Source organism: Pseudomonas sp. FP818, from assembly GCF_030687335.1.
Classification (GTDB): domain Bacteria; phylum Pseudomonadota; class Gammaproteobacteria; order Pseudomonadales; family Pseudomonadaceae; genus Aquipseudomonas; species Aquipseudomonas shahriarae.
In genome coordinates this window covers 1252275-1367617 of record NZ_CP117427.1, presented here as the reverse complement: position 1 = coordinate 1367617, position 115343 = coordinate 1252275, and the positions used below count along the sequence as shown (strand labels likewise).

The 115343-nt window shown below is 60.6% G+C and carries 106 protein-coding genes and 3 pseudogenes (2 of these 109 cut by a window edge); 48 read left to right on the top strand and 61 right to left on the bottom strand.

The window, feature by feature from the left end; translation table 11 throughout:
• The 8 genes and pseudogenes from PSH80_RS06095 to pcaR all read right to left on the bottom strand — a co-directional run.
• Positions 1-504 carry the beginning of an MFS family transporter gene (locus PSH80_RS06095; protein ID WP_057444387.1) on the bottom strand. The gene continues 792 nt to the left of window position 1, outside the view, so 504 of the gene's 1296 nt are visible here — the first part of the coding sequence; its start codon is at positions 502-504; the stop codon falls past the left edge of the window.
• Positions 505-663: 159 nt separating this feature from the next.
• Positions 664-1233, bottom strand: a pseudogene (pcaG, locus tag PSH80_RS06090) (protocatechuate 3,4-dioxygenase subunit alpha).
• A gap of 1 nt (position 1234) precedes the next feature.
• Complete coding sequence (gene pcaH / locus PSH80_RS06085) at positions 1235-1939, bottom strand: protocatechuate 3,4-dioxygenase subunit beta (RefSeq protein WP_120731992.1); 705 nt, start codon at positions 1937-1939, stop codon at positions 1235-1237.
• Positions 1940-1966: 27 nt separating this feature from the next.
• Complete coding sequence (pcaF, locus tag PSH80_RS06080) at positions 1967-3172, bottom strand: 3-oxoadipyl-CoA thiolase (protein ID WP_200660300.1); 1206 nt, start codon at positions 3170-3172, stop codon at positions 1967-1969.
• Positions 3169-3948 (bottom strand): CoA-transferase subunit beta, encoded by a 780-nt coding sequence (locus tag PSH80_RS06075; protein WP_057439814.1) that lies wholly within the window; start codon positions 3946-3948, stop codon positions 3169-3171. Before PSH80_RS06075 ends, pcaF begins: the two co-directional genes overlap by 4 nt.
• Positions 3948-4805, bottom strand: a complete 858-nt coding sequence (locus PSH80_RS06070; RefSeq protein WP_057439815.1) for a CoA transferase subunit A — start codon at positions 4803-4805, stop codon at positions 3948-3950. Before PSH80_RS06070 ends, PSH80_RS06075 begins: the two co-directional genes overlap by 1 nt.
• Before the next feature lie 297 nt (positions 4806-5102).
• Positions 5103-6449, bottom strand: coding sequence for an MFS transporter (locus PSH80_RS06065; RefSeq protein WP_120731986.1), 1347 nt, complete (start codon positions 6447-6449; stop codon positions 5103-5105).
• Between the two features lie 177 nt (positions 6450-6626).
• The gene (gene pcaR / locus PSH80_RS06060; RefSeq protein WP_057439816.1) at positions 6627-7469 is read right to left on the bottom strand and encodes a pca regulon transcriptional regulator PcaR; all 843 of its coding nucleotides are present in this window, start codon (positions 7467-7469) and stop codon (positions 6627-6629) included.
• Positions 7470-8087: 618 nt separating this feature from the next.
• On the opposite strand from pcaR, the gene PSH80_RS06055 reads away from it, so the two are divergent.
• The gene (locus PSH80_RS06055; protein WP_029297082.1) at positions 8088-8288 is read left to right on the top strand and encodes a hypothetical protein; all 201 of its coding nucleotides are present in this window, start codon (positions 8088-8090) and stop codon (positions 8286-8288) included.
• Positions 8289-8617: 329 nt separating this feature from the next.
• A complete protein-coding gene (locus PSH80_RS06050) occupies positions 8618-10093 on the top strand; it encodes an inorganic phosphate transporter (RefSeq protein WP_057439817.1) in 1476 nt (491 codons plus the stop codon).
• Positions 10094-10237: 144 nt separating this feature from the next.
• Here PSH80_RS06050 and ccoM read toward each other — a convergent pair whose 3' ends face one another.
• From ccoM to PSH80_RS06035, 3 genes are all read right to left on the bottom strand, one after another.
• Entirely contained in the window at positions 10238-10354 is a 117-nt protein-coding gene (gene ccoM / locus PSH80_RS06045; protein ID WP_029297086.1) for a cytochrome c oxidase subunit CcoM, read from the bottom strand.
• Positions 10355-10497: 143 nt separating this feature from the next.
• Positions 10498-10689, bottom strand: coding sequence for a hypothetical protein (locus tag PSH80_RS06040; RefSeq protein WP_128593654.1), 192 nt, complete (start codon positions 10687-10689; stop codon positions 10498-10500).
• Positions 10690-10714: 25 nt separating this feature from the next.
• Positions 10715-11056 carry a hypothetical protein gene (locus PSH80_RS06035; RefSeq protein ID WP_057958736.1) on the bottom strand — a complete coding sequence of 114 codons (342 nt, stop codon included), beginning with the start codon at positions 11054-11056 and terminating at the stop codon, positions 10715-10717.
• Between the two features lie 218 nt (positions 11057-11274).
• Between PSH80_RS06035 and rapA the strand changes: the two genes are divergently transcribed.
• Entirely contained in the window at positions 11275-14121 is a 2847-nt protein-coding gene (gene rapA, locus PSH80_RS06030) for an RNA polymerase-associated protein RapA (protein ID WP_057439822.1), read from the top strand.
• A 661-nt stretch (positions 14122-14782) separates the two neighbouring features.
• Here the strand turns inward: rapA and PSH80_RS06025 are convergent.
• Entirely contained in the window at positions 14783-16126 is a 1344-nt protein-coding gene (locus tag PSH80_RS06025) for an MFS transporter (RefSeq protein WP_200660235.1), read from the bottom strand.
• 245 nt (positions 16127-16371) lie between these two features.
• Between PSH80_RS06025 and PSH80_RS06020 the strand changes: the two genes are divergently transcribed.
• The 3 genes from PSH80_RS06020 to PSH80_RS06010 all read left to right on the top strand — a co-directional run bounded on the left by PSH80_RS06020 (position 16372) and on the right by PSH80_RS06010 (position 21497).
• Positions 16372-16740, top strand: a complete 369-nt coding sequence (locus tag PSH80_RS06020) for a YkgJ family cysteine cluster protein (protein WP_057439824.1) — start codon at positions 16372-16374, stop codon at positions 16738-16740.
• A gap of 143 nt (positions 16741-16883) precedes the next feature.
• Positions 16884-19127, top strand: a complete 2244-nt coding sequence (locus PSH80_RS06015; RefSeq protein ID WP_198792437.1) for a bifunctional diguanylate cyclase/phosphodiesterase — start codon at positions 16884-16886, stop codon at positions 19125-19127.
• Between the two features lie 189 nt (positions 19128-19316).
• Complete coding sequence (locus PSH80_RS06010; RefSeq protein WP_057958732.1) at positions 19317-21497, top strand: hypothetical protein; 2181 nt, start codon at positions 19317-19319, stop codon at positions 21495-21497.
• Between the two features lie 305 nt (positions 21498-21802).
• Here the strand turns inward: PSH80_RS06010 and PSH80_RS06005 are convergent, their stop codons facing one another.
• On the bottom strand, positions 21803-22108 hold the full coding sequence (locus PSH80_RS06005) for a DUF2288 domain-containing protein (protein WP_057958731.1): 306 nt from the start codon (positions 22106-22108) through the stop codon (positions 21803-21805).
• Positions 22109-22448: 340 nt separating this feature from the next.
• On the opposite strand from PSH80_RS06005, the gene PSH80_RS06000 reads away from it, so the two are divergent.
• The 9 genes from PSH80_RS06000 (at position 22449) to PSH80_RS05960 (ending at position 30131) form a co-directional block, all read left to right on the top strand.
• Positions 22449-23576, top strand: a complete 1128-nt coding sequence (locus PSH80_RS06000; RefSeq protein WP_057958730.1) for a branched-chain amino acid ABC transporter substrate-binding protein — start codon at positions 22449-22451, stop codon at positions 23574-23576.
• 228 nt (positions 23577-23804) lie between these two features.
• Positions 23805-24728 (top strand): high-affinity branched-chain amino acid ABC transporter permease LivH, encoded by a 924-nt coding sequence (gene livH / locus PSH80_RS05995; protein WP_057958729.1) that lies wholly within the window; start codon positions 23805-23807, stop codon positions 24726-24728.
• Positions 24725-25978: a high-affinity branched-chain amino acid ABC transporter permease LivM gene (locus tag PSH80_RS05990; RefSeq protein ID WP_032858082.1), complete on the top strand. Its 1254-nt coding sequence runs from the start codon at positions 24725-24727 to the stop codon at positions 25976-25978. Before livH ends, PSH80_RS05990 begins: the two co-directional genes overlap by 4 nt.
• Positions 25975-26742 carry a high-affinity branched-chain amino acid ABC transporter ATP-binding protein LivG gene (livG, locus tag PSH80_RS05985; protein WP_057958728.1) on the top strand — a complete coding sequence of 256 codons (768 nt, stop codon included), beginning with the start codon at positions 25975-25977 and terminating at the stop codon, positions 26740-26742. Before PSH80_RS05990 ends, livG begins: the two co-directional genes overlap by 4 nt.
• Positions 26743-27444 (top strand): ABC transporter ATP-binding protein, encoded by a 702-nt coding sequence (locus PSH80_RS05980; RefSeq protein ID WP_029297115.1) that lies wholly within the window; start codon positions 26743-26745, stop codon positions 27442-27444. It abuts the gene before it with no gap.
• Between the two features lie 235 nt (positions 27445-27679).
• Entirely contained in the window at positions 27680-27982 is a 303-nt protein-coding gene (locus PSH80_RS05975; protein ID WP_057439836.1) for a DUF2282 domain-containing protein, read from the top strand.
• 24 nt (positions 27983-28006) lie between these two features.
• Positions 28007-28888: a DUF692 domain-containing protein gene (locus PSH80_RS05970; protein WP_057958727.1), complete on the top strand. Its 882-nt coding sequence runs from the start codon at positions 28007-28009 to the stop codon at positions 28886-28888.
• Entirely contained in the window at positions 28885-29649 is a 765-nt protein-coding gene (locus PSH80_RS05965; protein WP_057958726.1) for a DUF2063 domain-containing protein, read from the top strand. Before PSH80_RS05970 ends, PSH80_RS05965 begins: the two co-directional genes overlap by 4 nt.
• Positions 29646-30131: a DoxX family protein gene (locus PSH80_RS05960; protein WP_273865264.1), complete on the top strand. Its 486-nt coding sequence runs from the start codon at positions 29646-29648 to the stop codon at positions 30129-30131. Before PSH80_RS05965 ends, PSH80_RS05960 begins: the two co-directional genes overlap by 4 nt.
• On the opposite strand, the gene PSH80_RS05955 is transcribed toward PSH80_RS05960, so the two are convergent.
• Positions 30128-31036 carry a LysR family transcriptional regulator gene (locus PSH80_RS05955; RefSeq protein ID WP_057439842.1) on the bottom strand — a complete coding sequence of 303 codons (909 nt, stop codon included), beginning with the start codon at positions 31034-31036 and terminating at the stop codon, positions 30128-30130. The genes PSH80_RS05960 and PSH80_RS05955 overlap by 4 nt on opposite strands.
• A 104-nt stretch (positions 31037-31140) precedes the next feature.
• Between PSH80_RS05955 and PSH80_RS05950 the strand changes: the two genes are divergently transcribed.
• Positions 31141-31740, top strand: a complete 600-nt coding sequence (locus PSH80_RS05950; protein ID WP_128593658.1) for a short chain dehydrogenase — start codon at positions 31141-31143, stop codon at positions 31738-31740.
• Here PSH80_RS05950 and PSH80_RS05945 read toward each other — a convergent pair whose 3' ends face one another.
• The gene (locus PSH80_RS05945; RefSeq protein ID WP_198831043.1) at positions 31741-32097 is read right to left on the bottom strand and encodes a hypothetical protein; all 357 of its coding nucleotides are present in this window, start codon (positions 32095-32097) and stop codon (positions 31741-31743) included.
• A gap of 170 nt (positions 32098-32267) precedes the next feature.
• Between PSH80_RS05945 and PSH80_RS05940 the strand changes: the two genes are divergently transcribed.
• Positions 32268-32939: a COG3650 family protein gene (locus PSH80_RS05940; protein WP_115127548.1), complete on the top strand. Its 672-nt coding sequence runs from the start codon at positions 32268-32270 to the stop codon at positions 32937-32939.
• Positions 32940-33045: 106 nt separating this feature from the next.
• Positions 33046-34659, top strand: coding sequence for an NAD(P)/FAD-dependent oxidoreductase (locus PSH80_RS05935; RefSeq protein WP_057958721.1), 1614 nt, complete (start codon positions 33046-33048; stop codon positions 34657-34659).
• Between the two features lie 67 nt (positions 34660-34726).
• Here the strand turns inward: PSH80_RS05935 and PSH80_RS05930 are convergent.
• Positions 34727-35818: pseudogene (locus PSH80_RS05930) on the bottom strand (PLP-dependent cysteine synthase family protein).
• Positions 35819-36034: 216 nt separating this feature from the next.
• On the opposite strand from PSH80_RS05930, the gene nhaA reads away from it, so the two are divergent.
• Positions 36035-37222 (top strand): Na+/H+ antiporter NhaA, encoded by a 1188-nt coding sequence (nhaA, locus tag PSH80_RS05925; RefSeq protein ID WP_305419529.1) that lies wholly within the window; start codon positions 36035-36037, stop codon positions 37220-37222.
• A gap of 525 nt (positions 37223-37747) precedes the next feature.
• Here nhaA and PSH80_RS05920 read toward each other — a convergent pair.
• Entirely contained in the window at positions 37748-38212 is a 465-nt protein-coding gene (locus tag PSH80_RS05920; protein WP_029297142.1) for a glycine zipper 2TM domain-containing protein, read from the bottom strand.
• A 156-nt stretch (positions 38213-38368) separates the two neighbouring features.
• Here PSH80_RS05920 and PSH80_RS05915 point away from each other — a divergent pair, with 156 nt between their 5' ends.
• The gene (locus PSH80_RS05915) at positions 38369-38614 is read left to right on the top strand and encodes a hypothetical protein (protein ID WP_057439854.1); all 246 of its coding nucleotides are present in this window, start codon (positions 38369-38371) and stop codon (positions 38612-38614) included.
• A 69-nt stretch (positions 38615-38683) separates the two neighbouring features.
• Here PSH80_RS05915 and pdxH read toward each other — a convergent pair whose 3' ends face one another.
• The 5 genes from pdxH to dinG form a co-directional block, all read right to left on the bottom strand.
• Positions 38684-39331 (bottom strand): pyridoxamine 5'-phosphate oxidase, encoded by a 648-nt coding sequence (gene pdxH / locus PSH80_RS05910; protein WP_057958718.1) that lies wholly within the window; start codon positions 39329-39331, stop codon positions 38684-38686.
• A gap of 27 nt (positions 39332-39358) precedes the next feature.
• Complete coding sequence (locus PSH80_RS05905; protein ID WP_128593659.1) at positions 39359-40369, bottom strand: OmpA family protein; 1011 nt, start codon at positions 40367-40369, stop codon at positions 39359-39361.
• A gap of 139 nt (positions 40370-40508) precedes the next feature.
• Positions 40509-41654 carry a serine hydrolase domain-containing protein gene (locus tag PSH80_RS05900; protein WP_200660237.1) on the bottom strand — a complete coding sequence of 382 codons (1146 nt, stop codon included), beginning with the start codon at positions 41652-41654 and terminating at the stop codon, positions 40509-40511.
• 53 nt (positions 41655-41707) lie between these two features.
• Positions 41708-43972 (bottom strand): beta-galactosidase, encoded by a 2265-nt coding sequence (locus tag PSH80_RS05895; protein ID WP_115127547.1) that lies wholly within the window; start codon positions 43970-43972, stop codon positions 41708-41710.
• Positions 43973-44060: 88 nt separating this feature from the next.
• Complete coding sequence (dinG, locus tag PSH80_RS05890; protein WP_032858113.1) at positions 44061-46205, bottom strand: ATP-dependent DNA helicase DinG; 2145 nt, start codon at positions 46203-46205, stop codon at positions 44061-44063.
• Positions 46206-46304: 99 nt separating this feature from the next.
• Between dinG and PSH80_RS05885 the strand changes: the two genes are divergently transcribed.
• Positions 46305-46769 carry a CopD family protein gene (locus PSH80_RS05885; protein ID WP_120731976.1) on the top strand — a complete coding sequence of 155 codons (465 nt, stop codon included), beginning with the start codon at positions 46305-46307 and terminating at the stop codon, positions 46767-46769.
• Between the two features lie 109 nt (positions 46770-46878).
• Here PSH80_RS05885 and PSH80_RS05880 read toward each other — a convergent pair whose 3' ends face one another.
• The 3 genes from PSH80_RS05880 to PSH80_RS05870 form a co-directional block, all read right to left on the bottom strand.
• A complete protein-coding gene (locus PSH80_RS05880; protein WP_057958715.1) occupies positions 46879-47637 on the bottom strand; it encodes a hypothetical protein in 759 nt (252 codons plus the stop codon).
• Entirely contained in the window at positions 47630-47920 is a 291-nt protein-coding gene (locus tag PSH80_RS05875) for a DUF1145 domain-containing protein (RefSeq protein ID WP_220172754.1), read from the bottom strand. Before PSH80_RS05875 ends, PSH80_RS05880 begins: the two co-directional genes overlap by 8 nt.
• A gap of 180 nt (positions 47921-48100) precedes the next feature.
• The gene (locus PSH80_RS05870) at positions 48101-48796 is read right to left on the bottom strand and encodes an OmpA family protein (protein ID WP_120731974.1); all 696 of its coding nucleotides are present in this window, start codon (positions 48794-48796) and stop codon (positions 48101-48103) included.
• Between the two features lie 191 nt (positions 48797-48987).
• Here PSH80_RS05870 and PSH80_RS05865 point away from each other — a divergent pair, with 191 nt between their 5' ends.
• From PSH80_RS05865 to PSH80_RS05815, 11 genes and pseudogenes are all read left to right on the top strand, one after another.
• Complete coding sequence (locus PSH80_RS05865) at positions 48988-49485, top strand: DUF6231 family protein (protein ID WP_057439863.1); 498 nt, start codon at positions 48988-48990, stop codon at positions 49483-49485.
• 2 nt (positions 49486-49487) lie between these two features.
• A complete protein-coding gene (locus PSH80_RS05860) occupies positions 49488-49958 on the top strand; it encodes a YchJ family protein (RefSeq protein ID WP_057439866.1) in 471 nt (156 codons plus the stop codon).
• Positions 49959-50077: 119 nt separating this feature from the next.
• A complete protein-coding gene (locus PSH80_RS05855) occupies positions 50078-50536 on the top strand; it encodes an LEA type 2 family protein (protein ID WP_370693719.1) in 459 nt (152 codons plus the stop codon).
• Positions 50533-50733 (top strand): SEC-C metal-binding domain-containing protein, encoded by a 201-nt coding sequence (locus tag PSH80_RS05850; protein WP_003189235.1) that lies wholly within the window; start codon positions 50533-50535, stop codon positions 50731-50733. The genes PSH80_RS05855 and PSH80_RS05850 overlap by 4 nt, the downstream gene beginning before the upstream one ends.
• Positions 50734-50888: 155 nt before the next feature.
• Positions 50889-51533, top strand: a complete 645-nt coding sequence (locus tag PSH80_RS05845; RefSeq protein ID WP_057439873.1) for a glutathione S-transferase N-terminal domain-containing protein — start codon at positions 50889-50891, stop codon at positions 51531-51533.
• Positions 51534-51761: 228 nt separating this feature from the next.
• Positions 51762-54202: pseudogene (locus tag PSH80_RS05840) on the top strand (penicillin acylase family protein).
• 216 nt (positions 54203-54418) lie between these two features.
• A complete protein-coding gene (locus tag PSH80_RS05835; protein WP_057439875.1) occupies positions 54419-55201 on the top strand; it encodes a transporter substrate-binding domain-containing protein in 783 nt (260 codons plus the stop codon).
• A gap of 60 nt (positions 55202-55261) precedes the next feature.
• Complete coding sequence (locus PSH80_RS05830; RefSeq protein ID WP_057439877.1) at positions 55262-55990, top strand: ABC transporter permease; 729 nt, start codon at positions 55262-55264, stop codon at positions 55988-55990.
• Entirely contained in the window at positions 55987-56697 is a 711-nt protein-coding gene (locus PSH80_RS05825; RefSeq protein WP_305419517.1) for an ABC transporter permease, read from the top strand. Before PSH80_RS05830 ends, PSH80_RS05825 begins: the two co-directional genes overlap by 4 nt.
• Before the next feature lie 9 nt (positions 56698-56706).
• Complete coding sequence (locus tag PSH80_RS05820; protein WP_252117688.1) at positions 56707-57825, top strand: succinylglutamate desuccinylase/aspartoacylase family protein; 1119 nt, start codon at positions 56707-56709, stop codon at positions 57823-57825.
• A gap of 13 nt (positions 57826-57838) precedes the next feature.
• The gene (locus PSH80_RS05815) at positions 57839-58603 is read left to right on the top strand and encodes an ABC transporter ATP-binding protein (RefSeq protein ID WP_120731939.1); all 765 of its coding nucleotides are present in this window, start codon (positions 57839-57841) and stop codon (positions 58601-58603) included.
• A 186-nt stretch (positions 58604-58789) separates the two neighbouring features.
• Here the strand turns inward: PSH80_RS05815 and PSH80_RS05810 are convergent, their stop codons facing one another.
• Both PSH80_RS05810 and dcd read right to left on the bottom strand, forming a co-directional pair.
• Entirely contained in the window at positions 58790-58987 is a 198-nt protein-coding gene (locus PSH80_RS05810) for a hypothetical protein (protein ID WP_029297182.1), read from the bottom strand.
• A 107-nt stretch (positions 58988-59094) separates the two neighbouring features.
• On the bottom strand, positions 59095-59661 hold the full coding sequence (gene dcd, locus PSH80_RS05805; protein ID WP_003219273.1) for a dCTP deaminase: 567 nt from the start codon (positions 59659-59661) through the stop codon (positions 59095-59097).
• Positions 59662-60053: 392 nt separating this feature from the next.
• On the opposite strand from dcd, the gene PSH80_RS05800 reads away from it, so the two are divergent.
• Positions 60054-60263 carry a cold-shock protein gene (locus PSH80_RS05800; protein WP_002554837.1) on the top strand — a complete coding sequence of 70 codons (210 nt, stop codon included), beginning with the start codon at positions 60054-60056 and terminating at the stop codon, positions 60261-60263.
• 189 nt (positions 60264-60452) lie between these two features.
• Here PSH80_RS05800 and rpoS read toward each other — a convergent pair whose 3' ends face one another.
• From rpoS to PSH80_RS05760, 8 genes are all read right to left on the bottom strand, one after another.
• Entirely contained in the window at positions 60453-61457 is a 1005-nt protein-coding gene (gene rpoS, locus PSH80_RS05795; RefSeq protein WP_057958709.1) for an RNA polymerase sigma factor RpoS, read from the bottom strand.
• 105 nt (positions 61458-61562) lie between these two features.
• Positions 61563-62396 carry a peptidoglycan DD-metalloendopeptidase family protein gene (locus tag PSH80_RS05790; protein ID WP_305419512.1) on the bottom strand — a complete coding sequence of 278 codons (834 nt, stop codon included), beginning with the start codon at positions 62394-62396 and terminating at the stop codon, positions 61563-61565.
• Positions 62397-62607: 211 nt separating this feature from the next.
• Complete coding sequence (locus tag PSH80_RS05785; protein WP_169865481.1) at positions 62608-63243, bottom strand: protein-L-isoaspartate(D-aspartate) O-methyltransferase; 636 nt, start codon at positions 63241-63243, stop codon at positions 62608-62610.
• A 41-nt stretch (positions 63244-63284) separates the two neighbouring features.
• Positions 63285-64034, bottom strand: coding sequence for a 5'/3'-nucleotidase SurE (surE, locus tag PSH80_RS05780; RefSeq protein ID WP_057958707.1), 750 nt, complete (start codon positions 64032-64034; stop codon positions 63285-63287).
• Positions 64022-65080 carry a tRNA pseudouridine(13) synthase TruD gene (truD, locus tag PSH80_RS05775; RefSeq protein WP_115127536.1) on the bottom strand — a complete coding sequence of 353 codons (1059 nt, stop codon included), beginning with the start codon at positions 65078-65080 and terminating at the stop codon, positions 64022-64024. Before truD ends, surE begins: the two co-directional genes overlap by 13 nt.
• On the bottom strand, positions 65077-65550 hold the full coding sequence (gene ispF / locus PSH80_RS05770) for a 2-C-methyl-D-erythritol 2,4-cyclodiphosphate synthase (protein WP_029297241.1): 474 nt from the start codon (positions 65548-65550) through the stop codon (positions 65077-65079). The genes truD and ispF overlap by 4 nt, the downstream gene beginning before the upstream one ends.
• Positions 65551-65604: 54 nt before the next feature.
• Positions 65605-66450 carry an S-formylglutathione hydrolase gene (gene fghA, locus PSH80_RS05765; protein ID WP_115127535.1) on the bottom strand — a complete coding sequence of 282 codons (846 nt, stop codon included), beginning with the start codon at positions 66448-66450 and terminating at the stop codon, positions 65605-65607.
• 8 nt (positions 66451-66458) lie between these two features.
• Positions 66459-67571: an S-(hydroxymethyl)glutathione dehydrogenase/class III alcohol dehydrogenase gene (locus PSH80_RS05760; RefSeq protein WP_057439887.1), complete on the bottom strand. Its 1113-nt coding sequence runs from the start codon at positions 67569-67571 to the stop codon at positions 66459-66461.
• Between the two features lie 109 nt (positions 67572-67680).
• On the opposite strand from PSH80_RS05760, the gene PSH80_RS05755 reads away from it, so the two are divergent.
• Complete coding sequence (locus PSH80_RS05755; protein WP_057958704.1) at positions 67681-68577, top strand: LysR substrate-binding domain-containing protein; 897 nt, start codon at positions 67681-67683, stop codon at positions 68575-68577.
• Positions 68578-68704: 127 nt separating this feature from the next.
• Here PSH80_RS05755 and ispD read toward each other — a convergent pair whose 3' ends face one another.
• The 23 genes from ispD to rpsB all read right to left on the bottom strand — a co-directional run bounded on the left by ispD (position 68705) and on the right by rpsB (position 94850).
• A complete protein-coding gene (gene ispD / locus PSH80_RS05750; RefSeq protein WP_057958703.1) occupies positions 68705-69412 on the bottom strand; it encodes a 2-C-methyl-D-erythritol 4-phosphate cytidylyltransferase in 708 nt (235 codons plus the stop codon).
• Positions 69409-69687: a cell division protein FtsB gene (gene ftsB / locus PSH80_RS05745; RefSeq protein ID WP_029297251.1), complete on the bottom strand. Its 279-nt coding sequence runs from the start codon at positions 69685-69687 to the stop codon at positions 69409-69411. Before ftsB ends, ispD begins: the two co-directional genes overlap by 4 nt.
• Positions 69688-69858: 171 nt before the next feature.
• A complete protein-coding gene (gene eno / locus PSH80_RS05740; protein WP_029297253.1) occupies positions 69859-71148 on the bottom strand; it encodes a phosphopyruvate hydratase in 1290 nt (429 codons plus the stop codon).
• Between the two features lie 156 nt (positions 71149-71304).
• Positions 71305-72150 (bottom strand): 3-deoxy-8-phosphooctulonate synthase, encoded by an 846-nt coding sequence (kdsA, locus tag PSH80_RS05735; RefSeq protein WP_057439889.1) that lies wholly within the window; start codon positions 72148-72150, stop codon positions 71305-71307.
• 5 nt (positions 72151-72155) lie between these two features.
• The gene (locus PSH80_RS05730) at positions 72156-73787 is read right to left on the bottom strand and encodes a CTP synthase (RefSeq protein ID WP_057439891.1); all 1632 of its coding nucleotides are present in this window, start codon (positions 73785-73787) and stop codon (positions 72156-72158) included.
• Between the two features lie 273 nt (positions 73788-74060).
• Positions 74061-75380: a tRNA lysidine(34) synthetase TilS gene (gene tilS / locus PSH80_RS05725; RefSeq protein ID WP_057958702.1), complete on the bottom strand. Its 1320-nt coding sequence runs from the start codon at positions 75378-75380 to the stop codon at positions 74061-74063.
• A gap of 158 nt (positions 75381-75538) precedes the next feature.
• On the bottom strand, positions 75539-76486 hold the full coding sequence (locus PSH80_RS05720; protein ID WP_029297260.1) for an acetyl-CoA carboxylase carboxyltransferase subunit alpha: 948 nt from the start codon (positions 76484-76486) through the stop codon (positions 75539-75541).
• A 139-nt stretch (positions 76487-76625) separates the two neighbouring features.
• Positions 76626-80147 (bottom strand): DNA polymerase III subunit alpha, encoded by a 3522-nt coding sequence (gene dnaE, locus PSH80_RS05715; protein ID WP_057958701.1) that lies wholly within the window; start codon positions 80145-80147, stop codon positions 76626-76628.
• Between the two features lie 77 nt (positions 80148-80224).
• Positions 80225-80857 carry a ribonuclease HII gene (rnhB, locus tag PSH80_RS05710; RefSeq protein WP_057439893.1) on the bottom strand — a complete coding sequence of 211 codons (633 nt, stop codon included), beginning with the start codon at positions 80855-80857 and terminating at the stop codon, positions 80225-80227.
• Entirely contained in the window at positions 80854-81993 is a 1140-nt protein-coding gene (gene lpxB, locus PSH80_RS05705; RefSeq protein WP_057439895.1) for a lipid-A-disaccharide synthase, read from the bottom strand. Before lpxB ends, rnhB begins: the two co-directional genes overlap by 4 nt.
• 2 nt (positions 81994-81995) lie before the next feature.
• Positions 81996-82772: an acyl-ACP--UDP-N-acetylglucosamine O-acyltransferase gene (lpxA, locus tag PSH80_RS05700; protein ID WP_032858160.1), complete on the bottom strand. Its 777-nt coding sequence runs from the start codon at positions 82770-82772 to the stop codon at positions 81996-81998.
• Entirely contained in the window at positions 82769-83209 is a 441-nt protein-coding gene (gene fabZ / locus PSH80_RS05695; protein WP_029297270.1) for a 3-hydroxyacyl-ACP dehydratase FabZ, read from the bottom strand. The genes lpxA and fabZ overlap by 4 nt, the downstream gene beginning before the upstream one ends.
• 110 nt (positions 83210-83319) lie before the next feature.
• Positions 83320-84375: a UDP-3-O-(3-hydroxymyristoyl)glucosamine N-acyltransferase gene (lpxD, locus tag PSH80_RS05690; protein ID WP_169990169.1), complete on the bottom strand. Its 1056-nt coding sequence runs from the start codon at positions 84373-84375 to the stop codon at positions 83320-83322.
• A gap of 3 nt (positions 84376-84378) precedes the next feature.
• The gene (locus PSH80_RS05685; protein ID WP_057958698.1) at positions 84379-84882 is read right to left on the bottom strand and encodes an OmpH family outer membrane protein; all 504 of its coding nucleotides are present in this window, start codon (positions 84880-84882) and stop codon (positions 84379-84381) included.
• 45 nt (positions 84883-84927) lie between these two features.
• Positions 84928-87315, bottom strand: coding sequence for an outer membrane protein assembly factor BamA (bamA, locus tag PSH80_RS05680; protein ID WP_057958697.1), 2388 nt, complete (start codon positions 87313-87315; stop codon positions 84928-84930).
• Between the two features lie 74 nt (positions 87316-87389).
• On the bottom strand, positions 87390-88742 hold the full coding sequence (rseP, locus tag PSH80_RS05675; protein WP_305419500.1) for a sigma E protease regulator RseP: 1353 nt from the start codon (positions 88740-88742) through the stop codon (positions 87390-87392).
• 35 nt (positions 88743-88777) lie between these two features.
• Entirely contained in the window at positions 88778-89968 is a 1191-nt protein-coding gene (gene ispC / locus PSH80_RS05670; protein ID WP_057958695.1) for a 1-deoxy-D-xylulose-5-phosphate reductoisomerase, read from the bottom strand.
• The gene (locus tag PSH80_RS05665) at positions 89965-90771 is read right to left on the bottom strand and encodes a phosphatidate cytidylyltransferase (protein WP_057439903.1); all 807 of its coding nucleotides are present in this window, start codon (positions 90769-90771) and stop codon (positions 89965-89967) included. Before PSH80_RS05665 ends, ispC begins: the two co-directional genes overlap by 4 nt.
• Positions 90771-91526, bottom strand: coding sequence for a polyprenyl diphosphate synthase (gene uppS, locus PSH80_RS05660; RefSeq protein WP_057439905.1), 756 nt, complete (start codon positions 91524-91526; stop codon positions 90771-90773). The genes PSH80_RS05665 and uppS overlap by 1 nt, the downstream gene beginning before the upstream one ends.
• Before the next feature lie 17 nt (positions 91527-91543).
• Positions 91544-92101: a ribosome recycling factor gene (frr, locus tag PSH80_RS05655; RefSeq protein WP_057439907.1), complete on the bottom strand. Its 558-nt coding sequence runs from the start codon at positions 92099-92101 to the stop codon at positions 91544-91546.
• Positions 92098-92841: a UMP kinase gene (gene pyrH, locus PSH80_RS05650; protein ID WP_003172271.1), complete on the bottom strand. Its 744-nt coding sequence runs from the start codon at positions 92839-92841 to the stop codon at positions 92098-92100. The genes frr and pyrH overlap by 4 nt, the downstream gene beginning before the upstream one ends.
• 211 nt (positions 92842-93052) lie before the next feature.
• Positions 93053-93916 carry a translation elongation factor Ts gene (tsf, locus tag PSH80_RS05645; protein WP_003172264.1) on the bottom strand — a complete coding sequence of 288 codons (864 nt, stop codon included), beginning with the start codon at positions 93914-93916 and terminating at the stop codon, positions 93053-93055.
• A gap of 193 nt (positions 93917-94109) precedes the next feature.
• The gene (rpsB, locus tag PSH80_RS05640; RefSeq protein ID WP_029297291.1) at positions 94110-94850 is read right to left on the bottom strand and encodes a 30S ribosomal protein S2; all 741 of its coding nucleotides are present in this window, start codon (positions 94848-94850) and stop codon (positions 94110-94112) included.
• Between the two features lie 386 nt (positions 94851-95236).
• Between rpsB and map the strand changes: the two genes are divergently transcribed.
• The 3 genes from map (at position 95237) to dapC (ending at position 100135) form a co-directional block, all read left to right on the top strand.
• The gene (gene map, locus PSH80_RS05635; RefSeq protein ID WP_032858167.1) at positions 95237-96019 is read left to right on the top strand and encodes a type I methionyl aminopeptidase; all 783 of its coding nucleotides are present in this window, start codon (positions 95237-95239) and stop codon (positions 96017-96019) included.
• Between the two features lie 67 nt (positions 96020-96086).
• Entirely contained in the window at positions 96087-98789 is a 2703-nt protein-coding gene (locus PSH80_RS05630) for a [protein-PII] uridylyltransferase (protein ID WP_057958694.1), read from the top strand.
• Between the two features lie 146 nt (positions 98790-98935).
• Positions 98936-100135: a succinyldiaminopimelate transaminase gene (dapC, locus tag PSH80_RS05625; RefSeq protein ID WP_057958693.1), complete on the top strand. Its 1200-nt coding sequence runs from the start codon at positions 98936-98938 to the stop codon at positions 100133-100135.
• A gap of 80 nt (positions 100136-100215) precedes the next feature.
• On the opposite strand, the gene PSH80_RS05620 is transcribed toward dapC, so the two are convergent.
• Positions 100216-101859, bottom strand: coding sequence for a Na+/H+ antiporter (locus PSH80_RS05620; protein WP_305419494.1), 1644 nt, complete (start codon positions 101857-101859; stop codon positions 100216-100218).
• A gap of 264 nt (positions 101860-102123) precedes the next feature.
• Between PSH80_RS05620 and PSH80_RS05615 the strand changes: the two genes are divergently transcribed.
• From PSH80_RS05615 to PSH80_RS05600, 4 genes are all read left to right on the top strand, one after another.
• Complete coding sequence (locus PSH80_RS05615; RefSeq protein WP_233100804.1) at positions 102124-102432, top strand: arsenate reductase; 309 nt, start codon at positions 102124-102126, stop codon at positions 102430-102432.
• Positions 102433-102464: 32 nt separating this feature from the next.
• Positions 102465-103499 (top strand): 2,3,4,5-tetrahydropyridine-2,6-dicarboxylate N-succinyltransferase, encoded by a 1035-nt coding sequence (dapD, locus tag PSH80_RS05610; RefSeq protein ID WP_057439915.1) that lies wholly within the window; start codon positions 102465-102467, stop codon positions 103497-103499.
• A 69-nt stretch (positions 103500-103568) separates the two neighbouring features.
• The gene (locus PSH80_RS05605; RefSeq protein WP_057439916.1) at positions 103569-104774 is read left to right on the top strand and encodes an aminotransferase class V-fold PLP-dependent enzyme; all 1206 of its coding nucleotides are present in this window, start codon (positions 103569-103571) and stop codon (positions 104772-104774) included.
• Positions 104771-105184 carry a SufE family protein gene (locus PSH80_RS05600; RefSeq protein WP_198792444.1) on the top strand — a complete coding sequence of 138 codons (414 nt, stop codon included), beginning with the start codon at positions 104771-104773 and terminating at the stop codon, positions 105182-105184. The genes PSH80_RS05605 and PSH80_RS05600 overlap by 4 nt, the downstream gene beginning before the upstream one ends.
• A 55-nt stretch (positions 105185-105239) precedes the next feature.
• Here PSH80_RS05600 and tcdA read toward each other — a convergent pair whose 3' ends face one another.
• Positions 105240-106049 (bottom strand): tRNA cyclic N6-threonylcarbamoyladenosine(37) synthase TcdA, encoded by an 810-nt coding sequence (gene tcdA / locus PSH80_RS05595; RefSeq protein WP_057441812.1) that lies wholly within the window; start codon positions 106047-106049, stop codon positions 105240-105242.
• 219 nt (positions 106050-106268) lie between these two features.
• On the opposite strand from tcdA, the gene PSH80_RS05590 reads away from it, so the two are divergent.
• From PSH80_RS05590 to PSH80_RS05575, 4 genes are all read left to right on the top strand, one after another.
• Positions 106269-108860 (top strand): glycosyltransferase, encoded by a 2592-nt coding sequence (locus PSH80_RS05590; protein WP_305419488.1) that lies wholly within the window; start codon positions 106269-106271, stop codon positions 108858-108860.
• A 230-nt stretch (positions 108861-109090) separates the two neighbouring features.
• Positions 109091-110242 (top strand): succinyl-diaminopimelate desuccinylase, encoded by a 1152-nt coding sequence (dapE, locus tag PSH80_RS05585; RefSeq protein ID WP_057958687.1) that lies wholly within the window; start codon positions 109091-109093, stop codon positions 110240-110242.
• Complete coding sequence (locus tag PSH80_RS05580; RefSeq protein WP_057958686.1) at positions 110242-111051, top strand: putative RNA methyltransferase; 810 nt, start codon at positions 110242-110244, stop codon at positions 111049-111051. Before dapE ends, PSH80_RS05580 begins: the two co-directional genes overlap by 1 nt.
• Before the next feature lie 73 nt (positions 111052-111124).
• Positions 111125-111502: a hypothetical protein gene (locus PSH80_RS05575; RefSeq protein ID WP_057445111.1), complete on the top strand. Its 378-nt coding sequence runs from the start codon at positions 111125-111127 to the stop codon at positions 111500-111502.
• 143 nt (positions 111503-111645) lie between these two features.
• Here PSH80_RS05575 and PSH80_RS05570 read toward each other — a convergent pair whose 3' ends face one another.
• Complete coding sequence (locus tag PSH80_RS05570; protein ID WP_057441757.1) at positions 111646-111855, bottom strand: cold-shock protein; 210 nt, start codon at positions 111853-111855, stop codon at positions 111646-111648.
• A gap of 179 nt (positions 111856-112034) precedes the next feature.
• Here PSH80_RS05570 and plsB point away from each other — a divergent pair, with 179 nt between their 5' ends.
• The 3 genes in view from plsB to PSH80_RS05555 are tightly spaced (at most 51 nt apart) and all read left to right on the top strand, a layout consistent with a single transcriptional unit that may run on beyond the window.
• On the top strand, positions 112035-114539 hold the full coding sequence (gene plsB / locus PSH80_RS05565; protein ID WP_120731793.1) for a glycerol-3-phosphate 1-O-acyltransferase PlsB: 2505 nt from the start codon (positions 112035-112037) through the stop codon (positions 114537-114539).
• A gap of 51 nt (positions 114540-114590) precedes the next feature.
• The gene (locus PSH80_RS05560; RefSeq protein WP_057958684.1) at positions 114591-114992 is read left to right on the top strand and encodes a YbaY family lipoprotein; all 402 of its coding nucleotides are present in this window, start codon (positions 114591-114593) and stop codon (positions 114990-114992) included.
• A 25-nt stretch (positions 114993-115017) separates the two neighbouring features.
• Positions 115018-115343, top strand: partial view of a DUF4197 domain-containing protein gene (locus PSH80_RS05555; RefSeq protein WP_057958683.1) — the 5' end (the start) only. 361 nt of this gene lie beyond the right edge of the window; only the first 326 of its 687 coding nucleotides appear in the window; it begins with the start codon at positions 115018-115020; its stop codon lies beyond the right edge, outside the window.

The window sequence follows — 115343 nt, the reverse complement described above, 5'->3', positions numbered from 1 at the left end:
CCCGCCAATCAGGGTCACGTACTGGAACGAGGCGAAGAAGCCGCGCTGGCCCTTGAGCGCGACTTCACTCATGTAGGTCGCCGTGGTGCCGTACTCGCCACCCACCGACAGGCCCTGGAACAGCCGCGCCATCAGCAGCAGGGCCGGAGCCCAGGCGCCGATGTCTTTGTAGGTCGGTAGAAAGGCGATGACCAGGGAACCGGCGCACATCATCAGCACCGAAATCATCATCGAATTCTTGCGCCCGTGCTTGTCGGCGACCCGGCCAAACAGCCAGCCGCCGATGGGGCGCATCAAGAAGCCTGCGGCGAACACGCCAGCGGTGTTGAGCAGCTGCACCGTGGGGTCGTCGGAGGGGAAAAACGCCGGAGCGAAATAGATCGCGCAGAAGGCATAGACGTAGAAGTCGAACCATTCGACCAGGTTGCCGGAAGAGGCCCCGACAATCGCAAAAATCCGTTTGCTGCGTTCTTCTCCGGTGTAGTGACTGGTACTCGTTGTCATGTAGTTTTCACTCGTAGGGAACGGGTTAGAGTCTAGACACACTTTGCAACAACCTCGTTCCGCAAGCAGACCTTTGAATGGCAGCCAAGCCCGCTCCCACAGGTGATCGCATTCCACTGTGAGAGCGGGCTTGCCCGCGACAGCGCCCTGGCAGGCAACTCAATAATCGAAAAACACCGTCTCTTCATCGGTGCCCTGAAGCACCACATTCCACTGATACACCCCCGACGCATCCGCCTTGGCAACCAACGTGCCGCGCCGCTCTGCCGGCACACACGCCAGCAACGGGTCATCGCCATTGGCCGCTTCGCCGTCGAAATAAATCCGCGTCAGCAAGTGCTTCACCAAAAACCACGGGCAAACACCAGCACCACCAAATGCGGCGCCTGGGTCGTACCCTTCAGGCCCGGCACGCTACCGGGCTTGATGGTGCTAAAACGGAAACGCCCTTGCGCATCCACCGGCACCCGGCCAAAGCCTGCGAAACTGGGGTCCAGGGCTTTGTCCTGGTCGTCCTCGGGGTGGTCATATTTACCGGCGGCGTTGGCCTGCCAGACTTCCAGCATGGCATCGTTGACCACCTCGCCATTGCCATCCACCACCCTGCCCGGTGATGGCCACACGCTCGCCGAGGGTGCCCGCATTCGCCAGGTCTTCGCAGTTCAACCAGGTCAGGCCGATGTGGTAGTACGGCCCGACGGTGTGGGACGTGGTTGCGTTGAGGGTCATGTCATTTCTCCATCGGCGTGGCGTCGCGGCCGCGCAGGACGATGTCCCAGCGATAGCCGAGGGCATAGTGCGGCACGGTCTTTTCCAGGTCGAAACGGGCGATCAGGCGTTCCTTGGCCGAGGTGTCCGGCACGCAGTTGTAGATCGGGTCATAGGCCAGCAGCGGGTCGCCGGGGAAGTACATCTGGGTCACCAGGCGCGTCAGCACACTGGGGCCGAACAGCGAAAAGTGGATATGCGCCGGGCGCCAGGCGTTGTGGTGATTGCCCCACGGATAGGCGCCGGGCTTGATGGTCTGGAACTGGTACCAGCCATCGGTATCGGTGACGGTGCGACCGGTGCCGGTGAAGTTCGGGTCCAGGGGCGCGTCGTGCTGGTCGCGCTTGTGGTTGTAGCGACCGGCGGCGTTGGCCTGCCAGATCTCCACCAGGATGCCCGGCACAGGCAGGCCGTTTTCATCCAGGACCCGGCCGTGAATGATGATGCGCTCGCCTTGGGGCTCGCCCTCGTGCTGGGCGGTCAGGTCGTTGTCGTGCTCGGCAATGCGTTCGGCGCCGATGGTCGGGCCGGTGATTTCCGACAGCGAATGGGGCAAAAACACCAGCGGCTTGGACGGCGAACGCAGGTTCGTCGACTGGTACGCCGGGTGCAGGTAATCAGGCTGAGTACCCGCTTGCGGGCGCCGGTATCCGGGCTTGTCACTCATGGAGCATTCCTCTTTTTCTTGTAGGTCTCAAACGCGTTCGATGGCCAACGCCAAGCCTTGGCCAACGCCGACACACAGGGTCGCCAGGCCTTTGCTGCCGCCGGTTTTTTCCAGTTGATGCAGGGCCGTCAAGACCAGGCGCGCACCGCTCATGCCCAGGGGATGACCCAAGGCAATCGCGCCGCCGTTGGGATTGACCTGGGGTGCGTCGTCCGCCAGGCCCAACTCACGCAGCACCGCCAAACCCTGGCTGGCGAAGGCTTCGTTGAGTTCGATCACATCAAAGTCGCTGACCGCCAGGCCCAGGCGCTCTACCAACTTGCGCACCGCTGGCACCGGGCCGATGCCCATCACCCGGGGTTCGACCCCGGCACTGGCCATGCCCAACACCCGGGCGCGGGCGGTCAGGCCGTGCTTTTTCACCGCCTCCGCGCTGGCCAGAATCAACGCGGCGGCGCCGTCGTTGACCCCGGAAGCGTTGCCGGCGGTGACGGTCTTGTCCGGGCCGTTGACCGGCTTGAGCTTGGTCAGGGCTTCGAGGGTGGTATCGGCACGCGGGTGTTCGTCGTGCTCCACCAGGGTCTCGCCTTTTTTATGGGCGACCCGTACCGGGACGATTTCTTCAGCGAAAAACCCCGCGGCCTGGGCCATGGCTGTGCGTTGCTGGCTGCGCAAGGCGAAGGCGTCCTGGTCGGCGCGCGAGACGTTGTAATCATCTGCCACGTTATCAGCGGTCTGCGGCATGGCATCCACGCCGTACTGGGCCTTCATCAACGGGTTGATAAAGCGCCAGCCGATGGTGGTGTCTTCCAGCTTCATGTTGCGCGAGAACGCGGCGTCCGCCTTGCCCATCACGAACGGTGCACGGGACATCGACTCGACACCACCGGCAATCGCCAGCTCCATTTCGCCACTGGCAATGGCGCGGAACGCGGTGCCGATGGCGTCCATGCCCGAGGCGCACAAGCGGTTGACCGTCACCCCGGGAATGCTCGGCGGCAGGCCGGCCAGCAGCGCGGCCATGCGCGCCACGTTACGGTTGTCTTCGCCGGACTGGTTGGCGCAACCGAGGAACACTTCGTCGACCGCGTTCCAGTCTACCGACGGGTTGCGCGCCATCAGGGCCTTGATCGGCAGGGCCGCCAGGTCATCGGCGCGCACCGTGGACAGGCCACCGCCGAAACGGCCGATGGGGGTGCGGATCGCATCACAGATAAACACGTCGCGCATCAGGCTTCTCCTGGGGTTTGGCCATGGGCCGCGGCGGTACGGGCTTCAAGATCGCGCAAGGCGTTCAGTTCGACTGGCGTGGGTTCGGCGCTGGTGCTGACCTGCTCGGCAAAGCGGATCGCCCAGCCGGTGGCGGCAATCACTTGCTCGCGGGTCACGCCGGGATGCAAGGCGGTGACCACAAATTCGTGGGTGCCCTCCTCCGGCTCCATGATGCACAGGTCGGTAATAATCCCGACCGGGCCTGCGCCTGGCAGGCCGAGGCGCTTGCGCGAGTCGCCGCCTTCGCCATGGCCGACCGAGGTGATGAAATCCAGTTTGTCGACAAACGAACGGGACGACTGCTTGAGGATGATCAACACGCTCTTGGCGGAGCCGGCAATCTCCGGCGCACCACCGGCACCCGGCAGGCGCACCTTGGGTTGGTGGTAATCACCGACCACCGTGGTGTTGATATTGCCGAAGCGGTCGACCTGGGCTGCGCCGAGAAAACCGACGTCAATGCGCCCGCCTTGCAGCCAGTAGCGAAAAATCTCACCCGTGGGCACGACACTGTCGGCGGTTTCCGCCAACTCGCCGTCGCCAATGGACAGCGGCAGGACCGAGGGCTTGGCGCCAATCGGGCCGGACTCGTAGATCAACACCACATCCGGCGACGACGTCAGGCGGGCCAGGTTGGCGGCCTTGGACGGCAGGCCGATGCCGACGAAGCACACGGCACCGTTCTTCAGGCGGCGCGCGGCGGCGACGGTCATCATTTCATTGGTCGAGTAAGTCATTACTTGGCCTCCTGCGCGGCAGCCAGTTTGGCCTGGAATTGACTGAAGTCAGCGGTACCATGGATGTATTCATTGATCCATGCGGTAAACGTCCCACGGTCCCGAGCGATCGGATCCCAGGCTTGATAGAAGCGATTGTCACGCTCGGTGTAACCGTGGGCGTAGGAAGGGTGCGCGCCCCCTGGTACATGGCACACGGCGGTCAGGGCCCAGGTCGGCAGCACGCAGGCGTTCATGGGGGCGTTGAGGTCGTCGACGATTTCTTCGACGGTGACGATGCAACGCTTGGCCGCCAATGCCGCCTCTTTCTGCACCCCGAGAATCCCCCACAACAGCACGTTGCCCTTGCGGTCGGCCTTTTGCGCATGGATCACGGTGATGTCCGGGCGCACCGACGGCACCGCCGCCAGCACTTCGCCGGTGAAGGGGCAGGTCACGGTCTTGATCAGCGGGTTGACCTTGGGCAGGTCAGAACCGGCATACGCCCGCAGCACCGCGAACGGCAGGCCGGAGGCGCCGGCCACGTAGGCGTTGGCCAGGTCCGCATGGCTGTGTTCTTCGATCTCCAACGGTTGCGGCCATTGCTTTTCCACCGCATCCCGCAGGCGATGCAGGGAACCTACGCCCGGGTTGCCGCCCCAGGAAAAAATCAACTTGCGCGCACAGCCGGCCCCGATCAGTTGGTCGTAGATCAGGTCGGGCGTCATGCGCACCAGCGTCAGGTCTTTCTTGCCCTGACGGATGATTTCATGACCTGCCGCTGTAGGGATCAGGTGGGTAAAGCCTTCGAGCGCGACGGTATCGCCGTCATTGACGAACTGCTTTACCGCATCAGCCAGCGAAAGGATTTCAGCCATGGGGTTGGGCTCCCGGTGTAGGTCGAAAAAGGCGCTGGAGGCAGCGCCGAAGTGCTTGAAGAGTAAGCCGGGGTCAGGGGTCAAACAATCCGATAATCGACTAACTGTTCGATAATCGAACAGATTGTTACCTGGCTAACATTCCTCCAAACACCCCTGCTTTCCATGCGAACAGCGTCCCTGTGGGAGCGGGCTTGCTCGCGAAGGCGGTGTGTCAGTCAACACACTTTTGTCCTGAGCCACCGCCTTCGCGAGCAAGCCCGCTCCCACATTTTTCAACCGTGCCTGCATTAAGTCTCAGGTGGCGTCGGCGTGGCTGACCAAGCCCTTGATCAATACCGCAGTGGTGGCCAATGCAGCCGGAATCACCAGTGCCGTCAGCACTTGCTCGAAGTTCCAACCCAGCCCCAACAGCGTGGCTCCCATCCACGCACCGAGGATCGCGCCAAAACGGCCAATCCCCAGCATCCAGGACACCCCGGTCGCCCGGCCCTGGGTCGGGTAAAACCGCGCCGCCAACGAAGGCATGGCCGATTGCGCACCGTTGACGCACATCCCGGCGATCAACACCAGGGTGGCCAGGAGGGTGATATTGCCCAGGCTCTGGCCCACGGCGTAGGCAAAGACCCCAGCCAGCAGGTAGAAAGTGCCGATGACCTTGTGCGGATTGAACCGGTCCATGGCCCAGCCCACGCCCACGGCGCTGAGTACTCCACCAAACTGGAACAACGCGCCGATAAAAGCCGCCTGCTCCATGCTGGCGCCGCTGTCACGCATCAGGGTCGGCAACCAACTGGTCAGCAGGTACACAATCACCAGCCCCATGAAGTAGGTGAGCCACAGCAACAGGGTGCCGGCGCTGTAGGTGCCAGAGAAGATCACCGCGAACACATTGCGCGCCTTGACGGTTTTCTGTTCCGGGACGCTGAAGCTGGAAGCCTGGGCGACGGTGGCCGGGTCGATGGGTGACAAGGCCTTGCGCACCTTGTCTGTGCCGCGATTGCGCACCACCAGGTAGCGCGCCGACTCCGGCAGCCACAGCACCAGTACGCCGACCAGGATCAAGGGCAGGATGCCGCCGATCAGCAGCAGGCTGTGCCAGCCGAACATCGGGATCAGCTTGGCCGAGATAAACCCGCCACCGGCCATGCCCAGGTTGAAGCCGCAGAACATGCTGGTCACCAGCAACGACTTGTGGCGCTCCGGGGTGTATTCGGACAGCAACGTCGTGGCGTTCGGCATGCCAGCGCCCAGGCCCAGGCCGGTCAGGAAGCGCAATACCAGCAACTGATCAACGTTGCTGCTGTAGGCCGAGGCCAGGCTGAACGCACCGAACACCAGCACGGCGCCGACCAACACCACCTTGCGTCCGAAACGGTCGGCCAACGGGCCTGAACCCAGGGCGCCAAACACCATGCCAATCAACGCGGCACTCATCACCGGGCCGAGGCTGGCACGGTCGATCCCCCAATCCTGGGACAGTGCCGGCGCAATAAAGCCCATGGCCGCAGTATCCAGCCCGTCGAGAAAGACAATCAGGAAGCACAGGATCACCACCCGCCATTGATAGCGGGACAGCGGTTGCGCATTGATAAAGGACTGCACGTCCAGACATGTACCAACAGAAGGCGAAGGCTGATTCATTATTTTTATTTCCACACCGATGGCGGGCGGACGACGGCGAGTCGTCATTATTATTGGGGCGAAACCGAAACCGCGGCGGTAGAGGCTGTCGCGGTCAATCACGCTGCCGCGACATTAATGAGCCAGGGGAAACACCGTCAATTCGTCAAACCGGGATCTGTGCGGTCACCGAACAGCTTAAGCAAACAACTGGGCACTCAGCTCCTGGCTGGCGCAGAGCATGCTCGGCAGGAAACGTTGTTCCAGCTCACTGCGGCTGACCCGCCCGGCGTGGGTGCTGACATTCAGCGCAGCCAATACCTGGCCGGACGCGTCATACACCGGCACGGCGATGGAGCGCAGACCCTGCTCCAGTTCCTGGTCGACAATGCACCAGCCCTGTTGCCGCACTTGTTGCAGGCATTCAAGCAAGGCTTGCGGCGTGGTCAGGGTGCGGCTGGTCTTGGTTTGCAGGTCGGCATGGTCCAGGTAGTCCTGCAGCGACGCGTCATCCAGGGCCGCCAGGAGGATTCGGCCCATGGAGGTGCAATAAGCTGGCAGTCGGCCACCGACCGAAAGATCCACCGAAATCAGGCGTTGGGTGGTGGCGGATCGGGCGATATAGAGGATGTCGTCGCCCTCCAGGGTCGCCATGTTGCAGGCTTCATGAAGCTGCTCACTCATGCGGTCCAGGTAAGGCTGGGCAGAAACCGCCAGGGGCGTGGACGACAGATAGGCATGGCCCAGGGTCAGGACCTTGGGCAGCAGGGAGTACGTGCGCCCGTCGGTGGTGGCGTAGCCGAGTTTGATCAAGGTATGCAGGCAACGCCTGACGGCAGCGCGGGGGATTTCCGTGCGATGGCTGATCTGGGCGATGGTCAGGTGCCGCTTGCGCTCCTGGAACGCCTGTACCACGGCCAGCCCGCGGGCCAGGGAGGTCATGAAATCCGGGTCGCCGGTAAACGCCTGGATGCGCTTGGCCGGTGACGCAACGATCGGCGGCGCCACTGAGGCAAAGGAGTTGCGCAATTGATCGTTCATTTCAGGTCCTTTCTCTTATTTTCAAGCGCCATTACAAGCCGGCAGGCAACGGATGTACAAGGCAAGGGCGCCAACATTGGGCGATTATCGGACGGTCATTCGATAATCGCAATTTACGCCGCTGGGCGCTGCCAGGCCCCGCACTGAATTTGTTGCACTCACTTAACCGACGGCGTTCGGCCTGGCAATGTTGACTTAATTAACGACCGTGCAACTGTCACATACAGAGTGTTAGGCAAGTACGGCGTCAAGTTCCCGACATGAGGTGAATAGCAATACAGCTACGCCAAGTTGACGTTTTTTAACTTGTTGACGATAGTCTTATGCAAATGCGCCGCTATAATGCACCCTGTGACAAGGTCGAGTTGGCCTCAAGGGCATGCCTGCCCCCACCAAGCCTCAGCTTTTCCTTGTCCTGGCCTGGGTTGCAGATACCGGGTACTCAGCTCCACAGCCTGCCCATATTTGTGATGTAAAAAGAAAACTGTTGCTACGACAGCTGTTCTTCCCCGGTGCCGTGGCCGCGTGCAATAACTGAAGTGGTTGATCGTGTAATACGCCCATCACTTGCGTCATCGCGCATCACCGGAATCAAACTCAACTCAATTAGGTAACAAAGTGACGAAAGACGAACTGCGCGCGGAACTTGAGCGCCAGGAACAACGTTACAAGGATGTTTACGGCGGGGAAGTCACCACCTACGCCGCCCAACCTGAGCCGGAGCGCAAACCATGGCGCAAACGAGCCAGTCTGCTCGACCAGGCATTTGCCCAGGAAATCCAAAAGATCGAAAAGGACCTCAAGGCCGAAGAGCCATAAGCCTCTCGGACTGAGCCTTCCTGGCAAGTCATTGCCCTGCCAGCCCCCCTGGCAGGGGCGCCCGGGTTTTGCCCTGCAATCGTCAGTTTCGCCGCTCTGACGAAATTTCATACACCTGTTTCAGACCCTTCATCTTAATTGTCGCACCCTGCCACGGCCCCTCTATTCTTTATAAATCAATGAGTTGCCAAACCACCGAAATATCTGGTAGTCGCACCCCTCCTCCAAATTAATTCGTTGAAGAATGTTACCGGCGAGCAGCTAGTGCATAGATTACTGAGGTTTTCTGGCATAATCGCGCCCCCTTACGACCGGGTCATAAAACCTTCATGATCGATTTATTCAGCGGACTGGATGCTTGGGTTCTTGTGAGCCTGTTGCTCGCCCTCGCCTTTGTCCTCGCCTTCGAGTTCATCAATGGCTTTCATGACACCGCTAACGCGGTGGCCACAGTCATCTATACCAAAGCGATGCCGCCGCACCTGGCCGTATTCTTTTCCGGGGTGTTCAACTTCCTCGGCGTGTTGCTCGGCGGGGTGGGCGTTGCCTATGCCATCGTGCACCTGCTGCCGGTGGAGTTGCTGATCAATGTAAACACCGGCCATGGTCTGGCCATGGTGTTTTCATTATTAGCAGCGGCCATCACCTGGAATCTCGGCACCTGGTATTTCGGGATCCCGGCATCCAGCTCCCACACCCTGATCGGTTCGATCCTCGGTGTCGGCCTGGCCAATGCCTTGATCAACGATATTCCGCTGGCAGACGGGGTCAACTGGCAGAAGGCCATTGATATCGGCGCCTCGCTGGTGTTCTCGCCCATGGCCGGCTTCCTGGTCGCAGCCCTGGTGTTGATTGGCCTTAAATGGTGGCGTCCGCTGTCCAAGATGCACAAGACACCGGACCAGCGCCGCAAGCTCGACGACAAGAAACACCCGCCGTTCTGGAACCGCCTGGTACTGGTGATTTCCGCGATGGCCGTGAGTTTCGTGCATGGCTCCAACGACGGCCAGAAAGGTATTGGCCTGATCATGCTGGTGCTGATCGGTATCGTGCCCGCGCAGTTCGTACTCGATCTGGGCAGCACCACTTACCAGATCGAGCGAACCCGCGACGCCACCCTGCACCTCAACCAGTTCTACCAGCGCAACCACGAAACCCTCGGCGAATTCCTTGCCCTGGGCAAAAGTGTCAGAGACGACCTGCCAGGCAAGTTCCGTTGCAACCCGCAACAGACCGAGCCGACCATCAACGCCCTCCTCGGCACATTGAAGGGTGTCTCTGACTACCATTCCTTGACCTCCGACCAGCGCATTGAAGTCCGTCGCTACCTGCTGTGCCTGGACGACACCGCGAAGAAAGTCGGCAAGCTGCCTGGCCTTGATTCCCGCGAGAAGTCGGACCTGGAAAAACTGCGCAAAGACCTGACCGCCACCACCGAATACGCACCGTTCTGGGTAATCCTCGCCGTGGCCCTGGCCCTTGGCCTGGGCACCATGGTGGGCTGGAAGCGCGTGGTACTGACGATTGGCGAGAAGATCGGCAAGCAGGGCATGACCTATGCCCAGGGCATGTCAGCGCAAATCACCACCGCCACCATGATTGGCTTTGCCAATATCTTCGCCCTGCCGGTGTCCACCACCCACGTGCTGTCTTCGGGCGTGGCCGGGACCATGGTCGCGAACAAGAGCGGGCTGCAAGGCGGCACCGTGAAGACCATCCTGATGGCCTGGATCCTGACCCTGCCAGCCACAGTGAGCCTGTCGGCCGGCTTGTTCTGGCTGGCGTCCAAGGCGTTGGGCAGTTAACCGACAACGCAATTAAAAAGGCGTGACCTGCGAGGGTCACGCCTTTTTTTGTGCCTTTGTGGCTAGAGAGCTAAATATCGGGCAAAAAAAAGGGCGACCGAAGTCGCCCAAAATGCCTTGCGTGCTCATGTAACCCGGAAAAACCTATGGTTTTTTACGCTTGTTCGCGTCTTTCCAGATAAAAAATCCAAACCCTACAAAAAACAGCACCATGAGGCCGACAGTCAGCACCCCGGCAAAAACCACATTATCGAAAAACATGACCGGCCTCCTGCTCTTGCCTTGTTGCGATGGGGCTAAGTTAACCAAGAAGTCGGAGGCAGAAATTGACGGGGATCAATGTCGCCCGCAACGGGGCGTAAAGAAGGGAGATAACTGACCTGAATCAATAGATTCAGGGCATTTCAGCGCTTTTTCGGTTTGTTTTTCGACTTTTTCTTCGCCTTGCCCAGCGGCATGGCCTGCTCGAACGCCTGGCGCACGTCATTCAGGCGCTTGTCATTGAGATCGTGGACCCGTTTGGCGCGTTCGGCAGTCAGGTCGATCAGCTTGTCGTCACTCATGGCATGGCTTACGTGGTGGCTGGATTGACTCAATAATGCGTCCTGGCCCGCCCGGGGGTCAAACCTCGACGTCCACCCACAACCCCTGGCGGGGTGCATCCTCGATCAGCGGCGCGACCGGCACGGTGTTATCGGCATTCAGTTCGTCACCAGGAATAGCCAGGTGCTGCTCGGGATCTTCGTCGGCCTCGCGCCGGCGTTTTTGCTGTTCCTGCTGGCGTCGTTGTTCCTCGCGCAGCATCAGGGTCGATTGCTCCGCGTCGCGGTTCTTGAGGTCAATGGTGCTTTCGCTGGAACTCGCCTGCGCAGGCACCACCGGCGGGATATCGGGTTTGGGGCGCACGGGGTCGAGTTGTGACGTGACCGGCACAACACTCAAGGGCAAGATCGGTGGCAGCATAATTATTGGTCTCCTGTCAGCAGGCTGTCGGCTGCTGTACCAGCGACTTGAGCCTGGGGCCGCCAACTTGTGACCCAGTCGTCAGTCGCCAGTGCCCTGCCACCCGTCGAATCGTCCTCTTTCACTCCGGCAAGCGGAGTAGTTTTTGTCAGAGTCCTTTGGCTGGGGGCCTTGTTCCGTTAGAATAGTCGGCTTTTTCACGGCGGGAGTCAGGCAGCATGGCGCAGCAGTATCAACCGGGGCAACGCTGGATTAGTGACAGCGAAGCAGAGCTGGGGTTAGGCACCGTTCTGGCACAGGACGGCCGCTTGTTGACCGTGCTCTATCCGGCCACTGGCGACACCCGCCAGTATGCGCTACGGAATGCGCCCCTCACTCGCGTGAGGTTCTCGCCGGGTGACACCATCACCCACTTCGAAGGCTGGAAGATGACCGTGCGCGAGGTCGACGATGTCGACGGCCTGCTGGTCTACCACGGCCTCAATGGGCAGAACGAGCAGGTCACCCTGCCGGAAACCCAACTGTCGAACTTCATCCAGTTCCGCCTCGCCAGCGACCGTCTGTTCGCCGGCCAGATCGACCCGCTGGCCTGGTTCTCCCTGCGCTACCACACCCTGGAACACACCAGCCGCCAGTTGCAGTCCTCGCTCTGGGGCCTGGGCGGCGTGCGTGCGCAGCCGATTGCGCACCAACTGCACATCGCCCGTGAAGTGGCTGACCGGATCGCGCCACGGGTGCTGCTGGCCGACGAAGTGGGCCTGGGCAAGACCATCGAAGCCGGCCTGGTGATCCATCGCCAACTGCTGTCCGGGCGCGCCAATCGCGTACTGATCCTGGTCCCGGAAAACCTCCAGCACCAATGGCTGGTGGAAATGCGCCGGCGTTTCAACCTGCAGGTCGCGCTGTTCGACGAAGAACGTTTTATCGAAAGCGATGCCAGCAACCCGTTCGAAGACACCCAACTCGCGCTGGTGGCCCTGGAATGGCTGGTGGACGACGAAAAAGCCCAGGACGCACTGTTTGCCGCCGGCTGGGACTTGATGGTGGTCGACGAAGCCCACCACCTGGTCTGGCACGAAGAAAAGGCCAGCGCTGAATACCAACTGGTCGAGCAACTGGCCGAGACCATTCCCGGCGTGCTGCTGCTGACCGCAACCCCGGAACAACTGGGCCAGGACAGCCACTTCGCCCGTCTGCGCCTGCTGGACCCGAACCGTTTCCATGACGTCAAAGCCTTCCGCGCCGAGAGCGAGAACTATCGCCCGGTCGCCGAAGCCGTCCAGGAACTGATGGACAAGGGTCGCCTCTCGCCGGCCGCGCACAAGACTATCCAGGGCTTCCTCGGCAACGAAGGCGAAGCACTGCTGGCTGCCGTCAACGATGGCGACACCGAAGCCAGTGCGCGCCTGGTGCGTGAGCTGCTGGACCGCCACGGCACCGGCCGCGTGCTGTTCCGTAACACCCGCGCCGCCGTACAAGGCTTCCCCGAGCGCAAGCTGCACGCCTACCCGCTGCCGTGCCCGGACGAATACCTGGAACTGCCGCTGGGCGAGCATGCCGAGCTGTACCCGGAAGTCAGCTTCCAGTCGCAACCGGATATAGAAGAAGAAAACCGCTGGTGGCGCTTCGACCCGCGCGTCGAGTGGCTGATCGACCAGCTGAAAATGCTCAAGCGCACCAAAGTCCTGGTGATCTGCGCCCACGCCGAAACCGCCATGGACCTGGAAGACGCCCTGCGCGTGCGTTCCGGCATCCCGGCCACGGTGTTCCACGAGGGCATGAACATCCTCGAACGGGACCGTGCCGCCGCCTACTTCGCGGATGAAGAGTTCGGCGCCCAGGTGCTGATCTGTTCGGAAATCGGCAGTGAAGGCCGCAACTTCCAGTTCGCCCACCATCTGGTGCTGTTCGACCTGCCATCGCACCCGGACTTGCTGGAGCAGCGCATCGGGCGTCTGGACCGGATCGGCCAGAAGCATGTGATCGAGCTGCACGTGCCGTACCTGGAAACCAGCCCGCAAGAGCGGCTGTTCCAGTGGTACCACGAAGCCTTGAATGCCTTCCTTAATACCTGCCCGACCGGCAACGCCTTGCAGCACCAGTTCGGCCCGCGCCTGCTGCCGCTGCTGGAAAATGCCGACGACGGCGAATGGCAAGCCCTGATCGACGAAGCCCGCACCGAGCGCGAGCGCCTTGAAGCCGAGCTGCACACCGGCCGCGACCGTTTGCTGGAGCTCAACTCCGGCGGCGCTGGCGAAGGTGATGCGCTGGTCGAGGACATCCTGGAGCAAGACGATCAGTTCACCCTGCCGATCTACATGGAAACCCTGTTCGACGCGTTCGGCATCGACAGCGAAGACCATTCGGAAAACGCACTGATCCTCAAGCCCAGCGAAAAAATGCTCGACGCCAGCTTCCCCCTCGGCGATGACGAAGGCGTGACCATCACTTACGACCGCAACCAGGCGCTGTCTCGCGAAGACATGCAGTTCATTACCTGGGAGCACCCGATGGTCCAGGGCGGCATGGACCTGGTGCTGTCCGGTTCCATGGGCAACACCGCAGTGGCGCTGATCAAGAACAAGGCGCTGAAGCCAGGCACTGTGTTGCTGGAACTGCTCTATGTCAGTGAAGTGGTGGCACCGCGTTCGCTGCAACTGGGTCGCTACCTGCCCCCGGCGGCCCTGCGCTGCCTGCTGGATGCCAATGGCAATGACTTGTCGGGCCGGGTGTCCTTCACCACCCTCAACGACCAGCTGGAAAGCGTGCCACGGGCCAGCGCCAACAAGTTCGTGCAGGCCCAGCGCGATCAGCTGACGCCACGGATCAACGCCGGCGAAGAGAAAATCGCCCCGCGCCACGCCGAACGTGTGGCCGAGGCGCAACGTCGCCTGGCAGCAGACACCGACGAAGAGCTGGCGCGCCTGACCGCCCTGCAAGCCGTCAACCCGACCGTACGCGACAGCGAACTGGTTGCCCTGCGCCAACAGCGCGAGCAAGGCCTGGCTATGCTCGACAAGGCGGCGCTGCGGTTGGAGGCGATTCGGGTGTTGGTCGCCGGTTGATCCGCGCCCTGCCCTGATGAACAAAAAGGCCCGCGCAATGCGGGCCTTTTTTATGGGGGGTGTCCTGCCGGTTTACCCCCCAAATCAATATCGGATGACGGCCAGCGTGGTTTAACGGGGCGCCTCAGATCAAGATCAAAAGCAAAGCGAGGCGGCCTGACCTTCGAGGCGTGCGCGTCCTTCTGTGGGAGCTGGCTTGCCTGCGATGGCGGCAGGTCAGCCAATAGATTTATCGACTGATACACCGTCATCGCGGGCAAGCCCGCTCCCACAGGGGAATGCAGCTTCACGCTCTTGCTTTGCTGTTGCTCTGCTTTTGATCTTGATCTGAGGCGCCCCGTTAAACCACGATGGCCGCAGGCAGGCATTGCGCAGTGGGCACCCCGGCATGGATGCCGGGGTAGCCGCGACACGGCCATGGATGGCCGATCGCGGCGGGCCCGCGGAGCAATGCCTGACTGCGGGCATGCCGAGCCTAGGCGAGGCACCGAGTGGTGGGGAAAAAGCGCTTTGGTTACTTTCGCGCTCTTCGAAAGTGACCCGCCGTAAGGGCGGAACCAATAGCCGCCGTGACCGCAGTAACGGATATGTACACAAACCCAATAAGCACTAGATAAAAGAGTTGTGTAGATACCTATGCTGCGCTGGCGTCACCTCGGTTTCAAGCAGTAGCCGCCGCCGGCACCTCAACCCTCCCCAACCCATCCTTCATCCGCTTGGCATCGCGCACAAAACACCGCGAAGCCTGGAACAGAAACAGCATGGTCAGGAACAACGCCACCGGAATCAGGTACATGGCGTCATGCAGCCCCACCGCCTTGAACGCCTCGGTCATTTGCTCGGCACCCGCCGCGTACATTGCCGCATGGGCAAAGTGATCAGACAGCGCGCCCACCACCACCGGCCCCATGCCACCCCCCAGCAGATACAGGCCGGCGAAAAACAGCGCCATGGCCGTGGCCCGCAGGCGCGGCTCCACCACATCCTGGATCGCCGTGTACACGCAGGTGTAGAAGTTATAGGCAAACAACCAGCCCACACTGAACACCGCGACAAACACCCCGATCTCGATGCGCCCCGCATGCAGGGCCCAGGCAGTGCATACCGTGGAGATAATCAGGCTGAAGGCGGCAAACAGTAAGCGGCCATTGGCAATGCGCTGGTGAATCTTGTCCGCCACCAGGCCGCCCAAGGTCAGGCCGAACAGACCGGTCACGCCGACAATCACCCCGGTCGCCACGGCCGCCTCCTGCAAAGGCATCAGGAAGTAACGTTGCAGCATCGGCACCAGGAACGAGTTACAGGCATAGGTCGCAAAGTTAAAGCACAGCCCCGCCAGCACCAGCCACAGAAAGGTCGGCACCGCCAGCACGCGCCGGATCGGCCGGTCGACTTTCTCCTGGGAGACTTGCACGGTTTCGGCGGCGCCGCGCTTGGGCTCCTTGATGTAGAACATGAACACCGCAAGGATCAGCCCAGGGACGGCCGCAATAAAGAACGGCGCACGCCAGCTGTCGAACGCCTCGACCATCGCACCGATGGTGAAGAACGCCAGCAACAGGCCCAGGGGCAGGCCCAGCATGAAAATCCCCATGGCCCGGGCGCGACGGTGGGCCGGGAACAGGTCGCCGATCAACGAGTTGGCGGCCGGCGCGTAACTGGCTTCACCAATGCCGATGCCCATGCGCACCAGCAGAAAGGTCCAGAAGCTGCCAACCATGCCGTTGACCGCCGTCAGCGCGCTCCAACTCGCCAGGCCCCAGCCCATCAGCTTGCTGCGCGAGCCGGTATCGGCCAGGCGCCCCAGGGGCAAGCCGGCAATCGCATAGACGATGGTGAATGCGGTGCCGATGATGCCGAGCTGGAAGTCACTGAGGTGCCATTCCATGCGGATCGGCTCGATGATGATCGCCGGGATCGTGCGATCAAAGAAGTTGAACAGGTTGGCCAGGAACAGCAGGAACAGAATGCGCCAGGCATTCGCCGCTTGGGTCGAGTTCTGCATGGGTCCGTCTCTTTTATTGTTATAGAGGCTCGATGCCGACGCATCCTGCCCGGAACCTGCAATCTAGTCAGGCGCGGCGCGGTTGTCTGTAATGATTCGTAAAGCTGATAGGGCGTAATTTCATCCAGGACAGCCGGATTTTCCCGCTAAAAAAATAAGCACGCGCCCCCCTTCCCAAGCGCCTTGGCAGGCATAGAATAGCGAGCCTTCCGCAGCTCCCCCTTACCTCTTATTGATGACGTGCCATGTCCGATGCCAGTCCGTGTCTGAATTGCGGTGCCTGCTGTTCACACTTTCGCGTGTCTTTCTTTTGGGGCGAATGCGCCTCATCAGGCGGCACCGTGCCCGATGAACTGGTGGTACAGATCAACCCCAGCCGGGTGGCGATGATCGGCACCGACCAGAAACCGGCACGCTGTTGCAGCCTGGAGGGCGAAGTGGGCAGCGGCACCCGTTGTTCGATCTACGAGCAGCGTTCCAGCGTGTGCCGGGAATTCGAGGCCTCGTGGAGCCAGGGTGAAGTGAACGTCGATTGCGACGCCGCCCGCGCCGCATTCGGCCTGGCGCCGCTGGAGCAACCGCCTTACGAGTTCGAGCTGCCCATCAGTGCTTAGCACCATTGGCTATGGCGAGCATGCCAAAATCAAAGCAATCAAAATGCCATTACAGCTTGCGCTTCCGCTGAGCCTTCTATACTCGATTCCATAGGTCATCGCCACGCGCAGTGACACGAGATGACTCTGCAACGGGACGTGCTATGGAATGGCTGGGTCTGCATTTTTTTACCCCGCTTCCCGAGAGCGGGTATTTATTACTTAATTGCACCCATAACCCCTTCCTGGTGCTACTGGCGTACCTGGTTGCCTGCGCCGCGAGTTTTGGCACCCTGGACATGGCCGAGCGTGTCGGCCACGTTGATAACCTGACGGCAAAACGCCATTGGCGCTGGATCGGCGCCGGTTGCCTGGCCGGCGGGATCTGGTCGACGCACTTCATCAGCATGCTGGCGCTCCAGGCGCCCATCACTATCCATTACGAATGGTTCCTGACGCTGGCTTCATTGGCGATCGCGTTGATCGCTTCGTTGTTCGCCCTGCAAACCCTCAGTCATGCCCGAATGCGTTTTCATCAGTACCTGACGGCGGCCACCTGCATGGGCCTGGGCATCGCCCTGATGCACTACGTGGGCATGGCCGCCATGCGCTCCGAGGCCCAGGTGTATTTTTCCAGCGGGCTGTTTGGGTTGTCGGTGGCCATTGCCATTGGCGCCAGCCTGGCCGCCTTGCTGTTGTCCCGCTACCTGCGCAATGGCAATGGAATGTTCCACCAACTGCTCAAGTACGCTGCCAGCCTGGTGCTCGGTGCCGGCATTATCAGCATGCACTTCACCGGTATGGCTGCCATGCAATTGCTGCTGCCCACCGGGGCCTTGCCGGCATTGCCCATCGACAACAACCCGACGCAACTGGGCCTGTCGGTGGCCGTCATCACGTTGTTGGTCATCGGCAGCAGCATCAGCGCGGCCCTCGCCGACAAAAAACTGCAGCACAAGGAACGCGACCTGCGTCGGGTCAATGCCCTGCTGACCGAGCTGGACCAGGCGCGCGCATCCCTGCAGCAAGTGGCCCACTACGACGCCCTGACCAGCCTGCTCAATCGCCGGGGTTTCAACCAGATCTTCGCCGAAAGCCTCGCGCAGAAAGCCCAGGCCGAGGGCATGCTGGCGGTGATCTTCCTCGACATCGACCACTTCAAGCGGATCAACGACAGCCTCGGCCATGATGCCGGCGATGAGCTGCTGACAGTCCTGGCCGGCCATATCAAGAGTTCGATACGCAGTCACAATGATGTAGTGGCGCGCTTTGGCGGTGATGAATTCTGCATCCTGATCAACATCCGTCATCGCGACGAAGCGCGGCACATGGCCCAGCGCATCATGCAGAAAATGAAAGAGCCCATCGAGCTGGCTGGCCGGCGCATGGTGATGACCACCAGCATCGGTATCAGCGTGTTTCCCGAGGACGGGACCACCTGCGAGGAACTGCTGAAAACCGCCGACCTGGCGCTGTATCAATCCAAGGATGGCGGGCGCAACAGCTTGAACTTCTTCAGCTCCAACCTGAAAACCCGGGCCTTTCTCGAACTGCAGCTGGAAGAGGAATTGCGCAATGCATTGCGCAACCAAAAGGAACTGGTCCTGCACTACCAACCGATTCTGGACCTGCACAAAGGCAAGGTCACCCGCCTCGAAGCCCTGGTGCGCTGGCAACACCCGCAACATGGGCTGCTGGCGCCCGAACGGTTTATCGGCATCGCCGAAAACAACGGCCTGATCGCCGAGCTGGACAACTGGGTGCTGCGCCAGGCCTGTGCCGACCTGGGCTGGCTGACGGACCAGGGGCACCCGGACCTGGTCATGGCCGTGAATTGTTCGGCCCTGAACCTGGCCCGGGACGAACTGGCAGATGAAATCGAATACGCCTTGCGCAACAGCGGCATCGCCGCCAGCCGCCTGGAGCTGGAAGTGACCGAGAATGCCTTGATGGGCAACATCAGCAGCACCCTGATCCTGCTGCGGCAAATCCGTGCGCTGGGTGTGGCGCTGTCCATCGACGACTTCGGCACCGGCTACTCCTCCCTCTCCTACCTCAAGCGCCTGCCCCTCAACACGCTGAAGATCGACCGCTCCTTTATCCAGGACATTCCCAAGTCCACCTCCGATATGGAGATTGTCCAGGCAATCATCGGCATGGCCCACACCCTGCACCTGCAGGTCATTACCGAAGGCGTGGAAACCCAGCAGCAACTGGAGCTGTTGATCAAACATGGCTGCGATTACGTGCAGGGTTACCTGCTCAGTGCAGCGGTGCCGGCCAGTGAAATCAGTGCCGTGATCACGGCACTTGACCAGCGCAACCCGCCGGGCCTGGCGGGCAGCAAGGACACGACCAGCGCCAAGGGTTCATCGACGGGTTCTTCGGTAGTCCGCCCTATTCGCTGAAACGCCAGCATCAGGGCAAATAGCCAGTATTTGATTAAAGAACGCCGACGAACGGCCGATTCATGAGAGTCCAACGTAGCTTTTCCCTAGAAAACCTAGGGTTAAACCCTATCGGGTAAAGTCGCGAACTCTCACTCGGTGATGGCTCTTTGATGTTTTCCGGCCATCCGTCCAGGCACATGGCGCACAATGACTTCTAAAAATAATCCTGTTACCGCGGTATCCGACGTGTTGCTGACAGCGCCTGCGGAAAAACCCTCAGGTTCAAAGTCATTGACCAGTCAACGTGCGCTGGGCACCCAGCAATACCTGTACTTCACCGAAACCAACACCGACCGCATCCTCGACAACCTCGATGGCCTGCGCGACATGGTGTTCCCGCGCCCGCCGCACCTTGACGGTGACAGCGAGCTGCACAGTGAGCAGGAGTTTCCCTCGGTCTGCCTGATCGGCCTGGGGCGCTGTGGTTCCAACATCGCCCTGGATGTGGCGGAACTGGTGTACAACGCCCGCAAGTTTTATCTGAACGAGTTCAGCACCGAAGACAAATCCTACGTTGAAAAAGGCTACAGCCCGGCCCAGTGGATCCGTAACAACCTGCGCCTGGGCGCCAGCAAGGCCAGCAAGCCGGTGTTTCTGGTAGAACCCCTGGTGATGCTCGGCGACCTGGACAAAGACATCGCCGGACGCATCCGTTTCTCGCGCAAGGGCGAGAAAAGCGGCTTTTTGCGCGACTACAGCAAAATGAAAATCATGGACCTGTCGGAAGTGCATGCCGGTGGCGCCGGTAACGCACCGATCCTCGGCCAGTACCTGGCCAAGATCATCCTCAACAAAGACACCCAGCGTTTTTCCAGCCCTGACTGGAAGATGATCCATTCGTACCTGATCGACTCCTGCGGGATCAAGGCCAACCAGTCGCGCCTGTACTTCTCGATCTTCAGCGCCGGCGGCGGCACCGGCTCGGGCATGGCCTCGGAGTTCGGCCTGGCCCAGCAACACTCGTACATGAACAAGACCTTCGACACCAAACCTGCCGACGAGCATGACAGCAAGAGCGGCCATGCCTTTGTGTTCGAGCCGATTTTCACCAGCGGGATCTGCGTGCTGCCGAACATCTCCGATCACCGCAGCGAAATGTCCGAGGCGCTGCACATCAACGCCGGTCGGCTGCTGTGCAAGTACCTGTCGGAGGAATGGGATTTCTCGTACAACTTCGACAATGAAGACAGCAGCGAGGCCAGTGTCAAAGGCCGTATCCGCCCGTGGAACGCGATGATGCTGATCTCCAACGACATCATGCGTTACGCCGAAGAAAGCGACGACGGCAACATCCAGAACATTGACGTCAATGCCATGGAAAAACACGCCAACCAGTACATCTCACAGCAGATCTTCAACATCCTGACGGCTCAGGCGGTGACGACCGACTATGACCAGAACTATTTCCGCCGCGCCGGCATCGACATCGGTGAAACCATTCGCCTGGACGCCAACGACCTGTTCATGAGCCTGGCCGGGCCGGTGGCAATTGCCTACGCCGAGTCGGTGGTCCCGGAAACCCCGGCGCCGAGCAACGACAAGTTCAAGGTGTTTGAAAAAGAGCCGCAGCGCCTGAACATCGACGATTTGTTCTTCCGCTCCATCGACCTGCCCCACTTCAATAAAGTCACCCAGGCCATCGAAGGCATCAGCCTGTTGCCGATCGAATCCAAGCGCTACAAGGCCTCCCTGGAGCAGTACAAGAACTCCGGCTATGACGCAGCGGCCCTGCATGACCTGCACTTCTTCAAGAACTGCTCGTCGGTGGTGTCCATCGTCTCCCTGCCCAAGGACTACAAACTGTCCTATATGGACCTGAACCGGCTCAAGACCCACCTCAACAGCCTGTTCCCCAACACCACCCTCAAGCGCTACGCCCTGGTGATCGGTGCTTCGGCCAACCTGTCGTTGACCACCCTGATCGCCAAGAGCCCGTGCCTGTCGGATGACTTCCTGACGTTGATCGTGGCCTTTATCAAGCGCTGCTTTGCCCGCAACCCGTACCGTTTCGACGAGACCCTGGACAACTCGATCCTGGACTTCATCATCCATGAAGACTTCGACGAGGACCGTATCGACGAGTTGCTCAACGAATTCGAGAACCCGGCGAAGATCCTCGATACCAACTGGTACGCGATCAAGCCGATGTATGAGAAGAAGTACCGCGAGCTGATCAACGACAAAGAGAAGTTTGTCTCGATCAACGACATTCGCCTGTCGCGCGATTGCGTGAAGAAGGCGATCAAGTACCTGCGTGAGATTTATCGTCACCGGATTGGCAAGACCAAGGTGATCTCGCTGAACAACCATACGGGCAAGACCGCCTAGACCGAGGTGCGCCCATCGCGAGCAAGCCCGCTCCCACAGTTGTCCGAGTTCCACTCTTGGAATGCGGCTGGATGTGGGAGCTGGCTTGCCTGCGATAGCGGTCTAACCGGCAACAAATACCCCTAACCTTGCCACACCAAGAAACAATTCCCCAGGCCATCCGCGCCCCGCAAAACTGTTCCCCTGACGTTTACGTCACCCTCGCCTGTGACCTTTCTTCACGGCCAGTTGCCATCATGGGCAAAGCGGTTACTCCGCTACACACTTTTAATGGCGCGCAACTCGCACTATTTCGGTGCGCGCGTTTAGTTCGATGCCCTTTCCTGGATCAGAATCCACGGTGAAACCACCACCGCCCACAAGCTCGGATCACGCTCCACCAGGTCCAATGCCCGCGTCGCAGACACTTCGCCAAGGCTCCCGGAGGCCAGCCAGGCGGCCACTTTGTCACGGTTGTCCTCGGCCATTCCCTCGGCCGCTTCGATCAAATCCAGGCCAGCGTCGACCCACAATAGGGCACCCTTGGCAAAGAACGGTTCGAGCTCCTTCCAGGAAATTTCCGCGGTTTCGCCGAGCAGCTTGGCATAGAGGGTGCTAGGTTCTTGCGTCATGGGAACTCACCTGAGGAAAAAATCGGCGCAATCATACCGTCGAGGCTTCCCCAGAAAAACCCAGTTGCAATTGAGGCACCGATTGAAAGTGTCAGGAACGCCAAGGATTGCCCGAGACTCTGGCAAGCACCCGCCGCTATTCTGTCTTTTTCTTTCATTTAAGCGACATACCCGGCGTTTGCCCCCAGCAGCCAGCTTTTCAAGCGATCAACCGGCGCTCTACACTGTACCGGTACAGTTGCCAGGCCGCTGCCGGGGGATATCCGAGATATCTGATCCGGTTCTGTAGCCCACAAGGCCGCTAGAACTATAAAAAATACAACAGTAAGAGTGGAGCACTATGAATAAGGCTACTAAGCAGATTTCCAAACTGTTTGCCGCTATGGTCCTGGCTGGGGTTGCCGGCCATTCGTTCGCAGCTGACACCATCAAGATCGGTATTGCCGGCCCTAAAACCGGCCCTGTGACCCAATACGGCGATATGCAGTTCATGGGCGCCAAGCAAGCCATCAAGGACATCAACGCCAAGGGCGGTGTCGATGGCAAAATGCTTGAGGCCAAGGAATACGACGACGCTTGCGACCCTAAACAAGCCGTTGCCGTCGCCAACAAAGTGGTCAACGACGGCGTCAAGTTCGTGGTCGGCCACCTCTGCTCCAGCTCCACTCAACCTGCAACCGACATCTACGAAGACGAAGGCGTGATCATGATCACTCCGGCGGCTACCAGCCCGGAAATCACCTCCCGTGGCTACAAGCTGATCTTCCGTACCATCGGCCTGGACAGCGCCCAGGGCCCAGCGGCCGGCAACTACATCGCCGACCACGTCAAGCCGAAGGTCGTTGCAGTCCTGCACGACAAGCAACAATACGGTGAAGGCATCGCCACCGCCGTTAAGCAGACCCTCGAGAGCAAAGGCACCAAGGTTGCCGTGTTCGAAGGCCTGAACGCCGGCGACAAGGACTTCTCCTCGATTATCCAGAAGCTCAAGCAAGCCAACGTCGACTTCGTCTACTACGGCGGCTACCACCCAGAACTGGGTCTGATCCTGCGTCAATCCCAGGAAAAAGGCCTGAAAGCCAAGTTCATGGGCCCGGAAGGCGTGGGCAACGACTCCATCTCGCAAATCGCCCAGAAAGCCTCCGAAGGCCTGCTGGTCACCCTGCCGAAATCCTTCGACGCCGACCCTGCGAACAAGGCCATCGTCGACGCACTCAAGGCTGACGGCAAAGACCCAAGCGGTCCGTTCGTGTTCCCAGCCTACTCGGCGGTTGAAATCATCGCGGGCGGCATCGCAGCTGCCAAAAGCGAAGACACCACCAAAGTGGCCGAGGCCATCCACGCGGGTACCTTCAAGACCCCGACCGGCGACCTGAGCTTCGATAAGAACGGCGACCTGAAAGACTTCAAGTTCGTGGTCTACGAATGGCACTTCGGTCAACCAAAAACCGAAGTTTCCCCTCAGTAAGCCAGGCGTTACTGGACAACAAGCCCACTGTGCAAGCAGTGGGTTTTGTTTTACGAGGTTTATGGGCCACGCACCCGCGATCCGGGCGCTGGCTCACCTGAAAATCTTAAAACCGTCACCAGCGGTTCGCTGGCAAATGCTTTGTGCAAATGTGCTCACAGAACACAGCACCGAGCAGGAAGATGACTCCACCAGTGAAATGCGTATCGGGTTTTTAGGAGCGCTGTAATGCCTGAGATCTATCATTTTTTCCAACAGCTGGTTAATGGCCTGACCATTGGCAGCACCTATGCCTTGATAGCCATTGGCTACACAATGGTTTACGGCATCATTGGAATGATCAACTTCGCCCACGGCGAGGTGTACATGATTGGCTCCTACGTGGCGTTCATTGCCATTGCCGGGCTGGCCATGATGGGTATCCACTCCCTGCCGCTGTTAATGACTGCCGCGTTCCTTGCGTCAATCGTCGTAACCAGTGCCTACGGCTACAGTATCGAACGTGTTGCATACCGCCCCTTGCGTGGCAGCAACCGCCTGATCCCGTTGATTTCCGCCATCGGCATGTCGATTTTCCTGCAGAACACCGTATTGCTGTCCCAGGACTCCAAGGACAAGTCCATTCCCAACCTGATCCCGGGGAGCTTTTCCTTCGGTCCAGGTGGTGCAGAAGAAGTGCTGATTTCCTACATGCAGATCCTGGTCTTCGTCGTCACCCTGGTGGCCATGCTGGGCCTGACCCTGTTCATCTCCCGCTCCCGTCTGGGGCGCGCCTGCCGGGCCTGCGCCGAAGACATCAAGATGGCCAACCTGCTGGGTATCAACACCAACAACATCATTGCCCTGACCTTCGTCATCGGCGCCGCACTGGCCGCCGTCGCTGCCGTGTTGCTGAGCATGCAGTATGGCGTGATCAACCCCAACGCCGGCTTCCTGGTGGGGCTCAAAGCCTTCACTGCGGCGGTCCTCGGCGGCATCGGCAGTATTCCGGGCGCGATGCTCGGCGGGCTGGTGCTGGGTGTGGCCGAAGCCTTTGGTGCCGATATCTTCGGCGACCAGTACAAGGACGTGGTGGCATTCGGTCTATTGGTTCTGGTGCTGTTATTCCGGCCGACCGGCATCCTGGGCCGTCCGGAGGTTGAGAAAGTATGAGCAGATATCTTAAATCGGCGTTTTTCAGCGCCTTGCTGGTATGGGCCGTGGCCTTTCCGGTACTCGGGCTCAAGCTGAGCATTGTCGGGATCAACCTTGAAGTACACGGCACCGGGCCAGTCACCCTGACCATCATTGCCCTGTGCTCGGTGCTGATGTTCCTGCGGGTGCTGTTCACCCAGCAGGTCGGTGCGCTGCTCAAGTCCAACCGTGGCCCGCTGGTCTCGCCCAAGGTCAGCCAGTTCCTGACCCTGCCGCGCACCCAGCGCTACATCATCATCGGCCTGATCGTGGCCGCGTTGATCTGGCCATTCTTCGGCTCCCGTGGTGCGGTGGATATCGCCACCCTGATCCTGATCTACGTGCTGCTGGGCCTGGGCCTGAACATCGTGGTGGGCCTCGCGGGCCTGCTCGACCTGGGTTATGTGGGCTTCTACGCAGTAGGTGCCTACACCTACGCGCTGCTCTCGCACTACCTGGGCTGGAGCTTCTGGATCTGCCTGCCTCTGGCCGGCATGGCGGCGGCCACCTTCGGCTTCCTGCTGGGCTTCCCGGTGTTGCGCCTGCGCGGTGACTACCTGGCCATCGTGACCCTGGGCTTCGGTGAAATCATCCGTCTGTTCCTGCGTAACCTCACCGATATCACCGGCGGCCCCAACGGCATCAGCAGCATTCCCAAGCCAACGTTCTTCGGCTTGTCGTTTGATCGCTCCGCTGCCGAAGGCATGCAGACCTTCCACGAGTACTTCGGGATTGCCTACAACCCGGTGAGCAAGGTGGTGTTCCTGTACCTGGTCGCCCTGTTGCTGGCCCTGGCCGCGCTGTTCGTGATCAACCGCCTGCTGCGCATGCCGATCGGGCGTGCCTGGGAAGCGCTGCGTGAAGACGAAATCGCCTGCCGCGCGCTGGGCCTGAACCCGACCGTCATCAAGCTCTCGGCCTTCACCCTGGGTGCCGCGTTCGCCGGTTTTGCCGGCAGCTTCTTTGCCGCTCGCCAAGGCCTGGTGACACCGGAATCGTTCACCTTCATCGAGTCGGCAATCATCCTCGCCATCGTGGTATTGGGTGGCATGGGCTCGCAGTTGGGCGTGATCCTTGCGGCCATCGTGATGATCCTGCTGCCGGAACTGATGCGTGAATTCAGCGAGTACCGCATGTTGATGTTCGGCGCCATGATGGTGCTGATGATGATCTGGCGCCCTCAAGGCCTGCTGCCCATGCAACGTCCACATATGGAGCTGCGCAAATGAGCCGCGAGATCCTGAAAGTCGAAAACCTGAGCATGCGCTTCGGCGGCTTGCTGGCGGTCAATGGCGTCGCCCTGACCGTCAAAGAGAAACAAGTGGTCGCGTTGATCGGCCCCAACGGCGCCGGCAAGACCACGGTGTTCAACTGCCTGACCGGTTTCTACAAACCGGCCGGTGGCAGCATCCTGCTGGACGGCCAGCCGATCCAGGGCCTGGCCGGTCACGAGATCGCCCGCAAGGGCGTGGTGCGGACCTTCCAGAACGTGCGGTTGTTCAAGGACATGACCGCCGTGGAAAACCTGCTGATCGCCCAGCACCGGCACCTGAACACCAATTTCTTCGCGGGCCTGTTCAAGACCCCGGCGTTCCGCAAGAGCGAGCGCGAGGCCATGGAGTACGCCGCGTACTGGCTGGACAAGGTCAACCTGACCGAGTTTGCCAACCGCCCGGCCGGCACCCTGGCCTACGGTCAGCAACGGCGCCTGGAAATCGCCCGCTGCATGATGACCCGCCCGCGGATCCTGATGCTCGACGAACCGGCTGCCGGCCTCAACCCCAAGGAAACCGAAGACCTCAAGGCGTTGATCGGTGTGCTGCGTGAAGAAAACAACGCCACCGTGCTGCTGATCGAACACGACATGAAACTGGTCATGAGCATTTCCGACCATATCGTCGTGATCAACCAGGGCGCGCCATTGGCCAACGGGACGCCGGAGCAGATCCGCGACAACCCGGAAGTGATCAAAGCCTATTTGGGGGAAGCGTAAATGCTGCAATTCGAAAACGTTTCCACTTTCTACGGCAAGATCCAGGCCCTGCACGACGTCAACGTGGAAGTGCGCCAGGGCGAGATCGTCACCCTGATCGGTGCCAACGGTGCCGGCAAATCCACCTTGCTGATGACCTTGTGCGGCTCGCCCCAGGCTCACAGCGGCAGCATCCGCTATATGGGTGAGGAACTGGTGGGCCAGCACTCTGCGGCGATCATGCGCAAGAGCATTGCCGTGGTCCCGGAAGGCCGTCGGGTGTTTGCCCGCCTGACCGTGGAAGAGAACCTGGCCATGGGCGGGTTCTTTACCGACAAGGGCGACTACCAGGAGCAGATGGACAAGGTGCTGCACCTGTTCCCTCGGCTCAAGGAGCGCTTCAGCCAGCGCGGCGGCACCATGTCCGGTGGCGAACAGCAAATGCTTGCCATCGGCCGTGCGCTGATGAGCAAGCCCAAGCTGCTGCTGTTGGATGAGCCGTCCCTGGGCCTGGCCCCGATCATCATCCAGCAGATCTTCGACATCATCGAGCAACTGCGCAAGGACGGTGTGACGGTGTTCCTGGTGGAACAGAACGCCAACCAGGCACTGAAAATTGCCGACCGCGCCTATGTGTTGGAAAACGGCCGGGTAGTGATGCAGGGCAGCGGCGAACAACTGCTGACCGACCCGAAAGTGCGCGAGGCTTACCTCGGCGGCTAGGGTATGAATGTGGGAGCGGGCTTGCCCGCGAAGGCGGTGTGTCGGTGCCGGATGGTTTGGCTGACACACCTCTATCGCGAGCAAACCCGCTCCCACATTTGCTTTGTGTGAACCGTAGAATTTGCATTGTTTTAACTTTTATTCGAGCCGCCTGTAACGATCCCCTCCCCCCTTTCTCTAGTGGGGTATGCAAGCACAAACGCTTGCTTACCCTCCTCACTGCTGGAGAAACATCATGACCACCCGTTCGCTGTCCGCCGCCACCCTCGTCCTCGCCCTGGGGTCGGCCTTGAGCCTGAGCACCCTGACCACTGTCGCCCATGCCGACGACGCGAAGATGGAAAAATGCTTCGGCGTCGCCCTCAAAGGCAAGAATGACTGCGCCGCAGGCCCCGGCACTACCTGTGCGGGCACCTCGAAAACCGACTACCAGGCCAACGCCTGGAACCTGGTCCCTGAAGGCACCTGCGTGAAGATGGAAAGCCAAACCTCGCCGACAGGTTTTGGCCAACTGGAAGCCTTCAAGGCCAAGTCCTGAATTACCCCTGCCTGAGTACTGACGATGACACTTTCATCCCTGCCTGATGTCGCCCAGGCTCAGGCACCCGGCCTTGCGTGCCGGGCCGGGCTGGGGCTCAAGAGCGAACACTGGCATACAGTGCTCGCCACCCTGCCCGATATTGGTTTTTTTGAAGTCCATGCCGAAAACTACATGGTGGCCGGCGGGCCTTTTCATCACTACCTGGGCCTGATCCGCGAGCAGTATCCGCTGTCACTGCATGGCGTCGGCCTGTCCATCGGCGGCGAAGGCCCGCTGAGCCAGGCCCACCTGGCGCGCCTGGCGGTACTGATCGAGCGCTATCAACCCCAGTCCTTTTCCGAACACCTGGCCTGGTCCAGCCACGGCCCGGTGTTTCTCAACGATCTGCTGCCCCTGGCCTATGACGACGCAACTCTCAAGCGAGTGTGCGAACACGTGGACCAGGTACAAACCACCCTCAAGCGGCCCATGCTGCTGGAGAACCCGTCGACCTACCTGCAGTTCCAACGCTCCACCCTGGATGAAACCGACTTTATCCGCGAGGTCATCCGGCGCACCGGCTGCGGTTTGTTGCTGGACGTGAACAATGTGTATGTGTCCTGCATCAATCATCAGCAGGATCCGTTGGCCTACCTCGATGCGTTGCCTTTGCACGCGGTGGGCGAGATTCATCTGGCAGGCTTTGCCGAAGACAGCGACAGCCTTGGTGATCGCCTGCTGATTGATGATCACGGCGCGCCCATCGACAACGCCGTCTGGCAGTTGTATCAGCAGGCCTTGCAACGCACCGGGCCGGTTGCGACGCTGATCGAGCGCGACAACGATGTACCGGCCTTCAGCGTATTGCACGCCGAAGCCCGGCAAGCCGAGCGCCACTTGCTGGCTGCGGCGGTGCGCCCATGAATGTGCTCGAACAGTTTGCAAAGGCCCTGTTGGCGCCGGGCCAGCCATGCCCGGAGGGTTTGTTCAGCCACAACGGCGCCGATCCCGCCAGCCGTTTTGCGGTGTATCGCAACAACGTCCACAGTTCGTTAATCAGCGCCCTGGCCGACGGTTACCCAGTAACCCGGCAACTGGTGGGCGATGGTTTTTTCCGCGCCATGGCCGGGTTGTATGTCCAGGCCTATCCACCCACCAGCCCACTGCTCAACGAGTACGGCAGCGACCTTGCCGCCTTTATCCAGGGCTTCGCCCCCGCCGCCAGCGTGCCTTACCTGGCGGACGTCGCGCGACTGGAGCACTTGCGGATCAACGCCTATCACGCCGCCGACACACCCGTCGCCGAGCCCCAGGCCGTCATCGACCAACTGCAACAGTTGCCCAGCCTGGGCAACGTACGCCTGCACCTGCACCCCAGCGTCAGCACCCTGCAGTCGAACTATGCCGTGGTGGCGTTATGGGCCGCGCATCAAACCACCGACACCGTCGCCAGCCTCAACCCCTGGCAGGAGCAAAGCGCGTTGATCCTGCGCAACGGCCTGGAGGTCGAGGTATTCGGCATCGACAGCGGCTGCGTGACGTTTATCAACAGCCTGGCCAACGATTGGCCCCTGGAAATGGCGGTGGCGTACGCCCTCGACGCAGCGAGCGAATTTGACCTGCACCACTGCCTGGGACTGCTGATCAACCACCGCGCCATCACCCATATCAAGGTACAACCATGAACACTGCCGCTACGCGCCTGATTGCACGCGCCACCCAAACCTTCGGGAACATCCCCTACAGCCTGATCGCCCTTATTGCACGCTTTTCCATGGCGGCGGTGTTCTGGAAGTCCGGCCAGACCAAGGTCCAGGGCTTCGCCGTCGACCTGATAGACGGCACCTTCGAACTGGGTGTGCCGCAGTTGGCCAACTCCACCGTGCCGTTGTTTAAAAGTGAATACCACGTACCGTTTGTACCCGCAGAAGTGGCGGCGTACCTGGCTACGTTCGCCGAGCATTTTTTCCCGGTCCTGATTCTGCTGGGTCTGGCCACGCGCTTTTCGGCCCTGGCCTTGTTGGGTATGACCCTGGTGATCCAGTTGTTTGTCTACCCCGACGCCTACCCGACCCACGGCACCTGGATCGCCTTGCTGCTGCTGTTGATGGCCAAGGGGCCAGGACGGGTGTCCATGGATCACTGGATTGCCCGGCGCTGGCGCTAAAGCCGGTCCAATGCCTCGCCATTGCGTTTGAACCAGCCCACCAGGTAATCGGCCAGTACTTGGGTACGGCGTGGCAACCCGCCCTGATAGGGGTGGACCAGGTACATCGGCTGGCTACGAGTCTGATAATCACGCAGGAGCCAACGCAGCCGGCCGTCAGCCAATTCCATCTGCAACAGATAGGAGGGCAGCCGTGCGATGCCGGCACCCACCAACGCAGCCTTTTTCAGCAGGTTGTAGTGGTTGGAGGCAAACGTGCCATCCACCCGGACCCGCAGCAATTCGTGTTGCTGGTGATACAGCCACTCTTCGCGACCACTGTAGTGGCTGTTGAGCAAGCAACGGTGGCCGACCAGCTCCGCCGGTGTCAGCGGTTCCCCGTGTTGCTCCAGATAGGCCGGGCTGGCGCAGGTCATTTCATGCCAGGCCAACAGCGGCCTGGCGACCAGCCTTTCATCGTTGGCCACCGCCGAGCGTACTGCCAGATCAAAACCGTCCCGCGCCAGGTCACGATAATTGTTGTTCAGATCCAGCTCGATCTGTACTTGCGGGTACTGCCGGGAAAACTCCAGCAACAGACCATCGAAGAAGGTTTCACCCAGGGAAACCGGAACGGTCATACGCACCGGCCCTGCCACATCGTCCTTGAGCCGCGCCAATGCCTGACGCGCGCGGTCGACCTGGATTACCAATGCCTGGGCCTGGGGTAACAGCGCCGCGCCGGCGGCAGTGAGGCTTAATCGACGGGTGGTGCGATGCAGCAACACCACCGAAAACTGCGCCTCCAACTGGCTGATGCGCTTGGACAACTGGCCCTTGCTGCACCCCAGTTGCTGGGCGGCCAGGGTAAAACTGCCGGCTTCGATCAACACCGCAAACGCCGCCAGATCATCCATCTCGCTCATGGATTGTTTCCAATTGAAAACCAAAGGTTGCCTATTAGTGCGCTTATCCGCAGAAAAAACCACTCTAGACTCAAGGCTCACCTGAACCTCTAGAGGAACGACACATGAAAATCCTGTTGATTGGTGCCAGCGGCACGGTGGGCTCGGCGGTCAAGGCAGAACTGTCCCAGCGCCATGAAGTGATCAGCATTGGTCGCACGAGCGGCGACTTTCACGTCGATATCAGCGACAGCGCTTCGATCCGCCGACTGTTTGCACAAACCGGCAAGTTCGACGCCCTGGTGTGCGCCGCCGGCAGCGTCAACTTTGTGCCCCTGGGCGAAATGGACGCCAGCCACTTCGACCTCGGCCTGCAAGACAAACTGATGGGCCAGGTCAACCTGCTGCTGATCGGCCGCGAATTTGCCAACGACGGTGCGTCCTTCACCTTCACCAGCGGCATCCTCAACCGCGACCCGATCCGCACCGGCGCCTCGGCGGCGCTGGTCAATGGCGCCATTGATGCTTTCGTCAAAGCGGCGGCAATTGAACTGCCACGGGGCCTGCGGATCAACTCGGTCAGCCCCAACGTACTGCTGGAGGCCATGGGTAGCTATGCGCCTTATTTCCGGGGCTTTAAGCCGGTGCCTGCGGCAGATGTAGCTTTGGCCTACGCCAAGAGTGTGGAAGGCTTACAGACCGGGCAGACTTACATCGTCGGCTGATCACTTGATCAGCGACGGCATCATCTCCAACAACTGATCGCGAGGGATGGAGAACCTCAGGCCCGGACCGTCGAGCACACCCTGGACCGTCGCCGTATTGAGCTGCCGGCCATTGAGGTACAGGGTCATCTGTTTATGCATGGCCGCCTGGGACAGCGCTTTCGTGCGCTCCTGGGCCTGCGGTGTGAGCGTCACGTCAACCTCGATAAACTCGGGGTGGAGGGCTTGGGCTTTTTTCAGGGTCAAGGTGATATCGGTGAAGTCGGTCTGTGAGGTATAGAACAGCTTGGCCGGCACCTCGGCCCAGGCCAGGGGTGCCACGCAGGCCAGGGCGAAAAGGGCCCATCGAATGTTCATATGAATGCGCCTTTCGAAAAACTTAAACTTGGCATAAGGCTTCCGTGACCTCCACGGGAAAAGGCTTAATTTCAGGCTCCGTTAAAATGCTGCAACCTAATCGCCCATCACCGACTTGTGATGCAGCGCCAGCCTGCGTAACGTGGCGGCACTTGTCAGGAGACCCGATAATGCGTGCCGCCCGTATCCTTGCTCTGTTTGCCCTACTGCCCCTGTTCACCGCCTGCCAGGTGTTTGAGCGCGACCCGGCCAAGCCGTCCACGGCGGGCCTGACCCGCATGCAGGGCGAGTTGACCGCCATCGGCGATAAACTGCTGTTCCAGCCCTGCCATGACCAGCGCAACTACGTGGTCAACGATACCGGCGGCACCAGCATCCTCCAGGAAGCGGCGTCCCTGGCCGGCCAGCAAGGGGCCTTGTTTGCCGACTTGCGCGGCAAGTTCTCCGGGGTCGCCAGCGGCACCCAGGGCCAGGTGGAGCTGCAGCAGCTGTACCGCGTCGAACGCTCGACCTCGGCCTGTGACGACCCGGACTTCAAGCGCATGATCCTGCGCGCCAACGGCCACAAACCCGCGTGGGCGCTGAATGTCACCAACAAGGGCATGGTCCTGCAGCGCGAGGGCCAGCCACCGCTGCCGGTACCTTATGTGGAAGAGCAACTGGGCGATGGCCGTTTCAACCTCACCACCGAAGCCAACGGCCAGAAGATCGAACTGTGGGTCGCGCCCCAGCGCTGCATCGACAGCGTCAGCGGCAGCCTGCAGCACATGAGCGCCGAACTTCGGATCAACGGCCAGGTACAGCGTGGCTGCGCGGCGTTTGGCGGCTCGCGAGACGACTGATTCGGCCCTGCGCTGTTTTAGCATGACGGGAAACCGCCGTTGGAGCTTATAATCGCCGGTTTGCAAAACCGCCGGCCCTACCAAACGCCGCATACCGGATCCTGTCATGCTACGAATCACCGAACTCAAGCTGCCCATCGACCATCCCGAAGAAGACCTGCGGCCTGCGATTGTGCAGCGCCTGGGCATCGCCAGTGATGATCTGCTCGATTTCACCCTGTTCAAACGCAGCTACGATGCACGCAAAAAATCATCGGAGCTGTGCTTCATCTACACCGTCGACCTTGAGGTCAAGGGCGAAGCCGCCCTGCTGCTCAAGTTCGCCGACGACCGCAATATCAACGCCGCACCGGATGTCAGCTACAAGGTAGTCGGCCAGGCGCCGGCCGACCTGAGCGAGCGACCGATTGTGGTCGGTTTCGGTCCTTGCGGGATCTTTGCCGGGCTGTTGCTGGCGCAGATGGGCTTCAAGCCGATCATCCTCGAGCGTGGCCGCGAAGTGCGCCAGCGCACCAAGGACACCTGGGGCCTGTGGCGCAAAAGCGTACTCAACCCCGAGTCCAACGTGCAGTTCGGCGAGGGCGGCGCCGGGACCTTTTCCGACGGCAAGCTCTACAGTCAGATCAAGGATCCGAAGTTCCACGGGCGCAAAGTGCTGCACGAGTTCGTCAAGGCCGGCGCGCCAGACGAAATCCTCTACGTCAGCAAACCGCATATCGGCACCTTCCGCCTGACCGGCGTGGTAGAAAACATGCGCCAGCAGATCATCGCCCTGGGCGGTGAGGTGCGTTTCGAACAGCGGGTCACCGACGTGCTGATCGAGGACGGCCAGTTAAATGGCGTGGTCGTCGATGGTGGCGAGCAGATCCTCTCCAGGCACGTGATCCTCGCCCTCGGCCACAGTGCCCGCGACACCTTCCGCATGCTCCACGGCCGTGGCGTATACATGGAAGCCAAGCCGTTTTCGGTGGGTTTCCGTATCGAACACCCGCAGTCGCTGATCGACGCCGCGCGCCTGGGCAAGTATGCCGGGCACCCAAAACTGGGGGCGGCCGACTACAAGCTGGTGCACCACGCCAAGAACGGCCGTTCGGTGTACAGCTTCTGCATGTGCCCGGGCGGTACGGTGGTGGCGGCCACTTCCGAGCCAAATCGGGTCGTGACCAACGGCATGAGCCAGTACTCGCGTAACGAGCGCAATGCCAACTCCGGGATCGTGGTCGGTATCACCCCGGAAGTGGACTATCCGGGCGGCCCGCTGGCCGGGATCGAGTTGCAGGAGCGCCTGGAATCCCATGCGTTCATCCTCGGCGGCAGCAACTACGAAGCGCCGGCGCAACTGGTGGGTGATTTCATCGCCGGCAAGCCGTCCACCGCTATTGGTAGCGTGGAGCCTTCCTACAAGCCGGGCGTTGCTCTCGGCGACTTGGCCCTGGCCTTGCCAGACTTCGCCATCGAGGCCATCCGCGAAGCGTTGCCGGCCTTTGAGAAGCAGATCAAGGGCTACTCGCTGCATGACGCAGTCCTGACCGGGATCGAAACCCGCACTTCGTCGCCACTGCGGATCACCCGCGACGCGTCGATGCAGAGCTTGAATGTGAAAGGCCTGTTCCCGGCGGGTGAAGGCGCAGGTTATGCCGGCGGGATCCTGTCGGCAGGCGTTGACGGGATTCGGATTGCCGAAGCCGTGGCGCGCAACATCCTCGGGATCGAAGCCTGAGTAAACGCGCTCCATTGTGGGAGCGGGCAAGCCCGCCTCCCACAGTGATCGTCATGCGCCAGGCAGTTTAGATATTGGCGCGCAATACGCTGTCCGGCAACGGCTCGCCACGCTCGACACTGGCGGCAACCGCGTCGATCAACTCTTCCAGCGCATACCCCTGCCCAACCAGCCACGCATCGTCGTAGTAGGTCGTGGCATAACGCTCGCCACCGTCACACAGAATCGCCACGATAGACCCCGACTGCCGCCTGCATCTGCTGCGCAGCAATCAACGCGCCGATCAGGTTGGTGCCGCTGGATCCCCCGACCCGCCGTCCCAAGCGCTGCGCCAGGTAATGCATGGCGGCCAGCGACAAGGCATCCGGCACCTTGACCATTGCATCAATCACCTTGGGCAGGAACGACGCTTCCACCCGTGGCCGACCAATGCCTTCGATCCGTGAGCCGCAGTCCAGGCGCAAGCTGGCATCACCGCTCTGGTAATATACTCGAAGAACACCGAACGCTCGGCGTCGGCACACAACACTCGGGTGCAATGCTGGCGATAACGCACATAGCGCCCCAGAGTCGCCGTGGTACCGCCGGTACCCGGGCTGGAAATCAGCCAGCTCGGCTCTGGATGCCGCTCGAAGCGCAACTGCTGGAAGATCGACTCGGCAATATTGTTGTTCGCCCGCCAGTCGGTAGCCCGTTCGGCATAGGTGAACTGATCCATGAAGTGCCCACCGCTTTCCTGCGCCAGGCGCTCGGATTCGGCGTAGATCTGCGTGGGGTCCTGCACCAGGTGGCTCTTGCCGCCATAGAAGGCGATCTGGGCAATTTTTTCCTGGGACGTGGTGGCCGGCATCACCGCAATAAACGGCAGGCCCAGCAAGCGCGCGAAGTACGCTTCGGAAATCGCGGTGGAGCCACTGGAGGCCTCGATCACCGGCGCGCCGGGCTTGAGCCAGCCGTTGCACAAGGCATACAGGAACAAGGAGCGGGCCAAGCGGTGCTTAAGGCTACCGGTGGGGTGGCTGGACTCATCCTTGAAATACAATTCGATCCCCGGCAAGCCCGGCAATGCCAGTGGGATCAGGTGGGTGTCGGCGCTGCGCTGGAAATCAGCTTCAATAATGCGAATGGCCTCTCGGGCCCACGGACGGTGGTCACTCATGCTCAAGTTCCATTAAGTTTTCAGGCGTGATCTTAGGGTGTTTCCCAAACTGCACACAGATACAGTCATGACTTAATTCGATCCCTAATTGCTAGGCTTTGAGCCAATCCCTAGCACCGCACTTTTATATAACAAAAAAGAATATAACTTTTGTTTTAACAACTAACAGTACGGGTTAGGGTACGCCCCTATTGAACCTTGATTGGAGAGCGTCCCTTGCCTCTGCGTAGCACGTTTACCCGTTTCTTCCAGCTCGAAGCGGCCAGCGGTCTGTTACTGATCGCTGCAGCCGCCTTGGCCCTGATCATCAACAACTCGCCGCTGTCGTCGTTCTACAGCAGCTTTCTTGAAGTGCCCGTCGCCGTACAGATCGGCGCCCTGCAGATCGCGAAGCCATCGCTACTGTGGATCAACGACGGCCTGATGGCCCTGTTCTTCCTGCTGATCGGCCTGGAGGTCAAGCGCGAGCTGCTCGACGGCCATTTGTCCAAGCCTTCCCAGGTTGTGCTGCCAGGGGCTGCGGCCATCGGCGGCATGGTGGTGCCGGCGCTGATCTACTGGGCCTTGAACAAGGATAACCCGGCGGCACTCGGCGGCTGGGCCATCCCGATGGCCACCGATATCGCCTTTGCCCTGGGCGTGCTGGCACTGCTGGGCAAGCGTGTACCGGTGTCGCTGAAGCTGTTCCTGATGACCCTGGCGATCATTGATGACCTGGGAGCCATCATCGTCATTGCGATTTTCTACTCCGGCGAACTGTCCACTGCGTCGCTGGCGGGCGCCGGCGCCTGCCTTGTCGCGTTGATCACCATGAATCGCCTGGGCGTGGTCAAGCTCGGGCCGTACCTGATCATCGGCTTGATCCTGTGGGTCTGCGTGCTCAAGAGCGGTGTTCACGCCACCCTGGCCGGCGTCACCCTGGCGTTCTGCATTCCTCTGCACACCAAGAACGCCGAGCCCTCGCCCCTGCTCGGCCTGGAACACGCCCTGCACCCGTGGGTGGCATACGGCATCCTGCCGCTGTTCGCCTTTGCCAACGCTGGCGTGTCGCTGGCCGGGGTCAATCTGGAAAGCTTCACCCACCACGTGCCGATGGGTATCGCGGCAGGTTTGCTGGTGGGCAAGACGGTCGGTGTGTTTGGCCTGACCTGGCTCGCCGTGAAAACCGGGCTGGCCGCCCTACCGACCGGCGCCAATTGGGGCCAGGTCATGGGCGTCGCCATCCTGTGTGGCATCGGCTTCACCATGAGCCTGTTTGTCGGCTCACTGGCGTTCTTGCCGGGCAGTAGCGAATACGCCGGGATGGACCGGATGGGCATTCTCACCGGCTCGATCCTCGCGGCATTGATTGGTTATGCCGTGACGGCGATGGCCAGTCGTAAGCAGGTGACAGTCAACGCTTAACGCGTCATGTGGGGGCAGGCCTGTCTTGCCCCCATGCACTGTTTCAGCCTCTTCCCCCCTCGCTCACAGCACCTTCCTACCTTCTTTCTCCTGCGCCTCCCCTAACGTCGCACACCCGTCTGCAAGAACGGATGTCACGGCCAGGAGGGCAGGATGGCCAACAACCAGGACAGCCCCCTGCTGTCGGGGGCGTGTTCGCCAAATCCTCTCTACGAAAATCCAAAAGAACAAAGAAGATTCGCACCATGAGATATCTGATTGCAGCCTTCGATAAGGCTACTGACCTTCAGGCGTTTGTAGTCGAGCAACATGGCTGGGAGGTCTACAACCTGCCCCCGCTCAACTAACGGCTATAGAAACCTTGGCCGGCAGAGTAATAAATGACTCTGCTCATCACTTCCAACTTACCTGCAACGTTTAACGCACCCGGTCGAAATCAAAAATCACATTAAGAAAATCCTTAGCCGAACCGAAAAAAACCCCGACCAGGCACCCGGTCGGGGTTTTTCTTTTACTGTATGACGCTTAGCGGGTAACGCGGCTGGTCCCATCTACAGTCATGATGCGCACACGGTCGCCGATGCGGAAGATTTCGTTTTCCTGCACCGCCTGGACGTAGGCGCGCATGCTGCCGTCGTCTTCGCGCACGGTGATTTCCACGCCCTGGGTACGGGTCAGGCCTTCTTCGGTAGCCGAGCCCAGCAGGCCGCCCGCCACGGCGCCGATAACGGCAGTCACGATGCTGCCGCGACCGCCACCGATGGCGCTACCGCCAACACCGCCGATGACCGCGCCTGCTGCGCCGCCGATTGGGGTCTTGGTGCCTTCGATCTTGACCGGACGCAGGGATTCGATGGTACCCATGCGCACGCTTTGCACACGACGGGCTTCGTCACGGGAGTACGAGTCGCCGGTCAGACTGGAGGCGCAGCCACCCAGCAGCAACGACATGGTGGTAAAGCAGGCAACCAGCAGAACAGACTTACGCATAGCATCAACTCCAAAGGACATATCTTTATTAGACTCCGCTGCTTGACGCCTGTCACGGCACGGCCCGGAGAAAATTGCTTTCATTCAGCCCCAGTACAGACAGGTGTATCGCAAAAACCGACAAACGGTAGCACCTACACCCAGACAAGGAATTTCATGGACTACTTCATCATTGTAGCGACCACCGCCGCCGGCCTGTATTTCCACTGGTGGCTGTACCGGCGGATCAAGCGCTGGGTAGATCGCGACCTGGCGCTGTCCCTGGCTGGAGACGATCAGCGCAAGCGCAACTTTATGCTGCAACAGTTGGACCGCGCCAAGGCAGAGAAGGTCAAGCGTAAGGATTTACCACAATGGCTGCAGGACGCAGCCCGGCAATACACACCACAAGCCCCGGAGTAGAGACTTCGGCAGGAACACCTGACTCCAGGCCACAGCGCCCATATGGATTACAGGTGTTTAAAGGCGCACTCAGGGCGCCAGGCGCTCGCGGGTCCAGTCGGTACCCTGCAAGCGATAGTTCAAGCGGTCGTGCAAGCGGCTCGCCCGGCCCTGCCAGAACTCGATGCGTTCCGGCAGCAGGCGATACCCCCCCCAGTGCTCCGGGCACGCCGGCTGGGTATCGCTGAAGCGCTGTTCGGTCAGCGTGAGCAAGTCCTGCAATTGCTGGCGATCACGGATCACCTGGCTTTGCGGGGAAGCCCAGGCACCGATGCGGCTGCCCAGGGGTCGCACCTGATAGTAGGCATCCGATTCCTCAGGCGTGACCTTGACCACCCGCCCCTCGATGCGCACCTGGCGCTCCAGGGTCGGCCAGAAGAAGGTCATGGCAGCAAACGGGCGGGCTGCCATTTGCTGGCCCTTGGCGCTCTGGTAGTTGGTAAAGAAGGTAAAACCCTGGGCATCCAGGCCCTTGAGCAGCAGGACTCGGCAGTGAGGCCGGCCCTCCTGGTCCACGGTCGCCAGGGTCATCGCGTTGGCCTCCACCGGCGCTTGCTCGGTCTTGACCGCATCGCTGAACCACTGGTGGAACAAGGCAAACGGCTCGTCCGGGGCCTGGGCCTCGCTCAAACCGTCCCGCGTGTAGTCACGGCGCATATCCGCCAATGCCTGGTTCATGGGGCTTTATCCTTCTCGCTCAACTGCTCAGTTTTTCGCCTGGTCGTTTGCCGCTACTTTTTTCGCAGGTGCAGCTGCCTTGGCGGCCACCGGCTTTTTGGCTGCCGGCTTGGCGGCGGCTTTTTTCGCGGCTGGCTTGGCGGCGGCCTTCTTGGCCGGGGTTTTCTTCGCGGCCACGGCTTTCTTGGCCACCGGCGCAGGAGCAACGACGTCCTGTACCGCTACCAGTTCAGGCTTCGGCGGGTTTGGCGAGTTGTACTTGCTCAGCAGTGCCAGCATGGTGGTGCGCTGGGTGAACATGATTTCCATGCGACGGTTCAGAGCGCGGCCCTGGGTGCTGTCGTTGGCGGCGCGGGGCATCAGGTCGCCCATGCCACGCAACATCAGGCGGTCCTGCTTCAGGCCGCTGAGGCTGAAGATCGAAGCAATGGACTGGGCACGCTCCTTGGTCAGGGCCTGGTTCTGCACGGTGTCGATGTGGCCCAGGACCAGCACGGCAGTCTTCGGATCCTTTTCAACGGCCTTGGCGACACGGGTAAACGGACCCAGGGTCACCGGCAACAACATCGCCGGGCGCTTCGGGTTGTACGAACCATCGACCGGGGCAATCACCACCAGTACGTTGTCGCGACGTTCCAGTTGCAGGTTGCTGTCCTTGATCGCGGCGCGCAGGCGTGGCTCGTAGTCATCCAACCAGGCCTGGGTGATTTTCGGGTCTGGCATCGGGATGTTGGTCACATCGACTTTGTTCAGGGGTTTTGGCTTGCTTTCAAACGGCCACCACCATTTGGTGTCGCTTTCAGCCTTGGCCACTACCGGCGCCGCAGCGGGAGCAGGTGTTGCCGCCTTCAGATCGGCCTTGAGATCAGCCTTGGCGTCAGCCGCCTTGGCATCGGCCTTGGCGGTAACGTCCTTGGCCGCCGCCTTGTCGGACCCGAATGACCACCAATGCTCGCCAGACGCATCATTTTGTGGGTTTTGTGCACAGCCAGTAATAGTGAGGCAGAGCGCCAGAGCCAAGGACTTGTTCGATAACATGAGATATCCACAAAATGAGAAAACACAGGGGTCTGAATGACCCGTTAAACGGACGCTTCACGAAGTTTAAAGTAACAATACTTTTCCAGCGTCTTTTGTAGGTGCCTTTTTAACAAAAAAACGCCAGACAGCAAGCTATTTACAGACAACCGGCCAATATTCTTACCAACTTTTGCGCGCGCGGGTCCATAAGTACATGCGGCCCCAGTGTATTGGTCACAAAACCAAATGCTACATCATGTTCCGGATCGGCAAAGCCCACGGAACCACCGGCCCCAGGATGCCCAAATGCACGTGGGCCAAGGCCGAACGTCGCGTTGGGCACGTCTGGCTGGTCCAACATGCAACCCAGGCCAAAGCGGGTTTGCGTCAATAAGGTTTTATCCGGCCCAACACTGTGCTCGCGGGTCAGTTGTTCAAGCATATCGGCTTCCAACAAACTTCCGTCCAACAAACCACTATAAAACCCGGCCAAACTGCGCGCATTGCCATGACCATTTGCCGCAGGCTGCTGCATGCGGCGCCATTCAGGCTTGTTAGTGCTGGTTAGTATAGAAGGCGGATTGGTAAACGCCCGGGTAGTCATTGCTTCGGGCTCACGCAGGGTGACCTGTAACAACCGTTGGGCTGCCGCATCCCCCATATTGCCTTTGCTCCGGGCAATGTGGGCGACACGATAAAATTCCTCGTCCGCCAACCCGACATGGAAGTCCAGGCCCAGTGGCCGGGCAACCCGCGCCACAATCGACTCCCCCGGCCCACGCCCATCGGCGCGGCGCAGCAGTTCACCGACCAGCCAGCCATAAGTGATGGCCGCATAGCCATGGCCTTCGCCGGGTGTCCACCAGGGGGTTTCGGCGGCCAGGGCGGTAGTCATCAAAGGCCAGTCATACAGGGCCTCGGCAGGCAATATGTCACGCAACGCGGGCAGCCCGGCCTTATGGCAAAGCAGTTGGCGCAGGGTGATGTTGTGTTTACCTGCCGCAGCGAACTCCGGCCAGTAGTTGGCAACCGGGGCGTCCAACTGCAATTTGCCCTCGGCTACCAGTTGCAGCGCGGTGACGGCGGTGAAGGTCTTGGTGCAGGAGAACAGGTTGGCGATGGTGTCGCTGTGCCAGGCCTCGGCACCGTCCTTGTCGGCAGTGCCGGCCCACAGATCGAGGACGGTTTGCCCGCCAATCTGTACACACAGCGCCGCACCACGCTCCTGAGGGTCGTCAAACAGCGCGGCGAAGGCTTCGCGCACTGCTTCGAATTGAAGCTCGTAATGACCCTGAATCTGCACCTGCATCCCCCTCGGAAAAGTCCTGCGTTAAATGGCGTTCATTGTTCCAGCCATTACTGGCTTTGGGAACCCGTGGCAGCCTGGGCGACCTTGGCTTTTTCAGCTTTGCGGCCCAATTGCTGGATCGCCGCCAGGTTGCTTTTACGCACACTGTCGACAAAACCCTGGAAGGGCACATCGGTGATCCCCACCAGGCCGAAATGACCATTTTCACCGTCCAGCAATCGCCCGGTCACCGGCTGGTCGAGGTACTGGAACCAGTGCACGCCAACAATCGACGGCTCGGCCATGGCCTGCTTGAGGAACGTCGCGTAAGCCGGGCCACGCGCCTCCTCCCTGGCCAAGGGCGTCAAGCCGCCCCAGAACGGGCCACGGTCGGTCGAGCCGAAGTTGAACTCGCTGATCAGGACCGGCTTGTCCAGCCCGCGCAGGGCGGCGAAGTCATAACCGTCCTGGGGCTTGAGGGTGTACATATTGAAGCTCAGTACATCACAGTACTGGGCGCAGGACGCCACGGCTTCCGGGGTGCTGACCGCATAGCGCCCACCCAGCAGCAACTGGTTGGGCGCATGCCATTTCAGCGCATCGGAGATGGTCTTGAAGTAGGCATCAGCGAAGGTCTTCTGGAAGTACTGGAAATCAGCTTCGATTTCCGGGTGCTCGGGGTTGGGAACGGGCGGCTCGAAGCCTGGATCTTCCATCAACTCCCAGCCCGCCAATTGAATACCCCAGGCTTTGGACAGGCCATCTTCGTTACGGTATTTATCGCGCAGCTGCTTGAGGAACGCACGCTTGGCCGGCACATCGGTGGTCATGCGCAGGGTGCCGTAGGCCAGGGCATAGCGGGATTTCGCATCGTTGCCAGGACCGGCCCACGCCAGTTCGTTATCGGCAAAGAAGCCGATCAACCAGGGGTCGTCGCGATGGTCACGGGTGGCAATCGCGACCGCCCGCTCGGTGGCCATGGCAAAGCGCGGGTCGAAGGGATCGGGCATGCCGCCCCACCAGTCGATACCGGTGCTGATACTGGTGTAGTCGCCAATGATCGACAGCGGCAAGGTGTAAGGCACGCGATCCGCGCCAACCAGTTGCGGGGCGCTCCAGTTGCCGACGGTGTTGAAACCCCAGGCCTGCAGGCGGTCCAGGGTGTGGCTAACCCAGCGCGCCTGGTCAAACCCCTGGGCTGTGCAGGGCTGGGCCTGGGCTGCCGGGTCGCACGCCTGGCCATAGGTGCGTTGCAGGTTAGCGCCGTAGAAGTCGTACCAGCGCCCCACATTGAAGCCACGCCCTACATCCGCGCCATTGCCGCCACGGTTGTCGCCACTGCCGTAATACTTGTCGAAGGGCTCACCCGCCTTGGGCAACGCGCCAAACATCCATTCGCGGCCGGCGACATAGGTCTGGCTGTTGTCCGGGGTCACCGTGTTGACGCCCAGGGAGTAGAACGGATGCCCCAGGGGTGTCACCAGGTACCAGCGCCCATCACGCTTTTCGGTACGGAAGAAGCCGCTGGCGTCAAAGGCCGGGCCCTTGGTCCAGCCGCCAAACTTGTCCAGGCCCGCCTTGTCACGCTCCGCAAGCCAGCCCTTGAGCTGTTGCTGCTCCTTGGCGGCCGCGGCTTTCAACTGCTCGTCGCTGCTGACCTTTTCCGGCCAGCGCGCGCGGTTGGACTGCCCGTAGGCATCCACCAACTCACTGTAGGCAGCCTTGAGCACCGGCTCGCTGTCCTGCACGCCAAAGCGCTCCAGCAGGATACTTTGCGGCGCAGCCGGCTGGATCATCGACAGCGTGACCGAGACCACCTGGCTGCGGTCGAGCTCGCCAGCGCTACCGGCCAGCATCACGCGCTGACCGTCCACGGTGATCGGCATCGGCGGCCCGGCTTTCATACCCTGGCTCAAGGGCGAATTGGCTTGCAGTGGCACCAGCAGCGTTTGCGCAGGTCCCGCCGGCAAATCAATCCGGCTGACCAGGGTCTTGCCGTCGCTGCTCTGCACCTTGACGTACAAGGTCAGCGCCCAGTCCATCGCACTCTGGATACGCAGGCTCATGGCACTCGATTGCGACCAGTCCCACACGCCACTCTGCGGGCTGAGCACCAGGCTCGGTTCCGCCGCCGGGTTGAAGGTGATGCGGCGCAACACCTCGCCTTCCGGGGTCTGTTCGGCGTTGTATTGCGGCAGGCTGGCGTCCTGGGTCGCCACCTTGACCACATCGGCCGGCCGGACAAAGTTGAACAGCGTCTGTTGCCCGGCCGGCGCGGCCAGCAATGGCGCAGCGAACAACAAGGCAAAAAGAGCAGGCAGCGTGCGGATCATACGAACAAGGTTCTCCCAATTGGCCGGTGAATGGCCTGATGACATACATGAGATAGACCACGAAGTGGGCGAATTCGCCCACTGCGGCTTAAGAAATTTCGCGCCGGAAAGGCGGCAAGGCATTCAGGATCGCCTTGCCATAGCGCTGGGTTACCAGACGGCGGTCGAGCAAGGTGATGGTGCCCCGGTCTTCTTCGGTACGCAGCAAGCGACCACAGGCCTGGACCAGCTTCAACGAGGCATCCGGTACCGAGATCTCCATGAACGGATTACCGCCCCGGGCTTCGATCCACTCGGCCAGCGCAGCCTCGACCGGATCATCCGGCACCGAGAACGGGATCTTGGCGATCACCACGTGCTCGCAGTAGGCACCGGGCAGGTCGACACCTTCGGCAAAGCTCGCCAGGCCGAACAGCACGCTGGAGTCCCCGCCATCAACCCGCGCCTTGTGCTTGTTCAGGGTTTCCTGTTTCGACAGGTTGCCCTGGATAAACACCTGTTTGCGCCAGTCGCGGTCGAGGCCGTCGAACACGTCCTGCATCTGTTTACGCGACGAGAACAGCACCAGGGTGCCCTTGGAGCCTTCCACCAGCGACGGCAGGTCACGAATGATTGCCGCGGTGTGGGCCGGCGCATCCCGTGGGTCGGCCTTGAGGTCCGGCACCCGCAGCACGCCAGCGTCAGCGTGATGGAACGGGCTGGGGACCACGGCAGTGACGGCTTTTTTCGGCAGGCCGGCGCGCATGCGGAAGCGGTCGAAGGTGCCCAGGGCCGTCAGGGTGGCCGAGGTCACCAGGGCGCCGTAGGCCACATTCCACAGGTTGCGCCGGAGCATTTCTGCGGCAAGGATCGGGCTGGCGTTGACCTCGATATCGAACAGCGCACCGCTCTCCGACAGCGTCAGCCAGCGGGCCATGGGTGGATTGTCTTCCGGGTCTTCAACGGTGAAGGCCGTCCACAACTCCCAGTTGCCCTGGGCACGGGACAACAGGCTGCCAAACAACGGATACCACTCTTCGGCCTGGTTGCTGGCGATGCCGATATTGACCTCGCCGTCCATGCCTTCCTTGAGCAGGTCGGTGAGGCGGGTGAACAGGTCGGTCAGGCGTGAGAAGCCCTTCTTCAACTCCACGCCCATCTCGCGCATATGCTCGGGAATCAGCCCGCCGACAAAGCGATGGCGTGGCCGCTCGCGACCTTCAACGTCTTCGCCGGGCTTGAAGTCCGCCACCTGTTCGCAGGCGCTGAACATGAACTGTTGCTGGGTCTTGATCTCCCGCGCCAACTCCGGCACCTGTTCGATCAACTTGCCCAGGTCGCCCGGCAGCGGATGCTGGGCCAGCAGCTTGGTGAGGTTCTTGGCGGTGGTTTCCAGCCAGTCAGCGGTGGAACGCAGGCGTGTGTAGTGGGCAAAGTGGCCGATGGCCTTGTCGGGCAGGTGATGGCCTTCGTCGAACACGTAGAGGGTGTCGCGCGGGTCGGGCAGCACGGCGCCGCCGCCCAGGGCCAGGTCAGCCAGGACCATGTCGTGGTTGGTGACAATCACGTCGACCTTGCCCATGCCTTCGCGGGCCTTGTAGAAGGCGCACTGGCCGAAGTTGGGGCAGTGCCGGTTGGTGCACTGGCTATGATCGGTAGTCAGGCGCGCCCAGTCGGCATCTTCAAGGGCGTTGGGCCAGCTGTCGCGGTCGCCGTCCCACTTATTGCCGGCCAGCTTCTCGATCATGCTGGTAAACAGCTTCTGGCTGGCCTCATCGACTTCGATCTTGAAGCCTTCTTCTTCGAACAGCGAGGCCGTGGCGGTTTGCGCGTGGCCTTCCTGCAACAGCACATCCAGCTTGGACAGGCACATATAGCGGCCACGGCCCTTGGCCAGGGCGAAGGTGAAGCTCAGGCCGCTGTTGCGCATCAGATCCGGCAGGTCTTTGTAGACGATCTGCTCTTGCAGGGCCACGGTGGCGGTGGCAATCACCAGGCGCTTGCCGGCGGCCTTGGCAGTGGGAATCGCCGCCAGGCTGTAGGCCACAGTCTTGCCGGTACCGGTGCCGGCCTCGACGGCCACGACCGCAGGGTCGCCACTGCGCCGGCCTTCGTCGTCGGTGTCGATATCCCCGAGGACCTTGGCCACTTCGGCGATCATCAGGCGCTGGCCGTAGCGCGGTTTCAAGCTCTTGGCTTCGAGAAAACGCGAGTAGGCGCCCTGGATCGTGGTTTTGAGTTCAGTGCTGATCATGGATAGTCGGGCGCAAAAAACGCTGGATAAATTTTCAGTGGTTCGGATCGGCCGCTATCATACCCCGCTAATTAATCCCGCGCAGAACGGAGTACCTCAATGACCGTGTTTAGCCTTGCCTACACCCTGCATGTATTGGCCGCCCTGGTATGGGTCGGCGGTATGTTTTTCGCCTGGATGATCCTGCGCCCGGCCGCAATGGCGGCGCTCGACAGCCCTCCACGGCTGAAATTGTGGATGAATGTGTTTCAGCGTTTTTTCGTGTGGGTCTGGGTCGCGGTGCTGATCTTGCCGATCAGTGGCGTCGGCCTGTTGCAACTGCGCTTCAACGGGTTTGAAACCGCGCCGCGTTATGTGCAAGTGATGATGGGCTTGTATGTGGTAATGACCGCGCTGTTTATCCGCATCCAGGCGTTGCAACTGCCTGAACTGCGCACGGCTGTGGCGGCCGAAGACTGGGCGACGGGCGCGCAGGTGCTGGGAAGAATCCGAAAGCTGGTAGGGATCAATCTGATTGTCGGGTTGGTGGTGGTGGGCGTGGCTTCGGCTCGGCCGATGTTCTGAGGTTGTTCCTCAGTGCCTCATCGCGGGCAAGCCCGCTCCCACACTTTGATTTGTGAATACCTTAAAAATGTGGGAGCGGGCTTGCCCGCGATGGACCAGTGCCGATAGCTCAAAGCCGCTGGATGGTCACCGTACCGGCAGGCCCCGCCGGCCCCGCCTGGCCTTCCAGACCCGGCCGGCCTTTCTCGCCGCCGTCGGCGCGGTACACCAGACAGCCCTTGGACGCCCCGCCCTTGCCCGGCTTGCCGGCCACACCCGGTAAACCACCCGCACCACCCTCGACCCAGACCTTGATCTGCTCACTCGGATAATCCCGCGGCAACTCGATGCGCACCGCCGCCCCCGCAGCCCCCGGCAGCCCGTCGCCGCCGTTGTCGCCATTGGCGCCACGTCCGGCCGAACCCCAGGTGCAACCAGGGTCTTCGCCATTGGCACCATCCAGGCCGCTGTAACCCTGGGCACCGGTGCCACCACGGGCATCGACGGACAGTTCTTCTGCAATCAACCCATTGATCCGCAGGGTCAGGTCACGCCCCGGCCGGGCCGGTTTTTCATGGGTGCCGGGCGCGCCACGGGAGGTGATTTGGCTGCCATGCTCCAACTGCGCGTGCCGCACCTGCAACTGCAGGGCCGAGGCGCTGGGCACGATGGCAATCCGCGCTTCGCGGCCCAGGTGCAGTTCGTCGACAGTGACCTGGGTGATATTGGCCGGAATCAACAAGGTGCCATAGTCCGCCACTTCCAGGCGCTCCAACTGCAGCACGCTGGTGCTGTTGGGCAAGCGCATCAGCGAGTGGGTCTCGACACTGACGCTTTCGGCCAGGGCAATGGGGCTGACCAGCAGGGCCAGGAGAAAAACCTTACGCATGATTGGCATCCTTGTTGTCTTGGTTAGCCGTAGGCGCAGGCAGGCCCTTTATATGGAACATCCCCAGCAACAGGATCAGCAGGCGGTCACGCCAGGGGTGAGCACGATGTTTGACGCTGGCGTTGAATAACACCAACTCCAGAAGATGGACCAGCAACAACAGGCTGCCGACCAGGTTGACCAACAGATGAAATGGATTAGTCAGCGGTTTGAACAGGTTGACCAGCACAACCGTCCAGAACAGCATCGCCAGCAACTTCCCCAATCCTAGCAACAGCTTCATGCCCTACGCCCCCTTGCACATTATTCTTTGGGCGCACAGTAACGAGTTCTACAGGCGATTTGCCAGTGAAGGATTAAAAAACTTGAGAAGGCTGCGACTTGGCGGCCAGATCGCCGAGATTCGTCTGATACAGCTGTAAGAAATGCCCCTGGCACCACCCAGGGGCATATCAGAAATGTCTTAGCGGTTGATTTGAATTTCCACGCGACGGTTCTGGGCGCGGCCGTCGGCGGTTTTGTTGTCGGCCACCGGATGGCTCTCACCAGCCCCCGTCACCGACACAAAGTTACTGCGGGGCACGCCGGAGCTGACCAGGTACTCGGTCACCGAACGGGCGCGTTTTTCCGAAAGTTTCTGGTTGTAGGCATCTTTACCGACGCTGTCGGTGTGCCCGCTGACCCGCAACTGCGCACTCGGCGCTTCCTGTTTCAGGCGTGTGGCAACCGTGTCGAGCTTGGTTTTGTCGGCGGCCGTCAGCCGGGCCGAATCGAACTCGAAGTGCACATCACGAATCACGATGGTCTCTTCCTGGACCACGACCACTTCCTCGACGACGACCGCCTCAGGTACCGGCGGGCAGCCGTTGGCATCCACCTGCACGCCCTTCGGGGTGCCCGGGCACTTGTCGCGACTGTCCGGGACGCCATCCGCGTCTTCGTCACCGTCGCCATGCACCCAGCAATAGGCGCCGGCCATGCCGCCAATCAACAATGCGCCACCGCCAGCCCATGAAGAGCTTTCGGTAGCGCCCAGCGCGGCCCCGGTTACGCCGCCGAGGGCGGCACAGGTGGGCCAGTCGGTTTTTTGCAAGCCTGCGCAACCTGTCAATACTCCGGTTAGCAGAACCAAGGGTAGAGCTGTCCGCATGATGCTCATTTGATTTCTCCTGAGGGGATCGGCCGCAAGCCGATGGGTGGAGTAAAGACCGCTCTTTTCATCTGCGCCAGCCGGCCATACCCCCGTATTCATTGGCCGAGGCCGCTTTTTCCGGTCGACAGGCGAGCGCCCGCTCTAGGCCCGCACGCTCAAGCAGGCTAGTCTTGAAGGTTCTGATGTGAGGATCTTCGATGACCGCCGGCAATTCTTCCCGTACTCCGCAGCAAGCACTCGCTGCCCTGCTTGATCGCCAAGCCCCCAAACGCCTGCTGGTGTTGGGCGCCGGCCACTTCCCGGCGCTGGAGGCATTCCAGCAGGCGCACCCTGACACCGTGGTCTGCGTCGCCGGGCCTGGGCCATTGCCACCTGAGGTGGCCGCCCAGCGATTTGACCTGGCCCTGGTGGTCGATTGCCTGGAGCACCTGTCAAAACGTGCAGGTCTGGAGCTGCTGGGCGGCGTGCGCAACCTCAATGCCAGCCGCATCGCCGTTCTCGCCGACCTTGCCGCCTGCGGCTGGAAGGACACCGACTTTTTCTCCCTGGCCCTGCAGACCAATGAGCAGTTTTGCCGCGACAATCAGGTACTGACGCTGTTTACCTACGATCTGCTTGAATACAAACAAGTGCCGGACTGGCTGAATGCCCGGTTCTGGGCCAACCCGGAAAATTTCGGAAAGTATTGGTGGTAACCATGAGTACATCCATTTGCCCTTGCGGCAGCGGCAACCTGCTGGATGCCTGTTGCGGCCATTACCACACTGGCCACCCCGCGCCGTGCGCCACCGCGTTGATGCGCTCACGCTACAGCGCCTATGTGCTGGGGCTGGTGGATTATCTGGTGGCCACTACGCTACCGGCACAACAGAACGGCCTCGACCGTGATGCCATCGGGGCCTGGAGCGCGCAAAGCACCTGGCTCGGCCTGGAAGTGGAAAGCTCCGAGGTGTTTGGTGGGCAGCCGGAACATGCCTTTGTCACTTTTACCGCACGCTGGCATGACAGCACCGGCGAACACAGCCACCGCGAACAGTCGTCTTTCGTACAGAACGATGGGCGTTGGTACTTTATTGATCCTACGGTGGAGGTGAAGGCCGGGCGTAATGATGCCTGCCTGTGCGGCAGTGGGCAGAAGTTCAAGAAATGCTGTTCCAGTTACCTGTAAAACCACGGACACCGCGCTAAACCACACAACCCTCGTCATCGTTGACGACCATCGCCGGCAAGCCGGCTCCTACAAGGGATTGCGTCATGGTCAGCCGATTACGAACCTACAGCTGTTTAATGGTATTGACCGTTGGCCTCTCGGGCTGTGCGTCCTGGTTCGCCGATGACACGCCGCCGCCACAGATCCACCTGGTCAAGGTCGAGTTGGTGCGGGCCAAGCTACTGGAGCAGAAATTCAAGCTGCACTTTCGCGTGGATAACCGTGACGACTCGGACCTCACCGTGCGCGGCCTGATCTATAAGATCAGCCTGGCTGACGTGGAGCTGACCGAGGGCGAATCCAACGAGTGGCTGACCATACCGCCCCATGGCCGGGGATTTTTCAAGGTCACGGTGCGCACCAACCTGTGGCCACAGGTGCGGGAGATCGCCGACCTGCTGAAAAATCCGCACCGCCCCATCCCCTATCGCCTGGAAGGTGAGTTGAAAACCGGATTATTCATCGGTAACGACGTGCACGTGATGCGCAATGGCGAGATAATCCCCGGCGATTTTATTCCGGAGCGACACCAATGACTCAGCAACCCCATGTCCATGGTCCTGACTGCAACCACGATCACGATCACCACGATCACGACCATGGTCATGTCCACGGCCCGAACTGCGGCCATGCCCACCAGGAACCGGTGCGCAACGCATTGAAGGACGTTGGCCGCAACGATCCATGCCCATGCGGCAGCGAGAAGAAGTTCAAGAAGTGCCACGGCGCCTGATACGCGTCCCGCAGGAGCCGGCAAGCCGGCTCCTACAGTTCTATCGTTAGACGCAAATATTTCATTGAATTTTCGGTAGCTGAGCACTACCTATACCTACAGGCACATCAGCGGGCGTCCTGCCCGTTCAAGCATCACCAATCCTGGAGAGCTTCATGATCGACCTGTATTACTGGACCACCCCCAACGGTCACAAGATTTCGTTGTTCCTGGAAGAAGCAGGCCTGCCCTACGAGGTGCACCCGATCAACATTGGCCAGGGCGACCAGTTCAAGCCAGACTTCCTGAAGATCGCTCCCAACAACCGTATTCCTGCCATTGTCGACCAGCACCCGAGCGACGGTGGCGCGCCGATTTCGCTGTTCGAATCCGGAGCCATCCTGCTGTACCTCGCGGAAAAAACCGGCCAGTTCCTGCCCAAGGACCTGCGCGGTCGCCAGGAAGTGCTGCAATGGTTGTTCTGGCAAATGGGCGGCCTGGGTCCGATGGCCGGGCAGAATCACCATTTCAGCCAGTTCGCCCCGGAAAAAATCCCCTACGCGATCAAACGCTACGTCGATGAAACCGCGCGCCTCTATGGCGTGCTCGACCGGCGCCTGGCGGACCGCAGCTTCGTTGCCGGCGAGACCTACAGCATTGCCGATATGGCGATCTACCCGTGGATCGTGTCCCATAAATGGCAGAGCCAGCGCCTGGAAGACTTCCCCCACCTGCATCGCTGGTTCAACCTGATCAAAGAACGCCCGGCGACAGTGCGGGCCTATGACCTGGTGCAGAAGGTCAACCCACCGAAATCCTGATACACGCTCCTCCCTGTGGGAGCTGTCGAGCCCCGGCGAGGCTGCGATGCAGGCGCTGGGGCTGCCAGATACAGCGCGATGCTCCTATCGCAGCCTGGCTAAAGCTCGACAGCTCGCACATTTGCTCAATCAAATCCTGAAAATTAGCATCGCCTCCCGCTTGCGTCGGTTCGCCGCGCTCACTAACGTAGCGCCTTTACTGACGCTACCCCCCGCAGGAGCTTTGCCATGGCCTCGCCAGCCCTCTCACGTTTTCTTCCCCGGTTCGGCGTTGCCGCGGCAGTGGCCAGTGCCTTGGGCCTGGCCGGTTGCCAGTCACTGAACAGCCAGGACACCCTGCCCCCCGTTTCCGGCGTGCAGCCGCTCAAGGGCCTGGCGCAGAATGTTTCCGTACGGCGTAACAGCCAGGGCATGCCGCTGATTGAAAGCAGTACCTTCCACGACGCGCTGTTCACCCTCGGTTATGTGCACGCCAGCGACCGGATCAACCAGATGGTTACCCTGCGCCTGTTGGCCCAGGGCCGACTGGCGGAGATGTCCGGTCCGGACGTGCTGGATGTCGACCGCTTCATGCGCGCCGTCAACCTGAAGAAAAGCGCCAGCGAGCTGTACAACGCCTCGTCGCCGCGCCTCAAGCGCTTCTTTGAAGTGTATGCCCGCGGGGTCAACGCCTACCTGTTCCGCTACCGCGACAAACTGCCGACGGACCTGGCCCAGACTGGCTACAAGCCCGAGTACTGGAAGCCAGAGGACTCGGCGCTGTTGTTTTGCCTGCTGAATTTCAGTGAGTCGGCCAACCTGCAGGAAGAGTTGTCCGCCCTGGTACTGGCGCAAAAAGTCGGCGCCGACAAACTCGCCTGGCTGACCCCAAGCTACCCGGACGAACCACTGCCTGTGGCGGAGTCCGACAAGCTCAAGGGCGTCAATCTCGGGCAGATTCCCGGCCTTGCCACGCTCAACAGCATCAACGAACACCTGGGCAGCCTTAACACCCTTGGGGTTTCCACCTCCAGCAACTGGGCCATCGCCCCGCAACGCAGCCGCAGTGGTCGCAGCCTGTTGGCCAACGACCTGTCTACGCCTATGCAGGCGCCGTCCCTGTGGAATTTCGTACAAATCCGCGCGCCGAAATACCAGGCGGTCGGGGTGTCGATTGCCGGGATTCCTACCTTGCTGTCCGGTTTCAACGGCAAGGTGGCCTGGAGCATGAGCCAGGTGTCCGGCGATACCCAGGACCTGTTCCTGGAGAAGGTCAAACGCCAGGGCAGCGCGCTGTACTACGAGCACAACGGCAAATGGCTGCCGACAATCGTGCGTAACGAAACCTTCTTCGCCAAGGGCCAGCGGCCGATTCGCGAGGCGGTGTACGAAACCCGCCACGGACCGTTGCTCAACAGCGCCCAGTCGCTGACCAGCGGTTACGGCCTGGCCCTGCAAACCGCCAGTTTCAAGGACGACAAGAGCCTGGATGCGTTTTTCGACCTGTCCCGGGCGCAGAATGTGGAAAAAGACTCGGACGCCAGCCGCGAGATTCGGGCCATCGCCCTGAACATGGTATTTGCCGACGCCATCAATATCGGCTGGCAGGTCACCGGGCGTTTCCCCAACCGCCGCGAAGGTGAAGGCCTGCTGCCCTCGCCGGGCTGGGACGGGCGCTTTGACTGGGATGGCTACGCCGATGCGATGCTGCACCCCTATGACCAGGACCCGCCACAGGGCTGGGTCGGCACGGCCAACCAGCGCACGGTGCCCCACGGCTACGGCATGCAACTGTCCAATTCCTGGGCCGCGCCGGAGCGCAGCGAACGCCTGGCGCAACTGGCCGGCAACGGCAAGCACGACAGCCAGCGTGATCGCCATGCAGTACGACCAGACCACGCTGTTCGCCGCCAAACTCAAAAGCATGTTCCAGGCGCCAGGCATGGCCCAGCCACTGAAGCAGGCGATTGATGCCCTGCCTGCCGCAGAGCGGGCCAAGGCCCAGCAGGCCCTGGGCCGCCTGATGGCGTTCGACGGGCGGCTGGCAGCCACCTCGGCCGACGCCGCGATCTACCAACTGTTCCTGCAGGAAAGCGCCAGGCAGATTTTTCCTCGACGAGCTGGGCCCGGAATCCAGTGCCACCTGGAAAGCCTTTGTCAGCAACGCCAACCTGTCCTACGCGGCCCAGGCCGACCATCTGCTGGGGCGTGAAGACAGCCCGTTCTGGGACGACCTGCGCACCCCAGGCAAAGAAGACAAGCCGGCGATTCTCGCCCGCAGCCTGGCTGCTGCAATCACCGCCGGCGACAGCCAGTTGGGCGCAGATCACAAGGCCTGGCAATGGGGCAAACTGCACAGCTACACCTGGAAAAACACCGGCGGGCAGACGATTCGCGGCCCATTGGCAGCCGGCGGCGATCACAGTACGTTGAACGCAGCGCCCTACAATTGGGGGCAGGATTTCGCCACCAGCCAAGTCCAGGCCCTGCGCATGATTGTCGATTTCGGCCAGGTGGAACCGATGATGGGTCAAGGCGGGATCGGCCAATCCGGCAACCCTGCCAGCCCGAACTATGCCAATGGCATTGATCCATGGCTCAAGGCGCAATACCTGAGCTTCCCGATGCAGCCACAGAACTTTGAAAAGGTGTATGGCAAGACTCGTCTGACCCTGGTTCCGGGAAAGTAATCCCACGTAGGCGACCCGCCCGCACTGCAATGGTGCTGAAGATTTCTAGCGCCCGATATCGGGCGCTTCCTACGTTACCCTTCGTGTAATCCCGCCAATTAAAAAGACTGTTCAGAACTATGGTGCAGAAATTGCTACTTGCGATTCGTCTGACACCGTTCAGTAACAGTCCTAATCGCGCCACAAGCGCTTATCTTGGTTCCCAGGGATTACCTAATGAAAAAAGCATTGCTGACCCTTTCTGCACTTGCACTGTGCATGGCCGCCGGTACCGCCTTGGCCAAGGAATACAAAGAATTGCGTTTTGGTGTGGACCCTTCCTACGCGCCATTTGAATCCAAGGCCGCCGACGGCAGCCTGGTGGGCTTCGATATCGACCTGGGCAATGCCATTTGTGCGGAGCTGAAGGTCACGTGCAAGTGGGTGGAAAGTGACTTTGACGGCATGATCCCGGGCCTGAAAGCCAAGAAGTTCGACGGTGTGATTTCGTCCATGACCGTGACCCCGGCCCGCGAGAAGGTCATCGACTTCTCCAGCGAGCTGTTTTCCGGGCCGACCTCCTATGTATTCAAGAAAGGCTCGGGCCTGAGCGAAGACATGGCCTCTCTCAAGGGCAAGACCGTCGGCTATGAACAAGGCACCATTCAGGAAGCCTACGCCAAGGCTGTGCTGGACAAGGCCGGAGTGAAAACCCAGGCCTACCAGAACCAGGACCAAGTCTATGCCGACCTGACCTCGGGCCGCCTGGATGCGTCGATCCAGGACATGCTGCAGGCCGAACTGGGCTTTCTGAAATCGCCACAAGGGGCGGACTATGAAGTCAGCAAGCCCGTAGACAGCGAAATGCTGCCCTCCAAAACGGCTGTCGGCATCGCAAAAGGTAACAAAGAGCTCAAAGCCCTCCTGGATAAAGGTATCAAAGCGTTACACGATGATGGCACCTACGCCACCATCCAGAAAAAACACTTCGGCGATCTGAACCTGTACAGCGGCAAATAACGCTGCGGCGCCCGCCGCTCCAAGGGGTGGGCGCACTACCGATTGCCAAAGGCGTACCCCATGTTTGAAGACCTGTTGCAGACCCTCGGGCTTGGCGCGTTCAGCTTGAAAGGGTTTGGCCCGCTGTTGCTGCAAGGCACCTGGATGACCATCAAGCTGTCGGTGCTGTCCCTGGCCGTCAGCGTGCTGCTGGGACTGATCGGCGCCAGCGCCAAGTTGTCGAGCCTGGCGCTGCTGCGCATTCCCGCGCAGCTGTACACCACCTTGATTCGCGGCGTGCCGGACCTGGTGCTGATGCTGTTGATTTTCTACAGCCTGCAAACCTGGCTGACCAGCTTCACCGACTACATGGAATGGGAATACATCGAGATCAACCCGTTCGGCGCCGGGGTGATTACCCTGGGCTTTATCTACGGTGCGTATTTCACCGAGACTTTTCGCGGCGCGATCCTCGCCGTGCCCCGCGGCCAGCTCGAGGCCGCCACGGCCTATGGCCTCAAGCGCGGGCAGCGCTTTCGCTACGTGACCTTCCCGCAAATGATGCGCTTCGCCTTGCCGGGCATTGGCAATAACTGGATGGTGATGCTCAAGGCCACGGCGCTGGTGTCGATCATCGGCCTGGCCGACGTGGTCAAGGCTGCCCAGGATGCCGGCAAAAGTACCTACCAACTGTTCTTTTTCCTGGTAGTGGCGGCCTTGATCTACCTGGCCATTACCAGCGCATCAAACTTCGTCCTGCGCAGGCTGGAAGCCCGTTACGCCGCCGGCTCACGGGAGGCAGTGCGATGATCGAACTGTTGCAGGAGTACTGGCGGCCTTTCCTCTACAGCGATGGCAACCATATGAGCGGCCTGGCCATGACGATGTGGCTGCTCACGGCCTCTATCTGCACGGGTTTCGTGGTGTCGATCCCGTTGTCCATTGCCCGCGTCTCGCCCAAGCGCTGGGTCCGTTGGCCGGTGCAGTTCTACACCTACCTGTTTCGCGGCACACCGCTCTATATCCAGCTGCTGATCTGCTACACCGGTATCTACAGCCTCGCTGCGGTTCGCGCACAACCATTGCTGGATGCGTTTTTTCGCGACGCGATGAACTGCACCCTTCTGGCCTTTGCCCTCAACACCTGCGCCTACACCACGGAAATCTTCGCCGGAGCCATCCGCAGCATGGCCCATGGTGAGGTCGAAGCGGCGAAAGCCTATGGCCTGAGCGGCTGGAAACTCTACGCCTACGTGATCATGCCGTCGGCCCTGCGCCGTTCATTGCCGTACTACAGTAATGAAGTGATCCTGATGCTGCACTCGACGACGGTAGCCTTTACCGCGACGATCCCGGACATCCTCAAAGTCGCCCGGGACGCCAACTCGGCCACCTTCCTGACTTTCCAATCGTTTGGTATCGCTGCGCTGATCTACCTGACCGTGACCTTTGCCCTGGTCGGTCTGTTTCGTCTGGCGGAGCGGCGCTGGCTGGCCTTTCTCGGGCCGAGCCATTAAGGAGCCCCTATGCGGCAACAGATTCATCCCCTCCTCGCCCCCGTGCCAGGCACGGCACGGCAGATTCACAGTTTTCACTTCGGGCCAGAGCAGGCCGAAGGCAAAATCTACATCCAATCCTCGCTGCACGCCGACGAACTGCCCGGCATGCTGGTGGCCTGGCACTTGAAGGTACGCCTGGCGGAGCTGGCTGCAGCCGGCCGCCTGCGCAGCGAAATCGTGCTGGTGCCGGTGGCCAATCCAGTGGGCCTGGAGCAAGTGCTGATGGACATTCCCCTGGGCCGCTACGAGCTGGAGAGCGGGCAGAATTTCAATCGCCTGTTTGTCGACCTCAGTGACGAGGTCGGCAATCAGGTCGAGGGCCGGCTGGGGGATGATCCAAGGCGCAACGTCGCGCTGATCCGCGACAGCCTGCGCCAGGCCCTCGACCGCCATGTACCGGCCACGCAGCTGCAATCCCAGCGCCTGGTGCTGCAACGCCTGGCCTGTGATGCCGATATGGTGCTGGACCTGCATTGCGACTTCGAAGCCGTCGCCCACCTTTACACCACGCCCGAGGCCTGGCCGCAGGTCGAGCCGCTGGCCCGTTACATCGGTGCCGAAGCCTGCCTGCTGGCCACCGATTCCGGGGGGCAATCCTTCGATGAGTGTTTCACCCTGCTCTGGTGGCAATTGCAGCAACGTTTTGGCGAGCGCTTCGAGATTCCCCAGGGCAGTTTTTCCGTGACCCTGGAGTTGCGCGGCCAAGGCGATGTCAATCACGGCCTGGCCAGTCTCGATTGCCAGGCGATCATCGACTATCTGATCCGATTTGGCGCCATCAGCGGCGAACCTGCACTCCTTCCCGACTTGCCCTACCCCGCCACGCCGCTGGCTGCCGTCGAACCGGTGGCAACCCCGCTAGGTGGCTTGCTGGTGTTCCACGCGCTGCCAGGGGAATACCTGGAGGCCGGGCAGTTGGTCGCCGAGGTCATTGACCCCATTCACGACCGCGTCACCCCCGTTCACTGCCGCCATGCCGGCCTGATGTATGCCCGCTCGCTACGGCGCATGGCCACGGCCGGCATGGTGATTGCCCATGTCGCCGGCCTTACGCCCTATCGCAGCGGCTATTTACTATCGCCTTGAGGATGCACGCCCCATGTACAAACTGACCGTTGAAGGCCTGCATAAAAGCTATGGCGACCATGAAGTGCTCAAAGGTGTTTCGCTAAAGGCCAAAAGCGGTGATGTGATCAGCCTGATCGGCGCCAGCGGCTCGGGGAAAAGTACCTTCCTGCGTTGCATCAACTTTCTTGAACAACCCAATGACGGCGCCATTAGCCTGGATGGCCAGCCGCTCCGCATGGTCAGCGACCGCCACGGCATGCGCGTGGCCGACGAAGCCGAGCTACAGCGCCTGCGCACCCGCCTGGCGATGGTGTTCCAGCACTTCAACCTGTGGAGCCATATGAGCGTGCTGGAAAACATCAGCATGGCCCCCCGCCGGGTCCTGGGCTGCAGCAAAAAGGACGCCGAGGACCGTGCCCGGCGTTATCTGGACAAGGTAGGGCTGCCGGCACGGGTGGCCGAGCAGTATCCGGCGTTCCTCTCGGGGGGCCAGCAACAGCGAGTGGCGATCGCACGCGCCCTGGCGATGGAGCCGGAGGTGATGCTGTTCGACGAGCCGACATCGGCCCTCGACCCGGAACTGGTGGGCGAAGTGCTGAAGGTGATCCAGGGCCTGGCTGAAGAGGGGCGGACCATGATCATGGTGACCCACGAGATGAGTTTTGCGCGCAAGGTTTCCAGCCAGGTGCTGTTTTTGCACCACGGGCTGGTGGAGGAGGAAGGCACGCCGGAAGACGTGCTGGGCAACCCGAAAAGCGAGCGTTTGCGGCAGTTTCTAAGTGGCAATCTGAAGTAAGAGGCCAAGGCAAGAGGCCTTACTGTGGCGAGCGGGCTTGCCCGCGTCGGGCTGCGTAGCAGCCCCTATAACGTTGCCGCCTGTCTTCAGATACACCGCGGCGCCAGGTTTCAGGGCTGCTGCGCAGCCCCACGCGGGCAAGCCCGCTCGCCACCACAAAAGCTACCAGCGGTTTGTGGAGGCCTGTCAGGCCACTGGCGCGGGTGGTGGCTCATCCGGCAGGGTCGGCACACCAGGCTCGGTGGGTTGTTCCGGGGTATCGGGGTCAGGCTGGCCAGGGATGCCGCCGGCGGCGGGGTCGGCCATCAGGGACCAGGCCAGAACACCAATCTGGTTGGGTTCAAGCCGGGCAAGTTCGGCGCTGATTCGCGGGTCGATCTTCATAGGGTACTCCTCAAGCGTGGCTCGGCGCGCTGTGCACGCGCCGAGGCAGTACTCCCAATAGAGTGCCTGCCCGCTGACAAATTCCCTTGCTCTGTAAGACGTTTCGATCAGGTGCGTGGCAGGGTGACGCCGCGCTGGCCCTGGTACTTGCCGCCACGGTCTTTATAGGACACTTCGCACTCTTCGTCGGATTCGAAGAACAGCATCTGTGCGACGCCTTCATTGGCGTAGATCTTGGCCGGCAAGGTGGTGGTGTTGGAAAACTCCAGGGTCACGTGGCCTTCCCATTCCGGCTCAAGCGGAGTCACGTTGACGATAATGCCGCAGCGCGCGTAGGTGCTCTTGCCCAGGCAGATGGTCAGCACATTGCGCGGAATACGGAAGAACTCGACAGTGCGCGCCAGGGCAAAGGAGTTTGGCGGGATGATGCACACGTCGCTCTTCACATCGACGAAACTCTTTTCATCGAAATTTTTCGGATCGACGGTGGCCGAGTTGATGTTGGTGAACACCTTGAACTCATCGGCGCAACGCACATCGTAGCCATAGCTGGAAACCCCGAACGAAATCAGGCGCTCGGCGCCCTCTCCGCGCATCTGGCGCTCGACGAAGGGTTCGATCATGCCGTGCTCTTGCGCCATGCGGCGAATCCACTTGTCCGATTTGATGCTCATGGCGGGTGTCCTGAATAGCGAGGTGGAAAATTCTGTTGGGCATCTTACCGGGGCTGGCCTCGCGGTTCAAAGGACGCGGGGGTTTTTCTTGATTAAGTTGCGCCCGATCACTGTCAGCCGTATGGGGCGGGCCCTGCCCCTGAATTAAAGGGCCGCAGGCCTGTAAAAGGCACCGCCAGTCACGAAAATAGAGAAACCTTCGGAAATACCATTGGCACGTTCCGGAAAAAGGGTTAAGGTGGCGCCACTGTGCTGCTTGTGTCACTGAGAATCTCTACACGATATGTTGAATTTCGATCCAACCATCTCCAAGAATTTTTCCTGCTCTTTGCACTCAGTCTCGGCCAGGGCTTTTCCTGAGTCGCAGTTAACTTTGTCCAAGGAGATACACCATGTCTAATCGCCAAACTGGTACCGTTAAGTGGTTCAACGATGAAAAAGGCTTCGGCTTCATCACTCCACAATCCGGTGACGACCTGTTCGTTCACTTCAAAGCTATCCAATCCGACGGCTTCAAAAGCCTGAAAGAAGGCCAACAGGTTTCTTTCATCGCTACCCGCGGTCAGAAAGGCATGCAAGCTGAAGAAGTTCAAGTTATCTAACTTGTACTGACTTAGTCGAAAGAACCCCGCCCTTAAAAGCGGGGTTTTTTTATGCCTGGAATTTGATGCTGCCCTTGCCAGCGAGAGCCGCCCTCAAGGTCGCCATCGTCGGCAAGCCGGGCTCCCACAACGCAAAACGCCCGGTGCATTCCCATGCACCGGGCGTTCTCATAGCTACCTTACAAGCCGTTACTGAAACAACGACTCACTCGACAAGCCATTCTTCTCCAGGATCTCCCGCAAACGCTTGAGACCCTCAACCTGGATCTGCCGCACCCGCTCGCGGGTCAAGCCGATCTCCAGGCCAACATCCTCCAGGGTACTGCTCTCATGGCCACGTAGACCGAAGCGGCGAATCACAACTTCGCGCTGCTTGTCCGTCAGCTCCGAAAGCCATTGGTCGATGCTCTGCGACAAGTCATCGTCCTGCAACAGCTCACACGGATCCGTTGGTCGGTCATCCGTCAGGGTGTCCAGCAGGGTTTTATCGGAATCCGGACCCAGCGAGACATCGACCGAAGACACACGCTCATTAAGACCCAGCATGCGCTTGACCTCTCCCACCGGTTTTTCCAGCAGGTTGGCGATCTCTTCAGGCGATGGTTCATGATCCAGCTTTTGAGTGAGCTCACGTGCTGCCCGCAGGTACACGTTAAGCTCCTTGACGACATGAATCGGCAACCGGATGGTCCGGGTCTGATTCATGATTGCCCGTTCGATGGTCTGGCGAATCCACCAGGTAGCGTAGGTCGAGAAGCGAAAACCCCGCTCGGGGTCAAACTTCTCCACTGCCCGGATCAGGCCGAGGTTGCCCTCTTCGATCAAGTCCAACAGGGACAGCCCACGATTGACATAGCGTCGGGCGATTTTCACCACCAGTCGCAGATTGCTTTCAATCATGCGCTTGCGCCCAGCAGGATCACCCTTTTGCGACAGTCGCGCAAAATGGACTTCTTCTTCGGGAGTGAGCAAGGGGGAAAAGCCGATTTCATTGAGATACAACTGGGTCGCATCGAGCGCCCGGGTGTAATCAATGTACTTATGCTGTTTTAACGCTGTGGAGTTTTTGGACTTGGTACGAACTGAAGGTACAGCGGGTCCCTCATTCGACATCGAATCCGTACCGATGCCGGTCTCCATAAGGAGAACCTCATCGTCGATGTCAAACTCCGGCGCTTCTTTACTGAGAGCCATTGTTATAGTCCTTTGGTGAGTTCGACCTCAAGCTCAAGCGACGCCTTTATCCTTGGCAACGCTGGAGCCTGTTCCTTCTACGTGAGGGAACAGGCTGACAACACATCAACGCCGGGGTAGGAATTGCAGTGGATCTACAGGCTTACCTTGGCGGCGAATCTCAAAGTGCAGTTTCACCCGGTCTGTACCAGTTGACCCCATCTCGGCAATTGTCTGTCCGACTTTGACTTGCTGCCCCTCCCGAACCAACAACCTGCGGTTATGACCGTAGGCACTGACGTAGGTATCGCTGTGTTTGATGATGACCAATTCGCCGTAGCCCCGTAGACCACTCCCGGCGTATACAACAGTCCCATCAGACGCAGCTAAAACAGGCTGTCCCAAATCCCCGGCGATATCAATGCCTTTATTCAAACTACCGTTTGAAGAGAATTTTCCAATAAGAATGCCATTTGAGGGCCATCCCCAACCCTTCGGCGCAGGCCCCACAGGTGGCAACGGCGCGGGTGCCGGCTTCCTCGCAGCCGCCGGCGCAGGGGTGCCTGCAGGCCGGGTGAAGACCGTCGTCTTGCTGGAAGAAGAAGCCGAGGAACCGGATTTTGTCACAACTGCCGTGGGTGCCGAACCCGTGCGCCCATCGAAACGTATCGTTTGCCCCGGATGTATCGTATAGGGCACTGGGATGTTGTTCCGCGCGGCCAGCGCCTTGTAATCCCAACCATAACGGAAGGCGATCGAGAACATGGTATCGCCCTTGCGCACCACGTACTGCCCGGTGGTCACCGTAGGCCGCTGCGGTGCCGCGCTATTGCGGTCGACGACCCGCGCCCCGCCGCCTGTGTTGGAACAGGCAGCCAACAAGGAACTCAAGACAAGGCCAATCACCAGTCGCTGAAAGCTCGTTTTACTCATACGCTGCGCAATGACTGTGAGACTCACCCGCCGCTCCCTTTGTGGTGGCTGAAACATGAACGCCTGTATCAGGCTTGAAATATGTCGCCAGTATAACTGGCTGCCGGACTTTAACCGGCAACAAGGTAGAAACGAAAAATTCATCTCGTTAAGTAACTACCCAACTTGATGTTGACTCAATGAACCCCGCTGTAAGACACATACCCGGCAATAGAATTCAGTGCGCCGTCATAAATGATCAGGCCAGCGGCCCATTAAGTAACGGCACAAAACGCACTGCCCCCAGGACATGCCGCGAAAAACCTTCTTCTTCGCGCACAATCAACATCAGTTGCTGCACTTCACCCGACCCGACCGGAATCACCAGGCGCCCGCCCGGGGCCAGTTGGTCTAGAAGCGCCTGAGGCACATCCGTGGCCACGGCCGTCACGATGATGCCGTTATAGGGCGCCAATGCCGGCCAGCCCTCCCAGCCGTCACCCCAGCGAAACACCACATTGCGCAGGTTCAACTCCACCAGGCGCTCCTTGGCCCGGTCCTGCAGGACCTTGATCCGCTCGACGGAAAACACCCGCTCCACCAACTGCGAGAGCACGGCGGTCTGGTAGCCGGAGCCGGTGCCGATTTCCAGCACTTTGTCCAGCGGACCCGCCGCCAGCAGCAGCTCGCTCATGCGCGCCACCATGTAGGGCTGGGAGATGGTCTGGTTATGGCCAATGGGCAGCGCGGTGTCTTCATAGGCGCGATGGGCCAGGGCCTCATCGACAAACAGATGACGCGGGGTACGACGGATGACTTCCAACACCTGGGCGTTGGACAGCCCCTCTTCGTAGAGCCGCTGGATCAATCGCTCACGGGTGCGCTGGGAGGTCATGCCGATGCCACGGCGCAACAGGTCGTCCTGTTCACGAGCCATCAGCGCAGCCCCTCCAGCCAGGGATCGAGACCACCGAAGGCATCATTGAAGGTGCGATCAAGTTGTAACGGGGTAATCGAAACATAACCTTGCATCACCGCATGAAAGTCCGTGCCCGGCCCGCCATCCTCGGCGTCGCCCGCTGCAGCAATCCAGTAGCCTTCCCTGCCACGGGGATCGACCACTTTCAGCGGTGCCGCGGCGCGGGCGCGATGGCCCAGGCGGGTCAACTGGATACCGCGAATATGGTCCAGGGGCAGGTTGGGGATATTGACGTTGAGCACTGTACGTGGCGGCAGCACCAGGGTGTCGTGGGCCTCCACCAGTTTGCGCGCGAAGTACGCGGCGGTCGCCAGGTTATCCACCTGGCGCGACGCCAACGAAAAGGCAAATGCCGTGCGTCCCAGGAAACGCCCTTCAAGGGCCGCCGCCACGGTGCCGGAGTACAACACGTCATCGCCCAGGTTGGCGCCCAGGTTGATCCCGGAAACCACTAAATCCGGCTCATCGACCAGCAAACTGTTGATCGCCAGGTGCACGCAATCGGTCGGCGTGCCATTTACGCTGATAAAGCCGTTGGCCAACGTTTGCGGGTGCAAAGGACGGTCGAGCGTCAGCGAACTGCTGGCGCCGCTTTTGTCCTGGTCCGGGGCAACCACCACGCACTCGGCGTAATCGGCCAGCGCAGCATGAAGCGCGGCAAGGCCGGGGGCGGTGACCCCGTCGTCGTTAGATATCAGAATACGCATGGGCTGTCCGTCTGCCCCACCGGCACCAGATCAACAAGCTCGCGCACCAAAACAGTGGCGAAGCATCCGGCCGGCAGGACGAATTCCAATTGCAGAATGTCAGTCTCGGGATAATGCCACGTCAACCCGCCAATGGGCAGTCGCAGAATGCGTCGCTCCTGACTCATGCCGGCTTTGGCCAGCCAATCGCACAGGTCTGCTTCGCTCGCGGCGACGGTTTGCTCCAGCGCATGGGTGGCACCGCTGGCGGGCGATTCGCCTTCACCCCACTGCGGGCCGGTGGGATGCAGGTCGAGGATGGCTAGGCGCGGATCGCTGCACTCCGCCTCCCCGGCCGGGAAAAAGCTGCGGCTGTCGGTGAACGCCAGCAAGTCACCGACCTGGGCGCGCTGCCATGAACCATCGGCAACCCGCGCCGCCAGTACTTTATTGAACACAAAGCTGCGCGCGGTCGACAGCAGGCGCGAACGCACATTGCGCTGCTCCGGCAAGGCCTTGCGGGCCGCCCAGTCGCGGGCATCGACGACGTTGCCGCCGTTATGGCCAAACCGCTGGGCGCCGAAATAGTTGGGGATACCGTGTTGGGCGATCAGTTGCAGGCGCGCATCGATCGCGGCGTGGTCACCGACCAGCTGGGTCAGGCGCAGGGTAAAACCGTTGGCCGCATGGGCGCCACGCTGCAACTTGCGCTTGTGGCGGGCGGTCTTGAGGATCTTCAGGGTGTCGTTTTCCGCCGCGCTCAGGTCTGGATCGGCCTTGCCGGGCAGTTGCACGCTGAACCACTGGCGGGTCAGCGCCTGGCGATCCTTGAGGCCGGCATAGCTGACCGTGCGCAAGGGCACGCCGGCAGCCTTGGCAATGCGCCGCGCGGCCTCTTCGGTGTTCAGGCCACGCTTTTCCACCCACAGCCACAGGTGCTCGCCTTCGCCGGTCAGCGGGATATCCAGCACCTCGTCCACCTGGAAGTCCTCAGCCGTCGCCTTGAGTACCGCGCTGCCCAGTGCTTCACCATAGGCCCGTGGCCCCAACAGTTGCAGGTCGTTCATGCGCGCAGCAACAAGGCGACGGAGTGCACGGCGATGCCCTCTTCTCGACCGGTAAACCCGAGTTTTTCGGTGGTGGTGGCTTTCACGTTGACTTGATCCAGTTCTATTTGCAGATCGGCGGCAATCACTGCGCGCATCGACTCGATATGCGGGGCCATTTTGGGCGCCTGGGCGACGATGGTGTTATCGACATTGCCGACCTTCCAGCCCTTGGCATGGATCAGGCCGACCACATGCCGCAGCAGCACGCGACTGTCCGCGCCCTTGAAGGTGGGATCGGTGTCCGGAAAGTGTTTACCGATATCCCCCAACGCCGCCGCGCCGAGCAAGGCATCGCTCAAGGCATGCAGCACAACGTCGCCGTCGGAATGAGCCAGCAACCCATGGTGGTGCGCAATGCGCACGCCGCCCAGGGTGATGAAGTCGCCTTCGGCGAAACGGTGCACATCATAGCCGTGGCCAATACGCATAAAAAAACGCCCCGAGTTAATTCAGGGCGTGATTCTACCTACTTTTGCCGGACATTAACCGAGCAAAGCACGTCCATGATGACGCAAGTGGTCCTCGATGAAGCTGGCGATAAAGAAGTAGCTGTGGTCATAACCCGGCTGCAGGCGCAGCTCCAGTGGATGGCCGGCGGCCTTGGCGGCTTGTTGCAAGGCCTCGGGCTTGAGCTGGGTGGCGAGGAAGTCGTCGCGATCGCCCTGGTCCACCAGCAACGGCAGTTTTTCCGAGGCTTCGCTGATCAGCACGCAGGCATCCCATTCGCGCCACTTCGAACGCTCTTCCCCCAGGTAGCGGGAAAAAGCCTTCTGCCCCCAAGGGCAATCCATCGGATTGTTGATCGGCGAGAACGCCGATACCGACTGGTAGCGCCCAGGATTGCGCAAGGCACACACCAGCGCACCGTGGCCGCCCATGGAGTGCCCGCTGATGCCACGCTTGTCGGAAGCCGGGAAATGCGCTTCAACCAACGCCGGCAATTCCTGCACTACATAGTCATGCATCCGATAGTGCTTGCTCCACGGCTCTTGCGTGGCATTCAAGTAAAACCCGGCACCCAGGCCAAAATCCCAGGCATTGTCAGGGTCGCCCGGCACGCCCGGCCCACGGGGGCTGGTGTCCGGCGCGACGATGATCATTCCCAGTTCGGCCGCCATACGTTGCGCGCCGGCCTTTTGCATGAAGTTCTCATCGGTGCAGGTCAGCCCCGACAGCCAGTACAGCACCGGCAACTTGCCGCCCTGCTCCGCCTGGGGTGGCAGGTAGACGGCGAAGGTCATGTCGCAGTCCAGCACATCGGAATGATGTTTGTAACGCTTATGCCAGCCGCCGAAGCTCTTCTGGCATGACAGGTTTTGCAGACTCATGGCCGACCTCAGAAATGGATGACGGTACGAATGCTCTTGCCTTCATGCATCAGGTCGAACGCCTTATTGATATCTTCCAGGCCCATGGTGTGGGTGATGAAGGTATCCAACGGGATTTCGCCGCTCTGGGCCATTTCCACGTAGCTTGGCAACTCGCTGCGGCCACGCACGCCACCGAAGGCCGAACCGCGCCAGACGCGACCGGTCACCAGCTGGAAGGGACGGGTGGAAATTTCCTGGCCGGCCCCGGCGACACCGATGATCACCGACTCGCCCCAACCTTTGTGGCAGCACTCCAGGGCCGCGCGCATCAGTTGGACATTGCCGATGCACTCGAAGGAAAAGTCCACGCCACCGTCGGTCAAATCGACGATAACGTCCTGGATCGGCCGGTCGTAGTCTTTCGGGTTGATGCAGTCGGTGGCGCCCAGTTGCTTGGCGATTTCAAACTTGGCCGGGTTGATGTCGATGGCGATGATACGGCCGGCCTTGGCCTTCACTGCACCGATCACAGCCGACAAGCCAATCCCGCCGAGGCCGAAGATGGCCACGGTATCGCCCGGCTTGACCTTGGCGGTGTTGATCACCGCACCAATACCGGTGGTGACGCCGCAGCCCAGCAGGCAGACTTTTTCCAGCGGAGCTTCTTTAGGAATCTTGGCCACGGAGATTTCCGGCAACACGGTGTATTCGGAAAAGGTCGAAGTACCCATGTAGTGGAAAATCGGCTGGCCCTTGTAGGAGAAGCGCGTAGTGCCGTCCGGCATCAGGCCTTTGCCCTGGGTTGCGCGGATGGCCTGGCACAGGTTGGTCTTGCCCGACAGGCAGAACTTGCACTTGCCGCACTCCGGGGTGTACAGCGGGATCACGTGGTCACCCACGGCTACCGAGGTCACACCCTCGCCAATCGCTTCCACTACCGCACCGCCTTCATGGCCGAGGATCGACGGGAAAATACCCTCCGGGTCGGCGCCCGACAGGGTGTAGGCATCGGTATGGCAAACCCCGGAGGCAACCACGCGCAGCAGGACTTCACCAGCCTTGGGCATGGCGACATCCACTTCCACGATCTCCAGTGGTTTCTTGGCTTCAAAGGCGACAGCGGCGCGTGACTTGATCATCCGGGTTTCTCCTGGGGCTTAAAAAGTAAGACGGGCAGTGTAAAACATGGCTCATTGATTAATAATCCAGACAAAAGCAAAACATTATTGCTGTACTGGGATAATCACCATGCTTGAAAACCGCTGGGAAGGCATTGATGAGTTCGTCGCCGTGGCCGAGTGCAGCCAATTTACCGCTGCCGCCGAACGCCTGGGCGTGTCCTCGTCCCATATCAGCCGCCAGGTGGCACGCCTGGAAGAACGCCTGCAAACCCGCCTGCTCTATCGCAGCACCCGGCGCGTCACGCTGACCGAGGCCGGGCAGACCTTTCTGCAACATTGCCAACGCCTGCAAGACGGACGCGAAGAAGCCTTGCGCGCAGTGGGCGACCTGACCAGTGAACCCAAGGGTATGTTGCGCATGACCTGCGCCGTGGCTTATGGCGAACGTTTTATCGTGCCGTTGGTAACACGCTTCATGGGGCTTTACCCGCAATTGCGGGTGGATATTGAACTGAGCAACCGCCCCCTCGACCTGGTGCATGAAGGCCTGGACCTGGCGATTCGCCTGGGCCGCCTGCAGGATTCACGAATGGTCGCCAGCCGCCTGGCGCCGAGACGCATGTATCTCTGTGCGTCGCCGTCCTACCTGGAGCGGTACGGGCGCCCCCATAGCTTGTCGGAACTGAGCCGGCATAACTGCCTGATCGGCAGTTCGGATATTTGGCAGTTGGCGCAGGATGGACGCGAATTTTCCCAGCGCGTGCAGGGAAACTGGCGCTGCAACAGTGGGCAAGCGGTGCTGGATGCGGCGTTGCAAGGGGTGGGGTTGTGCCAGTTGCCGGACTATTACGTGCTGGAGCACTTGCACAGCGGCGCGCTGGTTTCACTGCTTGAATCCCATCAACCGCCGAATACGGCAGTGTGGGCGCTGTATCCGCAACAGCGGCATTTATCGCCAAAGGTGCGCAAGTTGGTGGAGTTCTTGAAGGAGGGGTTGGCTGGGCGGCCGGAGTATGGCGGGTGATCTGGGGTGCCTGGCCTGGCCTCATCGCAGGCAAGCCAGCTCCCACACCTGACCGCGTATCTCTGTTGGAATGCGGTCAGGTGTGGGAGCTGGATTGCCTGCGATGAAGTCACCTCGGTCCAGCAGCCTACCGGCGATTAGCCCACCGCAACCTAAGCCACTCCAGATCCTCCGGCCGCGTCACCTTGATATTGTCCGCACGCCCTTCCACCAAACGTGGCGCCTGGCCAGACCACTCCATGGCCGAGGCTTCATCGGTGATGAGCGCATCAGCCACCAGGCTATCGGCCAACGCGCGGTGCAAGGCGCCGAGGCGGAACATTTGCGGGGTGTAGGCTTGCCAGATCAGGCTACGGTCAATGGTTTCCACCACCCGCCCCCGCTTGTCGACACGCTTGAGGGTGTCGCGGGCCGGTACGGCGAGCAAGCCACCCACCGGGTCGTCCGCCAACTGCGCCAATAACGTGTCGAGGTCTTCGCGGCTCAGGTTCGGCCGCGCAGCATCGTGCACCAGCACCCAGTCGTCATCGCCGGCGCCCAGGGCATTGAGTTGCAACAGTGCATTGAGCACCGAGCCTGAGCGCTCTGCCCCGCCGTCCGCACGTTGGATACGCGGGTCGGCAGCACACGCCAGGTTGGGCCAGTAAGGATCATCGACCGCCAGACTGACCACCAGCCCCTTGAGGCTCGGATGGTCGAGAAAACAGCCAAGGCTGTGTTCGAGAATAGTGCGCCCGCCCAACTGCAGATACTGCTTGGGACGGTCCGCGGCCATACGGGCACCGACGCCCGCGGCAGGAATCACGGCCCAGAAGGCCGGCAAACAGGCGCTCATTGGGCCAACTGGTAGAGGGTTTCGCCCTCCTTGACCATGCCCAATTCATGACGAGCCCGCTCTTCAACGGTCTCCATGCCTTTTTTCAACTCAAGCACTTCGGCATCGAGCACACGGTTGCGCTCCAGCAACACCTCGTTCTCGGCGTGCTGCGCGGCAATTTGCTGGGTCAGGTCGGTCACCTGCGCCAGACTGCCATTGCCCACCCAAAGGCGGTACTGCAGGCCAGCCAGCAGCAAGAGCAGGACGAGGAACAACCAATTGGGACTGCGCATCGAATATCGGGTATCCAGTGAAAAAAGACAGCCATGCAAAACTTTTGAAGCAACTGATAGCACGAAGCCTGGAAGACCCAGGCTTGTGCTTGATAGGCATCAGATTAGTGCGCAAATTCACTCTACAGCGAGTTTTCCGACACAATCCTTTGTCTTTTTACCATCAACTACTCAGCCGCGAAACTCGCCACGACCGTTGTATTTGGCTTTTCCGCCCAGTTGCTCTTCGATACGCAGCAATTGGTTGTACTTGGAAACGCGGTCGGAACGGCACAGGGAACCGGTTTTGATCTGGCCCGCCGAGGTGCCCACAGCCAGGTCGGCAATGGTCGAATCTTCGGTTTCGCCGGAGCGGTGGGAGATCACGGCGGTGTAGCCCGCAGCCTTGGCCATCTGGATGGCTTCCAGGGTTTCGGTCAGGGTGCCGATCTGGTTGAACTTGATCAGGATCGAGTTGGCGATCTTCTTGTCGATGCCTTCTTTCAGGATCTTGGTGTTGGTCACGAACAGGTCGTCACCGACCAGTTGGATCTTCTCGCCGATCTTGTCGGTAAGGATTTTCCAACCGTCCCAGTCAGACTCGTCCAGGCCGTCTTCGATCGAGATGATCGGGTAGCGCTGGGTCAGGCCCTTCAGGTATTCCGCGAAACCTTCGGAGTTGAACACCTGGCCTTCGCCGGACAGGTTGTACTTGCCATCTTCGTAGAACTCGCTGGCCGCGCAGTCCAGGGCCAGGGTCACGTCGGTGCCCAGCTTGTAGCCAGCGTTGGCCACGGCTTCGGAGATCACTTTCAGTGCATCTTCGTTGGACGCCAGGTTCGGTGCAAAACCACCTTCGTCACCCACTGCTGTGCTCAGGCCACGGGCCTTCAGTACCGCTTTGAGGTGATGGAAAATCTCGGTACCCATGCGCAGGCCTTCGGAGAAGGTCTTGGCGCCCACTGGCTGCACCATGAATTCCTGGATATCGACGTTGTTGTCTGCGTGCTCGCCACCGTTGATGATGTTCATCATTGGGACTGGCATCGAGTACACGCCCGGAGTGCCGTTCAGATTGGCAATGTGCGCGTACAGCGGCAGGTCCTGGTCCTGGGCGGCAGCCTTGGCAGCTGCCAGGGATACAGCGAGGATCGCATTGGCGCCGAGGCTGCCTTTGTTTTCAGTGCCGTCGAGCTTGATCATCGCGTGATCGAGGGCTTTCTGGTCCAGCGGGTCCTTGCCCAGCAACAGGTCGCGGATCGGACCGTTGATGTTGGCTACTGCCTTGAGGACACCCTTGCCCAGGTAACGGCTCTTGTCGCCATCACGCAGTTCCAGCGCTTCGCGCGAACCGGTGGAAGCACCGGACGGCGCGCAGGCGCTGCCGATGATGCCGTTATCGAGAAGCACGTCGGCTTCGACGGTGGGGTTGCCACGGGAGTCGAGAACTTCACGACCTTTGATGTCGACGATTTTTGCCATTGTTGTAAACACTCCAAAGTTGACGAAAACGACGCAGCTGAAGGAAATCTTTTGACCGACCGCAAGGGTGGAACAACGGGGCAGGCTTGCAGACGACAAGACTCAGGCCCGGGGGCCTGAGCATAAAGCGCGGAAAGTTTACCGGAGAAACGCGGGTTACGCGGTCTCTACCGTCGGAAAACTCTTGACCAGTTCGTCCAATTGCTTGAGTTGGGCCAGGAATGGCTCCAGCTTGTCCAGGCGCAGAGCGCAAGGACCGTCGCACTTGGCGTTGTCCGGATCCGGGTGGGCTTCCAGGAACAGGCCTGCCAGGGACTGGCTGATACCGGCCTTGGCCAGATCCAGTACCTGGGCACGTCGGCCACCGGCGGAATCGGCTCGACCACCAGGCATTTGCAGCGCATGGGTCACGTCGAAGAACACCGGGTATTCGAACTGTTTCATGATGCCGAAACCAAGCATGTCCACCACGAGGTTGTTGTAGCCGAAGCTCGAACCACGCTCGCAGAGGATCAACTGGTCATTACCCGCTTCCACGCACTTGTTCAGGATGTGTTTCATCTCCTGGGGCGCGAGGAACTGGGCTTTCTTGATATTGATCACAGCGCCGGTCTTGGCCATCGCGACGACCAGGTCGGTCTGGCGCGACAGGAAGGCCGGCAACTGGATGATGTCGCATACCTCGGCGACCACACCAGCCTGTTCAGGCTCGTGGACGTCGGTGATGATCGGCACGCCGAAGGCTTGCTTGATGTCCTGGAAGATCCGCATGCCTTCTTCAAGGCCCGGGCCGCGATAGGAGGTCACGGACGAACGGTTCGCCTTGTCGAAGCTGGCCTTGAATACATAAGGGATACCCAATTTCTCGGTAACCTTTACGTACTCTTCACAGACCTGCATCGCCATGTCGCGGCTTTCCAGCACGTTCATGCCGCCAAACAGCACCATGGGCTTGTCGTTGGCAATTTCGATGTCGCCTACGCGAATGATCTTCTGGGCCATCAGGTTTACGCCTTCTTCTGATGTTGCGTCAGTGCTGCTTTAACGAAACCGCTGAACAACGGGTGACCGTCGCGCGGCGTCGAAGTGAACTCAGGGTGGAACTGGCAAGCGACGAACCATGGATGATCCGGGGCTTCGACCACTTCAACCAGCTTGCCATCACCGGAGCGACCGGAGATTTTCAGGCCAGCCGCTTTGATCTGCGGCAGCAGGTTGTTGTTCACTTCGTAACGGTGACGGTGACGCTCGACGATCACGTCCTTGCCGTAGCAGTCGTGCACCAGCGAGCCGGACTCCAGCAGGCAATCCTGTGCGCCAAGGCGCATGGTGCCGCCCAGGTCGGAGCTTTCGGTACGGGTTTCGACAGCGCCGGTGGCATCTTCCCACTCGGTGATCAGGCCCACGACCGGGTGGCCGCTGGTGTGATCGAACTCGGTGGAGTTGGCGTCTTTCCAGCCCAGCACGTTACGAGCGAACTCGATAACGGCCACTTGCATGCCCAGGCAGATACCCAGGTAAGGCACCTTGTTCTCACGAGCGTACTGCACGGCAGTGATCTTGCCTTCCACGCCACGCAGGCCGAAACCGCCTGGCACGAGGATCGCATCCACACCTTCGAGCAGCGCGGTGCCCTGGTTTTCGATGTCTTCGGAGTCGATGTAGCGCAGGTTGACCTTGGTACGGTTGCTGATGCCCGCGTGGCTCATCGCTTCGATCAGCGACTTGTACGCGTCCAGCAGCTCCATGTACTTGCCAACCATGGCGATGGTGACTTCGTGCTCAGGGTTGAGCTTGGCGTCAACCACCGCTTCCCACTCGGACAGGTCCGCGCCATTGCACTGCAGGCCGAAACGCTCGACCACAAAATCATCCAGGCCCTGGGAATGCAGGATGCCTGGGATCTTGTAGATGGTATCGGCGTCTTCCAGGGCAATCACCGCACGTTCTTCAACGTTGGTGAACTGGGCGATCTTGCGACGCGAGGAAATGTCGATCGGGTGATCGGAGCGGCATACCAGCACGTCCGGCTGCAGGCCGATGGAACGCAGTTCCTTGACCGAGTGCTGGGTAGGCTTGGTTTTGGTTTCGCCAGCGGTGGCGATGTACGGCACCAGGGTCAGGTGCATCAGCATCGCGCGCTTGGCGCCGACTTCGAAACGCAACTGGCGGATGGCTTCGAGGAACGGTTGGGATTCGATGTCACCCACGGTGCCACCGATCTCGACCATCGCCACGTCGGCATCGCCTGCACCCTTGATGATGCGGCGCTTGATTTCGTCGGTGATGTGCGGGATCACCTGGATGGTTGCACCCAGGTAGTCACCACGGCGCTCCTTGCGCAGCACGTGCTCGTAGACACGGCCGGTGGTGAAGTTGTTGTTCTGGGTCATGGTCGTGCGGATGAACCGCTCGTAGTGGCCCAGGTCCAGGTCGGTCTCGGCGCCGTCGTGGGTGACGAACACTTCACCGTGCTGGAACGGGCTCATGGTGCCCGGGTCGACGTTGATGTACGGGTCCAGCTTGAGCATGGTGACCTTAAGTCCCCGCGCCTCCAGGATGGCCGCCAACGAAGCGGAGGCAATGCCTTTCCCCAATGAAGAAACAACACCGCCCGTGACGAATATGTAGCGCGTCATGAAAAACCCTAGAAGTCTGCGTTAAAGCGGTCGGAGCCGCCGGGGAAAGCGAAGGAAGGCCGAAGCCCCCGATCACCTGCATTAATCACAGTGCACCTTTCAAAAAAACCGCCGCGTTGTGACAGACCAGCAATGGAACACCGGTACGTTGATCGCTACACATTTTTTGGAATCGCCCAGCAAAGACTGCTTGGTAATCGGCAACAACTGTGTTTCAGGAGAATCCACAGAAGTTGTATCAAGAAGGGAGCGTAGTCTACCGGAAAGGCGCTATCAGCTCAAACCTTGATCGCAGGTTGGTGGCGCCCAATGTAATTGCCAGTCATCCCCCTGCCCTGTCGAGGCCCCTGCCAGGTTGGCCACGGCCACCAGACGGCTGCCCTGGTAGAGCAGCGGCAATCTGCCACGGATAAAGCCCGGTACAGCCGTTTCGTTGAGCAGACGCTTGAGGTCGCGCCGGCCACGGCCGGGCACGTCCATGACTTCACCGCCCTGGCGGTAGCGGATGCTCAAAGGGCCTTCAGGGGCATGCCCGCTGAAATACAACTGCCCGTTGCCAGGTAACTGTAGTGGGTTTTGCGGGTGCGACCAGCTCAAAGGACTGTCGGAAAACTCTGACCAATTGGTAGGTATCCACCAGATACGATCGTTGCAACGCTGCAATTGGCCGTCAGCCAAACGCCACACCGGCTGCGCGTCCTCCTTGGCATCGCGCAAGGCGCTCCAACCAACCCAATGTTCGCTGTCGGGCATCGCCGTCAACGGCGCCAGCCAATAGCGCAGGACGTTGCGCTGCCGAGCGTCGGAAAGATCGCGCAGTGGCGCAAGTGCCAACGATGGCAGCGCCAGCCAGGGAAACGCCGACGGCAGTTGAGCGGCCTGCATATCCAGTTGCGCCAACTCATCGAGCAGCTCCTGGGCCTGCGCCAGATGCCCGGCAGTACGGGCCAGGCTATTCACGGCCTGGGGCCAGCGCGCCGTAAGTACGGGAAACACATGATGGCGCAGGTAATTCCGGGAAAAGCGTGGGTCGCCGTTGGAGGGGTCTTCGATCCAGCTCAACTGCTGCTCGCGGGCGTAAGTTTCCAGTTCGGCTCGCGACACCTCCAGCAGCGGCCGCATCAGGTGCCCCCCACCCAAAGATCGCTGGGCGGGCATGCCGGTGAGGCCCCGCACTCCCGCGCCCCGCAGCAGGCGAAACAGCAAGGTCTCGGCCTGATCGTCACGGTGCTGGCCAGTGAGTAGCAACTCACCTGGGCCGATTGCCTCGGCGAACGCCTGGTAGCGCGCGTCACGGGCCGCACGCTCCAGGCTTGCACCCGATGGCACCTGCACACGCATGACCCGCAGCGGCACACCGGCGGCATCACAGACCGCCTGGCAATGGGCTGGCCACGCGTCGGCCGCAACCTGGAGGCCGTGGTGAACATGGATAGCCTGCAGTGGCGGCAAGGATTGGGTTTTTGCCAGATCGGCAAGGAGGTGCAGCAGAACCGTGGAGTCGAGTCCGCCGGAGTAGGCGATCTGCCAGGCCGGGGCGTCGCGCCAGGGGGCCAGGGTTTGCAGGAGTTTGGCGGTTAGAGTTGGTTTCATCGCACGTTACCGCCGCAAAACTGGAATACGTTAGCCAAGCATATACAACGCAAATGTGGGAGCGGGCTTGCCCGCGACAGCGGTGTACCAGTCAACCCATCTGGCACTGACACATTGCTATCGCGGGCAAGCCCGCTCCCACAGGGTAATGCAGTAGCTTAGAGACCGTAGCTCATCAGGCGCTCGTAACGACGGGCCAGCAGCGCCTCGTTGTCGAATTTCTTGAGCATGTCCAACTGCGCGCAGAGTTCGGCGCGGATGGTGGCCGATGCGGCCGCCGGGTCGCGGTGAGCGCCGCCCAGGGGTTCGGCAATCACTTTATCGACGATACCCAGGCCTTTCAGGCGATCAGCGGTGATCCCCATGGCTTCGGCAGCATCGGGGGCCTTTTCTGCGGTTTTCCACAGGATCGAGGCGCAACCTTCCGGCGAGATCACCGCATAGGTGGAGTATTGCAGCATGTTCAGTTGGTCGCAGACGCCAATGGCCAGCGCACCACCGGAACCGCCTTCACCGATCACGGTAGCGATGATCGGGGTTTTCAGACGCGCCATCACCCGCAGGTTCCAGGCAATCGCTTCGCTCTGGTTGCGCTCTTCAGCGTCGATGCCTGGGTAGGCGCCCGGGGTGTCGATAAAAGTCAGGATCGGCATCTTGAAACGTTCAGCCATTTCCATCAGGCGGCAGGCCTTGCGGTAGCCTTCCGGACGCGGCATGCCGAAGTTGCGACGCACTTTCTCGCGCACTTCACGGCCTTTCTGGTGACCGATCACCATCACCGGCTGGTCATCCAGGCGGGCAATGCCGCCGACAATCGCCGCATCATCGGAGAAGTGGCGGTCGCCATGCAGCTCGTCGAATTCGGTGAAAATGTGGTCGATGTAGTCCAGGGTGTACGGACGGCGCGGGTGGCGGGCCAGGCGCGCGATCTGCCAGCTGGTCAGCTTGCCGAAGATGTCTTCGGTGAGCGTCTTGCTCTTGTCTTGCAGGCGGGAGATTTCATCGCCGATATTCAGCGAATTGTCATTGCCGACCAGGCGCAGCTCTTCGATCTTGGCTTGCAGGTCAGCGATCGGCTGTTCGAAATCAAGAAAATTCGGGTTCATAAGCGTCCGTCTTGGGTCGACGGCCAGGGAGTGCCTGGCCAGCCGGTTGTCTATTCGCGCCCTACCTTAAGGGAGAGGCGCGTCAAGGTCGAGATTAAATGTCGAGTCGAGGTCAGGGGTACAAGGGCAGCCCTGACCGTCAACGGTATTGGAGGAAGACGTTGTCACGCCCGAACTGGTCACGCAATGCTTGAATCAAGCCATCAGCCGGGTCAATTCGCCACGTCTCGCCAAACTGCAACATCGCCTTGGCATCGCTGCCGGTGTACTCCATGGTCACCGGGCACGCACCACGGTGACGTTTGAGCAGATCCCCCAGCCAGCGTAGCTGATCGCCCTTGAGCGCTTCGGTTTTCACCTTCAGGCGCAGGCTTTCGGCCAGGTTGGTGCGGGCATCTTCCATGCTCATTACGCGTTTGATCCGCAGGCGCAGGCCGCCGGAGAAGTCATCGTTGCTGACCTCGCCCTCCACCACCACCATCGCGTCGGTCTGCAACAGCGACTGCGCGGAATGGAACGCATCGGCAAACAGCGACGCTTCGATACGCCCGGAGCGGTCGTCGAGGGTGATGAAACCCATCTTGTCGCCCTTTTTGTTCTTCATTACCCGCAGGGCAATGATCATCCCGGCCACGGTCTGGGTATCGCGCGCCGGTTTCAGGTCGATGATGCGCTGGCGGGCAAAACGCCGGATTTCGCCCTCATATTCGTCAATCGGGTGGCCGGTGAGGTACAGGCCCAGGGTGTCTTTTTCACCCTTGAGGCGTTCCTTGAGGGTCAGCTCCTTGGCCTTGCGGTGGTTAGCGTACACATCGGCATCTTCTTCGACGAACAACCCGCCAAACAGGTCGGCATGCCCACTGTCATGGGTGCGGGCGGTTTGTTCAGCGGCCTTGATCGCTTCTTCCATGGCGGTCAGCAGTACCGCGCGGTTACGGTCGATATTGGCCTGGTAGGCCTTCGACTCGTCATGGAAGTACGGACCAAGACGGTCAAGTGCGCCGCTGCGGATCAGGCCATCGAGGGTACGTTTGTTGATGCGCTTGAGGTCGACCCGGGCGCAGAAGTCGAACAGGTCCTTGAACGGACCGTCCTGGCGCGCCTCGGTAATCGCCTCAACCGGGCCTTCGCCCACGCCCTTGATCGCGCCCAGGCCATAGATGATGCGACCTTCGTCGTTCACCGTGAACTTGAACTCCGAGGCGTTCACGTCCGGCGCGTCGAGGCGCAGCTTCATGGTCCGCACTTCTTCGATCAAGGTCACGACCTTGTCGGTGTTGTGCATATCCGCCGACAGCACCGCCGCCATGAACGGCGCCGGGTAGTGGGCCTTCAGCCAGGCAGTCTGGTATGACACCAGGCCGTAGGCGGCGGAGTGGGATTTGTTGAAACCATAACCGGCGAACTTTTCCACCAGGTCAAAGATGTTACCGGCCAGGTCGGCGTCGATATTGTTGGTGGCGCAACCCTCAATGAAGCCGCCGCGCTGCTTGGCCATTTCCTCGGGTTTTTTCTTACCCATGGCCCGGCGCAGCATGTCCGCACCGCCAAGGGTGTAGCCGGCCATGACCTGGGCGATCTGCATCACCTGTTCCTGATACAGGATGATGCCGTAGGTCGGTGCCAGTACCGGCTTGAGGCCTTCGTACTGGTAGTCGGAGTGCGGGTAAGCCAGTTCGGCGCGCCCGTGCTTACGGTTGATAAAGTCGTCCACCATGCCCGATTGCAGCGGGCCCGGACGGAACAGGGCCACCAGTGCGATCAAGTCTTCCAGGCAGTCGGGCTTGAGCTTTTTGATCAGCTCCTTCATGCCGCGGGATTCAAGCTGGAACACCGCAGTGGTTTCGGCTTTTTGCAGCAGCGCGTAGGTGGGTTTGTCGTCCAGTGGGATAAAAGCGATATCCAGCGGCGCTTCATCCACCTTGGCGCGCTCACGGTTGATGGTCTTGAGCGCCCAGTCGATGATCGTCAGGGTACGCAGGCCGAGGAAGTCGAACTTCACCAGGCCGGCCGCCTCCACGTCATCCTTGTCGAACTGGGTTACCAGGCCATCGCCTTCTTCGTCGCAATAGATCGGCGAAAAGTCTGTCAGCTTGGTCGGCGCGATTACCACGCCACCGGCGTGCTTACCAACGTTACGCACCACGCCTTCGAGCTTGCGCGCCATGTCCCAGATTTCGGCGGCTTCTTCATCGACCTTGATGAAGTCGCGCAGGATTTCTTCCTGCTCGTAGGCCTTTTCCAGGGTCATGCCGACTTCAAAGGGGATCATCTTCGACAGACGATCCGCCAGACCGTAGGACTTGCCCTGTACCCGCGCCACGTCGCGAATTACCGCCTTGGCCGCCATGGAACCAAAGGTGATGATCTGGCTTACAGCGTTACGGCCATATTTTTCGGCCACATATTCGATGACCCGGTCGCGACCATCCATGCAGAAGTCGACGTCGAAGTCGGGCATCGATACCCGTTCCGGGTTCAGGAACCGTTCGAACAGCAGGTCATATTCCAGCGGGTCAAGGTCGGTGATCTTCTGCACATAAGCCACCAGCGAGCCGGCACCCGACCCCCGGCCAGGGCCCACCGGCACGCCGTTGCTTTTGGCCCACTGGATAAAGTCCATTACGATCAGGAAGTAACCGGGGAACCCCATCTGGATAATGATATCCAGCTCGAAGTTCAGCCGGTCGACATACACCTGGCGCTTGGCCTCGTAGTCTTCGGTGGTGTCCTTGGGCAGCAGGACGGAAAGACGCTCTTCCAGACCATCGAACGACACCTTGCGGAAATACTCGTCGATGGTCATGCCATCGGGAATCGGGAAGTTGGGCAAAAAGTGTTTGCCCAGCTTCACTTCGATATTGCAGCGCTTGGCAATTTCGACGGAGTTTTCCAGGGCCTCGGGCAAATCGCTGAACAGCTCAGCCATTTCCTCGGCGCTTTTGAGGTACTGCTCTTCGCTGTAGTTCTTCGAGCGACGCGGATCGTCCAGCGCCCGGCCTTCGCCGATACACACGCGGGTTTCGTGGGCCTCGAAGTCTTCCTTCTTGATAAAACGCACATCGTTGGTGGCGACCAGCGGCGCACCCAGCTTTTCGGCCAGGGCCACGGCAGCGTGCAGGTGCTCTTCGTCGTTGGGGCGATTGGTGCGCTGAACTTCCAGGTAGAAGCGGTCAGGGAACACCGCCATCCACTCCCGGGCGAGCACTTCTGCCTCCTGGGGATTGCCGCCCAGCAAGGCGAGGCCGACCTCTCCTTCCTTGGCAGCCGACAGCATGATCAGCCCTTCGCTGGCCTCGGCTACCCATTCGCGCTCGATGATGATCGAGCCGTTGCGCTGGCCGTCGATAAAACCGCGGGAAATCAGTTCAGTCAGGTTGCGATAACCCACGCCGTTCATTGCCAACAGGCTGATGCGACTCAAGGCGTTATCGGGGTCTTTATTGGACAGCCACAAGTCGGCGCCGCAGATCGGCTTGATGCCGGCGCCCATGGCGCTCTTGTAGAACTTGACCAGGGAGCACATGTTGTTCTGGTCGGTCACCGCCACGGCCGGCATATTCATGCCCACCAGGGTTTTGACCAGCGGTTTGATCCGTACCAGGCCGTCGACCAGGGAGTATTCAGTGTGCAGGCGCAGGTGAACGAATGAAGCCGGCATAGTGATCCTGTCTAGATACGTGTGAAAACAACAAGGCCCGGATTGTACCGGGCCTTGAGTAAAACATCAGCCTGCGCCTAAAGCTCGACCAGGCTTTCGCGCACCTCATAAGCCTGGCGTACCGGGGCAAACGAGCGGCGGTGGATCGGCGTCGGGCCCAATCGGGCCAGGGCTTCCAGATGAACGGGCGTCGGGTAGCCTTTATGGCCACCAATGCCATAGCCCGGATAGATCAATTCGAACGCCGCCATCTCACGGTCACGACTGACCTTGGCCAGGATGGAGGCGGCGGCAATTGCCGGCACCTTACTGTCACCCTTGACCACCGCCTCGGCCGGCATCGCCAGCTTCGGGCAGCGATTGCCGTCGATCATCGCCAGCTTGGGGGTGATGTGCAGACCCTCGACGGCGCGCTGCATGGCCAGCATCGTGGCATGCAGGATGTTCAGTTCGTCGATTTCTTCGACTTCGGCCCGGGCGATATGCCAGCTGAGGGCTTTTTCGCAAATTTCATCAAAAAGCTTTTCACGACGGGCTTCGGTGAGCTTCTTCGAGTCGTTGAGACCGAGGATCGGACGATTCGGATCAAGAATCACCGCCGCCGTGACCACTGCGCCGCACAACGGGCCGCGCCCTACTTCATCGACACCGGCGACCAGTTCGTGGGTTTGGGCGACCAGGCTGAAATCCAGGCCCATTTGCGTCTTCATAGGGTTTCCTGCTGGCGGCCGATCAAGGTCAACACGGCGTCTGCGGCCTGGTTCGACGCATCACGGCGCAAGGTACGGTGAATTTCGTCAAAGCCGCGGGTTTGCTCTTCGCCACCATCGATCAACGGCAGAATGGTCTGGGCCAAGGCCTCGGGGGTAGCAGCGTCCTGCAGCAACTCCGGCACCAACAACCGCTGGGCCAGCAGGTTGGGCAAGGAGATGTACGGGCTTTTGACCATGCGCTTGAGAATCCAGTAGGTCAGCGGCGCCAGGCGATAGGCCACAACCATCGGCCGCTTGTAGAGCAAAGCCTCCAGCGTGGCGGTACCGGAGGCGATCAACACCGCATCACAGGCCGCCAGGGCCAGGTGCGAACCACCGTCGAGCAGGGTCAACGGCAGGTCACGTCCTACCAGCAAAGCCTCGATCTGTGCACGCCGTTGCGGGCTCGCGCACGGCAGTACAAACCGCACCCCGGGTTTCAAGGCCAGCAGACGCTCGGCCGCATCGAAAAACAGTGCGCCCAGGCGCCCGACTTCACCACCACGGCTACCGGGCATCAACGCCACCAGCGGCCCGTCGGGCAGGCCCAACTCGGCGCGGGCGGCGGCGCGATCAGCCTGCAGCGGGATGGTATCGGCAAGGGTGTGGCCGACAAACCTGACCGGCACGCCCTTCTCTTCGTAGAACCGCGCCTCGAAAGGCAGCAGGGTCAGCATCAGGTCGCAGCCTTCGCGGATCTTCAGCACACGCTTTTGCCGCCACGCCCATACGGACGGGCTGACGTAATGCACGGTCTTGATCCCGGCCTGACGCAGTTTGAGTTCGATATTGAGGGTGAAGTCCGGTGCGTCGATACCGATAAAGACGTCCGGTTTTTCTGCAATCAGGGTCTGGATCAGCAGTTTGCGCCGAGCAAGCAGCTCGCGCAGGCGCCCCAGCACTTCCACCAGCCCCATGACCGACAAACGCTCCATGGGAAAGTAGGAAGTCAGGCCTTCGGCCTGCATCAGCGGGCCGCCGACCCCAATGAATTCAACGGCTGGATGCTGCGCCTTGATGGCGCGCATCAGGCCAGCGCCGAGGATATCGCCGGAAGCTTCTCCGGCCACCAATGCAATACGCAGCGTGGCCATGATCAGCGGGTGATGCCGCGAGTCGATGCCTGGATCGAATCGCGGAAGATGGCAACTTCTGGAAACAGCGCCGCCGGCTCGGCCAGCTCGGCCAGCGCCTGGTCAACCGTCAGCCCCTGGCGATACACCACTTTGTAAGCGCGGCGCAGGGCGTGGATGGCATCTTCGCTGAAACCACGTCGGCGCATGCCTTCGAAGTTCATGCTGCGGGCTTCGGCAGGGTTGCCAAAAACCGTGACGAACGCCGGTACATCCTTGCCAATAGCGGTACCCATGCCGGAAAAGCTATGGGCACCAATATGACAGTACTGATGCACCAGGGTGAAACCGGAAAGAATCGCCCAGTCGTCAACGTGCACATGGCCGGCCAGCGCAGTGTTATTGACGAGGATGCAGTGGTTGCCGATCACACTGTCGTGACCGATATGGGCGTAGGCCATCACCAGATTGTGATCACCCAGGGTCGTTTCCGCCCGATCCTGCACTGTGCCACGATGAATGGTCACGCCTTCACGAATGATGTTGTGATCACCGATTACCAGGCGGGTTTCCTCACCCTTGTACTTCATGTCCGGCGTATCTTCGCCTACCGAGGAGAACTGGTAGATGCGGTTGTGTTTGCCAATGCGGGTCGGACCCTTGAGGATCACGTGCGGCCCGATGACAGTCCCCTCGCCGATTTCCACACCTGCGCCGATGATCGACCAGGGGCCGACCTCAACGTCGGCGGCCAGCACGGCCGTCGGATCGATGATTGCGCGAGGGTCAATCAAACTCATAGTTTGCGTTCCGCACAGATGATTTCGGCGGAACACACAGGCTTGCCGTCAACGGAGGCCTGGCATTCGAATTTCCAGATCTGGCGCTTGCAGCTCACGAACTTGGCTTCCAGGATCAACTGGTCACCTGGGGTGACCGGGTTGCGGAAGCGCAGCTTGTCGGAGCCCACGAAATAGTAAAGCGTGCCATCGGCAGGCTTGAGGTCGAGCATTTTAAAACCGAGGATACCAGCGGCCTGGGCCATTGCCTCAATGATCAACACGCCCGGCATGATCGGATGCGCGGGAAAGTGACCGTTGAAGAATGGTTCGTTGATGCTGACATTCTTGTAGGCACGAATGCGCTTTTCCTCAACATTCAGTTCCACTACACGGTCCACCAGCAGGAACGGGTAACGGTGAGGCAGGTATTCGCGAATCTCGTTGATGTCCATCATTTCGGGGGGAAGCCTGTAATAAAGATTGGGAGCGCGCGGACTAAGGCACGCCCCTCTAGCAAATCAAGAAGGCAGTCTAGCTGCTGTGCACACTTGATATGGAAATGGTATCAGCCATCTGATGAAACATTACTGCCAGGGGTCACGTCCCCAACACGCTTTTCCAGATGTTTCAGGCGCCGCGCCATGTCGTCGAGCTGCCTTAAACGGGCCGCGCTCTTGCGCCACTCGGCCGCGGGTTGCATCGCTGTACCGGAAGAGTAGGCCCCTGGCTCGGTAATCGAGTGGGTCACCATGGTCATTCCGGTAATGAATACGTTGTCGCAGATTTCAATATGGCCCACCAAGCCGACACCGCCGGCCAGCATGCAATGCTTGCCGATCTTGGTGCTGCCAGAGATGCCGACACACGCGGCCATGGCCGTGTGATCGCCAATCTGTACGTTGTGGGCGATCTGGATCTGGTTGTCCAGCTTCACACCATTGCCAATCACGGTATCGGCCAGGGCCCCGCGATCGACGGCAGTGTTGACGCCAATCTCCACATCATCACCGATCAGCACACCGCCGACCTGGGCGATCTTCTGCCAGATGCCCTTCTCGTTGGCGAAGCCAAAGCCTTCGCCGCCGATCACGGCACCCGACTGAATCACCACTCGCTGCCCGATACGCACATCGTGGTACAGGGTCACGCGCGGCGCGAGCCAGCCACCTGCACCGATTTCACTGCGGGCACCGATAAAGCAATGAGCGCCTACGGTCACACCGGCGCCAATGCGCGCACCACTCTCGATCACCACAAAAGCCCCGATGCTCGCCGCAGGATCTACCTGAGCATCATCGGCGATGACAGCAGAAGGATGGATACCAGGAGCCGCTTTGGGTTTCGGATCGAACAGGTGCGACACCCGCGCGTAAGCCGCGTAAGGGTCAGCCACCACCAGCGCATCCCCGGCAAACGTCTCGGCGTCAGCGGCCTTCAGCAATACGGCTGCAGCCTGGCTGTCGCCCAGGTATTTACGGTATTGGGGATTTGCGAGGAAGCTCAACTGAGCTGGGCCAGCCTCCTGCAAGGTGGCTAGCCCAGTGATTTCCTTCTCCGGGGAGCCACTCAAGGTAGCCCCCAGGAACTCGGCCAATTGACCGAGTTTGATAGTCGCGGTCATGGCTTACTTCAGCTGGTTCATGCGCTCGATCACCTGGCGGGTGATGTCGTATTGAGGCTTGACGTCAATCACGGCGCCACGCTCGAAGACCAGGTCAAAGGCACCTTTCTTGATGACTGCTTCCACGGCGCTGTCGAGTTTTGGCTTCAGTTGCTTGAGCATTTCACGGTCAGCAACAGCCTTGGCTTCGTTCAGCTCCTTGGACTGGAACTGATAGTCACGGGCCTTTTGCTTGAACTCAAGCTCCAGACGCTCGCGCTCGCCTTGCTGCATTTTATCGCCACCGGCGACCAGACGATCCTGGATGCCCTTGGCGCTGCTTTCCAGGGTCTTGAGCTTGGTCAGTTGCGGACCAAATTTCTTCTCGGCATCCACGGCGTACTTCTTGGCCGCATCGGATTCCAGCAGAGCCATCTGATAGTTCAGGACGGCGATTTTCATTTCGGCAAACGCCGGGGTCGCTACCAGCACAGTTGCCAGAAGAACCAATTGAGTCAACTTACGCACGATGCACTCCTACAGAATCCGTTGTCGTTATCTTGGGTCGGACGCTTAGAACGTCTGGCCGAGGGAAAATTGGAAAATCTGGGTTTCAGCGTTATCCGGTTTCTTGACTGGCATCGCCAAGGCGAAGCTCAGAGGACCCAGGGCAGTAATCCAGGTCACACCCACACCCACGGAACTGGCCAGATTGCTCAGGCTGACGTCGTTGCACTGGGTGTTGGACTTCAAGCCGCTTGGGTTACGGATCTGCTCGCACTTGGAGTCGAATACGTTACCCACATCCCAGAAGACCGAGGTCCGCAGGGAACGCTGGTCCTTGACGAACGGCAGCGGGAACAGAATTTCCGCACCACCTTGAATCAGCACGTTACCACCGAATGGCAGCGGATCATTGTCCGAGTCACGCACGGTGCCGACGTTACCGGTTTCGGCAACACCACGGCTTGGCGTACCACGTGGACCCAGGGTGCTGTCCTTGAAGCCACGTACCGAGTTGAAACCACCGGCGTAGTAGTTCTCGTAGAACGGCAGGCCATCGGTCGAACCGTAGCCATCACCATAGCCCAGTTCCGTGTGCAGGCGCATGGTGTAGTTATCGCTCAACGGCGTGAACAACTGGCCACGGTAGTCGAGTTTGAAGAACGACAGGTCGCTACCAGGGGTGGTGGCTTCCAGGGTCAGGCTCTGGGAATGACCACGGGTCGCCAGCACGCCTTTGTTCAGGGTGGACTCGGACCAACCGGCCGAGGCCTTGAAGTTGAGGAACTTGTCACCTTCGCGGCGGGTGAAGTCGAAGATTTCGTCCACGGTGTAGACACCGGTCTTGATCTCATCCTGCTGCGCGGTCAGGCCGAAGGTCAGACGCGAAGTCTCACTGATCGGGTAGCCCACGTTGACACCGGCACCCAGGCTGTCGATCGCATAGCTTGCAACGTCGACGTCGAGGTCTTTGTAGTCGGTGGTGCGGTAGAAAGCGTTGTAGCCCAGGCTCACACCATCAGCAGTCCAGTAGGGGTCCACATAACCGAAGTTGTAGCGGCTCTGGTATTCACTGCGGGTCAGGCCGATGGAAACCTTGTTACCAGTACCCAGGAAGTTGTTCTGGGTGATCGAGCCACCAAGGATCAGGCCGGCACTCTGTGCAAAACCGACGCTGGCGGTGATCGAGCCGGAGGCTTGTTCTTCCACGGCGTAGTTCACGTCGACCTGGTCATCCACACCCGGTACGGCCGGGGTTTCGACGTTGACTTCCTTGAAGAAGCCCAGGCGCTCAAGACGGGTCTTGGACTGGTCAATCAGGTAGGTCGAAGCCCAGCCACCTTCCATCTGGCGCATTTCACGACGCAGCACTTCGTCCTCGGACTTGGTGTTGCCACGGAAGTTGATGCGGTTGACGTAGGCACGCTTGCCTGGATCGACGACAAAGGTGATGTCCACAGTGTGGTCATCATCGTGCGGGGTCGGCACGCCGTTGACGTTGGCGAAGGTATAGCCTTCGTTACCCAGGCGACGGGTGATCAGCTCGGAAGTCGTGGTCATCAGCTTGCGCGAGAACACCTGGTCCTTCTGGACCAGCAGCAGGGACTTGACCTGGTCTTCAGGCACTTTCAGGTCGCCGCTGAGCTTCACGTCACGAACGCGGTACTTCTCGCCTTCGTTGACGTTGACGGTGATGTACACGTGTTTCTTGTCCGGGGTGATGGACACCTGGGTCGAGGCGATATCCATGTTGATATAGCCACGGTCCAGATAGTAGGAACGCAGGCGCTCCAGGTCACCGGAGAGTTTTTCACGGGCGTACTTGTCATCGTTCTTGAAGAACGACAGCCAGTTGGTGGTCTTGAGTTCGAACAGGTCGATCAGGTCGTCGTCGGCGAACTTGGTGTTACCCACCACGTTGATGTGCTGGATCGCCGCCACAGTGCCTTCGTTGATGTTGACCTTCAGGCCGACACGGTTGCGCGGCTGCGGCACCACTTCGGTTTCCACGGAAGCGGAGTAACGGCCCTGGGCAACGTATTGACGTTGCAGCTCGTTACGCACGCCTTCGAGGGTGGCACGCTGGAAGATCTCGCCTTCGGCCAGGCCGGACTGTTTGAGACCCTTCATCAAGTCTTCAGTGGAGATCGCCTTGTTGCCTTCGATCTCGATACTGGCGACAGAAGGCCGCTCGACGACAGTGATGACCAGGACGTTGCCTTCACGACCCAGTTGGATATCTTGAAAGAAGCCGGTTTTGAACAGCGCACGAGTGGATTCCACCAGGCGACGGTCGTCAGCCTGTTCCCCAACGTTCAACGGCAAGGCGCCAAAGACGCTACCCGCGGAAACCCGCTGGAGGCCGTTGACGCGAATATCGGAGATGGTGAAGGACTCGGCGTGAACTTCGGCGATCATCAATACGGTGAGAACCGCAGTTAGCAGCAGACGTTTCATGAAGTCCTTTCTTATTCCAACTGGCAATAAACAAACTGCCGCAAAATGCGGCAGATTCGCAATTCAGCGAAGCGTTACAGACGTCCCAGATCGTTGACCAAGGCTAACAACATCACCCCGACCACCAAACTGATACCGATCTGTATCCCCCAACCCTGCACCCGATCCGACAAGGGGCGACCACGCACCCACTCGACGAGATAAAACAACAGATGCCCCCCATCCAATACTGGAATGGGCAACAAATTCAGAACTCCTAGGCTAATACTCAGATAAGCCAGGAAATTCAGGAAATCAGCAACGCCCGACTGGGCAGAAGCGCCCGCCACTTTAGCAATGGTTATCGGTCCACTCAAGTTTTTTACCGAGAGCTCGCCGAACAACATTTTCTTCAGCGAATCGAGGGTCAGCACACTCATGGTCCAAGTGCGTCTTGCACCTTCGCCAATTGCAGCCAATGGCCCGAAACTGACCTCCCGCACCATCGATGACGGCCATTCGACACCTTTGACCCCGGCGCCCAGGTATCCGCCGGCTGCCTTGGCCTCTCCACGCACCGCGAGGGTGACAGGGACGTCGATTTGAGCACCGTCGCGCTCAACTTTCAGCACAATTTTCGTATCAGGACGTACACGAACCAGATCGACCACTTGCTGCCAGTCACCTAGCGCCTGACCATCCAGGGCCAGCAAACGATCACCGGTCTTCAGGCCGGCCGCCTGGGCCGGCCCCTTCGGATCGAGCTCAGCCAATACCGGCGGCAGTGCCGGGCGCCATGGACGAATACCGAGGGACTTGATCGGATCAGGCTCATCAGCGCCCTTGAGCCACTTGTCCAGGACCAGCTCGCGCGGTGTCTCGGCCGTGGAGTCCTGCTCGCGCACTACCAGTTGTACGGTGCCGCTCTCACCCAGGCGGCGAACCAGCTGCAGATTGACCGCCCCCCAGCCTGTAGTAGGCTCGCCATCAATAGCAACAATTTCCTGCCCGGCGCTCAAACCGGCCTTGGCGGCGATGCTGCCCGCCTCCACCGCACCGATGACCGGCCGCACTTGCTGGCTGCCCAGCATTGCCAGGACCCAGAAGAACACCATGGCCAGCAGGAAGTTGGCGATCGGGCCGGCAGCCACGATAGCGATCCGCTGACGAACGGTCTTGCGATTGAAAGATTGATCCAACTGATCAGCCGGCACTTCGCCTTCGCGCTCGTCGAGCATCTTGACGTAGCCACCCAGGGGAATGGCGGCAATCACGAATTCGGTGCCCTTGCGGTCGTGCCAGCGCAGCAGCGGCATGCCAAAACCCACGGAAAAGCGCAGGACTTTGACGCCACAACGGCGCGCCACCCAGAAATGACCGAATTCGTGGAAAGTGACCAGCACACCCAGAGCAACCAGGGTGCCGATAATCATGTAGAGCGCACTCATCTAATCTCTCCGCATTCCAATCCCGCGCCTGCCGACTAACCTGCGTGGCGTTTCAACCATTGCTCGGCCAAGACCCGGGCCTTGGCATCCGCCTCGAACACGGCGCCCAAATCATTCACGGCAACCACCGGCTCAAGGCTCAAAATTTCCTCGATGATACTCGCGATCTGTGGAAAGCGGATGCGCCGATCAAGAAACGCAGCAACCGCGACCTCATTCGCCGCATTGAGCATCGCCGGAGCGCTGTTGCCCGCCTCTGCCGCCTCACGTGCCAGGCGCAGGCAAGGGAAGCGCTGATCATCCGGTGCTTCGAAATCCAGGCGGGCAATGGCAAACAGGTCCAGGGGCGCCACACCCGAGTCAATCCGCTCTGGCCATGCCAGGGCATTGGCAATCGGCGTGCGCATGTCCGGGTTGCCCAACTGGGCCAGCACCGAGCCATCCACGTAGTCGACCAGGGAATGAATCACACTTTGCGGATGAATCACCACTTCGACCTGATCGGCGCGAGCATCAAACAACCAGCAGGCTTCGATCAGTTCCAGGCCCTTGTTCATCATGCTGGCCGAATCCACCGAGATCTTGCGCCCCATCGACCAATTGGGATGAGCGCAAGCCTGATCGGGAGAGACGTGCTCCAGCTCGGCCAGCGGCGTCTGACGGAACGGGCCGCCAGAGGCTGTCAGCAGGATACGCCGTACGCCGACCTGGCTCAGGCCGCGGGCAAAATCGCCCGGCATGCACTGAAAAATCGCGTTGTGTTCGCTGTCCAGCGGTAACAGTACCGCTGCGCTCTTGCGCACGGCCTGCATAAACAGCGCGCCGGACATGACCAGCGCTTCTTTATTGGCCAACAGGATCTTTTTGCCAGCATCCACCGCTGCGAGGGTTGGACGCAAACCCGCGGCGCCGACAATAGCAGCGACCACGGTATCCACTTCAGAGGCAGCGGACACCTGGCACAAGCCCTCCTCGCCGACCAACACCTGGGTCGACAGGCCCGCAGCCCGCAGATCGTCCTGCAAACCACGGGCAGCGGTCCCGTCCGGCACCACTGCGAACTGCGGCCGGTGCCGCACGCACAGCGCCAACAGCTCGCTCAAGCGACTGAAGCCGGTCAGGGCAAATACCTGGTAGCGCTCAGGGTGACGGGCAATCACATCCAGCGTGCTCAATCCGACCGAGCCGGTTGCCCCCAGCACGGTGACCTGCTGCAGGCGGCTCACGAAGCGGCCATCCACAACAATACGGCAAACACCGGGATCGCCGCCGTCAGGCTGTCGATGCGGTCCAGCACACCGCCATGGCCCGGCAGCAGGTTACTGCTGTCCTTGATGCCCGCCTGGCGCTTGAACATGCTTTCGGTCAGGTCGCCGACCACCGAGATCAGTACGACCACCGCCGCGCCCATCAGGGCCAGGAGGATTTGTTTGCCCCCCCAATCACGCATAACGCCAACAACCAGGGTAATCAACAACGTCAAGGCCAGTCCGCCGTATACCCCTTCCCAGCTCTTGCCGGGGCTGACCGCCGGGGCCAGCTTACGCTTGCCAAAGGCACGGCCGGAGAAGTACGCACCGATATCCGCGCCCCAGACCAGGACCATCACCGCCATGATCAACCAGTTGCCCAGGGCCATATGCTTGATATAGACCAGGCCCTGCCAGGCCGGCAGCAGGATCAGCAGGCCGATCACCAGCTTGCAGGCGACGCTGGACCACTTGCTGCTGGTCCGCGGATAGGTCAATACGAGGAATGTCGCCAACGCCCACCACAGCACCGCTGCCCCGAGCACCCAGGGTGCGACATCCGGCAGGATGTACATCAGGAACAGCAACAACGCGACAACGGCGGCGTACACCACCCGCGGCAGTTGTTCGGCAAACCCTGCCAGGCGCGCCCATTCCCAGGCGCCCAGGGTCACGACCAAACCAATGAACAGCGCAAAGCCTGCGCCTTCGAGCAGGAAAAACCCGCACAGGGCGATCGGCAGCAGGATCAGTGCCGTGATGATTCGTTGTTTAAGCATTAAACCCGGGCTCCAGCTTCGATCTGCTCGCTCGTTTTACCGAAGCGACGCTGACGGGAAGCGAAATCGGCCAGCGCATTACGCATGGCATCGTGTTTGAAGTCCGGCCAGAACAGGTCGGAGAAGTACAATTCGGTATAGGCCAACTGCCACAACAGGAAGTTGCTGATGCGGTGCTCGCCACCGGTACGGATGCACAGGTCCGGCAACGGCAGGTCGCCGGTCACCAGACAGGTTTGCAACAACTCGGGCGTGATGTCTTCCGGCCGCAGATGACCGGCCTGTACTTCACGCGCCAGGCGCTGCGCAGCCTGAGCAATGTCCCACTGTCCGCCATAGTTGGCGGCGATTTGCAGGACGAAGCGGTTGCTGCCAGCAGTGATAGCCTCGGCCTCACGCATGGCCGTCTGCAGTTCCGGATGGAACCGCGAGCGATCGCCGATGATACGCAGGCTGATATTGTTGTCGTTCAGGCGCTTGGCCTCACGACGCAAGGCCTTGAAGAACAGGTCCATCAAGGCGCTGACCTCTTCGGCCGGGCGCTGCCAGTTTTCACTGGAGAAGGCAAACAAGGTCAACACCTCGACCTTGGCCTCGGCACACACCTCGATCACGGCCCGTACCGCATCGACACCCGCTTTATGCCCGGCGACACCCGGCATAAAGCGTTTTTTCGCCCAGCGATTATTCCCATCCATGATGATCGCGACATGGCGCGGCACCACAGAGGGCACAGTCTGCTTGGTCTTTTCCATGAAGGCGTCCTGACCCCTTATACGGCCATCAGGTCCTTTTCTTTCTCTTCCGTGGCCTTGGTGATCAGGGCCTCGGATTCCTTGGTCAACTTATCGATATCGGCGATGGCACGACGTTCTTCGTCTTCGCTGATTTCTTTGTCCTTGACCAGTTTCTTCAGGTCACCCAAGGCATCGCGACGGATGTTGCGCACGGCAACGCGAGCATCTTCAGCTGCGCTGCGCGCCTGCTTGGTGAAGCCCTTGCGGGTTTCTTCGGTCAGGGCCGGCATGGAGATCAGCAGCAACTCACCCAGGTTGGTCGGGTTGAGGTTCAGGCCAGCGCTCTGGATAGCCTTGTCGACAGCAGCGAGCATGTTGCGCTCGAAGGCCACGACCTGCAGGGTGCGCGAGTCTTTTACGGTCACGTTGGCCACGCCGCTCAGCGGGGTGTCGGAGCCGTAGTAAGGCACCATCACGCTGCCCAGGATGCTTGGGTGGGCCTTGCCGGTACGAATCTGGCCAAACGCGTGGTTCAGAGACTCCAGGGATTTTTGCATACGCGCTTGGGCGTCTTTCTTGATTTCATTGATCATTGTTGGCCTTCCTCGATCAGAGTCCCTTCTGCGCCGCCGTGTACGATATTCAGCAGGGCGCCGGGCTTGTTCATGTTAAATACGCGCAGCGGCATCTTATGGTCGCGGCACAGGCAGATTGCCGTCAGGTCCATCACACCCAGCTTGCGATCCAGCACTTCATCATAAGTCAGATGATCGAACTTCTCGGCATGCGGGTCTTTGAATGGATCGGCAGTGTAGACACCATCGACCTTGGTGGCCTTGAGCACTACGTCGGCATCAATTTCGATGGCACGCAGGCAGGCAGCCGAGTCGGTGGTGAAGAACGGGTTGCCGGTACCGGCGGCAAAAATCACCACCTCTTTGGCATTCAGGTGGCGCATGGCTTTGCGCCGATCATAATGATCGGTCACACCCACCATGGAAATGGCCGACATCACGATGGCCGAGATGTTGGCACGCTCCAGGGCGTCGCGCATGGCCAGGGCGTTCATCACAGTGGCCAGCATGCCCATGTGGTCGCCAGTGACCCGATCCATGCCAGCAGCACTGAGCGCGGCGCCACGGAACAGGTTGCCACCACCGATCACCAAGCCGACCTGGACGCCGATACCGACCAGTTGGCCGACTTCCAGCGCCATGCGGTCAAGCACCTTGGGATCGATCCCGAACTCTTCCGAGCCCATCAGGGCCTCGCCGCTAAGCTTGAGTAGAATGCGTTTATAGCGAGCCTGATAACCACTGCCCTGCTGAGCCATTGCGAATCTCTCCTGCGGCGTATTTTTAAAAAATTCTTGGCGAGCCGTTTACGGCTTGCGTTCACTCTAGCTGGACGCTGTCACAGCGCCATCGGAACACGGCTTTGTAAGCCAGTTCCAAAGGGAAGCCAAATAAAATTGAGCATCCCATTTGAAAAGAGGCTGCGCGCGTGAGCGGGCAGCCTCTCTTGGGCGACAGTTGAAAACTGTCTTATTGCTTAGCGGCAGCCAGCTGGGCAGCAACTTCTTCAGCGAAGTTGTCGACCGGCTTCTCGATGCCGTCGCCTACTTTGAAGTAGGTGAAGGAAACGATTTCAGCACCGGCTTTCTTGGCCAGCTCGCCAACCTTGATTTCAGGGTTCTTGACGAACGCCTGCTCAACCAGGCTTGCTTCGGCCAGGAACTTGCTGATACGGCCTTTGACCATGTTCTCAACAATGTTTTCTGGCTTGCCTTTGATTTTTTCTTCGTTCAGCTGCAGGAACACAGCTTTTTCGCGCTCGATCGCTTCGGCAGAAACTTCCGAAGGCAGCAGGAACTCAGGGTTGCTGGCCGCTACGTGCATAGCGATGTCTTTGGCCAGTTCAACGTTGCCGCCCTTGAGGACAACTGCAACACCGATCTTGTTGCCGTGCAGGTAACCACCGACAACATCACCTTCAACGCGCACCAGACGACGGATGTTGACGTTTTCGCCAACCTTGCCGACCAGTACCAGACGATCAGCTTCTTGAGCGGCGATCAGCGGAGCGGCGTCAGTCAGTTTGTCGGCGAACGCTTTTTCAACGCTAGCAGCAACAAATGCCTTGAAGTCGTCCTGCAGAGCCAGGAAGTCGGTCTGCGAGTTCACTTCCAGCAGAACGGCAGATTTACCGTCTTCCTTCAGAGCGATAGCGCCTTCAGCAGCGACGTTGCCTGCTTTCTTGGCAGCCTTGATCGCGCCCGAAGCACGCATGTCATCAATGGCTTTTTCGATGTCGCCGTCAGCCTTTTCCAGGGCTTTCTTGCAATCCATCATGCCTTCGCCAGTACGCTCACGCAGTTCTTTAACCAACGCTGCAGTAATTGCTGCCATTTTCAAATTCCTCTTGGATAGGTTTTCAACCATTCCACCCGACTTGTACGGGCGTTCAATTCTTCCCGAACCACCCTTGTTAACCGCTGCACGTTACAGATGCTGTAGCTGTGCCGCTCACAAATGGTTTTCGAGGTGGCAAAAAGGGGGCCAAGCCCCCTTTTTGCTTACTGAGTCAACGCCAGGGCGTCAATTACTCAGCTGCAGCGACCGGTGCTTCTTCAGCAGCGAACTCTACGGTGCCGCCGCCAACATTGTTGCGGCCACGGATTACAGCGTCAGCCATCGAACCCATGTACAGCTGGATAGCGCGGATTGCGTCATCGTTGCCTGGGATGATGTAGTCAACGCCTTCCGGGCTGCTGTTGGTATCGACTACGCCGATAACCGGGATACCCAGCTTGTTGGCTTCGGTGATCGCGATGCGCTCGTGATCAACGTCGATAACGAACAGTGCGTCAGGCAGACCGCCCATGTCCTTGATACCACCCAGGGAACGATCGAGCTTTTCCAGGTCACGGGAGCGCATCAGCGCTTCTTTCTTGGTCAGCTTGGCGAAAGTACCGTCTTCGGCTTGCACTTCAAGGTCACGCAGACGCTTGATGGAAGCACGGATGGTTTTGAAGTTGGTCAGCATGCCGCCCAACCAGCGGTGATCGACGTACGGCGAACCGCAACGTGCTGCTTCTTCAGCAACGATCTTGCCAGCGGAACGCTTGGTGCCGACGAACAGAATCTTGTTTTTGCCCTGAGCCAGGCGCTCTACGAAAGTCAGAGCTTCGTTGAACATTGGCAGGGTTTTTTCAAGGTTGATAATGTGGATCTTGTTACGCGCGCCGAAAATGTACTTACCCATTTTCGGGTTCCAGTAACGGGTCTGGTGACCGAAGTGCACACCGGCCTTCAGCATATCGCGCATGTTGACTTGGGACATGATAGTTCCTTAATAAGTCGGGTTTGGCCTCCACGTATCCCAATGACCAACCAGCGGCTTCAAGGCCTCCGGCACCCAGGTCATCGTGTCGACACGTGTGTGGATTTAAGCTTTGCGGGGTATCCCCGGAAAGCGGCGCATTTTATACCACAGCATCGGCAAAAACGAAACCCGCAATCGCACTTGCTTGCCGCCAGCGCCACCCAAGCCATTGAATCGGGTGAAAATACCCACACCTTATAGAGAGAAGCGATAGCCAGACACTCATGGTTTACACCTTGCGTCTGTTAGAATCGCGTTTTTTGGGCTTGTGCGAACGCTGCACCTTTTTGTCGCACGCCCGTAAACCGTATTGATTTCAGCGCGTCGCGCTAGAGAGAGCCTGTATGACCGTTACCCTGAAAACCGCCGAAGACATCGCAGGTATGCGCGTTGCCGGCAAACTGGCGGCCGACGTACTGGAAATGATTGCCGAACACGTCAAGCCCGGCGTCACCACCGAAGCCCTGGACCGCATCTGCCATGACTATATTGTCGACGTGCAGAAAGCCATCCCCGCGCCGCTGAACTACAAAGGCTTCCCCAAGTCGATCTGTACCTCGATCAACCACGTGGTCTGCCACGGCATCCCAGGCGACAAGCCGCTCAAGGACGGTGACACGCTGAACATCGACGTCACCGTGATCAAGGACGGCTATCACGGCGACACCAGCCGTATGTTCCATGTCGGCAACGTGCCGGTGTGGGCCGAGCGCCTGTCCCAGGTCACCCAGGAATGCATGTACAAGGCCATCGAGCTGGTCAAGCCGGGCTGCCGCCTGGGCGATATCGGAGAAGTGATCCAGAAGCACGCAGAAAAGAACGGCTTCTCGGTAGTCCGTGAGTTCTGCGGCCACGGCATCGGTAAAGTGTTCCACGAAGAGCCACAGATCCTGCACTACGGCCGTGCCGGCACCGGCATGGAACTCAAGGCAGGCATGACGTTTACCATCGAACCGATGATCAACCAGGGCAAGGCCGACACCAAGGTGCTGGGCGACGGCTGGACGGCCATCACCAAGGACCGCAAGCTCTCGGCGCAGTGGGAACATACCCTGCTGGTCACCGAGACGGGCTATGAGATCTTCACCCTGCGCGCCGACGACACGATTCCCCGCGTTTCGGCCTGATGCTTGCAGCGGGCTTTCCAGATAGCAATGTTGTGACCTACACCTAGATAGAAAGGAAAGCCGATCAATGCCCCAGGTGGATCCAGAACTCTTCGACCGTGGCCAGTTCCAGGCGGAACTGGCGCTGAAGGCCAGCCCCATAGCAGCCTTCAAGAAGGCCATCCGCCAGGCCCGCGAGGTGCTCGACGAGCGCTTTCGCAGCGGCCGGGAGATTCGCCGGCTGATCGAGGATCGTGCCTGGTTCGTCGATAACATCCTGCAAAAGGCCTGGGAGCAGTTTGATTGGAGCGAGGACGCCGACATCGCCCTGGTGGCCGTCGGCGGCTACGGCCGTGGCGAACTGCACCCCTACTCCGATATCGACCTGCTGATCCTGCTGGACAGCGCCGACCATGAGATCTTTCGTGACTCCATCGAGCGTTTTCTGACGCTGTTGTGGGATATCGGCCTGGAAGTCGGCCAAAGCGTGCGTTCGGTGGCTGAATGCGCCGAAGAGGCCCGCGCCGACCTGACCGTGGTCACCAACCTGATGGAAAGCCGCACCATCTGCGGCCCCGAGCGTCTGCGCCAGCGCATGCTGGAAGTCACCAGCACCGCGCATATGTGGCCGAGCAAGGAGTTCTTCCTGGCCAAGCGCGCCGAGCAGAAAGCCCGGCATCACAAGTACAACGACACCGAATACAACCTGGAACCCAACGTCAAGGGCTCGCCCGGCGGGCTGCGGGATATCCAGACCATTTTGTGGGTCGCCCGTCGCCAGTACGGCACCCTCAACCTGCGGGCCCTGGCCGGCGAAGGCTTTTTGGTGGAGAGCGAAAACGCCCTGCTGGCCTCGTCCCAGGAGTTCTTGTGGAAGGTGCGCTACGCCCTGCACATGCTGGCCGGACGCTCCGAAGACCGCCTGCTGTTCGACCACCAGCGCTCCATCGCCACCCTGCTGGGCTTCGAGGGCGAAGACGCGAAGACCAGCATCGAAAGCTTCATGCAGCAGTACTACCGGGTGGTCATGAGCATCGCCCAGCTCAGCGACCTGATCATCCAGCACTTCGAAGAAGTAATCCTGGCCCCCGAAGACGAAGCGCCGCCGCAACCGATCAACGCCCGCTTCCAACTGCACGATGGCTATATCGAGGCGCGTAACGACAATGTGTTCAAACGCACGCCGTTTGCCATGCTGGAAATCTTCGTGCTGATGGCCCAGCAACCGGAAATCAAGGGCGTGCGCGCCGATACCATCCGCTTGCTGCGGGAAAACCGTCACCTGATCGACGACGAATTCCGCCACGACATTCGCAACACCAGCCTGTTTATCGAGCTGTTCAAGTGCAAGGTCGGCATTCACCGCAACCTGCGGCGCATGAACCGCTACGGCATCCTCGGGCGCTATCTGCCGGAGTTCGGCTTTATTGTCGGGCAGATGCAACACGACCTGTTCCATATCTATACAGTCGACGCCCACACCCTGAACCTGATCAAACACCTGCGTAAGCTGCAATACACCCAGGTGTCAGAGAAATTCCCGCTGGCCAGTAAGCTAATGGCCAAGTTGCCCAAGCCTGAACTGATCTACCTGGCCGGCCTGTATCACGATATCGGCAAGGGCCGGCATGGCGACCACTCGGAAATCGGCGCAGTGGATGCCGAAGCCTTCTGCCAGCGCCACCAGTTGCCGCAGTGGGACAGCCGCCTGATCGTCTGGCTGGTGCAGAACCACCTGGTGATGTCCACCACCGCCCAGCGCAAGGACTTGTCCGACCCGCAGGTGATCCATGACTTTGCGCAGATCGTCGGCGACGAAACCCGTCTCGACTACCTGTACGTGCTGACCGTCTCCGACATCAACGCCACCAACCCGACCTTGTGGAACTCGTGGCGCGCCAGTCTGTTGCGCCAGCTCTACACCGAGACCAAGCGCGCCTTGCGCCGTGGCCTGGAGAACCCGGTGGACCGCGAAGAGCAGATCCGCCGCACCCAGAACGCGGCCCTGGATATCCTGGTGCGCGGCGGCAACGACCCGGACGATGTCGAGCAGCTCTGGTCGCAGTTGGGGGATGATTACTTCCTGCGCCACACCGCAGGCGACGTGGCCTGGCATACCGACGCGATCCTGCAGCAGCCGGCCGACGGCGGCCCATTGGTGCTGATCAAGGAAACCACCCAGCGCGAGTTCGAAGGCGGCACGCAGATCTTTATCTATGCGCCGGACCAGCATGACTTCTTCGCCGTGACCGTGGCCGCGATGGACCAGCTGAACCTGAACATCCATGACGCGCGGGTCATTACCTCCAGCAGCCAGTTCACCCTCGACACCTATATCGTGCTCGACACCGAAGGCGAGTCCATCGGCGACAACCCCGAACGCGTGAAGAAGATCCGCGAGGGCCTGACCGAGGCCCTGCGCAACCCGGACGACTACCCGACCATCATCCAGCGCCGGGTACCGCGCCAGCTCAAGCACTTCGCCTTTGCGCCCGTGGTGACGATCCACAACGATGCCCAGCGCCCGGTGACGGTACTCGAGCTCAGCGCCCCCGATCGCCCTGGCCTGCTGGCGCGGATCGGCGGGATTTTCCTGGAGTTTGACCTGTCGTTGCAGAACGCCAAGATTGCCACCCTGGGCGAGCGGGTCGAAGACGTGTTTTTTATTACCGATGCCGACAACCAGCCACTGTCCGACCCTGAACTGTGCCGCCGCTTGCAGGACGCCATCGTCGCGCAATTGAGCGTGAATCAGGAGCCTGGCGCGGAGTTGTCCAGAATAACCATTTGAGTTGAATTTAATTTCCCTGTGGACGCGGACCTTGTAGGGGCTGGCTTGCCTGCGATGCGGGCGGCGCGGTGTATCTGGTGCACCGAGGCGATGCCATCGCAGGCAAGCCAGCTCCCACAGGGCCGCGCTCAACGATAGAGGCCCCGATGAACAACGCTCTGAACCAACTGCAACCCTACCCGTTCGAAAAATTGCGTGCCCTGCTGGGCAGCGTCACACCAAACCCGGACAAGCGCCCGATTGCCCTGTCCATTGGTGAACCCAAGCACAAGTCCCCGGATTTTGTAGCCCAGGCCCTGGCCAACAATCTGGATCAGATGGCGGTATACCCCACTACCCTGGGGATCCCCGCGTTGCGCGAGGCTATTGGGGCCTGGTGCGAGCGGCGCTTCGACGTGCCCAAGGGCTGGCTGGACCCGGCGCGCAATATCCTGCCGGTCAATGGCACCCGCGAAGCCCTGTTCGCCTTCACCCAGACCGTGGTCAACCGGGGCGACGATGCCCTGGTGGTCAGCCCGAACCCGTTCTACCAGATCTACGAAGGCGCAGCGTTCCTCGCCGGCGCCAAGCCGCACTACCTGCCGTGCCTGGATGAAAACGGCTTCAACCCGGATTTCGACGCGGTCTCGGCCGACATCTGGAAACGTTGCCAGATCCTGTTCCTGTGCTCCCCCGGCAACCCGACCGGCGCACTGATCCCGGTCGACACCCTGAAAAAACTGATTGCCCTGGCCGACCAGTACGACTTCGTGATCGCCGCCGACGAGTGCTACAGCGAGCTGTACTTCGACGAGCAAACTCCGCCGCCAGGCCTGCTCAGCGCCTGCGTCGAGCTGGGCCGCCAGGACTTCAAGCGCTGCGTGGTGTTCCATAGCCTGTCCAAGCGCTCCAACCTGCCGGGCCTGCGCTCGGGGTTTGTGGCCGGAGATGCGGAAATCCTCAAGGCCTTCCTGCTGTACCGCACTTACCACGGCTGCGCGATGCCGGTGCAAACCCAGCTGGCAAGCATCGCCGCGTGGCAGGACGAGGCTCATGTACAGGCCAATCGTGACCTGTATCGGGAAAAATTCGACGCCGTATTGGCGATTCTCAAGCCGGTACTCGACGTGCAAAACCCCGATGGGGGCTTCTACCTATGGCCGAACGTCGAGGGCGACGATGCCGCGTTCTGCCGCGATTTGTTCGCGGAAGAACATGTGACCGTGGTGCCGGGCTCGTACCTGTCGCGGGAAGTGGATGGCTTCAATCCAGGGGCCGGACGGGTGCGCCTGGCATTGGTTGCGCCATTGACCGAATGCGTTGAAGCCGCCGAACGGATGCGCAACTTCATCCAGCGTCGTCGTTGATGACAGGGGCCGCTCCCGCCCAGGAGCGGCCTGCGCGTTGAGATCGCGCAAGGGCAACAGGGGTAAGTCAGCCCACACGGCTACTTCTGGGTCCCCAGGTTGGCCTCACTCATATCCAGGTCGGCCAGCACTTCGCGCAGCACGTCATCGCCAATCTGGTGGTGACGGCTCAGGCTATACAGCTCCAATCGCTGCGCGCGCAGGGCCTTGAGCCGTAACTTGCGCTCCAGATGATCCATCTGCAGCGCCAGCGCCTGGGCTTCGGCCGAGTCATTGAACACCTCCAGTTGATGGCGATATTCCGACATGATCCGTGCCTTGAGCTCTGCCGCCAGTGCAGCCTGGGCCGCATCCAGGGGCGCCGCGTCGGCGGCCTCCTCTGCTTCCAGGGCATGAATCGCGGCTTCGGCGGTTTTCTTCCAGGCATCACGCACCTCGCCGCGCCGCTTGTCATCCGGGCTCTTCTCGATCCCCCGCAACAACAAGGGCAAGGCGATACAGGCGGCGACCAATGACAACAGGATTACCCCGGCGGCAATGAAGATCAGCAGGTCGCGCTCGGGAAACGCCTGGCCAGGCGCCATCAGCAACGGTACTGACATCACACCGGCCAGGGTCACCGCCCCGCGCACCCCGCCAACCGTCAACAGCCAGCAGGACCGCGCGGTGGGCACCAGTGTCAGCTCACTTTTACCGCGCAGGCGACGCAGCAGACCGGACAGACGCCAAATGCTCTGTACCCAGATAAACCGCAACACCAACAACACCAGGAAGATCGCGATCACGTCCAGGCAGCGATAGAACAAGGTCGGCCACAGCGTGGCTTCGTGGCTGGTCACCGCCTTGATGATGTCCGGCAACTGCAGGCCCAGCAGCAGGAAGATCAAACCGTTGAAGGCAAACTCCAGCAACGACCAGACACTGCGATTGAGCAAGCGTGTACTGGTCTGGCGTGGCAGCAGGTCCAGCCAGCTCTGCATCATGCCCGCCGCCACGGCCGAGAGAATCCCCGAGGCGCCCAGGCGTTCAGCCAACACATACGCCGCAAACGGCAGCAGCAACATAAACACCACATGGGTCGCCAGATCATCCCAGCCCCGGGCAATCATCCAGGCCCGCAGGCGCCCCACCAGCCAGCTCAAGGCTACGCCAATGGCCAGGCCACCGACCGCCACCAGCACAAATGTCAGGCTGGCATCGGCCAGGGAAAATACCCCAGTCAACGCCGCCACCAGGGCGAACTTGAAGGTCACCAGGCCCGACGCATCATTCATCAAGGCCTCGCCCTGAAGCATGTGCATCAAAGGCGTGGGCAAGCGGTTCTGGGAAATCGCCGACACCGCCACCGCATCCGTCGGCGACAACACTGCCGCCAGGGCGAAAGCCACCGGCAAGGGAATGCTCGGCAACAACCAGTGGATAAAGTACCCGGCGCCCACCACGGTAAACAGCACCAGCCCCACGGCCAACGTCAGGATCGGCCCACGCAGGCGCCACAGCTCACGCTTGGGCATGCGCCAGCCATCGGAGAACAGCAACGGCGGCAGGAATAGAAACAGAAACAATTCAGGGTCCAACGCCACATGCAGCCCCAGGGTCGGCCACGCCAGCAAGGCACCAGCGGCAATCTGCACCAACGGCAACGGCAAAGGGATCACACGCCCGACCAGACGCGAAACGCTGACCAGCATCAGCAGGATAAGAACGGTGTAGGCGGTTTGCATAAAGCGGGGTTCCTGGACAATCGACTTGCAATGACACACTTGAGGCAACAACGCGCCTTTGAAGTGCCATATTAGCTGCCTATGCTGTTGCCGGGCTTTTGCACATAAGTCGCACCTCGTACCGTAAGGAGTGACGAGCGGCACCGAAACTGTTTTGTCGTGGCATAATCCGTGATCGTTTGTTTCCAGCAGCCCAAAGGGGGCAGTTCCTTGACCGATTCAAGCAAAACATTGCACCTTTTTGGCATCAAAGCCTGCGACACCATGAAAAAGGCCCGTACCTGGCTCGATGAAAATGCCATCAGCTATGAGTTTCATGACTACAAGACGGCCGGTATCGACCGCGAACACTTGACCCAATGGTGCAATGAGCACGGTTGGCAGGTGGTTTTGAACCGTGCAGGCACGACCTTTCGCAAACTCGAAGACGAACGCAAAGCCGATCTCGACCAGGCGAAAGCCGTTGAACTGATGCTCGCACAACCCTCGATGATCAAGCGCCCAGTGCTCGATCTCGGTGACGGAACCCTGATTGGCTTCAAGCCAGATAGTTATTCGGCGGCCCTCAAGTAGGCCAGCCACTTCATTTTTGTAGAGGTAACAGCATGTCCAATTCCCTGTTCAGCCTGGGCTTCGGCGTCGGCACCCAGAACCGCCAAGGTGCTTGGCTGGAAGTGTTTTACGCGCAGCCATTGCTCAACCCTTCGGCCGAAATCGTCGCTGCCATCGCGCCGATCCTTGGCTACACCGAAGGCAACCAGGCGATCACCTTCACCATTGCCCAAGCCTCGCAACTGGCTGATGCACTGAAAAATGTAGATGCCACCCAGGCCGCCCTGCTGACCCGCCTGGCCGAAAGCCACAAGCCGCTGGTCGCCACGTTGTTGGCCGAAGATGCCGCACTGACCTCCACCCCTGAGGCCTACCTCAAGCTGCATCTGCTCTCCCACCGCCTGGTCAAGCCCCATGGCCTGAGCCTGGCGGGTGTGTTCCCGCAACTGCCGAACGTAGCCTGGACCAGCCAGGGTGCGATCGACATCGGCGAACTGGCCGAGCGCCAACTGGAAGCGCGCCTGCGTGGCGAGCTGCTGGAAGTGTTCTCGGTGGACAAGTTCCCGAAAATGACCGACTACGTGGTCCCGGCCGGCGTGCGTATCGCCGATGCCGCACGTCTGCGCCTGGGTGCCTATGTGGGCGAAGGCACCACCGTGATGCACGAAGGCTTCATCAACTTCAATGCGGGCACCGAAGGCCCGGGCATGATTGAAGGCCGTGTATCGGCTGGCGTCTTCGTCGGCAAGGGGTCGGACCTGGGCGGCGGTTGCTCCACCATGGGCACCCTGTCGGGCGGCGGCAACATCGTGATCAAGGTGGGCGAAGGCTGCCTGATCGGCGCCAACGCCGGTATCGGTATCCCATTGGGTGACCGCAACACCGTGGAATCGGGCCTGTACGTGACTGCCGGCACTAAAGTGGCGCTGCTCGATGAGCAGAACCAACTGGTCAAGGTGGTCAAGGCCCGTGAACTGGCTGGCCAGCCGGACCTGCTGTTCCGCCGTAACTCCGAGACCGGTGCCGTGGAGTGCAAAACCCACAAGTCGGCCATCGAACTGAACGCAGCGCTGCACGCTCACAACTAAGCAGCGACTCGATGCCACCGGAGCCGGCCGTGCCTTGCAGCACGGCCGGTTCATATGAGTCTTGAACCCATGCTTGTGCCCTCGCCCTGGCGCGCCGATTTCCCGGCCATCGCCACCTTGCAACGGCAAGACCAGACCTATCTGGACAACGCCGCTACCACGCAAAAACCTCAAGCCCTGCTGGACGCCCTTGGCCATTACTACGCCAATGGCGCGGCCAATGTGCACCGTGCCCAGCATTTGCCAGGCGCCCATGCGACCCAGGCGTTCGAGGACAGTCGCAGCAAAGTGGCGCAATGGCTCAACGTCGGTGACAGCGGGCAGATCATCTTTACCCACGGCGCGACGTCTGCGCTGAACCTCCTGGCCTATGGCCTGGAGCACCTTTTCAACCCGGGCGATGAGCTTGTCATCAGCGCCCTGGAACATCACGCCAACCTGCTGCCCTGGCAGCAACTGGCCAAACGCCGCGAGCTCACGCTGGTGGTGCTGCCCCTCGACGATGAGGGTTTGATCGACCTGCAAGCCGCCGCCACGATGATCGGCCCACGCACCCGCCTGCTGGCGGTGAGCCAGTTGTCCAACGTGCTGGGCGTCTGGCAGCCGTTGCCGCAGTTGCTGGCACTGGCCAAGGCCCACGACGCCTTGACCGTGGTGGATGGCGCCCAGGGCATCGTCCACGGCCGCCATGACGTGCAGGCCCTGGGCTGCGACTTCTACGTATTTTCCAGCCACAAACTTTATGGTCCGGACGGCGTCGGCGTGCTTTACGGCCGCACCGAAGCCCTGCATCGGCTGCGCCACTGGCAGTTTGGCGGCGAGATGGTGCAGCAGGCGGACTACCACAGCGCTAGCTTCCGCCCGGCGCCCCTGGGTTTCGAGGCGGGTACGCCACCGATTGCCGGGGTGATTGGCCTGGGGGCGACCCTGGATTACCTCAACTCCCTGGATCAACAGGCGGTGATCGCCCACGAAGCGGCACTGCACGACTACCTCTTGCGCGGTCTACAGGCACGCAAGGGCGTCCATCTGCTGGGCTCGCCGCAAGTCGCCCTGGCCAGCTTTGTGGTGGAGGGTGTGCACAACGCCGATCTCGCCCACCTGCTGACCGAGCAGGGCATCGCGGTACGCGCCGGTCATCACTGTGCGATGCCTTTGCTCAAGAGCCTGCATCTGTCGGGGGCGATCCGGGTTTCCCTGGCGTTGTACAACGACTCCGATGACCTGGAGCGTTTCTTTGAAGCGCTGGATCAGGCCCTGGACATGCTGCGATGAGCCTGCCCGCAGATGCACGTGTCGCGTTGCAGGCCTTTCAGGCCGTCGGCAGTTGGGAGCAACGCGCGCGCTTGTTGATGCAATGGGGCGAGCGGCTGCCGGCGTTGGCGGCTGAGGACAAGGTCGAAGCCAACCTGGTGCAGGGCTGTGAAAGCCTGGTGTGGCTGGTGGGATGCTTGCGCGATGGCCATTGGCAGTTTGCCGCCAGCAGTGATGCACGCTTGATTCGAGGGTTGGTGGCGTTGCTGCTGGCGCGGGTCAACGGGCTGTCGGCGGAGGCGTTACAGGCGGTCGACCTGCCCGACTGGTTCAACCAACTGGGGCTTTCCCGTCAATTGTCGCCGTCGCGCAGTAATGGCCTGAATGCGGTCCTGCAGCGCATGCGCCAATTGAGCCAAGCACAAAACTGAATGTGGGAGCTGGCTTGCCTGCTCCCCCACTGTGATGGATGCCCAGCCGTGAGATTCAGGCGGGCTTGACCCGCTCGGACGGCCTGCGCACCCCAGCCACAATCTTGTCCACCGCCTTGGTCGCCGCGACCATGCCAAAAGTCGCCGTCACCATCATCACCGCGCCAAACCCGCCGGCGCAGTCCAGCTTCACCCCATCACCGACAAAACTCTTTTGCAAACAGATGCTGCCGTCGGGTTTGGGATAGCGCAGTTGTTCGGTGGAGAACACGCAAGGCACGCTGTAGTGCCGGGTCACGGTGCGCGAGAACCCGTAGTCGCGGCGCAAGGTGGAGCGCACTTTCGAGGCCAGCGGGTCGTTGAAGGTGCGGTTCAGGTCGCACACCTGGATCAGCGTCGGGTCAATTTGCCCGCCGGCGCCGCCGGTGGTGATGATCTGGATCTTGCGGCGCTTGCACCAGGCAATCAGCGCCGCCTTGGCGTTGACCGCGTCGATGCAGTCAATCACACAGTCGATGGTCGGCGTGATGTACTCAGCCATGGTGTCGCGGGTTACGAAGTCCGCCACCGCGTGCACCGTGCAAGCGGGGTTGATCGCACGCAGGCGTTCGGCCATCACTTCGACCTTGGGCTTGCCCACCGTGCTGTCCAGGGCGTGCAACTGACGGTTGCTGTTGCTGACGCACACGTCGTCCAGGTCAAACAGCGAAATCTCGCCCACCCCGCAACGGGCCATGGCTTCAGCGGCCCAAGAGCCGACACCGCCCACGCCGACGATGGCCACATGGGCCGCTTTCAAGCGTTCCAGGCCTTCTATGCCATACAAGCGGGCGACGCCGGCAAACCGTGGATCTTCTGTACTCATGACCATTACCCCAAAAACCGGCGCGCATTATAGGGCTACGCAGCGATAAGTTCTAAGCTACAAGCTATAAGTAAAGAACTTACCGACGCTTTGGCTGCCCAATGCCCGGTTTTTCCTGGCTTGCTGTACGCAGAGTGCAGGGCCGATGGTAGGATGCGCGCCGTTCGGCGTACACCAACACGTCTATTCGTTCCACACCCTTTGGAACCCGAAACAGCTATGTCATCGCGTAAATTTGGACTCAACCTGGTGGTGGTGCTGGCAATTGCCGCGCTGTTCACCGGTTTCTGGGCGCTGATCAACCGCCCGGTCACTACCCCCAACTGGCCTCAGCAGATTTCCGGGTTTTCTTACTCGCCGTTCCAGCAGGGCCAGTACCCGCAAAAAGACCAGTACCCGACCGACGAACAAATGCGTCAGGACCTTGCGATCATGAGCAAGCTGACGGACAACATTCGGACCTATTCGGTCGACGGTCCTCTGGGGAATATCCCCAAGCTGGCGGAAGAGTTCGGCCTGCGTGTGACCCTGGGGATCTGGATCAGCCCGGACCTTGAGCGCAACGAGCGCGAAATCCAGCGGGCCATCGAGATCGCCAACAGTTCGCGCAGCGTGGTGCGTGTGGTGGTCGGCAACGAGGCCATCTTCCGCAAGGAGATCACCCCCGAGGAGCTGATTGTCCTGCTGGACCGGGTGCGCGCCGCCGTCAAAGTGCCAGTGACTACCTCCGAGCAGTGGCACATCTGGGAACACAACCCGCAACTGGGCAAGCATGTCGACCTGATCGCCGCGCACGTTCTGCCGTACTGGGAACATGTGCCGATGGCCCAGGCCGGGCAATTCGTCCTCGACCGGGCCAAGGACCTGAAGAAGACCTTCCCGAAAAAGCCACTGCTGCTGTCGGAAGTCGGCTGGCCGAGCAATGGCCGCATGCGCGGTGGCGCGGACGCCTCCCCGGCTGACCAGGCCATTTACCTGCGCACTCTGGTCAACAAGCTGAACCGCCAGGGCTACAACTACTTCGTGATCGAAGCCTTCGACCAACCCTGGAAAGCCAGTGACGAAGGCTCGGTGGGCGCCTACTGGGGCGTGTTCGACGCTGCGCGCCAGCAGAAATTCAACTTTGAAGGGCCGGTCGTGGCGATTCCGCAATGGCGGGTGCTGGCCATCGGCTCGGTAGTGTTGGCACTGCTGTCGCTGACCTTGCTGATGATCGACGGCTCGTCCCTGCGCCAGCGTGGTCGCACCTTCCTGACCTTTATCGCGTTCCTGTGCGGCTCGGTGCTGGTCTGGATCGGCTACGACTACAGCCAGCAATACAGCACCTGGTTCAGTCTGACTGTGGGCTTCTTGCTCGCGCTGGGTGCCATGGGCGTGTTTATCGTGTTGCTGACCGAGGCCCATGAACTGGCGGAAGCGGTCTGGACCCACAAACGCCGGCGTGAATTCCTGCCGGTTGAAGGGGATTCGGACTACCGCCCGAAAGTCTCCATCCATGTGCCGTGCTACAACGAGCCGCCGGAAATGGTCAAACAGACCCTCGACGCCCTGGCCGCCCTCGATTACCCGGACTACGAAGTCCTGATCATCGACAACAACACCAAGGACCCGGCGGTGTGGGAACCGGTACGCAACTACTGCCTGACCCTGGGCCCGCGCTTCAAGTTCTTCCACGTCGCGCCCCTGGCCGGCTTCAAGGGTGGCGCGCTGAACTACCTGATCCCGCACACCGCCAAGGATGCCGAAGTGATCGCGGTGATCGACTCGGACTACTGTGTATCGCCCAACTGGCTCAAGCACATGGTGCCGCACTTCGCCGACCCGAAAATCGCCGTGGTGCAATCGCCCCAGGATTACCGCGACCAGAACGAAAGCACCTTCAAGAAGCTCTGCTACGCCGAATATAAAGGCTTCTTCCATATCGGCATGGTCACCCGCAACGACCGCGACGCGATCATCCAGCACGGCACCATGACCATGACCCGCCGCTCGGTGCTCGAAGAACTGGGCTGGGCCGACTGGTGTATCTGTGAAGACGCCGAACTGGGCCTACGGGTATTCGAGAAAGGTCTGTCGGCTGCGTACTACCACACCAGCTACGGCAAGGGCCTGATGCCCGATACCTTTATCGACTTCAAGAAACAACGGTTCCGCTGGGCCTATGGTGCGATCCAGATCATCAAGCGCCACACCGCCAGCCTGCTGCGCGGCAAGGACACCGAGCTGACCCGTGGCCAGCGCTACCACTTCCTCGCGGGCTGGTTGCCGTGGGTAGCGGACGGCATGAACATCTTCTTCACCGTCGGTGCCCTGCTGTGGTCGGCGGCGATGATCATTGTGCCGACCCGGGTCGACCCGCCGTTGCTGATCTTCGCAATCCCGCCGTTGGCGCTGTTTGTGTTCAAGGTCGGCAAGATCATCTTCCTTTACCGCCGCGCCGTTGGTGTGAACCTCAAGGATGCGTTCTGCGCAGCCCTGGCCGGGTTGGCGTTGTCCCACACCATCGCCAAGGCAGTGCTGTATGGCTTCTTCACCACCAGTATTCCGTTCTTTCGTACACCGAAAAACGCGGATAACCACGGCTTCTGGGTAGCGATTTCCGAAGCCCGCGAAGAGATGTTCATTATGTTGCTGCTGTGGGGCGCGGCGCTGGGGATCTACCTGGTGCAGGGCCTGCCAAGCAATGACATGCGCTTCTGGGTGGTGATGCTGCTGGTGCAATCACTGCCGTATGTGGCGGCGCTGATCATGGCGTTCCTGTCGTCACTGCCAAAACCGGCAGCGGTGGCGGAGCCCGCGACGGCCGCGTAAAAACTTGCGCAATGCACTAAACGGCGGCCTCTGGTCGCCGTTTTGCTATAAGATAACGGCCCTTTATGGGTTCAGGCAGCCACTGCCCCCCTTGTGGGAGCGGGCTTGCCCGCGATGGCATCGCTGCGGTGCAACTACTACACCGCGGCGCCTGCATCGCGGGCAAGCCCGCTCCCACATTGGATATTTCACTCTCGTCTTGCGCCCTGACACACCTTCGGAGTTTTCCCATGACGGCCCACGCCGACCTTTCGCCGACCCTCCAACTCGCTATCGACTTGATCCGCCGCCCGTCGGTGACGCCGATCGACGCCGATTGCCAGAAGCTGATGATGCAGCGCCTGGGCGACGCCGGCTTTGCGCTTGAGCCGATGCGCATCGAAGATGTGGACAACTTCTGGGCCACCCACGGCAAGCATGAAGGCCCGGTGCTGTGCTTCGCCGGCCACACCGACGTGGTCCCGACCGGCCCGGTGCAGGCCTGGCAGAATGACCCGTTCGACGCATTGATCGACGAACACGGCATGTTGTGCGGGCGTGGCGCGGCCGACATGAAAGGCAGCCTGGCCGCGATGCTGGTGGCCTCCGAGCGCTTTGTGAAGGACTATCCGGACCACAAGGGTTCGGTGGCATTCCTGATCACCAGCGACGAAGAAGGCCCGGCGCACCACGGCACCAAGGCAGTGATCGAGCGCCTGGCAGCACGCAAGGAGCGCCTGGACTGGTGCATCGTCGGTGAACCGTCGAGCACCACCCTAGTGGGTGATGTGGTCAAGAACGGCCGTCGCGGCTCCCTCGGTGCGACCCTGACCGTGCGCGGTGTGCAAGGCCACGTGGCTTACCCGCACCTGGCAAAGAACCCGATCCACCTGGCCGCCCCAGCCCTGGCCGAACTGGCCGCCGAGCATTGGGACAACGGCAATACCTTCTTCCCGCCGACCAGCTTCCAGATTTCCAACCTCAATTCCGGCACCGGCGCCACCAACGTGATCCCGGGTGACCTGACGGCGGTGTTCAACTTCCGTTTCTCCACCGAGTCCACCGTCGAAGGCCTGCAACAGCGGGTCGCGGCGATTCTCGACAAGCATGGCCTGGACTGGCATGTGGAGTGGGCGCTGTCGGGCCTGCCGTTCCTGACCGAGCCGGGCGCGCTGCTCGATGCGGTGTCCGCCAGCATCAAGGCCATTACCGGCCGCGAGACCCAGGCGTCCACCAGCGGCGGCACGTCCGACGGGCGCTTTATCGCGACCCTCGGCACTCAAGTGGTGGAACTGGGCCCGGTCAACGCGACGATCCATCAGGTCAATGAGCGCATTCTGGCCAGCGACCTCGATGTGCTGACCGAAATCTACTACCAGACCCTGATCAAGTTGCTCGCCTGATGCTTGCTTGCCCCATTTGCAGTGCGCCCCTCAATGAGGTGGATAGTGGCGTGGTATGCCCGGCCGGGCACCGGTTCGACCGGGCCCGCCAGGGTTACCTGAACCTGTTGCCGGTGCAGCACAAGAACAGCCGTGACCCAGGCGATAACCTGGCCATGGTGCAAGCTCGCCGCGACTTCCTCAATGCCGGGCACTACGCGCCTGTGGCCAGGCGCCTGGCCGCCCTGGCAGCCGAACGCAAACCCCAGCGCTGGCTGGATATCGGTTGCGGCGAAGGCTACTACACCGCGCAAATCGCCGATGCCCTGCTGCGCGCCGATGGTTATGCCCTGGATATTTCCAAGGAAGCAGTCAAGCGCGCGTGCAAACGCAACCCGACGCTGACTTGGCTGATCGCCAGCATGGCCCGCGTGCCGCTGGCCGACGGCAGTTGCCAGTTCCTCGCCAGCGTGTTCAGCCCCCTGGACTGGCAGGAAGCCAAGCGTCTGCTCAGCCCCGGCGGCGGCCTGATGAAGGTCGGACCGACCAGCGGCCACCTGATGGAACTGCGCGAACGCCTGTACGACGAAGTGCGCGAGTACACCGACGACAAGCACCTGGCCCTGGTGCCAGACGGCATGAGCCTGCAACACAGCGAAGTGCTGGAGTTCAAGCTCAGCCTGGCCGACCCCGGGGACCGCGCCAATCTGCTGGCGATGACCCCCCATGGCTGGCGTGCCAGCGCCGAGCGCCGCGCCCAGGTGATCGAGCAGGCCGAACCGCTGCTGGTCACCGTGTCGATGCGCTACGACTATTTCGTGCTTCAATAACCGACTATTCCGGGCCTTTGCGCCCACCCTGAATCCGCGAATGGATTTTCGAATCCCGCAACGAGGAACATCCATGCGCCAACCCGATATCGAGATTTACCTCAAGGACGCCGACGTCGACTACAAGGCTATCGCCGCCTGGCTCGGCGCTGCCCTGGGGCCGTGCACCGACTGGGTACAGAAGGGCCAGACCTACAAGTGCAAGGCCGGCAATGTGCCAGTGACCTGGCTGCCCAAGGCCGTGGGCAAATGGAACAGCCTGTACCTGGAAAGCGACCAGACCCCGTGGGAAGACGACATCGCCTGCGCCCGTGCGGCCTTTGCCGCGCTGAACGTTGAAGTGCGCTGCGCGCCGGGGACGTGGGTCGAGGAAGAAGGTGAAGAAAGCGCCGACACCTGGATTCGGATCAGCACCGACGGTGAAGAGCAGATCACCTGGAAAACCACCTGATTCTGAACTGTGAACCCAATCAGATGTGGGAGCGGGCTTGCTCGCGAAAGCAGTCAATCAGTCAACCTCTACAGTGACTGATTCAGCGCTTTCGCGAGCAAGCCCGCTCCCACATGGGTTCAGCGGCGTTGCAGAAATCTGCTTTAAAGACCGACTACATCCTCAGCCTGCAAGCCCTTGTCGCCGGTCACCACGGCGTATTCCACCTGCTGGCCCTCGGCCAGGGAGCGGTGGCCTTCACCGCGGATAGCGCGGTAGTGCACAAACACATCCTTGCCATCCTCCCGCTGGATAAAACCATAGCCCTTGGCGTCGTTGAACCACTTCACATTGCCGGTTTCGCGCGTTGTCATCTGTTTGCTCCCACTGGTTTTTATTGTTGAGTCAGTCGCATTGAACTGCCGAGTATAAGACAGGCTCAAAAACGATCAACTCAACTTTACATCGCTGCTTTTTTGCCGATTTTCGGCGAATACGGCACACTACCCGCCCGAGCGCCTGCTCGGTTTTTTCCACTCAAAGCAGCACGCCTATGACCCGCTCCCCGTTCCGCCGTCTGGTATTTGGCACCTTGCGCCGACTGTTGTACCTCTGGGTTCGCTCGGAGACGATCAACCAGTCGTCCCTCACCCTTAACCTGGACCGCAGCCGGCCGGTGTTCTACGTCCTGCAATCGCCCTCCCTGACCGAACTGGCCGTGGTGGATGCCGAGTGCACCAAGGCCGGCTTGCCGCGCCCGGTGCTGCCGGTGTCCGTTGGCCCGTTGATGGAACCGGCGGCGTTCTTCTACCTGACCCCGGACCCGGACTGGCTCGGCCGCCAGGACAAGCGCGGCGCGCCGCCGACCCTGACCCGCCTGGTCAACACCCTGACCGAGCATGCCGAAGAAAACGCCCAGATCATTCCGGTCAGCGTGTTCTGGGGCCAGTCGCCCGCCAGCGAGTCGAGCCCCTGGAAACTGCTGTTCGCCGACAGTTGGGCAGTCACCGGGCGCCTGCGCCGGCTGTTGAGCATCCTGATCCTGGGGCGCAAGACCCGAGTGCAATTCTCTGCGCCAATCAACCTGCGTGAATTGATCGAGCACAATAAAGGTCACGAACGCACCGTACGAATGGCCCAACGGATCCTGCGGGTACACTTTCGCAACCTGAAGACTGCGGTGATCGGCCCCGACCTGTCCCACCGGCGCAACCTGGTCAAAGGCCTGGTGAATATGCCACTGGTGCGCCAGGCGATCCTCGACGAGGCCGAGCGGGAAAAGATCACCCCGGAAAAAGCCAAGGCCCAGGCCCTGCGCTATGGCAACGAAATTGCCTCGGACTACACCTACACCGCCATCCGCTTCCTCGAAGTGGTGCTGAGCTGGTTCTGGAACAAGATCTACGACGGCATCAAGGTCAACAATATCGAAGGTGTGCAAAAGGTCGCCCAGGGCTACGAAGTGATCTACGTGCCCTGCCACCGCAGCCATATCGACTACCTGCTGCTGTCTTACCTCCTATTCAAGAACGGCCTGACCCCGCCGCACATTGCTGCCGGGATCAATCTCAATATGCCGGTGATCGGCAGCCTGTTGCGCCGCGGCGGGGCGTTTTTCATGCGCCGTACCTTCAAGGGCAACCCGCTGTACACCTCGGTGTTCAACGAATACCTGCATACCCTGTTCACCAAGGGCTTCCCGGTGGAGTACTTCGTCGAAGGCGGCCGCTCGCGCACCGGGCGCATGTTGCAACCCAAGACCGGGATGCTGGCGATCACCCTGCGCAGCTTCCTGCGCTCCTCGCGCATGCCCATCGTGTTTGTGCCGGTGTATATCGGCTATGAACGGGTACTGGAAGGCCGCACCTACCTGGGCGAACTGCGCGGGGCGACGAAAAAGAAAGAGTCGATCTTCGATATCTTCAAGGTCATTGGCGCGCTCAAGCAGCGCTTTGGCCAGGTGGCGGTCAACTTCGGCGAGCCGATCAAGCTGGCGGAATTCCTCGACCAGGAGCAACCGGACTGGCGCGCCCAGGATCTGGCACCGAACTACAAGCCGGCCTGGTTGAATGAGACCACCAACCGCCTCGGCGAGCGCGTGGCCCAGCACCTCAACGAGGCCGCCGCGATCAACCCGGTGAACCTGGTGGCGTTGGCGCTACTGTCCACCAGCCGCCTGGCCCTGGACGACCAGGCCATGGCCCGGGTGCTGGACCTGTACCTGGCGCTGCTGCGCCGGGTGCCCTACTCGCCTCACACCACGCTGCCCGAAGGTGACGGCCAGGCCTTGATCAAGCACGTCAAGGACATGAACCTGCTGTCGGAACAGAGTGATGCCCTGGGCAAGATCCTCTATCTGGACGAGCAAAACGCTGTCCTGATGACCTATTACCGCAACAACGTGCTGCATATCTTCGCCCTGCCGGCGCTGCTGGCCAGCTTCTTCCAGAGCAGCTCGCGCATGAGCCGCGAACAGATCCTGCGCTACACCCGTGCGCTCTATCCGTACCTGCAATCGGAGTTGTTCATCCGCTGGACCCTGGACGAACTTGACGCAGTGGTCGACCAGTGGCTCGAAGCCTTGGTAGAACAAGGTCTGCTGCGCTTTGAAAACAACATCTACCTGCGCCCGGCGCCCAGCTCGCGCAACTTTGTGCTGCTGACCCTGCTGTCCAAGAGCATTGCCCAGACCCTGCAACGCTTCTACATGGCCATTTCCCTGCTGCTCAACAGCGGCCAGAACAGCATCAGCGCCGAAGAGCTGGAAGACTTGTGCACGGTCATGGCCCAGCGCCTGTCGATCCTGCATGGCCTGAATGCCCCGGAGTTCTTCGATAAGAGCCTTTTCCGACATTTTATTCAGACGTTGCTCGAGCAAGATGTGCTGCGTCGCGATGAAGCCGGCAAGTTGAGTTACCACGACCTGCTCGGCGAATTGGCCGAAGGCGCAGCCAAACGGGTGTTGCCGGCGGAGATTCGCCTGTCGATCCGCCAGGTCGCGTTGCACCGCAATGAAGAAGCGCCCGCACCGGACGCCGAGGCGGACGAAACCCGCTAGATTTACCAGGGCGCCAGGGTGTTTCTGGCGCCGTTGACAAGGAGCTGTACCATGAAAAAAATCATCCTCTTGGGCCTGACCGCCCTGCTGGGAGCCTGTCACTCGATGAATCCTGCGCCCAAAGCCAGCCTTGATGGCGAGGTGTTCTACCTGCAACGCATCGCCCTGCCGCCTGCCGCGACCTTGAGCGTCAGCCTGCAGGATGTGTCCCTGGCCGATGCGCCCGCCGTCACCCTGGCCGAGCAGAAAGGCCCGGTCAACGGCCAGGTGCCGCTGCCCTTCCACCTGAGCTACGACCCGGCCCAGGTCAAGCCTGGCCACAGCTATTCGGTCAGCGCTCGCATCGAGCTGGATGGCAAGCTAATGTTTATCACCACCGAGCGCCATTCGGTGCAGTTGAACGGCCAGGATTCCCAGCCGCTGCGCCTGCGCGTTGACGCCGTTGCCCACTGATCCAGTCGATTAAAAGGAAGCGCCCATGCTCCGTAACTCTCTTCGCCTCACCACCTTGTGTGCCGGCCTGCTGCTCGGTGCCAACGCCATGGCCCTGTCCCTCGGTGACCTGTCCCAGGGCGACGCTACCGGCGGCCTCAAGGACGCCCTGACCCAAGGCGCACAGATTGCCGTCAAGCAACTGGGGGCTCCCGGTGGCTTCAGCAACAACCCCGAAGTCAAGATCGGTTTGCCGGGCAAGCTGGAGAAAGCCGCCGGCGCCCTGAAAATGCTCGGGATGGGCGATCAGATCACCCAGCTTGAAGACAGCATGAACAAGGCTGCCGAATCCGCCGTGACCCAGGCCCAGCC

Coding starts and splice junctions, on each gene's coding strand:
- pcaH (WP_120731992.1), bottom strand. CDS start 1,939: ATGAGTGACAAGCCCGGATACCGGCGCCCGCAAGCGGGTACTCAGCCT.
- PSH80_RS06075 (WP_057439814.1), bottom strand. CDS start 3,948: ATGACTTACTCGACCAATGAAATGATGACCGTCGCCGCCGCGCGCCGC.
- PSH80_RS06070 (WP_057439815.1), bottom strand. CDS start 4,805: ATGGCTGAAATCCTTTCGCTGGCTGATGCGGTAAAGCAGTTCGTCAAT.
- PSH80_RS06065 (WP_120731986.1), bottom strand. CDS start 6,449: ATGAATCAGCCTTCGCCTTCTGTTGGTACATGTCTGGACGTGCAGTCC.
- pcaR (WP_057439816.1), bottom strand. CDS start 7,469: ATGAACGATCAATTGCGCAACTCCTTTGCCTCAGTGGCGCCGCCGATC.
- PSH80_RS06050 (WP_057439817.1), top strand. CDS start 8,618: ATGATCGATTTATTCAGCGGACTGGATGCTTGGGTTCTTGTGAGCCTG.
- ccoM (WP_029297086.1), bottom strand. CDS start 10,354: ATGTTTTTCGATAATGTGGTTTTTGCCGGGGTGCTGACTGTCGGCCTC.
- PSH80_RS06035 (WP_057958736.1), bottom strand. CDS start 11,056: ATGCTGCCACCGATCTTGCCCTTGAGTGTTGTGCCGGTCACGTCACAA.
- rapA (WP_057439822.1), top strand. CDS start 11,275: ATGGCGCAGCAGTATCAACCGGGGCAACGCTGGATTAGTGACAGCGAA.
- PSH80_RS06025 (WP_200660235.1), bottom strand. CDS start 16,126: ATGCAGAACTCGACCCAAGCGGCGAATGCCTGGCGCATTCTGTTCCTG.
- PSH80_RS06020 (WP_057439824.1), top strand. CDS start 16,372: ATGTCCGATGCCAGTCCGTGTCTGAATTGCGGTGCCTGCTGTTCACAC.
- PSH80_RS06015 (WP_198792437.1), top strand. CDS start 16,884: ATGGAATGGCTGGGTCTGCATTTTTTTACCCCGCTTCCCGAGAGCGGG.
- PSH80_RS06010 (WP_057958732.1), top strand. CDS start 19,317: ATGACTTCTAAAAATAATCCTGTTACCGCGGTATCCGACGTGTTGCTG.
- PSH80_RS06005 (WP_057958731.1), bottom strand. CDS start 22,108: ATGACGCAAGAACCTAGCACCCTCTATGCCAAGCTGCTCGGCGAAACC.
- PSH80_RS06000 (WP_057958730.1), top strand. CDS start 22,449: ATGAATAAGGCTACTAAGCAGATTTCCAAACTGTTTGCCGCTATGGTC.
- livH (WP_057958729.1), top strand. CDS start 23,805: ATGCCTGAGATCTATCATTTTTTCCAACAGCTGGTTAATGGCCTGACC.
- PSH80_RS05990 (WP_032858082.1), top strand. CDS start 24,725: ATGAGCAGATATCTTAAATCGGCGTTTTTCAGCGCCTTGCTGGTATGG.
- livG (WP_057958728.1), top strand. CDS start 25,975: ATGAGCCGCGAGATCCTGAAAGTCGAAAACCTGAGCATGCGCTTCGGC.
- PSH80_RS05980 (WP_029297115.1), top strand. CDS start 26,743: ATGCTGCAATTCGAAAACGTTTCCACTTTCTACGGCAAGATCCAGGCC.
- PSH80_RS05975 (WP_057439836.1), top strand. CDS start 27,680: ATGACCACCCGTTCGCTGTCCGCCGCCACCCTCGTCCTCGCCCTGGGG.
- PSH80_RS05970 (WP_057958727.1), top strand. CDS start 28,007: ATGACACTTTCATCCCTGCCTGATGTCGCCCAGGCTCAGGCACCCGGC.
- PSH80_RS05965 (WP_057958726.1), top strand. CDS start 28,885: ATGAATGTGCTCGAACAGTTTGCAAAGGCCCTGTTGGCGCCGGGCCAG.
- PSH80_RS05960 (WP_273865264.1), top strand. CDS start 29,646: ATGAACACTGCCGCTACGCGCCTGATTGCACGCGCCACCCAAACCTTC.
- PSH80_RS05955 (WP_057439842.1), bottom strand. CDS start 31,036: ATGAGCGAGATGGATGATCTGGCGGCGTTTGCGGTGTTGATCGAAGCC.
- PSH80_RS05950 (WP_128593658.1), top strand. CDS start 31,141: ATGAAAATCCTGTTGATTGGTGCCAGCGGCACGGTGGGCTCGGCGGTC.
- PSH80_RS05945 (WP_198831043.1), bottom strand. CDS start 32,097: ATGAACATTCGATGGGCCCTTTTCGCCCTGGCCTGCGTGGCACCCCTG.
- PSH80_RS05940 (WP_115127548.1), top strand. CDS start 32,268: ATGCGTGCCGCCCGTATCCTTGCTCTGTTTGCCCTACTGCCCCTGTTC.
- PSH80_RS05935 (WP_057958721.1), top strand. CDS start 33,046: ATGCTACGAATCACCGAACTCAAGCTGCCCATCGACCATCCCGAAGAA.
- PSH80_RS05920 (WP_029297142.1), bottom strand. CDS start 38,212: ATGCGTAAGTCTGTTCTGCTGGTTGCCTGCTTTACCACCATGTCGTTG.
- PSH80_RS05915 (WP_057439854.1), top strand. CDS start 38,369: ATGGACTACTTCATCATTGTAGCGACCACCGCCGCCGGCCTGTATTTC.
- pdxH (WP_057958718.1), bottom strand. CDS start 39,331: ATGAACCAGGCATTGGCGGATATGCGCCGTGACTACACGCGGGACGGT.
- PSH80_RS05905 (WP_128593659.1), bottom strand. CDS start 40,369: ATGTTATCGAACAAGTCCTTGGCTCTGGCGCTCTGCCTCACTATTACT.
- PSH80_RS05895 (WP_115127547.1), bottom strand. CDS start 43,972: ATGATCCGCACGCTGCCTGCTCTTTTTGCCTTGTTGTTCGCTGCGCCA.
- dinG (WP_032858113.1), bottom strand. CDS start 46,205: ATGATCAGCACTGAACTCAAAACCACGATCCAGGGCGCCTACTCGCGT.
- PSH80_RS05885 (WP_120731976.1), top strand. CDS start 46,305: ATGACCGTGTTTAGCCTTGCCTACACCCTGCATGTATTGGCCGCCCTG.
- PSH80_RS05880 (WP_057958715.1), bottom strand. CDS start 47,637: ATGCGTAAGGTTTTTCTCCTGGCCCTGCTGGTCAGCCCCATTGCCCTG.
- PSH80_RS05875 (WP_220172754.1), bottom strand. CDS start 47,920: ATGAAGCTGTTGCTAGGATTGGGGAAGTTGCTGGCGATGCTGTTCTGG.
- PSH80_RS05870 (WP_120731974.1), bottom strand. CDS start 48,796: ATGAGCATCATGCGGACAGCTCTACCCTTGGTTCTGCTAACCGGAGTA.
- PSH80_RS05865 (WP_057439863.1), top strand. CDS start 48,988: ATGACCGCCGGCAATTCTTCCCGTACTCCGCAGCAAGCACTCGCTGCC.
- PSH80_RS05860 (WP_057439866.1), top strand. CDS start 49,488: ATGAGTACATCCATTTGCCCTTGCGGCAGCGGCAACCTGCTGGATGCC.
- PSH80_RS05855 (WP_370693719.1), top strand. CDS start 50,078: ATGGTATTGACCGTTGGCCTCTCGGGCTGTGCGTCCTGGTTCGCCGAT.
- PSH80_RS05850 (WP_003189235.1), top strand. CDS start 50,533: ATGACTCAGCAACCCCATGTCCATGGTCCTGACTGCAACCACGATCAC.
- PSH80_RS05845 (WP_057439873.1), top strand. CDS start 50,889: ATGATCGACCTGTATTACTGGACCACCCCCAACGGTCACAAGATTTCG.
- PSH80_RS05835 (WP_057439875.1), top strand. CDS start 54,419: ATGAAAAAAGCATTGCTGACCCTTTCTGCACTTGCACTGTGCATGGCC.
- PSH80_RS05830 (WP_057439877.1), top strand. CDS start 55,262: ATGTTTGAAGACCTGTTGCAGACCCTCGGGCTTGGCGCGTTCAGCTTG.
- PSH80_RS05825 (WP_305419517.1), top strand. CDS start 55,987: ATGATCGAACTGTTGCAGGAGTACTGGCGGCCTTTCCTCTACAGCGAT.
- PSH80_RS05820 (WP_252117688.1), top strand. CDS start 56,707: ATGCGGCAACAGATTCATCCCCTCCTCGCCCCCGTGCCAGGCACGGCA.
- PSH80_RS05815 (WP_120731939.1), top strand. CDS start 57,839: ATGTACAAACTGACCGTTGAAGGCCTGCATAAAAGCTATGGCGACCAT.
- PSH80_RS05810 (WP_029297182.1), bottom strand. CDS start 58,987: ATGAAGATCGACCCGCGAATCAGCGCCGAACTTGCCCGGCTTGAACCC.
- dcd (WP_003219273.1), bottom strand. CDS start 59,661: ATGAGCATCAAATCGGACAAGTGGATTCGCCGCATGGCGCAAGAGCAC.
- PSH80_RS05800 (WP_002554837.1), top strand. CDS start 60,054: ATGTCTAATCGCCAAACTGGTACCGTTAAGTGGTTCAACGATGAAAAA.
- rpoS (WP_057958709.1), bottom strand. CDS start 61,457: ATGGCTCTCAGTAAAGAAGCGCCGGAGTTTGACATCGACGATGAGGTT.
- PSH80_RS05785 (WP_169865481.1), bottom strand. CDS start 63,243: ATGACCTCCCAGCGCACCCGTGAGCGATTGATCCAGCGGCTCTACGAA.
- surE (WP_057958707.1), bottom strand. CDS start 64,034: ATGCGTATTCTGATATCTAACGACGACGGGGTCACCGCCCCCGGCCTT.
- truD (WP_115127536.1), bottom strand. CDS start 65,080: ATGAACGACCTGCAACTGTTGGGGCCACGGGCCTATGGTGAAGCACTG.
- ispF (WP_029297241.1), bottom strand. CDS start 65,550: ATGCGTATTGGCCACGGCTATGATGTGCACCGTTTCGCCGAAGGCGAC.
- fghA (WP_115127535.1), bottom strand. CDS start 66,450: ATGAGTCTGCAAAACCTGTCATGCCAGAAGAGCTTCGGCGGCTGGCAT.
- PSH80_RS05760 (WP_057439887.1), bottom strand. CDS start 67,571: ATGATCAAGTCACGCGCCGCTGTCGCCTTTGAAGCCAAGAAACCACTG.
- PSH80_RS05755 (WP_057958704.1), top strand. CDS start 67,681: ATGCTTGAAAACCGCTGGGAAGGCATTGATGAGTTCGTCGCCGTGGCC.
- ispD (WP_057958703.1), bottom strand. CDS start 69,412: ATGAGCGCCTGTTTGCCGGCCTTCTGGGCCGTGATTCCTGCCGCGGGC.
- ftsB (WP_029297251.1), bottom strand. CDS start 69,687: ATGCGCAGTCCCAATTGGTTGTTCCTCGTCCTGCTCTTGCTGCTGGCT.
- eno (WP_029297253.1), bottom strand. CDS start 71,148: ATGGCAAAAATCGTCGACATCAAAGGTCGTGAAGTTCTCGACTCCCGT.
- kdsA (WP_057439889.1), bottom strand. CDS start 72,150: ATGGCCCAGAAGATCATTCGCGTAGGCGACATCGAAATTGCCAACGAC.
- PSH80_RS05730 (WP_057439891.1), bottom strand. CDS start 73,787: ATGACGCGCTACATATTCGTCACGGGCGGTGTTGTTTCTTCATTGGGG.
- tilS (WP_057958702.1), bottom strand. CDS start 75,380: ATGAAACCAACTCTAACCGCCAAACTCCTGCAAACCCTGGCCCCCTGG.
- PSH80_RS05720 (WP_029297260.1), bottom strand. CDS start 76,486: ATGAACCCGAATTTTCTTGATTTCGAACAGCCGATCGCTGACCTGCAA.
- dnaE (WP_057958701.1), bottom strand. CDS start 80,147: ATGCCGGCTTCATTCGTTCACCTGCGCCTGCACACTGAATACTCCCTG.
- rnhB (WP_057439893.1), bottom strand. CDS start 80,857: ATGAAGACGCAAATGGGCCTGGATTTCAGCCTGGTCGCCCAAACCCAC.
- lpxB (WP_057439895.1), bottom strand. CDS start 81,993: ATGGCCACGCTGCGTATTGCATTGGTGGCCGGAGAAGCTTCCGGCGAT.
- lpxA (WP_032858160.1), bottom strand. CDS start 82,772: ATGAGTTTGATTGACCCTCGCGCAATCATCGATCCGACGGCCGTGCTG.
- fabZ (WP_029297270.1), bottom strand. CDS start 83,209: ATGATGGACATCAACGAGATTCGCGAATACCTGCCTCACCGTTACCCG.
- lpxD (WP_169990169.1), bottom strand. CDS start 84,375: ATGACCGCGACTATCAAACTCGGTCAATTGGCCGAGTTCCTGGGGGCT.
- bamA (WP_057958697.1), bottom strand. CDS start 87,315: ATGAAACGTCTGCTGCTAACTGCGGTTCTCACCGTATTGATGATCGCC.
- rseP (WP_305419500.1), bottom strand. CDS start 88,742: ATGAGTGCGCTCTACATGATTATCGGCACCCTGGTTGCTCTGGGTGTG.
- PSH80_RS05665 (WP_057439903.1), bottom strand. CDS start 90,771: ATGCTTAAACAACGAATCATCACGGCACTGATCCTGCTGCCGATCGCC.
- uppS (WP_057439905.1), bottom strand. CDS start 91,526: ATGGAAAAGACCAAGCAGACTGTGCCCTCTGTGGTGCCGCGCCATGTC.
- frr (WP_057439907.1), bottom strand. CDS start 92,101: ATGATCAATGAAATCAAGAAAGACGCCCAAGCGCGTATGCAAAAATCC.
- pyrH (WP_003172271.1), bottom strand. CDS start 92,841: ATGGCTCAGCAGGGCAGTGGTTATCAGGCTCGCTATAAACGCATTCTA.
- tsf (WP_003172264.1), bottom strand. CDS start 93,916: ATGGCAGCAATTACTGCAGCGTTGGTTAAAGAACTGCGTGAGCGTACT.
- rpsB (WP_029297291.1), bottom strand. CDS start 94,850: ATGTCCCAAGTCAACATGCGCGATATGCTGAAGGCCGGTGTGCACTTC.
- map (WP_032858167.1), top strand. CDS start 95,237: ATGACCGTTACCCTGAAAACCGCCGAAGACATCGCAGGTATGCGCGTT.
- PSH80_RS05630 (WP_057958694.1), top strand. CDS start 96,087: ATGCCCCAGGTGGATCCAGAACTCTTCGACCGTGGCCAGTTCCAGGCG.
- dapC (WP_057958693.1), top strand. CDS start 98,936: ATGAACAACGCTCTGAACCAACTGCAACCCTACCCGTTCGAAAAATTG.
- PSH80_RS05620 (WP_305419494.1), bottom strand. CDS start 101,859: ATGCAAACCGCCTACACCGTTCTTATCCTGCTGATGCTGGTCAGCGTT.
- PSH80_RS05615 (WP_233100804.1), top strand. CDS start 102,124: ATGAAAAAGGCCCGTACCTGGCTCGATGAAAATGCCATCAGCTATGAG.
- dapD (WP_057439915.1), top strand. CDS start 102,465: ATGTCCAATTCCCTGTTCAGCCTGGGCTTCGGCGTCGGCACCCAGAAC.
- PSH80_RS05605 (WP_057439916.1), top strand. CDS start 103,569: ATGCTTGTGCCCTCGCCCTGGCGCGCCGATTTCCCGGCCATCGCCACC.
- PSH80_RS05600 (WP_198792444.1), top strand. CDS start 104,771: ATGAGCCTGCCCGCAGATGCACGTGTCGCGTTGCAGGCCTTTCAGGCC.
- tcdA (WP_057441812.1), bottom strand. CDS start 106,049: ATGAGTACAGAAGATCCACGGTTTGCCGGCGTCGCCCGCTTGTATGGC.
- PSH80_RS05590 (WP_305419488.1), top strand. CDS start 106,269: ATGTCATCGCGTAAATTTGGACTCAACCTGGTGGTGGTGCTGGCAATT.
- dapE (WP_057958687.1), top strand. CDS start 109,091: ATGACGGCCCACGCCGACCTTTCGCCGACCCTCCAACTCGCTATCGAC.
- PSH80_RS05580 (WP_057958686.1), top strand. CDS start 110,242: ATGCTTGCTTGCCCCATTTGCAGTGCGCCCCTCAATGAGGTGGATAGT.
- PSH80_RS05575 (WP_057445111.1), top strand. CDS start 111,125: ATGCGCCAACCCGATATCGAGATTTACCTCAAGGACGCCGACGTCGAC.
- PSH80_RS05570 (WP_057441757.1), bottom strand. CDS start 111,855: ATGACAACGCGCGAAACCGGCAATGTGAAGTGGTTCAACGACGCCAAG.
- plsB (WP_120731793.1), top strand. CDS start 112,035: ATGACCCGCTCCCCGTTCCGCCGTCTGGTATTTGGCACCTTGCGCCGA.
- PSH80_RS05560 (WP_057958684.1), top strand. CDS start 114,591: ATGAAAAAAATCATCCTCTTGGGCCTGACCGCCCTGCTGGGAGCCTGT.